Origin of the sequence: Streptoverticillium olivoreticuli subsp. olivoreticuli (assembly GCF_003391135.1) — a bacterium.
In the GTDB taxonomy this organism is placed as follows: domain Bacteria; phylum Actinomycetota; class Actinomycetes; order Streptomycetales; family Streptomycetaceae; genus Streptomyces; species Streptomyces blastmyceticus.
The window spans coordinates 6,520,584-6,635,926 of the sequence record NZ_CP031455.1 but is presented as its reverse complement, the minus strand read 5'-3'; the positions used below and the strand labels follow the sequence as shown (position 1 = coordinate 6,635,926).

The window sequence follows — 115,343 nt, the reverse complement described above, 5'->3', positions numbered from 1 at the left end:
CGATGCGGGGGCCGGTGATGTAGTCGCCCCACTCGGCGGTCTCGGAGACCGACCAGCGCATCTTCTCCAGGCCGCCCTCGTACATCAGGTCCACGATCAGCTTGAGCTCGTGGAGGCACTCGAAGTACGCGATCTCCGGCTGGTAACCCGCCTCGACCAGGGTCTCGAAACCGGCCTTGACCAGCGCCGACGCACCGCCGCAGAGCACGGCCTGCTCGCCGAAGAGGTCGGTCTCGGTCTCCTCGGTGAAGGTGGTCCTGATGACGCCGGCGCGGGTGCCGCCGATCGCCTTGGCGTAGGAGAGCGCCAGCGCGAAGGCCTTGCCGGTGGCGTCCTGCTCGACGGCCGCGATGCACGGCACGCCGCGGCCCTCCTCGTACTGACGGCGCACCAGGTGGCCCGGGCCCTTGGGGGCGACCATGCAGACGTCCACGCCGGCCGGGGGCTTGATGAAGCCGAAGCGGATGTTGAAGCCGTGGCCGAAGAACAGCGCGTCGCCGTCCTTCAGGTGCTCCTTGACGGACTCCTCGTAGACCTTGGCCTGGATCGGGTCCGGCACCAGGATCATGATGACGTCGGCCTCGGCCGCGGCCTCGGCGGGCGTGACCACGCGCAGGCCCTGCTCCTCGGCCTTCGCCTTGGACTTGGAGCCCTCGTGCAGGCCCACCCGGACATCGACGCCGGAGTCGCGCAGCGACAGCGCGTGGGCGTGGCCCTGGCTGCCGTAGCCCAGGACCGCGACCTTGCGGCCCTGGATGATGGACAGGTCGGCGTCGTTGTCGTAGAACAGCTCGGCAGCCACTGAGGTATCTCCTTGTTTTCCGGGTTTCCGGTTGTGCGTCCCACCGTATGACGGGCGGGCGGGGAAATGTCGTCGGGTCTCGTTATGCGGAAGGTCGGGCCGTCAGGCCGTGCGGTCCAGGGCGCGCAGGCTGCGGTCGGTGATGGAGCGGGCGCCGCGCCCTATGGCGATCGTCCCGGACTGCACCAGCTCCTTGATGCCGAACGGCTCCAGCATCTTGAGCATCGCGCCCAGCTTGTCGCTGCCGCCGGTGGCCTCGATGGTGACGGCCTCCGGGGAGACGTCGACGGTCTTGGCGCGGAAGAGCTGGACGATCTCGACGATCTGGGAGCGGGTCTCGTTGTCGGCGCGGACCTTCACCAGGACCAGCTCGCGCTGGATCGCGTTGCTGTCCTCCAGCTCCACGATCTTCAGCACGTTGACGAGCTTGTTGAGCTGCTTGGTGACCTGCTCCAGCGGCAGCGACTCGACGTTGACGACGATGGTGATGCGGGAGATGTCGGGGTGTTCGGTGACGCCGACGGCGAGCGAGTCGATGTTGAAGCCGCGGCGGGCGAACAGGGCGGCGATCCGGGTCAGGATGCCGGGGGTGTTCTCCACGAGGACGGAGAGCGTGTGCTTGGTCATGGTTTCTTTGCCTCTCCTGGCTTCAGTCGTCTTCGTTGTCGCCGAAGTCCGGGCGGACACCGCGCGCCGCGAGGATCTCGTCGTTGGAGGTTCCGGCGGCGACCATCGGCCAGACCATGGCGTCCTGGTGGACGATGAAGTCCACCACGACCGGGCGGTCGTTGATGGAGTTGGCCTTCTCGATGACGGAGTCGAGCTGGGCCGGGTCCTCGCAGCGCAGGCCCACACAGCCCATGGCCTCGGCGAGCTTGACGAAGTCCGGGACCCTGGTGCCGGCGCAGGCCTCCTTGCCGCTCGACTCCGGTCCGGAGTGCAGGACGGTGTTGGAGTAGCGCTGGTTGTAGAAGAGCGTCTGCCACTGGCGGACCATGCCGAGGGCGCCGTTGTTGATGATGGCGACCTTGACGGGGATGTCGTTCAGCGCGCAGGTGACCAGTTCCTGATTGGTCATCTGGAAGCAGCCGTCGCCGTCGATGGCCCAGACCGTGCGGTCGGGGGCGCCGGCCTTGGCACCCATCGCGGCGGGCACGGCGTAGCCCATGGTGCCCGCGCCACCGGAGTTGAGCCAGGTGCGGGGCTGTTCGTAGTCGATGAAGTGCGAGGCCCACATCTGGTGCTGGCCGACGCCCGCCGCGTAGATCGTGTCCGGCGGGGCGAGCTGCCCGATGCGCTGGATGACCTGCTGCGGGGAGAGGCTGCCGTCCTCGGGCTGGTCGTAGCCGAGGGGGTAGGTGTCGCGCCAGCGGTTGAGGTCGGCCCACCAGGCGCTGTAGTCACCGGCGTGGCCCTCGGCGTGCTCGGTCTGGATGGCGACGATCAGGTCGGCGATGACCTCGCGGGCGTCCCCGACGATCGGCACGTCGGCGGCGCGGTTCTTGCCGATCTCGGCGGGGTCGATGTCCGCGTGGACGATCTTGGCGTACGGGGCGAAGGAGTCGAGCCTGCCGGTGACCCGGTCGTCGAAGCGGGCGCCGAGGGCCACGATCAGGTCGGACTTCTGCAGGGCGGTGACGGCGGCGACCGCGCCGTGCATGCCGGGCATGCCGACGTGGAGCGGGTGGCTGTCGGGGAAGGAGCCCAGCGCCATCAGGGTGGTGGTGACGGGGGCGCCGGTGAGCTCGGCGAGCACCTTGAGCTCGGCGGTGGCACCGGACTTCATCACCCCGCCGCCGACGTAGAGCACCGGCCGCTTGGCCTGGGTGATCAGCTTGGCGGCCTCGCGGATCTGCTTGGCGTGCGGCTTGGTGACCGGGCGGTAGCCGGGCAGGTCGGTGTGCGGGGGCCAGCTGAAGACGGTCCGCGCCTGGAGGGCGTCCTTGGCGATGTCGACGAGGACCGGGCCGGGGCGGCCGGTGGAGGCGACGTGGAAGGCCTCCGCGATGGTCCGCGGGATCTCCGCGGGGTCGGTGACCAGCCAGTTGTGCTTGGTGATCGGCATGGTGATGCCGCAGATGTCCGCCTCCTGGAAGGCGTCCGTGCCGATCGACTTGGAGGCGACCTGGCCGGTGATGGCCACCAGCGGGACGGAGTCCATGTGGGCGTCGGCGATGGGGGTGACGAGGTTGGTCGCCCCCGGCCCGGAGGTCGCCATGCACACCCCGACCTTGCCGGTGGCCTGCGCGTACCCGGTGGCCGCGTGCCCGGCGCCCTGCTCGTGCCGGACGAGCACGTGGCGGACCTTCGAGGAGTCCATCATCGGGTCGTACGCGGGGAGGATCGCACCGCCCGGGATGCCGAAGACGATCTCCGCCCCTACCTCCTCCAGCGAGCGGATGAGGGACTGCGCCCCCGTGACGTGCTCGACGGTGGCGGGCTGGTGCGCCGCGCCGTTTCGGGCCCGCGGCTGCGGATGGTGGGCCCCGGTGGCCTGCTCGGTCATCGACATTCTCTTCTCGAAGGATTCGACGGTAAGGATTCGACGGTTTCGACTTCGACAGCTTCGGAGGACGGGAGGTTTGGGCGGGTCTGCGTGCATCCGGTGCAACAAAAAACCCCTCGTGCCGTGAGGCAAGCGAGGGGAGCGCGCCGGAGTGGTCAGCAGGACTTACTGGGTGGCCTGCTTCAGCCGACGCGCTTTCCAAGTACGAGAATTCGGGTGCGCATGGCTCCGACCCTCCACCCGCCGCCCACGAGGTGTCAAGCGGGTGGGACGGGCGTCTCATTATTTGAGCGCAATGGAGCATGCGCGAGGGATCCCGCGCCGCCCGCGGCCCCCGAACGGGCGCCCGACGGCATGATCGCCGGGGCCGGCAGCGCGCCTCCGACGAGCACATTCGCGCTGTCGACGGAGCGGGGCACCGGATAGCTGCCGAGATCGAGAGCGTAGCGCAGCCGGTGCTCGTCGAGCGGGCCCGCGAAGGCCTTGCCCAGGCCGTGGGTGCAGCCCATGGCGCGCAGGGCGAGGGCCTGCTCGGGCACGTCCACCCCCTCGGCCACGGACTGCATCCCGAGGTCGGTGGCGATCCTCAGCAGCCCCGCGGTGATCTTGTGCAGCCGGGCGGACTCCACCACGCCGTCGACCAGCCCGCGGTCGAGCTTGAGCGTGTCGATGGGGAGCCTGCGCAGCGCGCTGATCGCCGCGTAGCCGCTGCCGAAGCCGTCGAGGGCGATCCGGACGCCGAGCCGGCGCAGGGTCACCAGCCGCCGCTCCAGCTCGTCCAGCGGGACCCTGGGGTCGCTGCCGGACAGCTCCAGGACGAGCGCGCCGGAGGGCAGGCCGTGGTGGATGAGCAGCCCTTCGAGGTACTTCGGGGGCAGCGACTTGTCCATCAGACGGGTGGCCGACAGCTGGACGTACACCGGCACGGGGTGGCCGGCGCGGCAGCGGTGGGCGGCCTGCTCGACGGCCTTCTCGACCGTCCAGCGGCCGAGTTCGGCCGAGCGCGCGGCCTCGTCGCCGCGCTCGCTCTCGGCCACGCGGAGGTACTCGGCGGGGGTGAACAGTATCCCCTGGGCCGAGCGCCAGCGCGGCTGCGCGGCGACGGCGGTGACCCGGCCGGTCTGGAGCTCCACCACCGGCTGATGGAGCAGCGCGAACTCGCCGTCGTGCAGCGCGGTGCGCAGCCGGGTGGCCAGCTCGGCGCGGCGCACCACGTCGGCCTGCATCTGCGGTGCGTAGAGCTCGACGCGGCCCTTGCCCGCCTGCTTCGCGCGGTACATCGCGAGGTCGGCGTTGCGCATCAGGGAGCCGGGGGTGATGCCGGGCTCCGCGAAGGCCACGCCGATGCTTGCGGCCACGCGGACCTCGGTGCCTCCTTCCACCCTGTACGGCTGGGAGAGGGTGAGCCGGAGCCGGTCGGCGATCTCGTGGATGCGGTATTCGCGCGCCGCTGGGTCGCGGGTGCCGTCGCCGATGATGAGCGCGGCGAACTCGTCGCCTCCGAACCGGGCGGTGCTGTCGCCGGACCGCACCGAGTCCTGGAGGCGACGGGCCGCCTGGACCAGCAGCTCGTCGCCGGCTTGGTGGCCGACGGTGTCGTTCACCGCCTTGAAGCCGTCGAGGTCGATGAAGAGCACCGCGGTCCCGGCGTCGGTCGCTCTGCGGCCGGCGAGGGCCTGCTGGACCCGCTTGGTGAACAGGGCGCGGTTGGGCAGGTCGGTGAGCGGGTCGTGCTCGGCGGTGTGCTGGAGCTGGGCCTGCAGCCGGACCCGCTCGGTGACATCACGGCTGTTGAAGATGAGGCCGCCGTGGTGGCGGTTGACGGTGGACTCGACATTGAGCCAGTCGCCGGTGCCGGAGCGGAAGCGGCACTCGATCCGGGTGGTGGGCTCCTCGGCGGGTGGTGCCGCGAGGAAGCGGCGCACTTCGTGGACGACTCTGCCGAGGTCCTCCGGGTGGATCAGCGAGGCCAGTTCGGACCCCACGAGCTCCTCGGCCTCGCGGCCGTAGACGCCCGCGGCGGCGGGGCTGACGTAGCGCAGTATCCCGGTGGGTGCGGCGATCATGATGACGTCGCTGGAGCCCTGGACCAGGGACCTGAAGTGGTTCTCCTTCTGGGCCAGTTCCTGGGTGAGCGAGATGTTGTCGAGCAGCATGATGCCCTGACGGATGACGAGCGCGAGGACCACCGTGCAGCCGGTGAAGAGCACGACCTGGTCGACGTGGTGGCCGTCCAGGACGTTGTAGAGGATCCCCAGGGTGCAGACGGCGGCCGCGAGATAAGGGGTGAGGGCGGCGAGCGAGCCGGCGATGGGCCGGCTGGGGTGGTGCAGGTGCTGGACGGTGCGGGCGGGCACCGCGGTGTCGTCACCCTCCTCCCGGGCCACCCAGGGGGCGTACGCCATGAGCATGTAGCCCGCGAACCAGCCGGCGTCGAGGATCTGGCCGGAGCGGTAGTGCGAGCGCAGCAGCGGCGAGGTGAACAGCGCGTCGCACAGGACGGTCAGCGCGAGGGCCGCGATGGCGGTGTTGATGGCGGAGCGGTTGGCGGTGGAGCGCCGGAAGTGCAGCGCGAGGACCATCGACACCAGGGCGATGTCCAGCAGCGGATAGGCGAGCGAGAGGGCGGCGTGCGCCACGGTCTCGCCCTGGAAGTGCGCGGTGTGCGCGAGCGCCAGGCTCCAGGACAGGGTCAGCAGGGAGCCGCCGGTCAGCCACGCGTCGAGGGCCAGGCAGACCCAGCCGGCGCGGGTGACGGGGCGCCTGGCGAGGACGAGCAGGCCGATGATGGCCGGCGGCGCGAAGAGCAGGAAGCAGAAGTCGGCCGGTGACGGGGTGGGTACGCGCTCGTCGAGGACGACCTCGTACCACCCCCAGACGATGTTGCCGAGGCCGGCCATCGCCGAGGAGGCCGCGAAGAGCAGCCAGGCGAGCCGGAAGCGCGTCTTGTGCGTCCGCCCGTACCAGAAGCAGGAGACGGCCGCGAGGGCAGCGGCGCCGCCGAGGCCGAAGTCGCCCATGGCGGAGGCCAGCTCGCTCGATCCCCAGCCGAAGGCCGCGCCCGTCGCGTAGCCGCCGCAGACGAGGGCGAGGAGGAGCTGGGACGCCGGCCCGGAACCGCCGGCCGGCCGACGGGACAGCGCCGCTCCGGGGGCGCTCACCGCGCCGCCGTCCCGGGCGAGACCCCGAGCCAGGCGAAGTGGGCCCGGAGGACGGAGAGATGGGGACGCCGCCCCGGACTGCCCGGCCTGGGCCGGAGGCGGAACAGCCAGGGAAGTCGGGCCAGCCGCGTCGGCGGAACCGCCGCGCCGCGCTGTCGTGGTCGGTGCGTGAGCCGCGTCGGGTTGATCGTCCAGTGGCCGTGCATCGCCCGTCGCCCCCCTCAGTGCCGGTACTTCGCTGCGCCGTACGGTGCCCGGCGCAGCCCCCGGTCCGGACGATACACCAGACTCGTCACTCAGGGACATAGCTCATATACATAGCGTAATCAGCAACGGGGTTATGAACACTGAGTGCAGCCGAACGGTACCTCTACGTGGCAACTAGGGGGCAGTGACTACGACATTTTGCAGGGGTGCGTCCAGAGCGAATCTGGCCAGCTGATCACGCAGGAGTCGTTCGGCGCGGGGCAGAAAGGCCGAAGAGGGCCCACCCACATGGGGGGTGATCAGGGCGCCGGGCGCGCTCCACAGCGGATGGCCCGCCGGCAGCGGCTCGGGGTCGGTGACGTCGAGCGCCGCCCGCAGCCTGCCGCTCTCCAGCTCGGCGAGGAGCGCCCCGGTGTCGACGATCGCGCCGCGCGCGATGTTGACCAGCAGGGCGCCGTCCTTCATCGCGGCCAGGAAACCGGCGCCCACCAGACCGCGGGTGTCCGGTGTGAGCGGCGTCGCGATGATCACGACATCGGCGCCGGGGAGGAGCTCCGGGAGCGCGGTGACGGGGTGGACGGGCCCGCGGGGCGTTTCACGCGGGGAGCGCGCGACGCGTACGACCCGCGCGCACTCAAAGGGCACGAGCCGGTCCTCGATGGCGGATCCGATGGAACCGTAGCCGACGATCAGCACGTTCTTGTCCGCGAGCGCGGGACGGAAACCCTGCGCCCACTCCCCCGCGTCCTGCGCCCGCACGAAGCCGGGGATGTCGCGCAGCGCGGCGAGGACGAGCGTGAGGGCGAGTTCGGCGGTGCTGGTGTCGTGCAGGCCGCGGGCGTTGCACAGGAGGGTGCCCGACGGCAGCGAGGGAACGGCGGGGAGGATGTTGTCGACACCCGCGGTGAGCGTCTGGACGACCCGCAGTCCCGTCATGGCGGACAGCGGGCGGACGCCGATGTCACCGCTGGTCACATAGGGCGGTACGTAGAAGGCGCAGCGGGCGGGGTCGGTGGGGTAGTCGGGTTCGCCGTTCCAGTAGGCGTAGTCCAGGGCACCGGGGAGGCCGTCGATCTCCTCGGGCCGGATCGGCAGCCAGGCCAGGGGGCGGGCGGAACCGCTGTCATCTGCACTCATGCCAGGAGGCTATGCGAAGCCGCCTGCCCGGCAGAGGTTAGTTTGGGGACGAGGAACGGGAGGGAACGGCCGGTGGAGCGCAGGACAATCGGTGCGGCGGCGCTCGAAGTGGGCGCGATCGGCCTCGGGTGCATGCCCATGCACTGGGCGTACACGGCCTCTCAGCAGAGCGGTGAGGGCGCGCTGCGCACGGTGCACGCGGCGCTCGACGCGGGGACGACCCTGCTGGACACCGCGGACATGTACGGGCCGTTCACCAATGAGCTGTTGGTGGGGCGGGTGTTGCGGGAGCGGCGCAAGGAAGCCTTTGTGTCGACCAAGTGCGGGCTGCTGGTGGGCGATCAGCACATCGTCGCCAACGGCCGGCCCGGCTATGTGAAGCGGGCGTGCGACGCCTCGCTGCGCCGGCTCCAGACCGATGTGATCGACGTCTACCAGCTGCACCGGCCGGACCCGGAGGTGCCGGTCGAGGAGACCTGGGGGGCGATGGCGGACCTGGTCTCGGCGGGCAAGGTCCGGGCCCTGGGGTGGTGCGCGATCGGCGCGCGGACCCGCCGCAGGTCGCGTGCCGGGCTGTACGACGCGACGATCCGCCAGCTGGAGCGAATACAGCAGGTCTTCCCGGTGAGCTGTGTACAGGCGGAGCTGTCGGTCTGGTCCCGGGAGGCGCTGGACTCGCTCGTCCCGTGGTGTGCGTCGCGGGGCGTCGGACTGCTCGCGGCGATGCCCCTGGGGAACGGTTTCCTCAGCGGCACGCTCACCCCGGGGCAGGGCTTCGAACCCGAGGACATCCGGGCGCGGCACCCCCGGTTCACCGCCGAGATGATGGCGGCCAACCAGCCGATAGTGGCCGGGCTGCGGCGGGTGGCGGGCCGGCACGGCGCGACGGCCGCGCAGGTCGCCCTGGCCTGGGTGCTGGCGCAGGGGCGGCACGTGGTGCCGGTGCCCGGCACGAAGAAGGCCGGGTGGGTGGTGCAGAACGCGGCGGCCGCGCAACTGCGGCTCACGCCGGAGGACTTCGCGGAGATCGCGGCGCTGCCGAAGGCCATGGGGTCGTGGGACTGAGGGGCGCGTGCCCGTGGGTCGAGCCGGGTCCGCGTCAGCTCGTACGCGAGCGTGTATAAGGAACTGGGCCGCGGCCGATCCGGCACGCCGCCCCGCCCCGGCGAGAGGAACGAACCATGCGACGACGTGCGACGCGCCCCCGCCTCGCCGCTGCCACGGCCGCGCTGACGGTCTGCGCGCTGCTGGCCGTCGCGGGCTGTTCGGACGGCGGCGCGGGCCTGCCGGGCCGCGGCACGCCGGGCTCGGGGCCGTCGGGCGCCAACTCCCCCGGCACGGGCGCCCCTTCCGTGCCCGCGGCGCCCGCCGAGGGTTCGGTGAAGGTCGTCCGTACGCTCGCCACCAAGCTCACCTCCCCCTGGGGCGTCGCCCCGCTGCCCGGCGGCGACCTGCTGGTGGGCTCCCGCGACACGGGGAAGATCATCCGCGTGGCCGCGAAGGACGGCGCGCAGAGCGAGGTGGGCTCGGTGCCGGGCGTCGCGGCGGCGGGCGAGGGCGGGCTGCTCGGCCTGGCGCTCTCCCCCGACTACGTCACGGACCACCTGCTGTACGCCTACTTCACCACCGCCTCGGACAACCGGATCGCGCAGCTGCGCTACGACGCGGGCAAGCCCGACGGGCTGCGGCTGGGCGCGCCCAACACGATCTTCCAGGGCATCCCCAAGGGGCAGATCCACAACGGCGGCCGGATCGCGTTCGGCCCCGACGGGATGCTGTACGCGGGCACCGGCGAGGGCGGTGACCGCGGCCTCGCCCAGGACCCCGGGTCCTTCGGCGGCAAGATCCTCCGGATGACGCCGGACGGGCATCCCGCGCCCCGCAATCCGCGGGCCGACTCGGTGATCTACTCCTTGGGCCACCGCAATGTGCAGGGGCTCGCGTGGGACGCGGACAAGCGACTGTGGGCGTCGGAGTTCGGCCAGGACACGTGGGACGAGCTCAACCTGATCGAGCCGGGCGGCAATTACGGCTGGCCGGTGGTGGAGGGCAAGGCCGGCCGCTCCGGATATCGCGACCCCGTCGCCCAGTGGAAGCCGGCGGAGGCTTCGCCGAGCGGGCTCGCCTACGCGAAGGGTTCCCTCTGGATGGCCGCCCTGCGGGGCTCGCGCCTGTGGCGCATCCCCTTGAAGGGCGCGTCACCGGCCGCGGAACCGCAGTCGTTCCTGTCGGGCGAGTACGGCCGCTTGCGCACGGTGGTCGCGACGGACGACGGGGGTCTGTGGCTCACGACGAGCAACACGGACGGCCGTGGCCGGCCGGGCCCGGAGGACGACCGCATCCTGCGCGTCGAGGTGACGTGACCCCGAAGCACGCTTCGCGCGCTGAATTCAGCCCGTCCGGCGATTGAGGACAAGCGGCGCAGCCGCTTTCCGGGGTCTGGGGCGCAGCCCCAGTTACGGGAAGGGGCGGGGCTGGGGAACAAGAACCGGGGCGCCCACAGGGATCGGCACCGGCGCCGAAGGCGCGTCCGGCGCCTCGATGCTCACTCGCGGAAGCACGCGGTCCAACCACCCCGGCAGCCACCAATTCGCGCCCCCCAACATATGCATCAGCGCCGGCACCAGCAGCGTGCGCAGCACGAACGCGTCCAGGGCCACCGCCGCCGCCAGGCCGATGCCGAACATCGCGATCACCCGGTCGCCGCTCAGCACGAACGCCAGGAAGACCGCAATCATGATCACCGCGGCGGAGTTGATGACGCGGCTGGTCTCCGCGAGGCCGACCCGTACCGCGCGGCAGTTGTCGCGGGTGGCCCGCCACTCCTCGTACATCCGGCTGACCAGGAAGACCTGGTAGTCCATGGAGAGGCCGAAGAGGACCGAGACCATGACGACCGGCAGGAAGGGCTCGATGGGGCCCGCGGCGCCCAGGCCGAGAGACTCGCTGCCCCAGCCCCACTGGAAGACCGCGACGATCAGGCCGAAGGAGGAGGCGACCGCGGCGATGTTCATCAGCGCCGCCTTCAGCGGTATGCCGATGCTGCGGAAGGCCAGCAGGAGCAGCAGACAGCCGAGGCCCACGACGGTGCCGATGAACAGCGGCAGCTTGCCCAGGATGATGCCCGCGAAGTCGTCGTAGCTCGCGGTGATGCCGCCGACCTGGACGTCCGCCCCGGTGCCGTCCGTGGCCCGCGGCAGCACCGTGGTGCGCAGCCGGTCGACGAGGTCGCTGGTGGCGCGGGACTGCGGTGAGGTGGTGGGCACGACGGTGATCACACCGGTGTCGCCGCTGTGGTTCAGGGTCGAGGGGCTGACGGAGGCGATGCCCTCGGTGTGGCGGAGCGTGTCGGGGAGGCGGTTGAAGGCGAGCCGGTCGGCGGCGCTGTCGAGGGGCGCGACGAGGGTCAGCGGGCCGTTGACGCCCGGGCCGAAGCCCTTGCCGAGCATGTCGTACGCCTGGCGGGTGGTGGACGTCGCCGGGTTGTTGCCCTGGTCGGAGGTGCCCAGGTGCAGGGAGAACACCGGCAGCGCGAGGACCAGCATCACGGCGGCCGCCAGGCCGCCCAGCAGCTTGGGGTGGCGCTCGACGAAGGCCGACCAGCGGGCGGCGAGCCCGGTGGGGAGCTCCGGGCGGGGGCCGCGCTCGGCGAGGCTGCGGCGTTCGCGGCGGCTGAGGGCGCGATGGCCGATCAGCCCGAGCAGCGCGGGCAGCAGGGTGATGGAGGCCGCGACGGTGAGGACGACGGTCAGCGAGGCGGCGAGGGCGACGCCGTTGAGGAAGCTCAGCCGCAGGATCAGCATGCCGAGCAGTGCCACGCAGACGGTGCCGCCCGCGAAGACGACGGCGCGCCCGGTGGTGGCGACGGCGCGCTCGGCCGCCTCCTGCACGGACAGGCCCGCCCTGAGGCCCTTGCGGTGCCGGGTGACGATGAAGAGGGCGTAGTCGATGCCCACGCCGAGCCCGATGAGGGTGCCCAGCATCGGGGCGAAGTCGGCGACGGTCATGACGTGGCCGAGCAGGACGGTGCCCATGGCGGCGGTGCCGACGCCGACGAGGGCGGTGGCGATGGGCAGCAGGCTGGCGGCGAGCGAGCCGAAGACGACGAACAGCACGACCGCCGCGACCAGCACGCCGATGATCTCGCTGAGGTGGCCGCTCGACCCTTCGGTGGTGGCGACGGAGCTGCCGCCGAGCGCGACCTGCATATGGTCCGTGGCGGCGGCCCGCGCGGTGTCGACGACGCGCTGGACCTGCGCCTTGTCCGGATCGCCGCCCTTGTCGGCGAAGCTCAGGGAGGCGTAGGCGGTGTGCCCGTCCGGGCTGATGCGGCCCGCGCCGTCGCTGCCGTACGGGCTGCCGACCCCGGCGACCCCGGGCAGCGCGGCGACCTCGCGCAGGACGGCGCTCATGCGCTGCTCGACGTCGGGGGCGCGGACGGTGCCGGAGTCGGTGTGCCAGACGATGGTGTCGTCGCCGCCCTCGCCGGGGAACGCCTTCTGCAGGAGCGCGGTGGCGCGGGCGGACTCGGTGCCGGGGACGCCGTAGTCGTTGGAGTACGCGGAGCCGGAGAACGTGGCGGCCGCGCCCGTGCCCAGCAGGGCGACGAGCCACAGCACGATGACGACGAGGCGGCGGCGCAGGCACCACCGGGCAAGTGAGGTCATTCCCTGCTTCCCGGGTATCGCGTCGACCTCGCCGGGAAATGACCCGTGGTGACGACCGCTGGAGCTGGAGGGCGGGAGGCCCCGCCGTACGCGGGAAACGCGGGGAGGACCTCTGCCGCCACTGTGACAGGCGAAAAAGATCCTTTGTCCGCTTTGTGGTCCAGCCCACATGGCCCCGGCCGGGGGTCACGCCTGCCCGCGCGGCTCCACCGTCAGCGGGGCGGAGTCCCAGGTGTGGGCCACGTCGACGACCACGAGGTGGCCGTACTGGAAGACGCGGAACGGCAGCCGCGCCCGCAGGCCCAGCCCGATCTGGGTGTCGCCCTCGAAGCTGCTCGCGTAGCGGGTGTCCCGGAAGGTGCGGTAGCCGGTGAGGTCCACGCCCCGCAGCGGCTCCCCGACCCGGCCGCGGTAGGTGCGCAGGCCCGTGGTCGGGTCGTAGCTGGGCGCGGCCACCCTGATCTCCAGGATCGCGTCGCCGCCCACCGGGACCGGCTCGCCCGAACCGTCCTGGTGCAGTTTGTCGACATAGGCCACGCGATAGCCGATCGGGCGCTCGCCGGTGCCCTTGACTTCGAAGACCATGCGGTCGAAGCAGTCGTGCTGTCCGGTTCTGATGTCCCGCAGCGACTTGTAGGCGCTGTCCGCGCTCGCCTTGGCCAGGCTTCCCCAGTCGGTCTCGCAGCGCACGGCGGGCGAGGTGCTCCCCGTGTCGCCGTCGGCCGCGACGGCCGGAACCGTCGTCGCCGCCAGCCCGGCGCCCGCCAGCACGAGCGCCGTCAGCGCCCTGCTCAACCGTCGCATCACTACCCCCAGCCATTGGTCGCGGACACACCCTGGGCCCGCACCCCGCGATCATGCCGGACCGCTTACACCCCCGGCGGACGTAACGGCTAAATCCGGCCAACTCTCGTTAAGTACGGCCGAATTCGGTTATTCGGCTATACGACAATGGCCGCCCCTCGCGTGAGGGACGGCCATTGACGGCTGTGGCGGCTGCGACGGCTGGGGTCAGCCCTCGACGCCCAGCCGCTCAAGGATGAGCTCACGGACGCGGGCCGCGTCCGCCTGGCCGCGGGTGGCCTTCATGACCGCGCCGACGAGCGCGCCCGCCGCCGCGACCTTGCCCGCGCGGATCTTGTCCGCGATGCCGGCGTTGGCCGCGATGGCCTCGTCCACCGCGGTGCCCAGCGCGCTGTCGTCGGAGACGACCGCGAGCCCGCGGGCCGCCACGACGGCGTCCGGGTCGCCCTCGCCCGCGAGCACGCCCTCGATGACCTGGCGGGCCAGCTTGTCGTTGAGCGAGCCCTCGGCGACCAGCGCGCACACGCGTGCGACCTGCACCGGGGTGATCTCCAGCGCCGCGAGGTCCGTACCGGCCTCGTTGGCCCGGCGGGCCAGCTCGCCCATCCACCACTTGCGGGCGGAGGCCGCGTCGGCACCGGCCTCGATGGTGGCGACGATCAGGTCGACGGCACCGGCGTTGAGGATCGACTGCATGTCGTGCTCGGAGACGCCCCACTCCTCGCGGAGCCGGTTGCGGCGCACGCGCGGCAGCTCGGGCAGCCCCTTGCGGAGCTCCTCCACCCACTCCCGGGCGGGAGCGACCGGCACCAGGTCCGGCTCGGGGAAGTAGCGGTAGTCCTCGGCGTTGTCCTTGATACGGCCCGCCGTGGTGGACCCGTCCTCCTCGTGGAAGTGCCGGGTCTCCTGCACGATCGTGCCACCGGAGGACAGCACCGCCGCGTGCCGCATGATCTCGAAGCGGGCGGCCCGCTCGACGGAACGCAGCGAGTTGACGTTCTTCGTCTCCGAGCGGGTGCCGAACTTCTCGGTGCCGTTCGGGCGCAGCGACAGGTTGACGTCGCAGCGCATCTGGCCCATTTCCATCCGGGCCTCGGAGACGCCGAGCGCCTTGATGAGCTCGCGCAGCTCGGCGACGTACGCCTTGGCGACCTCGGGGGCCCGCTCGCCCGCGCCCTCGATCGGCTTGGTGACGATCTCGATGAGCGGGATGCCGGCCCGGTTGTAGTCGAGCAGGGAGTGCGAGGCGCCGTGGATGCGGCCGGTGGCACCGCCCACGTGGGTGGACTTGCCGGTGTCCTCCTCCATGTGGGCGCGCTCGATCTCCACGCGGAAGACCTCGCCGTCCTCCAGCTGGACGTCCAGATAGCCGTTGAAGGCGATCGGCTCGTCGTACTGCGAGGTCTGGAAGTTCTTCGGCATGTCCGGATAGAAGTAGTTCTTCCGGGCGAAGCGGCACCACTCGGCGATCTCGCAGTGCAGCGCGAGACCGATCTTCACGGCGGACTCGACGCCGATGGCGTTGACGACCGGCAGCGAGCCGGGCAGGCCGAGGCAGGTGGGGCAGGTCTGCGAGTTGGGCTCGGCGCCCAGCTCGGTGGAGCACCCGCAGAACATCTTGGTCCGGGTGCCGAGCTCGACATGGACTTCGAGGCCCATGACGGGGTCGTAGGACGCCAGGGCGTCCTCGTACGACACCAGGTCGATGGTGGTCACGGAAAACTAACCTCTCAGTCCGCGAGAACGTCGTCGCTGCTCATCCGGCGCAGTTCGCGCACGAGCAGGGCGACGCCGGTGGCGATGGCGGCGGCGGAGACGATGGCGTCCACGAGCTGGAGCGTGTCCTGCTCGCCCCGGGCCTTCTTGGCCTGCTTCACGACGCTCACCGCGCCGAACAGCGTGGTGCCGATGGACAGGTACGTGCCGGGCCTGGACTTCTTGAAGCCCTTGGCCTTCGCGAGCTTGCCGGTCTTCCCGGCCTTTTCGATGGTCACAGCGACGGTGCCTCCTCGAGCAGCGGGTGACCCCAGCGGGCGGTGAACGCGGCCTCGACCGCGGCACCGACCCGGTAGAGCCGGTCGTCGGCCATGGCGGGCGCGATGATCTGCAGACCCACCGGCATCCCGTCCTCGGGCGCCAGACCGCAGGGCAGCGACATCGCGGCGTTGCCCGCCAGGTTGGTCGGGATGGTGCACAGGTCGGCGAGGTACATCGCCATCGGGTCGTCCGCGCGCTCGCCGATCGGGAACGCGGTGGTCGGGGTGGTCGGCGAGATCAGCACGTCGACACCGCCCTCGCCGAACGCCTTCTCGAAGTCGCGCGTGATGAGGGTGCGGACCTTCTGCGCGGAGCCGTAGTACGCGTCGTAGTAGCCGGAGCTCAGGGCGTACGTACCGAGGATCACGCGGCGCTTGACCTCGTCGCCGAAGCCGGCCTCGCGGGTGAGCGCGGTGACGTCCTCGGCGGACTTCGTGCCGTCGTCGCCGACCCGCAGGCCGTAGCGCATGGCGTCGAAGCGGGCCAGGTTGGAGGAGCACTCGGACGGCGCGATCAGGTAGTACGCGGCCAGGGCCAGGTCGAAGGAGGGGCAGTCCACCTCGACGACCTCGGCGCCCAGCTCCTTGAGGAGCTCGACGGACTCGTCGAAGCGCTGGAGGACACCGGCCTGGTAGCCCTCGCCGCGGAACTGCTTGACGATGCCGATGCGCATGCCCTTGACGTCGCCGTTCCGGGCCGCCTCGACGACCGGCGGGACCGGGGCGTCGATGGAGGTGGAGTCCAGCGGGTCGTGCCCGGCGATGGCCTCGTGCAGCAGGGCCGCGTCCAGGACCGTACGGGCGCAGGGGCCGCCCTGGTCGAGGGAGGACGAGAAGGCGACCATGCCGTAGCGGGAGACCGCGCCGTAGGTCGGCTTGACGCCGACGGTGCCGGTGACGGCGGCGGGCTGGCGGATGGAACCGCCGGTGTCCGTGCCGATGGCGAGGGGGGCCTCGTACGCGGCGAGCGCCGCGCTGGAGCCGCCGCCCGAACCGCCGGGGATCTTGGTCAGGTCCCAGGGGTTGCCGGTGGGGCCGTACGCGCTGTTCTCCGTCGACGACCCCATGGCGAACTCGTCCATGTTGGTCTTGCCGAGGATGACGACGTCGGCGGCCTTCAGGCGCTGCGTGAGCGTCGCGTCGTACGGCGGGATCCAGCCTTCGAGGATCTTGGAACCGACGGTGGTCGGGATCCCCTTGGTGGTGAAGATGTCCTTCAGCGCGAGCGGCACGCCGGCCAGCGGGCCGAGCTTCTCGCCGCGGGCGCGCTTGTCGTCGACGGCGCGGGCCTGCGCGAGGGCACCCTCGCGGTCCACGTGCAGGAAGGCGTTGACCTTCTCGTCGACGGCCTCGATGCGGGCCAGGTGCGCCTCGGTCACCTGGACGGCGGTGACCTCGCCCGAGGCGATCTTCGCGGCGATCTCCGCCGCGGTCAGCTTGATCAGTTCAGCAGTCATGGTCAGTCCTCCCCCAGGATCTGCGGCACCTTGAAACGCTGCTGCTCCTGGGCCGGGGCGCCGGAGAGCGCCTCCTGCGGGGTCAGCGACGGACGGATCTCGTCCGCGCGCATGACGTTGGTCAGCGGCAGCGGGTGGGACGTCGGCGGTACGTCCTGGTCGGCGACCTCGGAGACGCGGGCGACCGCGCCGATGATGTCGTCGAGCTGTCCGGCGAAGTGGTCGAGCTCTTCGTCCTTGAGCTCCAGACGTGCCAGCCGGGCGAGGTGGGCGACCTCCTCGCGCGTGATGCCAGGCATGCGGCGATCCTCAGGGTTCGTGACGGTTTCTGGGCGGTTTATTGGCCCAATCCTATGGCTCCGCCACCCCTGCCCGCGAAATCATTGCCCGGGCGCCCTACGTCACCGGCTGGTCCGCCTCCTCCGAGGGCGCCACGGGCGCCACCGGTGCCACGCGCAGCCGGTCGACCTCGCGGTGCCATCCGCTCTCGCTGCGCAGCCGCAGCCAGGCCGTCGTCTCGTCCGGCGGCATCGCCGCGGCGACCAGCCAGCCCTGCACCGCGTCGCAGCCGAGGTCGCGGAGCCGCTCCCATGTCTCGTCGTCCTCGACGCCCTCGGCGACGACCAGCAGGCCCAGGGAGTGCGCGAGGTCGAGCGTGCAGCGGACGATCTCCGCGTCCTCGTTGTCGATGGCGAGGCGGGCCACGAAGGACCGGTCGATCTTGAGCTCGCTCACCGGGAGCCGCCGCAGGTGGACGAGGGAGGAGTAGCCCGTGCCGAAGTCGTCGAGGGACATCTTCACGCCGTGGCCGGTGAGGCCGGCGAGGGTGTCGGCGGCCCGCTGGGGGTCCTCCAGGAGGACGTGCTCCGTTATCTCCAGTTGCAGCGCGCCCGGCGGGACGCCGTGCCGGGCCAGCCGGGCGGCGACGGAGCCGGCGAAGCCGGGCGTGTGGACGTCGCGGGGCGAGACGTTGACCGCGACCGGGACGTTCAGCCCCATCGCCCGCCACTTCGCGACCTGGCCGAGGGCGGTCTCCAGGACGTACTCGGTGAGCCGGGGCATCAGCCCGGACGACTCGGCGATGGCGATGAACTCGTCCGGGGAGACTCTGCCGCGCTCGGGGTGGACCCAGCGGACGAGCGCCTCCAGCCCCTCGACATGGCCGTCGAAGCCGACCTTCGGCTGGTAGTGCAGCTCCACGTCGCCCGCGTCCAGCGCCCGCCGGAGATCGCCCAACAGGCCCAGCCGGTCGAGGGTGTTGCCGTCGCGCCGGGCCTCGTAGACCTCGACGCCGCTGCGGTCGCGCTTGGCCTGATACATCGCCACGTCGGCCCGGCGCAGCAGGTCGCCGGCGTCGAGCGCGTGGTCGGGATAGACGGCCACGCCCGCGCTGGCCTCCAGGACGAGGGTGAGCCCCTCCAGGTTGAGCGGCGAGCCGAGGGCGGCGACCAGGGAGCGGGCCACGCGCTGGGCGCTGGTGAGCGAGTCGGCGGTGGGGAGCAGCACCGCGAACTCGTCGCCGCCGAGCCGGGCCGCCTCCGCGTCGCGCGGCAGGGCGAGCCGCAGGCGCTCCGCTATCTGCAGCAGCAGCCGGTCCCCGGCGAGGTGGCCGAGGGTGTCGTTGACGGAGCGGAAGCGGTCGAGGTCTATGAGGACGAGGGCGGCGCGGGTCCCCGCGCGCTCCGCCTCGTCGAGGGCGATCCAGGTGCGCTCCAGCAGCCACTGGCGGTTGGGCAGCCCGGTGAGCGGGTCGCGGAGCTGCTCCTCGGCGCGGGCGCGGGCGATCCAGAGCGTGGAGTCGAGGGCGATGAGCGGCACCGCGAACAGCGGCAGCAGCATGGGCGCGTGGTCGGCGACGACGGCGATGAGCGGGGCGATGCCGAGGAGGGCGCCGCCGACGAGGGCCTGGCGGACGAGGGCGGTGCGGGCGATGCTGCTCAGCCCCGTGCGGGGGGCCATGGAGTACCAGAGCAGGGCGCGGGTGACCGCGAGGTACATGAAAGCGGCCAGGGCGATCTTGGGGAGGGCGGTGAGTGGCCAGGTGTCGGGCAGCCAGGGGTTCTCGACGCTGGAGACGACTCCGCACATGGCCAGGGAGAGGCCCGCGGCCCCGATGCCGAGGATGTCGACCGCGCCGTGGAGTAACGCCTGGCGCCAGCGGTGGCGGCGGGCGGTGGCGACGAGCAGGACGACGGAGATGCTGATCAGGACGGCGGGGAGCCAGCCGTAGAGCAGCAGGACGGCCAGGGTGAGGGCGGCTCCGGAGCCGGTGCCGCCCCACCAGCGGTCACGGCCGAGCGCGACGAGGTGGGCGACGATCAGGGCGGTGAGCGAGGCGAGGGCCACCCCGACGGTATGGCCGGGGAAGAGGGCGTGGCCCTCGGTGAGTACACGACAGATCCCGGCGGCCAGCGCGAGGACGGCCACGGTGACACAGACCATCGGCAGCGCGGGCGGAGGGACCCGGCGCAGCCGAGATGCCGGTTCGGCGCTGTCGGTGGGTTTCATGCCCGTCCCTCTCACAGCCGGCGGTGCCCGCGCCACGGCAGGCGCACATCTCAACAGTAGGCCGCAGAAGGCTACGGCGGGCAGCGATCGGCAGCGGTTGCCCGATTGGGATCCGACCTCTTGTAGCCATCTGGTATGCGCTGTAGGGGTAATGCCCACTGCCTATGCGGGCATTACTCCGGTGGGGTGGCGGCCTGGGTTTTGGTAGTGATCCGGGGCCCATGTGTGGCGGGGCGGGCGCACGGGGCCGCGGGAGACGGACCCGGGCCCGCCCCGGCCTACTCGGCCGTCGGGACCGCCGCCTCCCGGGCCGCGTCGGCCCCCTGCTCCAGGAGCACGGCGAACCCGTCCTCCTCCAGCACCGGCACCTTCAGCTGCATCGCCTTGTCGAACTTCGACCCGGGGTTGTCCCCCACCACCACGAAGTCCGTCTTCTTGGACACCGACCCGGTCACCTTCGCCCCCCGGCTCTGGAGCGCTTCCTTCGCCCCGTCGCGGGTGTACGAGGCGAGCGTGCCGGTGACCACCACGGTGAGGCCCTCCAGCGGCCGGGGGCCCTCGTCCTCGCCCGCCGCCTCGTCCTCGAAGCGGACGCCCGCGGCGCGCCACTTCTCCACGATCTCGCGGTGCCAGTCCTCGGCGAACCACTGCTTCACGGACTCCGCGGTGCCCGGGCCGACGCCGTCGACGGCCTTGAGCTCCTCCTCGCTCGCCTCGGCGATCCGGTCCAGGGAGCGGAACTCCCGGGCCAGGGCCTCGGCCGCGACCGGGCCCATGTGCCGGATGGAGAGCCCGGTGAGGAAGCGGGCCAGCGGGCGCTCCTTCGCGGCCTGGATGTTCTCCAGCATCGCGAGCGCGTTCTTCTTCGGCTCACCCTTTTGATTCGCGAAGAAGGTGACGACCTTCGGCTCGCCCGTCTTGGGATCGACCTTGGGCAGGCCCGAATCCATGTCGAGGACATAGGACTTGATGGGCAGCAGCTCCTCGATCGTCAGGTCGAAGAGGTCGGCCTCGGTCCTCAGCGGCGGGGTGGCCGGCTCCAGGGGCTGGGTGAGGGCGGTGGCCGCCACATAGCCGAAGTTCTCGATGTCGAGGCACTTGCGGCCGGCCAGGTAGTAGAGCCGCTCGCGGATCTGGGCGGGGCAGGCGCGGGCGTTGGGGCAGCGGAGGTCGATGTCGCCCTCCTTCATCGGCTGGAGGGCGCTGCCGCACTCCGGGCACTCGGCGGGCATCACGAACTCCCGCTCGCTGCCGTCCCGCAGATCGGCCACCGGCCCCAGGATCTCGGGGATCACGTCGCCGGCCTTGCGCAGCACCACGGTGTCGCCGATGAAGACGCCCTTGGCCTTGACGACGTCCTGGTTGTGCAGGGTCGCGAACTCGACCTCGGAGCCGGCGACGGTGACGGGCTCCACCACCGCGTACGGCGTCACCCGGCCGGTGCGGCCGACGCCGACCCGGATGTCCACCAGCTTGGTGTTGACCTCCTCGGGCGCGTACTTCCACGCGATGGCCCAGCGCGGCGCGCGCGAGGTGGAGCCGAGCCGCCCCTGGAGGGGGATCTCGTCGAGCTTGACGACGACGCCGTCGATCTCGTGCTCCATCGAGTGCCGGACGTCGGGCTGCCCGTAGTGCGCGATGAACTCCCGCACGCCCTCCAGGGAGTCGACGACCTTGTTGTACGCGGCGGTCGGCAGGCCCCACTCGCGCAGCAGCTCGTACGCCTGCGACTGGCGGTCGATGTCGAAGCCCTCGCGGGCGCCGATGCCGTGCACCACCATGTGCAGCGGGCGGGTGGCGGTGACCCGGGGGTCCTTCTGGCGCAGCGAACCGGCCGCCGCGTTGCGCGGGTTGGCGAAGGGCGGCTTGCCCGCCTCCACCAGGCGGGCGTTGAGCTCCTCGAACTTCTCCATCGGGAAGTAGACCTCGCCGCGGATCTCGACCAGCTCCGGGACGCGCTCGCCCAGGAGCCGGTCCGGGATCTCGGTGATCGTCCGGACGTTGGGCGTGATGTCCTCGCCGGTGCGGCCGTCGCCGCGGGTGGCGGCGCGGGTCAGCTTGCCCTGCTCGTACGTCAGGTTGACGGCGAGGCCGTCGACCTTGAGCTCGCACAGGAAGTGGTACGCCGCGCCCTCGCCGATCTCCTTGGCGAGGCGGTCGGCCCAGGCGGCCAGCTCCTCGTCGTCGAAGGCGTTGTCGAGGGAGAGCATGCGCTCGCGGTGCTCGACGGCCGTGAACTCCGTCTCGTACGCCCCCGCGACCTTCTGGGTGGGCGAGTCGGGGGTGCGCAGCGCCGGATACCGCTCCTCCAGTGCCTCCAGCGAGCGCAGCAGCCGGTCGAACTCGGCGTCGCTGACGACCGGGGCGTCCTTCACGTAGTACCGGAAGCGATGCTCCTCGATCTGCTCGGCGAGCCGCGCGTGCTGCTCCCGTGCCTCCGCGGGTGCCACGACAAGCGCAGCCTCCGCCGCGAGCTGTTCTTCGCCGTGCTGTCCGCCAGCCACCGTCTCGTCCTCCCGTTGATCCATGGGCGAGCCCATGAGCGCCGTCACTCAGGGTTGTCCGCGAGCGATCTCGCCGCCCGGACGCAGTGGGCGAGCGCCGTGCGGGCATATGCGGGCGAAGCGCCCGCGAGTCCGCACGTGGGGGTGATCACCACGGACTCCGCGAGGGTCCCCGGCGACAGCCCCAGCCTGTGCCACAGCGTCCTGACACCCATGACGCTACCGGCAGGGTCTGACAATGGGCCGTCCACGCCCGGCACCACGCCCACGAGCAGCTTGGTGCCCGCCTCGACGGCCTCCCCGACCGCCTCTTCCTCACGCTCGGTGAACAGCGAGAAGTCGAAGGAGACCCCTTCGACGCCGGCCCGGCGCAGCAGCGCGAACGGCACGCCGGGGGCGCACGAATGCACGACGGGCGCCGTGCCCGTGGCCTCGCGCGCCACCGTCACCAGCTCGCGCAACGCGCCCTCGACCACGGCCCGGTCGACCGCCCGGTAGGTGCGGTAGCCGCTGGCGGTGCGGACCTGCCCGGTCAGCACCGAGGTCAGCGAGGGCTCGTCCAGCTGGAGCACCACCCGGGCGCCCGGCACCCGGCGCCGCACCTCGGCGAGGTGCGCCCGCAGGCCCTCCGCCAGCGAGGCGGTCAGGTCGCGGCAGGCTCCGGGGTCCCCCAGGGCCGCCTCGCCGCCGCGCAGCTCCAGCGCGGTCGCCAGGGTCCACGGGCCGACGGCCGAGACCTTGAGCGCGCCCTCGTACCCTTGCGTGTACTCCTCCAGGGCGTCGAGGTCCTCGCCCAGCCAGGACCGGGCGCGCTTGGTGTCCCGTCCCGGCCGGTCACTGATCCGCCACCCGCTGGGCTCCACGTGGGCGTAGACCTCGACCAGCATCCCGGCGGTCCGCCCGATCATGTCCGCGCCCGGGCCGCGGGCGGGCAGCTCCGGCAGGTACGGCAGGGCCTCCAGCGACCCCGTGACGGTCTTCGCGGCCTCCCGGGCGTCACCACCGGGCATCGATCCGACCCCGGTGGCGACCCCGGCGCCCCAGCTCAACTCGCTCTTCTCGCTCACGCAGGAAGACTACGAGACCCTTCCGGCGGCGCGGACCGCGCGCGGCCCGCCCGTACGGTCAGCGGCCGGGGCGGACCGTCAGGTCGTTGATCTCCGCGTCCCGCGGCAGGTCGACCGCCAGCAGGATGGTCTTCGCGACCGAGTCCGGGTCGATCCACTTCGTGGGGTCGTACTCCTTGCCCTCCTGCTGGTGCACCTTCGCCTGCATCGGGGTCGCCGTGCGGCCGGGGTAGACGCTGGTGACCCGTACGCCGTTGCCGTGCTCCTCGGCGCGCAGCGAGTCGGCGAGCGCCTTCAGGCCGTGCTTGCTCGCCGCGTAGACGCCCCAGGTGGCATGGGCGTTGAGCCCGGCGCCGGAGTTGACGAAGACGACGTGCCCCTGGGAGACGCGCAGCTGCGGCAGGAAGAGGCGGGTGAGCTCGGCCGGGGCGATCAGGTTGGCCGCGAGCGTGCGGTTCCAGGTGCGGGTGGTCAGGTCGCCGATGGTGCCGAGGTCGCAGACGCCCGCGATGTGCAGCAGCGAGTCGACGCGGTCGGGCAGCGTCTGCTGGCTGAGCGCCCAGGAGATCCGGTCGGGGTTGGACAGGTCGGCGACGAGCGTCCTCGCCCCGGGGAAGCGGGCGGCCAGCTCCTTGGCCCGCCCGGCGTCCCGCGCGAAGAGATACAGCTCGTCGCCCCGCGCGAGCAGCCGCTCCGCGACCGCCGCGCCGATGCCGGAGCCGGAACCGGTGATCAGGTGTGTTGCCATGCCCCTACCCTGCCCTATCGCGGGGCGGCGGTCCCGCCCAGGGACGGCTTGCCCGGCGGCACCACGGCCCGCTGCGCCTACTGGGCCACCCGCGCGGCCGCCCGCTCCGTCGTCGCGATCGTCGCCGACCCCACCACGCGCGTGTCGTCGTAGAGCACGATCGCCTGGCCCGGGGCCACGCCGCGGACCGGCTCCGTGAAGGAGACGCGCAGTTCGCCGTCGACCAGTTCGGCCGTGACCGGGGTCTCGCCGCCGTGGGCGCGGAGCTGGGCGGTGTAGGTGCCGGGGCCCGAGGGGGCCGTGCCGCACCAGCGGGGCTTGATGGCGGTCAGGGCCGAGACGTCGAGGGCCTCCACCGGGCCGACCGTGACCGTGTTGTTCACCGGGGAGATGTCCAGGACGTAGCGCGGCTTGCCGTCCGGCGCCGGGTGGCCGATGCGCAGGCCCTTGCGCTGGCCGATGGTGTAGCCGAAGGCGCCCTCGTGGGTGCCGAGCTTCGTGCCCGACTCGTCGACGATGTCGCCGTCCGCCTTGCCGAGGCGGGAGGCCAGGAAGCCCTGGGTGTCGCCGTCCGCGATGAAGCAGATGTCGTGGCTGTCGGGCTTCTTCGCCACGGCCAGGCCGCGCCGCTCCGCCTCCGCCCGGATCTCTTCCTTGGTCGTCAGGGTGTCGCCCAGCGGGAACATCGCGTGGGCCAGCTGCTTCTCGTCCAGCACGCCGAGGACATAGCTCTGGTCCTTGGCCATGTCGCTGGCCCGGTGCAGCTCGCGGGTGCCGTCGTCCTTCAGGACGACCGTCGCGTAGTGGCCGGTGCATACCGCGTCGAAGCCGAGTGCGAGGGCCTTGTCGAGCAGGGCCGCGAACTTGATCTTCTCGTTGCAGCGCAGGCAGGGGTTGGGCGTGCGGCCCGCCTGGTACTCCGCGATGAAGTCCTCGACCACGTCCTCACGGAAGCGCTCGGCGAGGTCCCAGACGTAGAAGGGGATGCCGATGACATCGGCGGCGCGGCGGGCGTCGCGCGAGTCCTCGATGGTGCAGCAGCCGCGCGCGCCCGTGCGGAACGACTGCGGGTTCGCGGACAGCGCGAGGTGCACGCCGGTCACCTCGTGGCCCGCTTCGGCGGCTCGCGCCGCGGCCACGGCGGAGTCGACGCCGCCGGACATTGCGGCGAGCACGCGCATCCCCTTGCGGGGGGCCTGGAGGTCGGGGGCACCCGGGAAGTCAGTCATAACCCTTCCAGGGTACGGGGCGCCTGCAGCGAGCCCAGCCGCGCCTACCGGGGGGCCACCCGAGACCGTTTGCGTCTGCGGGACATCCCTGGCCGGTCGCGCAGTTCCCCGCGCCCCTATCGGGGCGCACCCGCACCCGGCCGCAGGCATGCGCCCCGTCAGGGGTGCGGGGAACTTGCGCGACAAGCCCCCACCGGCCCGCACGCGAGCGAACCGGGGTCCGGGGCGCAGCCCCGGGGTCAGCTCAGGCCCGCGCTCCGGGCGCGCTCCACGACCGGAGCGATGGCTTCCGCCACAGCCGCCACATCCGCCTTCGTCGACGTGTGGCCCAAAGAGAACCGCAGCGTCCCCCGTGCCAGGTCCGGGGCCGTGCCAGTGGCGAGTACCACATGGCTGGGCTGCGCCACGCCCGCCGTGCACGCGGATCCCGTCGAGCACTCGATGCCCTGCGCGTCCAGCAGCAGCAGGAGCGAGTCGCCCTCGCAGCCGGGGAAGGAGAAGTGCGCGTTGGCGGGCAGCCTGCCCGCGGGGTCGGGGTCGCCGCCGAGCACCGCGTCGGGCACCGCGGCCCGTACCGCCGCGACCAGATCGTCCCGCAGGGCCCCGACCTCGCGCGCGAAGTCCGCGCGCCGCTCGGCCGCCAGCGTGCCGGCCACCGCGAACGCGGCGACGGCGGGCACGTCGAGCGTCCCGGAGCGCACGTGCCGCTCCTGGCCGCCGCCGTGCAGCAGGGGCACGGGCGCGTACTGCCGCCCGAGCAGCAGGGCGCCGATGCCGTACGGGCCGCCGACCTTGTGGCCGCTGACCGTCATCGCGGCCAGCCCGGAGGCGGCGAAGTCCACGTCGAGCTGGCCGAACGCCTGCACCGCGTCGGCGTGCAGGGGTATGCCGAACTCGGCGGCCACGGCCGACAGTTCGCGGACCGGCATGACCGTGCCGATCTCGTTGTTGGCCCACATCACGGTGGCGAGGGCCACGTCGTCGGGGTTGCGGGCGATCGCCTCGCGCAGCGCGTCGGCGTGCACCCGGCCGTGCGCGTCGACGGGGAGGTACTCGACGGTCGCGCCCTCGTGCTCGCCGAGCCAGTGGACGGCGTCGAGCACCGCGTGGTGCTCGACGGGGCTGGCGAGGACGCGCGTACGGGCCGGGTCGGCGGCCCGGCGGGACCAGTAGAGACCCTTGACGGCGAGGTTGTCCGCTTCGGTGCCGCCCGCGGTGAACACCACCTCGCTGGGGCGCGCGCCGAGCGCCGCGGCGAGGGACTCGCGCGACTCCTCGACGGTGCGGCGCGCGCGCCGCCCGGCGGCGTGCAGCGAGGAGGCGTTGCCCGTGCGGGCGAGCTGGGCGGTCATCGCCTGCACCGCCTCCGGGAGCATCGGGGTGGTGGCGGCGTGGTCGAGGTAGGCCATGGTGGGGACGATTCTACGAGCTGGGGCGCGGGCCCGTACCGGGCGTTCCCGGCTGCATCCGATATGCGGCTCCGCCGCGTGCCGGACCCCGCCCCGGACCCCGGCCCTCCCGACCGGCTACGCCCCCCGCGGCGCCAGCGCGAGTTGGCGGGACTGGGCCACCAGGTGGTCCTCGCTGTCCCAGACCTCCGCGTCCTCCTCCAGGAAGCCGCCCGCGAGGTTGCGCGTGGTGAGGGAGACACGGAGGGGGCCGGGCGCGGGCCGCCGGCGGATGTGCGTGGTGAGTTCGATCGTCGGGACCCATCCGTTCAGGCCCAGGTCGAAGGCCGCGGGCGGCAGCGCGTCCACCGCCAGCAGCAGCGAGAGCGCGTCGGCGGGCCGTCCGTCCTCCAGCCCGAACCAGCCCCGCATCTCGCCCCGCCCGCTCGGCACGCCCGCCGCCCAGCCCGCCGTCGCGGGGTCGAGCCGGATGTCGAGCCGCCCGGAGATCTCGGGGGCGGCGGCCGCGGCCTGGCCGTCGTCCTTGCCGAGGCAGTGCTCGTACGGCGGCAGGGCGGGCGGCTTGGCCGTCGTGCGGACGTCGTCGGAGAGGGCGCCCAGATCGCCGTGGGTGGCGAGGACGCGGATGCGTTCGACCTCGGTGCCGTCCGCGGCGTACTGCACCAGGGACGCCTGCCCGGTGGAGAGCGTACGGCCGGCGCGGATCAGCTCGGTGCGCACGACGGCGGGGCCGGGCCGGGAGGCGGAGAGGTAGTGCGCGGTGACCGAGAAGGGGTCCGGGTGCGGCAGGGCGTCGCCCAGGGCGCGGCCGAGCAGGGCGAGGAGATAGCCGCCGTTGACGGCGCCGAAGATGGTCCACCCGGCGGAGAGGTCCGCGTCGTAGACCCCGCGCCCGCCGTCCCGCTCGCGCGGCGACACCGCGGTGTCGCGGTCGAATTCGCTGTTTCCGATGGTTCCCAGTGCCATGTTCCGACGCTACACCGCGAAGTTACTGATGGGTAGGTCAGCTGGGGAAGACCGTGCGCTCAGCCCTCCTCGGCCGCCGCGCTCCTGCGGTGCCACGCGCGCGGCGCCCGCCAGTGGAAGCGCATGGCCAGCAGCCGCAGCACGAACGCCGTGAGCACGGGCAGCGCGCTGGTCGAGGCGTTGAGCGCGTCGAAACGGATCAGCACCGCCGCCATCGTCGCACCCACCATCGCGGGCACGGCATAGAGGTCGCGGTCCCAGCGGAGCAGCGAGGGGACCTCGTGCGCCAGTACGTCGCGCAGCACTCCGCCGCCGACCGCCGTGGCCAGTCCCAGGGTGGCGGAGGAGGTGAGGCCGAGCCCGTGCGCGTACGCCTTCATCGTGCCGGTCACGCAGAACAGCCCGAGACCTGCGGCGTCGAAGACCCCCACGGCCTTGGTGATCCGCTCGACCTCGGGGTGCAGGAAGAAGACGATCAGGGTGGCGAACAGCGGGGTCAGGAAGTAGCCCAGGTCGGTGAAGGCCGCGGGCGGCACCGCCCCGATGATCAGGTCCCGGAACAGCCCGCCGCCCAGCGCGGTGACCTCGGCGAGCACCGCCATGCCGAAGACGTCGAAGTTCTTGCGCACGGCGAGGAGCGCGCCGGAGATCGCGAAGACGAAGATCCCGGCGAGGTCCAGCGAGTGCTGGACGGAGGGGCTGAACAGATCGGTGAGCACGCGACATTCTTACTCGAACGCGAGCCGAAGCCCCGGACGGGCCGGGCGGACCGGCCCGTCCGGCCCGTCAGGCGGCCGGCGCCGGATCCGGCGCGTTCTCCGGGTGGTGGCAGGCCACCCGGTGGCCGGTGGCCAGTTCGAGCAGCGGCGGCTCCTGCGTGGCGCAGATCTCCGTCGCCTTCCAGCACCGCGTGTGGAAGCGGCATCCGGAGGGCGGTGAGATGGGCGACGGCACATCGCCCTTGAGCAGGATCCGCTCCCTCTTCGCGCGCCGTTTGGGGTCCGGCACCGGCACCGCGGAGAGCAGCGCCTTGGTGTACGGGTGCATCGGCTTCTCGTAGAGCGACTTGCGGTCGGTGAGCTCCACGAGCTTGCCGAGGTACATCACCGCGATCCGGTCGGAGACGTGGCGGATGACGGACAGGTCGTGGGCGATGATCACATAGGTCAGGCCCAGCTCGTCCTGGAGGTCGTCCAGCAGGTTGACCACCTGCGCCTGGATGGAGACGTCCAGGGCGGACACCGGCTCGTCGGCGACCACGAGCTTCGGGTTGAGGGCGAGCGCCCGGGCGATGCCGATGCGCTGCCGCTGGCCGCCGGAGAACTCGTGCGGGTAGCGGTTGTAGTGCTCGGGGTTGAGGCCCACCAGCTCCAGCAGCCGTTGGACCTCCTTCTTGACGCCGCCCTCGGGCGCGACGCCCTGGAGCTTGAAGGGGGCGCTGACGATCGTGCCGACGGTGTGCCGGGGATTCAGCGAGGAGTACGGGTCCTGGAAGATCATCTGTACGTCGCGGCGCATCGGGCGCATGCCCGAGGCCCCGAGGTGGGTGATGTCCTTGCCCTGGAACTCGACCTTGCCGCCGGTGGGTTCCAGCAGCCGGGTGATCAGCCGGCCCATGGTCGACTTCCCGCAGCCGGACTCGCCGACCACGCCGAGGGTCTCCCCCGCGCGCACCTCGAAGCTGATGCCGTCGACCGCCTGCACCGCGCCGACCTGACGGCGCAGCAGCCCCTTGGTGATGGGGAAGTGCTTGACCAGCCCCTCCACCTTCAGGAGGGGCTCGGCCTCTTCGGGTGCCGTCTGCTGCCCGGGGATGGTCACGTCTCGCTCCGGCACGGTGTCGTCCTTCACAGCTTGGGCGCAATCTCTTCGGTCCAGATGCGGGTCCGCTCCTCCTGGGACATGTGGCAGGCGGAGAAGTGCCGGCCGTCGCCCTCGCCGGAGACCAGCCGCAGCTCGGGCCGTTCGGTGCGGGTGATGCCGCCCTCGGGGACGTCGGCGTAGGGGCAGCGGGGGTTGAAGGCGCAGCCGGACGGCACGTTGATCAGGCTGGGCGGGGTGCCCTTGACGGGGATCAGCCGCTCGGTCTGGTCGCGGTCGATCCTCGGCATGGAGCCGAGGAGTCCCCAGGTGTAGGGGTGGCGGGGTTCGTAGAAGACCTTCTCGGCGGGGCCGCGTTCGATGCACCGGCCGCCGTACATCACCAGGATGCTGTCGGCCAGTTCGGCGACCACGCCCAGGTCGTGGGTGATGATGATGACCGAAGAGCCGAACTCCTTCTGGAGGTCGCGGATCAGGTCGAGGATCTGGGCCTGGACGGTGACGTCGAGGGCGGTCGTCGGTTCGTCCGCGATCAGCAGCTCGGGGTTGTTCACCAGCGACATCGCGATCATGGCGCGCTGGCGCATGCCGCCGGAGAACTGGTGCGGATAGTCGTCGACGCGGCGGTGCGGCTCGGGGATGCCGACGCGGTCGAGCATCTCCACGGCGCGCTTCCGGGCGGTCCTGCGGTCGGACTTGTGGTGCACCCGGTGGGCCTCGGCGATCTGGGCGCCGACGGTGAAGTACGGGTGCATGGCCGACAGCGGGTCCTGGAAGATCATGGCCATCTTCCGGCCGCGCAGGGTGCGCACATGGTCGGGGTCGGCGGAGATCAGCTCCTCGCCGTCCAGCCACACCTCGCCGGAGATCAGGGCCTTCGACGTGCGGTGCAGGCCCATGATGCCGAGCGAGGTCACGGACTTCCCGGAGCCCGATTCGCCGACGATGCCGAGCGTCTTCCCGGCCTGGACGTCGAAGCTCACGCCGTCGACGGACTTCACCAGGCCGTCGTCGGTGTCGAAGTGGATGCGCAGGTCGCGCACGGAGAGGAAGGCGTCCGTGCCGTCGGCCGGAGGGGTGGCGACGGGCTCGCCCACGGCCGCGTCCGCGCTCACGCGCTGTTCCTTGTCGAGCTCGCTCACGAGTACCTCACCCTGGGGTCGATGGCCGCGTAGACCAGGTCCACCAGCAGATTGCAGAGGACGATGAAGAAGGCGGCGACCAGGGTCACGCCCATCACAATGGGCAGGTCGTTGTCCTGGATGCCCTTGACGGCGTATTCGCCGATGCCCTTGAACGAGAACACCGTCTCGGTGATGACCGCGCCGCCGAGCAGCAGGCCGAAGTCCATGCCGAAGATGGTGACGATCGGGGTGAGGGCCGAGCGCAGTCCGTGCTTGGCGACGACCGTGCTCTCCTTCAGGCCCTTGGCGCGGGCCGTGCGGATGTAGTCCTCGCTCATGGTTTCCAGCATCCCGGCGCGGGTGAGCCGGGCATAGAGCGCGGAGTAGAGGAAGGCGAGGCTGCACCAGGGGACGAGGAGGTTCCACGCCCACTGCGCGGGGTTGTCGGTGAAGCTCACGTAGTTGATCCCGGAGCCCCACACGGGCCATTGGACGGTGAGGATGCCCAGGGCCAGCATGCCGGTGAAGAAGATCGGCAGGGAGACGCCGGCCAGGGCCACGCCCATGAAGAAGCGGTCGAAGAAGGTGCCCCGCTTGAGCGCGGAGAGCACGCCGACGGCCACCCCCGAGATCAGCCAGATCACGGCGGCGCCGATCGCCAGCGAGAGGGTGACGGGGATGCGCGAGGTCAGCTGCGGCCAGACCTCGACGTGGCTCTTGAAGGAGTAGCCGAAGCAGGGCGCGGCGCAGTGGGAGGCGTCCGGGCCGAACTTGTAGTCGGCGCCCGCCACGACGGCCTTGATGAAATGCCAGTACTGGGCGTAGATCGGCTGGTCGAAGCCGAGGTTCTTCTTGACCGCGGCGATGGCGTCGGCGTTGGCGTCCTTGCCCACGTACTGGGCGGCCAGTTGGTCGACGGTCTGCCCGGCGATGCGGGGGACGAGGAAGAAGATCGCGAAGGTGACTGCGCTGACCACCAGCAGCAGTAGGACCGCGGCGAACAGGCGTCGGATGATGTACGCAGCCACAGCTGTGCGGCACCGGCGTCCGCCGGCCGGAGGTGTTCCGGCCGGCGGACGCCTGTACCTTCACCTGCCTTTCGAAAATCTCGGCGGGCTGGCCCGCTGCTACTTGGAGGAGCCCATCAGCAGGTAGTCGTACATGCCGAGGTAGGCCTGGGTGACCGTGACGTTGGTCGCGGAATCGGGCCGGAAGAGCAGGTTCTTGCGGTAGATCAGCGGCACCGCGGAGGCGTTGTCGACGATCATCTTGTCGATGTCGCCCCACGCCTTGGTGCGGGCGGCCGCGTCGGTGTTGCCGATGGCGTCGTTGAGCGCCTTGTTGATCTGCGGGTCGTCCAGCTCCTGGACGTTGTTGCCGCCGGAGGGCTTGATGGCCGAGCCGTTGGCGATCTGGTCGAGGAAGCCGAAGCCGGTCGGCCAGTCGGCACCCCAGGCGGTCATGATCATGCCCAGGTTGTGGCTGTGGACGTAGTCCGGCACGCCCACGAAGTTGGTGAAGTACTTGCCGGTCGGGAACGTCTTGATGTTCGCCGTGATGCCGATCTTCTTCATCGACGCCTGGACCGCGGTGGCCATGGCCATCTCCGCCGGGCGGTCGGAACGGGCCGTCAGGTTGGTCTCGAAGCCGTTCGGCTGACCGCACTGCTTGAGCTCGTCCTTGGCCTTGTCGATGTCACCGGAGCTGTTCGGCGTCTCGTACAGGTTGAACTTCGAGTAGCCGTTGACGGTCGGCGGCAGCAGCGTCGAGGCGACGTCGCCCTTGGGGTCGCCGCCCTGGGCCTGCTGGACCGAGGCCTTGTCGATGCCCCACTGGACCGCCTTGCGGCAGTGGATGTTGTCGAACGGCTTCACGTGGACGTTCAGGCCGATGTACGAGCTGGCACCGGCGTACGAACTGTCGGTCTGCTTCTTGTACTTGCCGCCCAGGACCTTCGGCTGGGTCTGCGGGGCGACACCGGTCCCGGCCGCGTCGGCGGTCAGGCTGTCGTTGAGCAGGCTGTTGTCGACGGTCGGCTGGAGGATCTTGAACTTGATCGAGATCTTGTCCGGGAGGGCCGGGCGGATGGAGTCCGTCTTCTTGTCCCACTGCGGGTTGCGCTCCAGCGTCGCGCCCTTGCCCTCCTCGTACGAGGAGAACTTGTACGGCCCGGAGGAGACGATGTGCTTCACGTAGTCGGCGCCCTTGTCCGCCTTCTGCGGCACGGGGGCGGTCTGCGAGAAGGTCGCGAGGTAGTCGAAGTCGGCGAAGGCGTCCTTGAGATGGAAGACGATCGTCTGGTCGTCGGGCGTCTCGATGGACTTCAGGCCCTCGGGCGACGTGTCCTTGTACGGGCCCTGGTACTTGTCACCGCCCTCCAGGTGCGCCTTGAAGTAGGTGGGGCCGTTGGACAGCGCGGCGGGCGCGAAGTTGCTGCGCTCGACGGCGTATTTGACGTCCTTCGAGGTGATCGGCGTGCCGTCCTCGAACTTCACCCCGGCGCGCAGCTTGTACGTCCAGGTCTTGGCGTCCGGGCTCGGCTTGCCCAGGGACTCGGCGAGGTCGGGGACGACCTCCAGGCCCTCCTTGCCCGCGGCGGGCTTGAAGCTGGTGAGCGTGCGGCCGTAGAGGCGGGAGAAGTTCTGCACCCAGCCGTAGTAGGTGTTGCCCGGGTCGAGGGAGTCGGGCACGTCCGAGACCTCGTAGGTGGCCGTTCCCCCCTTCTTGTCGGACTTGTTGACGATCGAGGTGAGGGCGGCGTCGGCGACCGCGTTCTTGTCCCCGCCGCCCTTGCCGCCATCGCTCTTCGAACTGCTGCTGCTGCACGCGGACGCCCCCAGCGCCAGCACCACGGCGGTGGCGAGCACCGTCGCCGCTTTTCTTGTCTTCACCTGAGGAAAACCCCCTCTGTGGATGGTTGTGGCGCGGTGGACGGAAGGTCGCCGCGGATCACTTGCTGCGGGGGTCGAGGGCGTCCCGCAGCCCGTCGCCCAGCAGGTTGAATGCCAGCACCGTGATGAAGATGGCGAGACCTGGCACGAACATGTACTGCGGATCGGCCTGGTAGAGGTCCGTCGCGCTGGTGAGCATGCCGCCCCAGGACGCCTGCGGCGGGGCGATGCCGACGCCGAGGAAGCTGAGCGCGGCCTCGAAGAGGATGTTCGTCGGGATCAGCAGGGTGGAGTAGACGAGGATCGGCGCCACCAGGTTGGGCAGCAGCTCCCGGAAGAGGATGAACGGGCCGCGCGCGCCGAGGCTGCGGGACGCCTCGACGAACTCCCGCTCCCGGAGGCTGAGCGTCTGCGCCCGCACGATCCGGCCCATGTAGGGCCAGTTGAAGAAGCCGATCACGAAGATCAGCACACAGATACGCAGCGGCAGACCGGAGAGGCCGAACGCGCCGTCCTGGAGCGCCGCCGAGATGGAGATCGCGAACAGCAGGAGGGGGAAGGCGAGGAAGGTGTCCATCATCCGGCTGATGACGCTGTCCACCCAGCCGCCGTAGAAGCCCGCGACGACACCGAGCACGGTGCCGATCACCACGGAGAGCACGGTGGCGCCGGTGGCGACGATCAGGGAGACCCAGGAGCCCTCGATGATGCGGGCCAGGATGTCGCGCCCGTACTGCGGGTCGACGCCCAGCGGATGCTCCCAGCTCATCCCGCCGAAACCGCTCTTGGGAGCGAGCAGTTCGGGGTCGATGAGGTCCTGGTGGAACTGGTTGGGATCGAGTCCGAAAACCGACTCGATCGGCTTGGCCAGCACGGCGAGCAGGATCAGCAGGACCACCACGACGCCGCCCGCGACGGCGACCTTGTCGCGCTTGAAGCGGATCCAGGCGATCTGGGTGAGCGAACGCCCCTCGATCTGGCTCTTCCTGGCCCCGGCGAGTACGGCCTCGGGCTGCGCCCCGGCAGCCGCCCCGGTGGTCTCGATAGGTGCGGTCACAGTGCCTTTGACCCCTCTCGGCCGGGGGTGACCGGCCCACGCCCGCCGCTGACGGCGGCTTGGATCTCACATGTACACGTGCAAACTGGTGCAGTTGGTACCGGTGGAGCGGAAGGTCACAAAAGAGGGTTCGTACGCAGGAGCGACGTCCCTTGGAGCGGGAGTCTTCAACGCGGTCGCGATCACCCGCCAGCCCTGGCCGGGAATGGATGCGCAACCGTGATCTGACCAGTCGGCTTCCGTTATCCGAACGCCAGGCGTCAGTGAGCGGATCATTACCTGCCGGACGGCAACTCGTGCCGCCTACAAGCATATTGGGACAAGGGCGGAACGGACCCGCTCAGTACGCCTGCGGGGCGGTGCCCGGCTGCCGGCCCTGCGCGGCGCCGCCGGGGTAGCCGACCGGCGGATAGCCGTAGCCCCCGGCGGGGGACGGCGCGGCCGGGGCCCCGCCGTGGACGTCGCGGTCGAAGAAGGGGCGGGTGTTGGCGCGCATCCACATCGCGACCGGGTCGTGCTCGTCCGACATCGCCACCGTGGAGACCGGCAGCCCCTCGGGGACCGCGCCGATCGACTGGCGCATCATCAGCCGCACCGATTCCACGGCGGCTTGCGAGCCGTCGTAGAGATCGAGGCCGATGGCCAGATAGGGGGCGCCCAGCGCGGGCTGCACCCAGGCGCGGCGCAGCGCCCGCACCGCGGGGGTGCGGTGGGCGTTCTGCCCGAGCAGGGCGTAGAACTGCGGGAGTTCCAGGGCCGGCTCGGTCAGGTGCAGCGGCCCGGCGGGCAGCCGGTCCAGTCCGGACGCGATCCGCCGCAGGTCCAGCCAGGGCACGCCGACGCCGCCGCCGGGGGCGTGCGGGTTGAGCCACAGGCCCCAGCGGTCGGGGTAGAGCGAGCTCGCGACGGCGCGGCCGGGGACGACGGCGTGGGCGCGGTTCCAGCCGCTGGCGGCGAGCTCCTGCGCGGAGGTCACGCACGGGGCGTAGCCGAGGCCGTCGACCTCCATGTTGCCGTACTGCGCGTCGGGCGAGCCCGCCTGGCCGTGCCAGAGCAGCATCCAGACGCTGCCCTCGGCCAGTGCCTGCAGGAGCGCCTCGTACGTGTCGTACCGACCGGGCGCCACCTGGCGCAGCATCTGCTCCACGCCGCTCTCCGCGCCCGCGCTCACCTGGGTCCGCCTCTTCTCTCGGCCGTCTCCCGGCCGCTTACTCCTGTGCCCCGGGGCGCGGCAGCGCACCCGGTCCGGTCATCCAACCAGCTTACGAGCCCGCGGCGGCGGGCATGGGTGGAGTCACAGGTCACGGTCGTAGAACGGGCGGACCTGCGCCGACATCCAGTCACCGACCGGGTCCCGCGCCACGTCGAGGAAGACCAGCTGCACGGGCCAGGCCACGGGGGCGGTCCCCAGCGCCCGGCCGAGGGCGGCCATGACGGCTTCGCGGCTGCCGGGGTCGGGCAGGTCGAGCTCGACGCCGACGAACAGCGCGGGGGCGCCGCCCTCGACGCTGGCGAGCGCCCGGCGCGCGGTCCGCACGACCTTGGCCGCCGCGAACTCCAGCCCGGCGGCGGCGAGGAAGCCGGTGGGCTCGTCCTGCCAGTCCGGCTCGAAGAGGCGCACCCGGCCGCCGGTGGCGTCGCCGTCCAGGAGCGTGCGGCCCGCCCGGCACAGCTCGGCGACGGCGGGCGGCGGGAGGGGCGCGCCGACGGCGCCCTCGGGGTTGACCGCGATGCCGACCTGCGGGGGCAGGCCGCGGGCGAATTCGACGGCGGGTGCCACAGTGAAGGACATCCGGTCGCCGACGACCCGCAGGAACTCCGCCTCGGAGCTGAACACCGGCACATAGGCGGCGCCGTCGAGCTCCAGGGTGGGGAGGTCGAGGTCCCGGCTGTCGGGTCCGCCGCCGTTCGGCAGCGGCACCCACAGATGGCTGCGGCCGAGCGTCTCGACGATGCGGGCACCGGCGCCGGGCACGCCCAGGGAGGCGGTGAGCACCGCTTCGAGTTCATTGGCGGGCCAGCCCTCGGGGAGGCCGCCCAGGGGGGCACCGGCCGGGGCCGCGGGCCGACCGTACTGCTCGGGGATGCTCATCTCGTCCAACTCGCCCAACGCCGTCCAACCACCGTATCGACAAAGCCGCAACCGAACCCTAACGGCTGCGCCCCCGTCCGCTCCCGTCGGCCGCCGGAATCGGCACGGTTCCGCCTGCGGCGGGCGCCCCTTCGCCCCGCAGGCGCGGGACCGGAGTCCGGAGAGGGGCCGAGGACAACGCGACGCGGCCGGAGCCGGCGGTCAGCCGAAGGTGACTCGCCGCAGGGTGTCGACCGCCGCGCGGTCCAGCAGGGCGGCCGATGCCATGCCGTGCGGCAGGCCCCCGGCGGCCGCCTCCGCGAGAAGCGCCGTCATCGCCGCCCGGTGCCGCCGGAACGCACGGGAGGACACCCCCCTCCCGCGCGCCCGCTGCCCGTCGAGCGCCGTGCCCACCGGCACATCGAGAACCACCAGATGCACGCCGCCCCCGCGCCGCCGCGCGGCGCGGACCGCCCACCGCCGCACCCAGCTCCGCTCCCCGCAGTCGTGCACGACCGCGCTCGCGCCGGAGCGCAGCGCCCGTCGCAGGGCGGCGTAGTGGACGGCCCGCACGACCGGCCGGTAGGCCCCGTACGGCAGCCGGTGCGGCGTGCGGCACTCCAGGCGCTCGCGGGAGTCCTGCGAGTCGACGCACCAGACGACCTCCCCGCGCCCGTCCAGCGCGGGCACGGCCCTGCGTATGAGCGTGGACTTCCCGCTGCCGGGCAGCCCGGAGACGATGACGAGATCCCCCGCGGGATACCGCAGCTCCGCGCGGCCGGCGCCGCCGCGCAGATCCACCACCCCCGCCGGCGTCACCGCGCACCCGGGCGACGCGGCCTCCGCCCGCCCCACGTCCGTACTTCGCGTCCGCACGCCGATCGCCCTCCCCCGTCCCGGCCCCTGCCCCGTACCCACGGAACGTAAAGAAAAGGTAATCCAATTGAGAGGGCGGTGGGCAGTCCCTCACGCGCCGGTCCGTGCAATGATGTGCGCGCCAACTGCGTACCCAATTGCATACCGGCCGCTCGAATCCACGCGGGAGAGTTCCAGCCACTTCATGTGCTGGACGCCGAAGGAGCAAGTTCCTCCCTTGAATCTCTCAGGCCCCGTACCGCGTGGGTGAGGCAGATCTGAAAAGCGGGCCGCCCTGTGCGGTCCCACCCAAGGTGCAAGCCGAGGACGCGCTCGTCGCCGACGCTCCCGGTGAACCTCTCAGGTTCCGATGACAGATGGGGAGGACGTCCTCACCGCCATGCCTGGGAGCCCACACCATGACTGATGCCCCTCGCCGTACGGCCCTCGACGCGCTGCACCGCGCGCTCGGCGCCACGATGACCGATTTCGCCGGCTGGGACATGCCCCTGCGCTACGGCAGCGAGCGCGACGAGCACCTCGCGGTGCGCACCCGCGCCGGGCTCTTCGACCTCTCCCACATGGGCGAGATCACGGTGACCGGACCGCAGGCCGCCGCCCTGCTGGACCACGCCCTCGTCGGCAACATCGGCGGCGTCGCCGTCGGCCGCGCCCGCTACACCATGATCTGCCAGGAGGACGGCGGCATTCTGGACGACCTGATCGTCTACCGCCTCGCCGGCGAGGAGTACATGGTCGTCGCCAACGCCTCCAACGCGCAGGTGGTGCTGGACGCGCTGACCGAGCGGGCGGCGGGCTTCGACGCGGCCGTGCGCGACGACCGGGACGCGTACGCGCTGCTCGCGATCCAGGGCCCCGAGTCCCCCGGCATCCTGAAGTCCCTGACGGACGCCGACCTGGACGGCCTCAAGTACTACGCGGGCCTGCCGGGCACCGTCGCGGGCGTGCCCGCGCTGATCGCGCGCACCGGCTACACCGGCGAGGACGGCTTCGAGCTCTTCGTCGCCCCGGCCGACGCCGAGAAGCTCTGGCAGGCGCTGACCGACGCGGGCGCCGGGGCGGGTCTCGTGCCGTGCGGCCTCTCCTGCCGCGACACGCTGCGCCTGGAGGCGGGCATGCCGCTGTACGGGCACGAGCTGACGACCGGCACCACGCCCTTCGACGCGGGCCTGGGCCGGGTCGTGAAGTTCGACAAGGAGGGCGACTTCGTGGGCCGGGCGGCGCTCGCCGCCGCCGCGGAGCGCGCGGCGAGCAACCCGCCGCGCAAGCTGGTCGGCCTGATCGCGACGGGTCGCCGGGTGCCGCGCGCCGGATATCCGGTGGTCTCCGGCGGCGAGGTCGTCGGCGAGGTCACCTCCGGTGCCCCCTCCCCCACGCTCGGCAAGCCGATCGCCATCGCGTATGTCGACGCGGCACACTCCGCGCCCGGTACAAATGACGTATCCGTGGACATTCGCGGCAGCCATGAGCCGTACGAGGTCGTCGCCCTGCCCTTCTACAAGCGGCAGCGCTGACCCCTCCCCGAGCCCTTTCCGTCTCACCTGTCAATACCCGTTGCACAAGCACCCACGCGCATCCAGGAGAATCAAGCCATGAGCAACCCCCAGCAGCTGCGCTACAGCAAGGAGCACGAGTGGCTGTCGGCCGCCGAGGACGGCGTGGCGACGGTCGGCATCACCGAGTTCGCGGCCAACGCGCTCGGCGACGTCGTCTACGCCCAGCTCCCGGCGGTCGGCGACACGGTCACCGCGGGTGAGTCCTGTGGCGAGCTGGAGTCGACCAAGTCGGTCAGCGACCTCTACTCCCCGGTGACCGGCGAGGTCGTAGCGGCCAACCAGGACGTCGTGGACGACCCCGCGCTGGTGAACTCCGCCCCCTTCGCGGGCGGCTGGCTGTTCAAGGTGAAGATCACGGACGAGCCGGGGGACCTGATGTCCGCCGACGAGTACACCGCCTTCGCCGGCTGATCCCGCCCCGCCCTCCTCCCGCCCAGGAAGTCCAGGAAGAACTCATGTCGCTTCTGAACAGCTCCCTCCATGAGCTCGACCCCGACGTCGCCGCCGCTGTCGACGCCGAACTCCACCGCCAGCAGTCCACCCTCGAGATGATCGCGTCGGAGAACTTCGCTCCGGTCGCCGTCATGGAGGCCCAGGGCTCGGTCCTCACCAACAAGTACGCCGAGGGCTACCCGGGCCGCCGCTACTACGGTGGCTGCGAGCACGTCGACGTCGTCGAGCAGATCGCCATCGACCGGATCAAGGCGCTCTTCGGCGCCGAGCACGCGAACGTCCAGCCGCACTCCGGTGCGCAGGCGAACGCGGCCGCGATGTTCGCGCTGCTCAACCCCGGCGACACCATCCTGGGTCTGAACCTCGCCCACGGCGGGCACCTGACCCACGGCATGAAGATCAACTTCTCCGGCAAGCTCTACAACGTGGTCGCCTACCACGTCGACGAGCAGACCAACCTGGTCGACATGGAGGAGGTCGAGCGCCTCGCCAAGGAGCACCGCCCGAAGCTGATCGTCGCCGGCTGGTCGGCGTACCCGCGCCAGCTGGACTTCGCGGCCTTCCGCCGGATCGCGGACGAGGTCGGCGCGTACCTGATGGTCGACATGGCCCACTTCGCGGGTCTCGTCGCCGCCGGGCTGCACCCCTCCCCGGTGCCGCACGCGCACGTCGTCACCACGACCACCCACAAGACGCTGGGCGGCCCCCGCGGTGGTGTGATCCTCTCCACGGCCGAACTGGCCAAGAAGATCAACTCCGCCGTCTTCCCCGGTCAGCAGGGTGGTCCGCTGGAGCACGTGATCGCCGCGAAGGCCGTCTCCTTCAAGGTCGCCGCGAGCGAGGAGTTCAAGGAGCGCCAGCAGCGTACGCTGGAGGGCGCGAAGCTCCTGGCCGAGCGCCTGATGCAGGCCGATGTCACCGAGGTGGGCGTCTCCGTCCTCTCCGGCGGCACCGATGTGCACCTGGTGCTGGTGGACCTCCGCAACTCGCAGCTGGACGGCCAGCAGGCCGAGGACCGCCTCCACGAGGTCGGGATCACGGTCAACCGCAACGCCATTCCGAACGACCCGCGGCCCCCGATGGTCACCTCGGGTCTGCGGATCGGCACCCCGGCGCTGGCCACCCGCGGCTTCCAGGCCGAGGACTTCCGCGAGGTCGCGGACATCATCGCCGAGGCGCTGAAGCCGTCCTACGACGTCGCGTCGCTCCGCGCCCGCGTCACGGCCCTGGCGGACAAGCACCCGCTGTACGCCGGTCTGAAGTAACACCGCAGGACCCGATTCACCCGCTGGTACGGGGCACTGGGCACACTGGAAGGTGAGCCCGGTGCCCCGAACCGCATAGCGACCCCGCACCATCCTCCGTACCACCGACCAGAGGGAGCAGCCACCGTGGCCATCTCCGTATTCGATCTCTTCTCGATCGGCATAGGCCCGTCCAGCTCCCACACGGTCGGCCCGATGCGCGCCGCGCTGATGTTCACGCGGCGGCTGAAGAACGAGGGGCTGCTGGCCCACACCACGTCCGTGCGGGCCGAGCTCTTCGGCTCGCTCGGTGCCACCGGGCACGGCCACGGCACCCCCAAGGCCGTGCTGCTCGGCCTGGAGGGCCACTCCCCCCGCACCGTCGACGTGGAGACCGCGGACGACGAGGTCGAGCGCATCCGCTCCTCGAAGCGGCTGCGGCTGCTCGGCGCGGAGATCGGCTCGACCCACGAGATCGACTTCGACGAGTCGACCCAGCTGATCCTGCACCGCCGCCGCTCCCTGCCGTACCACGCCAACGGCATGACCCTCTTCGCCTACGACGAGACCGGCGCACCCCTGCTGGAGAAGACGTACTACTCCGTCGGCGGCGGTTTCGTCGTGGACGAGGACGCGGTCGGCGAGGACCGGATCGTCCTGGACGACACCGTGCTGAAGTACCCCTTCCGCACGGGTGACGAGCTGCTGCGGATGTCCCGCGAGACGGGCCTGTCGATCTCCGCCCTGATGCTGGAGAACGAGAAGGCCTGGCGCACGGAGACCGAGATCCGCGAGGGCCTCCTGGAGATCTGGCGCGTCATGCAGGCGTGCGTCTCCCGCGGCATGTCCCGCGAGGGCATCCTCCCCGGCGGCCTCAAGGTGCGCCGGCGCGCGGCCAACTCCGCCCGCCAGCTGCGCGCCGAGGGCGACCCGCAGGCCCGCGCGATGGAGTGGATCACGATCTACGCCATGGCCGTCAACGAGGAGAACGCCGCGGGCGGCCGCGTCGTGACCGCCCCCACCAACGGCGCCGCGGGCATCATCCCGGCCGTGCTGCACTACTACATGAACTTCGTGCCCGGCGCGGACGAGGACGGCATCGTCCGCTTCCTGCTCGCCGCGGGCGCGATCGGCATGCTCTTCAAGGAGAACGCCTCGATCTCCGGCGCCGAGGTCGGCTGCCAGGGCGAGGTCGGCTCGGCCTGCTCGATGGCGTCCGGCGGCCTCGCGGAGGTGCTCGGCGGCTCGCCCGAGCAGGTCGAGAACGCGGCCGAGATCGGCATGGAGCACAACCTGGGCCTGACCTGCGACCCGGTCGGCGGCCTGGTCCAGATCCCCTGCATCGAGCGCAACGGCATGGCCGCGGCCAAGGCCGTCACCGCCGCCCGCATGGCCCTGCGCGGCGACGGCCGCCACCACGTCTCCCTCGACAAGGTCATCAAGACCATGAAGGAGACGGGCGCGGACATGAAGGTCAAGTACAAGGAGACGGCCCGCGGCGGGCTCGCGGTCAACGTCATCGAGTGCTGAACCGGCGCTCCCCGCTTGGGGATCATGGCTGGAATCAGTGTGTCACTGTGTGACTTCTGTAAGTAATGTCGGCGCCCTCGTTCCGTCCCACCACGAGGAGCCCCAGCCATGCGCCACCATGCCCGCGCCACTGCCGCGATCCTCGGCACCGCCGCCGCCCTCGGTCTCGCGGCGCCCTCCGCCGTCGCCGCGCCCGAGGCGGCGCCCTCCTCGGCCGTACGGATGCACAGCGGCGCGTACGGGGGCTGCCTGACGGCGGAGGGTTCCGGCTACCGGGACCCCCGCGGCGCGGCGCGGCCCTGGCTGGTGGCGCTCCAGGCGTGCGACACGAGCACGCCGGACCGGCAGTCCTGGATCTACAGCCCGGCCACCCACCAGTTCTCGTCGGTGGCCGAGCCGTACCGCTGCATCGACCGGCAGGGTTCGCAACTGGTCACCGCGCTGTGCGACGCGGACGAGCCGGAACAGCGGTTCCGCACCGCGCAGGCCGCCCCCGGCGGCCTGCGCAAGGTCGTGTCCGAGGCGGACGGCCGGATCTGGGCGCAGGATTCGCACCGCGCGGGCGCGGCCCGGTCGGCGAAGGGCGAGGGGGTGCGGGAGGCGCGTGACGCGGCCTCCGTCCCGGCGGACCGCGGCTGGGCGCTGACCGGGGTCTGAGCAGGGCCCGATGCGACGCGGAAGGCGTTGTCAGTGGTGGCGCGTACGCTCTCCAGCATGAGTTACGCAGACCTGCGCGAACTCCAGAGCGCGCTCAGCACCGCCTCGGACATCGCCTTCGCCCTCGACGCCGCCCCGGCGCCCCATGAGGCCGACCAGCTTCTCGACGCCCTGCGCCGGGCGTTGGCCGCGGCCGGCGCCCTGGGGGCCGGGATAGGCACGACGGCGTGCGCGGAGCACCCCAAGGGGCCCGTGGACCCGCTGTACGGCGACAAGGAGGACCCGCTGCCGCCGGGCTGGGGCCGGTGCCTGCTGTGCAACGACCGGCGGCGGCGGGCCAGTGCGCAGCGGCGGGGCTGGCGCTGACCCGCGAGCCGGGGTCCGTGCGGGGCCGGGTCAGCCGTTGAGGGAGGCCCAGAACTCCTCGAAGGACAGCACGCCGTCGCCGTTGCCGTCCTTCTTGTTGATGATGGCCTGCGCCACGGTCTCGGTGACGTTGAAGTCGCCGAGCTGAGCCATCACGCTCTTGTACTCGGCGGCGGTGATCAGACCGTCCCCGTTCGCGTCGAACCGGTCGAACGCCTTGCGTGCTTCGGCCTGGCGCGTCTCGATGTCGGCCATGTGGGCCTCCCCTTGTGTGCTGGTGTGACCGGCACAGATTAGCCGCCGCTGATCACCAGGCCGATATAGCGGTCCCAGTCCCAGAGCGGGCCGGGGTCGGTGTGGGTGGAACCGGGCACTTCGACGTGGCCGATGATGTGGTCGCGGGTCGTGGGGATGCCGTAGCGGGCGCAGACGGCGGCGGCGAGGAGCGCCGAGGAGCGGTACATGGCGTCGGTGAAGTATTCGGGGCGGTCGATCCAGCCCTCGTGCTCGATGCCGATGCTGCGGGTGTTGTAGTCCCAGTTGCCCGCGTGCCAGGCGATGTCCTTCTCGCGGACGAACTGGCCGATGTAGCCGTCCGCGGAGGCGACCATGTAGTGCGCCGAGACCCTGGCCCGGGGGTCCTTGAAGATCTTCATCGCGTCACCGAAGGTCTCCTGGGTCACATGGATCACGAGGTGGTCGATCGGATGGGCCGTGGGGCGGCTGGAGACCGTGTAGTTGGCGCCGTCGGCCGGTATCCAGTGGGTGGGGGGATAGGCGGCGGTCGTGGGGTCTTCGTCCATGGGGGCTCCCGGGTGGCGGGCACACCGGTCGGCAGTCCGGCGGGGACATGACACTCCAGAACGCCCCGACCCGCAAGAACCGACATGGAGTCTGCATAAAAATAGGGCTACTTGCCGGTTCATTCATGGAATGTAAGGCGGGTGTTGCAGCTCACCTTTGATTATCGAGAACTCTCTCCTGAATTGCCCGAATCTGACCCGATAGCCGCTTTGGCTTGAACGCGACTGTCTGCCATAGTCGAGGTCACGACCCCCATTGACCCGGGCCAGGTCGTTTTCATCCGGCCGCGGAACACACCCCAATTCTCCGCGGCCGCACGCAGAGGCCCCCGGCCCGTCGCATACCGACGGATGGGGGCCTCTGCGTTTCCCGGTCTCCGCGCTTCCCGGTCCCCGAGGGGCACCGCGCTCAGCGGTCCGCGACCCTCATCTCGAACCACGTCGTCTTGCCGCGCGCCAGCAGATCCACGCCCCAGCGGTCCGAGAGCTTGTCGACCAGGAAGAGGCCCCGCCCGCTCGTGTCGAGCTCGTGCACCGGCATCAGACAGGGCAGCCCGCGGGACGGATCGCGCACCTCTATCCGCAACCAGCCGCGGCGGCGCAGCATCCGCAGCCCGAAGAAGCGCGCCCCGGTGTGCCGGACGGCGTTGCCCACCAGCTCGGAGACCAGCAGCACGGCGTGCTCCGCGAGCTGGGCGGAGAGCCCCCAGTGGCGCAGCACGACGGACTGCGTCAGCCGCCGCGCGGCGACCGCCGACTCCGGGCGGGAGGGCAGCTGGACTTCGCCGAGCGTGGGGTCGCCGAACAGATCGAGCGCCTTGAGCGCCAGTTCATCCTCTACGGACGGCATCCAGCGCACAGCGGCCGTGCCGGTTCGCTGCCGCGGCTGATCCGTTCCTTCCAGGCCCGCCATGCACCCCATCATGGCCGCCGTAAAGACGCCGTGGGCTGGAACGAAGGGATTCGCTGGAGCGGAATCCATGCCTCCAACGCCGCTCCGCGACATATGCCATGGGCAGCCAGTCGATCAGAAAATGGCGACTGACCTGCGGTGACCTCAGGTGCACAGATGATCGCTCAGCGCATGGAACAAGGTCATTTCGAGGCGTTCGCACACCTCGGGGAATTCCCCCACAAGGGGCAACCGCCCGTCATGCCGGAGCAATGACGACGGGGCCGCCGAGCACTCGGCGACCCCGCGGCGATCCGTCCCAACCCGACGATTTTCAGACGAACTTGGCCTTGCCGGGCCCGTCCTCGACAAAGCTGCGCATCCCGATCTCCCGGTCCTCGGTGGCGAACAGCCCCGCGAACCAGTTGCGTTCGATGGCGAGCCCGGTGTCGATGTCGGTCTCCAGGCCGGTGTCCACCGCCTCCTTGGCGGCGCGCAGCGCGAGCGCCGGCCCGGCGGCCAGCTTCGCGGCCCACGCGTGCGCCTGCTCGTAGACCTCCGCGGCCGGCACGACCCTGTCCACGAGGCCGAGCTCCAGCGCCTCGGGGGCCTTCACCTGACGGCCGGTGAAGATGAGGTCCTTGGCCTTGGACGGGCCGACGAGCCGGGCGAGGCGCTGGGTGCCGCCCGCGCCCGGGATCAGGCCGAGCAGGATCTCCGGCTGGCCGAGCTTGGCGTTGTCCGCGGCGATGCGGTAGTCGGCGCAGAGCGCGAGCTCGCAGCCGCCGCCGAGCGCGTAGCCGGTGACGGCGGCGACGACGGGCTTGGGGATGCGGGCGACGGCGGTGAAGGCGTCCTGGAGGCCGCGGGACCGGGCCACCATGGCCGCGTGGTCCATCTTCTGCATCTCCTTGATGTCCGCGCCGGCCGCGAACACCTTCTCCCCGCCCCACAGCACGACGGCCCTCACGTCCGCGCGGCGGGTCGCCTCCTCCGCGAGCTCGCGGAGCCGGTCCTGGGTGGCGATGTCGAGCGCGTTCATGGGCGGACGGTCCAGCCGGATGGTCCCGACGCCCTCGGCAGCCTCAAGATGCACAGTCATGACAGCAGGTTAGCTTCAGGGTTCCCGGGGGTCTGCCCCGGGAAGTGGCCGCACGGCGAGCGGCCCGGTGCACTTGGTCACACAGTGCGCCGGGCCGCGGAGCCGTCGAGGGGAAGGGGGCGTCAGCTCCCGGCGGTCCACTCGGACCAGGACATGTTCCAGTCGCTGAAACCGTTGTCCGGCGCGATCGTCTTGTCGTTGGAGTTCTTGACCACGACGACGTCGCCGACGAGGGAGTTGTCGTAGAACCACGAAGCCGGGGTGGACGGGTCGCCGCCGCCGCGCTGGTCGAACAGCCCGACGCAGCCGTGGCTGGCGTTCTCCGAGCCGAAGGTGCCCTCGCCCGACCAGTAGTTGCCGTGGATGAAGGTGCCGGAGGTCGACAGGCGCATCGCGTGCGGCACGTCCGAGATGTCGTACTCGCCGCCGAAGCCGACCGTGCGGCCGTCCATGCGCGTCACTTCGTACTTCTCGCTGATGACCATCCGGCCGTTGTACGTCGAGTGGCCCGGGGCGCCGGCCGAGATCGGGACGGTCTTGAGCTGCTTGCCGTCCCGCTCGACCGTCATCTGGTGGCTGGAGGCGTCCACCGTGCTCACCTGGCTGCGGCCGACGGTGAACTTCACGGTCTTGTTCTGCGTGCCGTAGACGCCGTCACGGCCCTCGACGCCGTTGAGGTTCATCTCCAGCGTCACCTTGGTGCCCGCGGCCCAGTACTTCTCGGGGCGGAAGTCGAGGCGGTCGTTCCCGAACCAGTGGCCCTTGACGGGCACCGAGGGCTCGGCGGTCACCTTGACGGCCCGCTCGACGGCCTTGGTGTCGGTGATCCCGCGGCTGAAATTGAGCGACACGGGCATGCCGACGCCGACCGTGCTGCCGTCCTCCGGCGTGAAGTAGCCGACGAACGTGTTCTGCGGGGTGAGGGTGGTGAACGTCGCGTGCTTCGCGGACGTCCGGCCGCCCTTGTCCTTCGCCAGCGCGTCCACCGTGTACTTCGTGGAGGCGCCCAGGTGGGCGGTCGGCTCCCAGGCCGCGCCGCCGTCGGTTATCTTGCCGTCCACCGTGGCGCCCTTGGCGTCGGCGACCTTGACGGAGGTCAGGGTGCCCTGATCCGCGGTGACCTTGAGCGCGCCGCTCGTCGCCACGTCGGTCGCGCCGTCCTTGGGCGCGATCGCCACCACGGCCTTCGACGGCTTGCCGTCGTCCTTCTTGGCGTCGTCCTTCTTGGTGTCACCGTCACCCCCGCAGGCGGTGACGAGCAGCAACAGCGCTCCGAGCAGGAGCGCGAACAGGCCCTTGCGGCCCGCGCGCCCTCTCGATATCAGCTGCATGTTCAACGGTTGTCTCCCCTTCGCACGGCCCGCGGCCACGCGGCGCCCCCTGAGCGCGTCAGCACGCGCATGGCGATAGATAACCACACGCCACCGACAGTGCATGGCCCGGGAATGTCACCGTTCCGCAGCAAATGAGAACGGTGGTGCGAGGCGTACGCATGAGGGGTGAGCCGTGGCCGAATCGAGGCATCTTAAACCGGCCACAGACCCGCCGTTGACCACCGGGCGGTGCGGCCCCTGTCCGAGTTCCGCACACCTGTCGCATCCGATCACGCGGGTGAGCGCGTGCGTGGATCTGGGCAGAACTGGGGGAAGGACAAGGCCGCCGACACCCGGCACGGGAAGCCGGGTGCCCGGCGCGCCGGCCGAGAGCCGCCGGAGGCGAAGACGTGTCGAGCGCACCCGAGCAAGGGGCGGAACGGGCGGAGCGGGACGACCGGTTCAAACGCGCCCCCGCCCGGCCCCGTACGGACGGCGGTGCGACACCGCCCGCCGTGTCCGGCGTCAACGGCCACCGGCGGCCGGAGGGCCGGGCCCCTGACGGCCCGGCGGTGCGGCCGGGCAGCTCGGAGCCGCTGGGCGCGCGGTACCGCGTGGGCGCCGACGGGGTGGCGGGGACGAACTTCGCCCTGTGGGCCGGCGGGGCGGAGGCCGTCGAGCTGTGCCTGTTCGACGACGAGCCGGGCACCGGCCCCGACGGCGAGCCGCGCCTGGAGGGCGAAACCCGCCTCCCCTTGGGCGAGTTGACGCACGAGATATGGCACGGCTTCGTGCCGGGCGTGCGGCCCGGCCGACGCTACGGCTATCGCGTGCACGGCCGCTGGGACCCCTGGACCGGCGCCCGCTGGAACCCCGCCAAGCTCCTCCTCGACCCCTACGCACGGGCGATAGACGGGGATTTCACACTTCCTCCCGAGGTGTACGGACACGTCCGCGACTGGCCGCAGCAGTACGTCGCCGACACCGTGCGCGACGACCGCGACTCCGCCCCGTACGTCCCCAAGGGCGTCGTCGTCGCGGACGGCGACGACTGGGCGGACGACCACAGGCCGAAGACGCCGTGGGCCGACTCGGTCATCTACGAACTGCACGTGCGCGGCTTCACCATGCGCCACCCCGGCATCCCGGAGCGGCTGCGCGGCACCTACGCGGGGCTCGCGCACCCCGCGGCCGTCGACCATCTGGTGCGCCTCGGGGTGACCGCGGTCGAGCTGCTGCCGGTGCACCACTTCGCGCACGAGGACCACCTGCTGCGGCGCGGACTGCGCAACTACTGGGGCTACAACTCCATCGGCTACTTCGCGCCGCACGCCGCCTACGCGGCCACCGGGACGCGCGGCCGGCAGGTGGGCGAGTTCAAGCGGATGGTGCGGGCCCTGCACGCGGCGGGCATCGAGGTCATCCTCGACGTCGTCTACAACCACACGGCGGAGGGCGGCGAGCTCGGGCCGACGCTCTCCCTGCGCGGCGTGGACAACCGCCGCTACTACCGCCTCCAGGACGACGCCCGCCGCTACGCCGACTACACCGGCTGCGGCAACACCCTCCACGTGGTGCAGCCGAACGTCCTCCGGCTGATCACCGACTCGCTGCGCTACTGGGTCACCGAGATGGGCGTCGACGGCTTCCGCTTCGACCTGGCGGCGGCGCTGGCCCGGTCCATGCACGATGTCGACATGCTCTCGCCGTTCCTCGCGGTCATCGCCCAGGACCCGGTGCTGCGCCGGGTCAAGCTCATCGCCGAGCCGTGGGACGTGGGGTCGGGCGGCTACCAGGTGGGCGCCTTCCCCCCGCTGTGGACGGAGTGGAACGACCGCTACCGCGACGCCGTGCGCGACTTCTGGCGGGGCGCGCTGCCGGACGTACGGGATCTCGGCTACCGCCTGTCGGGCTCCAGCGACCTCTACGCCTGGGGCGGCCGCAGGCCCTACGCCTCCGTCAACTTCATCACCGCGCACGACGGCTTCACCCTGCGCGACCTCGTCAGTTACGAGCAGAAGCACAACGAGGCCAACGGCGAGGGCAACCGCGACGGCACCGGCGACAACCGCTCGTGGAACTGCGGCGCCGAGGGCGCGACCGACGACCCGGCGATCCTCGCGCTGCGGCGGCGGCAGTTACGGAACCTGCTGACCACCCTGCTGCTGTCCACCGGCGTGCCCATGCTGGTGGCGGGGGACGAGATGGGCCGCACGCAGGGCGGCAACAACAACGCCTACTGCCAGGACAACGAGACCAGCTGGGTCGACTGGTCCCTCCTGGACGACCCCGGCTGGCGGGAACTGGCCGAGCTCTCCGGCCGGCTCCTCGCGCTGCGCCGCGCCCACCCCGTGCTGCGCAGCCGCTCCTTCTTCTCCGGCCGCCCCCAGGGAGCGGACGGGCTGCGGGACCTCGCCTGGTTCACGGCGGACGGCACGGAGATGAGCGAGGCCGACTGGTACGCGCCGACGGCGACGCTCGGCATGTTCCTCTCCGGCCGGGACATCCCCCGGCGCGGCCCGGAGGGCGAACCGGTCGTCGACGACAGCTTCCTGACGGTGCTGCACGCGGGGCCGGGGCCGGTGCGGTTCACACTGCCGGGGGCGCCGTGGGCTTCGGCGTACGAACTGCTCGTGAACACGGCGCTGGAGCGGCAGGCCGTGGCACCGGGGGTGCGCCGCCCCGCCGGCGCGCCTGTGGCCGTGCGGCCCCGCTCGGTGCTCCTCCTGCGGGCCGTCCCGGCGGCCTCTCCCCTGCCCCGCCCCTTCCCAGCTGCATCCGATACGCGGCTCCGCCGCGTGAGGGGCTCCGCCCCAGACCCCGGTCCCCCAGCTACGAGGTGAGTGGTTGCGCCAAAAAACCGCGTGAGCGGTGTCAGTGGTCAACCGTACGCTCACTCATGATGGTTGATACCCGAGGAACCCCGCGCTCCCCCGCCCGCTCCCTACTGCGACTGTGGCCCTACGTCCGCCCCGTCCGCGCCTCACTGTTCGCCGCGGCCGCCGTAGCGGTCGTCGCGTCCTGCATCGGCCTCGTCATACCCCTCGTGCTGAAGTGGATGGTGGACGGCCCGGTCGCCGGCCGCGACCCGTCGGGCGTATGGCTGGGCGGCGCCCTGCTGCTGGTTCTCGGCGCGGCGGAGGCGACGCTGTTCCTGATGCGCCGTCGGCTGATCGCCCACCCGCTGGCCCGCGTCGAGGCGGACATGCGGGCGGACCTCTACGGCCGTCTCCAACGGCTGCCCGTGGCCTTCCACGACCGCTGGCCCTCGGGGCAGTTGCTGTCGCGCGGCACGAGCGACCTGATGCTGCTGCGGATCTTCCTCGCGTTCCCGATGACCTTCCTCCTGGTCAACGGGGTGACCATCGTGGTCGGCTTCGTCATCCTGCTGATGCAGCAGTGGGTGCTGGGGCTGGTGCTGCTGGCGCCGGTGGTGCCGCTGGTCGTGCTCTGCTCACTGTTCGAGGAGCGCTATTCCCGGGCCGCGCGCACCTCGCAGGACCAGGTGGGCGATCTGACGACGGCCGTCGAGGAGAGCGTCCTCGGCATCCGCATCATCAAGGGCTTCGGCCGGCACCACCGGCAGGAGCGCTCGTTCATGGGGCTGGCCGGCCGGCTGCGGTCGACGGAGCTGCGCAAGGCGGGTCTGCTGGGGTCGCTCTGGGCGCTGATCATGATCCTGCCTGAGCTGGCGATCGGGGCGGCGCTGCTGCTCGGGGTGGTCCAGGTCGCCGACGGCGTTCTCTCCGCGGGCACCCTGGTGGCGTTCCTGTCGACGGCGCTCGCGCTGCGCTGGCCGGTGGAGTCGATGGGGTTCCTGCTCGCGGTGACCAACGAGTCGGCGACGGCCGCGGACCGCTTCTTCGAGGTGCTGGACAGCCCCGTGCCCGCGGACGGGCCCGTTCCGGACCGGACCGGGGACAGACCGGCGGCCGCCGACACGTCCATGCCCGACCGCGACGGACTCCGGCTGGAGGGCGTGGAGTTCCGCTATCCCGACGCGCCCGCCGGGTCCCCGCCCGTGCTGCGCGGCATCGACCTGCACATCCGGCCCGGCGAGACCATGGCCCTCGTCGGCACCACGGGCAGCGGCAAGACCACCCTCACCGCGCTGATCCCCCGCCTCCACGAGGCGACCGCCGGGCGCATCACCCTCGACGGCCGGGACATCGCGACGCTCCCCCGCGAGCGGCTGCGCGAGCTCGTCTCCATAGCCTTCGAGGACCCCACGCTCTTCTCGGCCACCGTCGCCGACAACGTGCTGATGGGTGCCGCCGACGCCCGGGAGGCCGATCTCGTACGGGCCCTGTCCGTCGCCCAGGCGGACTTCGTGCACGCCCTGCCCGAGGGCCCCGGCACCCAGGTCGGCGAGCAGGGGCTGAGCCTCTCCGGCGGTCAGCGGCAGCGCCTCGCGCTGGCCCGCGCGGTCGTGGGGTCCCCCCGCTTCCTCATCCTCGACGACCCGCTCTCCGCGCTCGACGTCCACACCGAGGCCCTGGTGGAGGCGGCGCTGCGCGACGTGCTCGCCACCACCACCGCCCTGGTCGTCGCCCACCGCCCGTCCACCGTCCTGCTCGCCGACCGGGTCGCGCTGCTGTCCGGCGGGCGCATCACGGCGGTCGGCACCCACCACGAACTGCTGCGCGGCAGCGAGGAGTACGCGTCACTCATGTCGGGCCAGGACGACCACGCATATCAGGGAGGGCCGCGGCGATGACCACCACAGCCCCCGAGCAGCAGTCCGAGGAGACCGGGCGGACGGCCGCCGACGACCCCGTCGGCCAGGACGTCCTGCCCGCGCCCAAGGGCGCCTCCCGCGCACTGCTGCGCTCGCTCCTCGCCCCCGCCCGCGGCGCGGTCCGGCTCACCGTCCTCGTCCTGCTGCTCCAGCAGGCCGCCGTCCAGGCGGGGCCGCTGCTGGTGGCGTACGCCATCGACCGCGGGGTGCCCGCCGTGCGCCACGGCGACCACGGCCCGCTCGTCGCCGTCGGCGTCGGGTACGCGCTCTGCGCGCTGGCCTCCGGCCTCCTCCAACTGGCCTTCATACGGCTGTCCGCCCGCATCGGCCAGGACATGCTCCTGGACCTGCGCGGCCGGATCTTCCGGCACGCGCAGTCGCTCAGCGTCGACTTCCACGAGCGCTACACCTCCGGCCGGCTGATCTCCCGTGCCACCACCGACGTCGAGTCGATCCGCGAGCTGCTCAACGACGGCCTCCAGGAGCTCATCGCCGTCGCCCTGTCGGTGGTGTACGTCTCGGTGACGCTGCTCTACCTCGACTGGGGCATCGGCGGCGCGGCCGTGCTGTCGATCGCCCCGCTCTATCTGTTCGTGCGCTCCTACCAGCGCCGTGCCATGGTCGTCTACGGCGAGCGGTCCACGGCGATGGCCGCCGTCATCGTGAAGTTCACCGAGACGATGAACGGGATCCGGCCGGTGCAGGCCTTCCGCCGGGAGCGCGCCAACGAGGCGCACTTCGCCGGGCTCAACTCCCGGCACCGGCGGTCCAACGCGGCCGCGATGCTGGAGATGGCCCGCTATATCTTCTGGTCCCGGCTGGTGGCCAACACCGCGCTCGCGGCGATCGTCCTGTGGGGCGCCTACCGGGTGGCCTCGGACGAGCTGGCGCTCGGCGCGCTCGCCGCCTCGGTGCTGTATCTGCGGCGGCTGTACGACCCGATCGACCGGCTCGGGATGTTCCTCAACTCCTACCAGTCGGCGGCCGCGTCCCTGGAGAAGATCGCCGGTCTGCTCGCCCAGCGACCTTCCGTCCCCGAGCCCGCCCACCCCAGGCCGCTGCCCGAGCGGCCCGCGGGCAGCCCCGGCCGCGAGGTCGTCTTCGACGGGGTCCGCTTCGCCTACCGTACGGGCGGCGAGGTGCTGCCCCGCTTCGACCTGACCCTGGCCGCCGGGCGGACGGTGGCCGTCGTCGGCTCCACCGGCGCCGGCAAGTCCACGCTCGCCAAGCTGCTCGCCCGCTTCTACGACCCGACCGAGGGCGAGGTCCGGCTCGACGGCGTGCCGCTGCGCGACCTGGCCGTGCCGGAGCTGCGCCGCGGGGTCGTCATGGTCACCCAGGAGTCCTTCCTGTTCTCCGGCACGGTCGCGGACAACATCGCCATCGGCCGCCCCGGAGCGACCCGCGAGGAGATGGAACGGGCGGCGAAGGCCATCGGCGCGCACGACTTCATCACCGCGCTCCCGGAGGGCTACGACACGGACGTCCGCAAGCGCGGCGGCCGCATCTCCGCGGGCCAGCGCCAGCTGGTCGCGTTCGCCCGCGCGCTCCTCGCGGACCCCGCGGTCCTCATCCTCGACGAGGCCACGTCCTCGCTGGACGTCCCCGGCGAGCGGGCGGTGCAGGCGGCGATGCGGACGGTGCTGCGCGGGCGCACGGCCGTGGTCATCGCGCACCGCCTGTCGACGGTCGAGATCGCGGACCGGGTCCTGGTCATGTCCGACGGCCGCGTCGTGGAGGACGGCACACCCGAGGAACTCATCGCCGGCACGGGCCGCTTCGCGGACCTGCACCGGGCTTGGCGGGACAGCTTGGTGTAGCCACCGTCACGCCTGCGGCGGGCTCTGTTCCCCTCCCCGCCCCTCCCCGAACTGGGGCTCGTGCCCCAGACCCCCGGCCGCGGGTCCGTTGCGCCTGCGGCGGAGCGCCCTTCGGGCACGTCCTCAAACGCCGGACGGGCTGACTTTGCGCACCCCGGGGGTCTGGGGGCCGCCGTCATTGGACTGCACCATTTCCGGCCGCGTCGGCGTCCCAACACTCCACCCCCGCAACGGAGTCAAAGGCTCCCCCACCCCGTCTCCTTCCCGATCCGCTATGCGGACCCCGCTCGTTCGTCAACGGACGCTAATCGGCCAACTTGCCGCCGCACTCCTGACACGTACATGCCCTTAGTGGGACTCTTCCCTCCACCGACGCTCGGCTTCCCCCATGGCACCGCGTCAGGCGTCGTGTCACCCCCTGCCCCCATCGGCTTCCCCCCTCTGACGAATCGTGTTCTGCCTCGCTCTGCCCGGGCGGCCGGCTCGGCCGCCCGGACGCCCGGACGCCCGTCGGCCACCCACCGTGGCCACCGCAGAAGGAGTCAGTGTGAGACCCACCCCCCATAGGCGCGCAGTCGCCACCGGAGCGCTGGTCGCTGTCACCGCCGTGCTCGCCGTCGGCGCGCAGACCGGTGCCGCCACCGCCAAGTCCGACCAGGCGACCACGGGCCGCAAGGTCGTCGCCAAGGCCGACCCCGGTGCCCTGCCCGCCAAGCTCACCCCCTCGCAGCGCGCGGAGCTGATACGCGAGGCCAACGCGACCAAGGCGCAGACCGCCAGGACGCTCGGTCTCGGCGCCAAGGAACAGCTGGTCGTCAAGGACGTCGTCAAGGACGTCAACGGCACCAGCCACACCCGCTACGAGCGCACCTACGAGGGCCTGCCGGTCCTCGGCGGGGACCTCGTGGTCGACGCGACCAAGGGCGGCGCGGTCAAGACCGTCGCCAAGGCCACCAAGGCCCGGGTGGCGGTGGCCACGACCACACCCGGCCTCGCGGCCTCCGCCGCGGAGAAGGACGCGGTGAAGGCCGCGAACGCTCAGGGCTCGAAGGCCACCAGGGCCGATCTGGCGCCGCGCAAGGTGATCTGGGCGGCGAGCGGGACGCCGGTCCTCGCGTACGAGACGGTCGTCGGCGGCCTCCAGGAGGACGGCACGCCCAACCAGCTGCACGTCATCACGGACGCGAAGACGGGCAAGAAGCTCTTCGAGTACCAGGGCATCAAGACGGGCACCGGCAACACCCAGTACAGCGGCAAGGTCACCATCGGCACGACGCAGTCCGGCGGCTCGTACACGCTCGACGACGGCACGCGCGGCGGCCACAAGACGTACAACCTGAACCACGGTTCGTCGGGTACGGGCTCGCTGTACACCAACTCCACCGACGTGTGGGGCAACGGCTCCAACAGCGACCCGGCCACCGCAGGCGCCGACGCGCACTACGGTGCCCAGCTCACCTGGGACTACTACAAGAACGTCCACGGGCGCAGCGGCATCCGCGGCGACGGCCAGGGCGCGTACAGCCGGGTCCACTACGGCAACAGCTACGTCAACGCCTTCTGGGACGACAGCTGCTTCTGCATGACGTACGGCGACGGGTCCGGCAACGCCAAGCCGCTGACCGCGATCGACGTGGCCGCGCACGAGATGACGCACGGTGTCACGTCCGCCACCGCCAACCTCACCTACAGCGGGGAGTCCGGCGGGCTGAACGAGGCCACGTCCGACATCATGGCCACCGCCGTCAAGTGGTGGGCGGGCAACCCCAACGACTCCGGCGACTACATGATCGGCAAGAAGATCGACATCAACGGCAACGGGACGCCGTTGCGCTACTTGGACAAACCGAGCAAGGACGGCCGGTCCAAGGACGCGTGGTACTCCGGCCTCGGCGGAATCGACGTGCACTACTCGTCGGGCCCGGCCAACCACTGGTTCTACCTGGCGTCCGAGGGCAGCGGCCCGAAGGACATCAACGGCGTGCACTACGACAGCCCGACCGCCGACGGACTGCCGGTCACCGGCATCGGCCGGGACAACGCCGCGAAGATCTGGTTCAAGGCGCTGAGCCAGCGCATGCAGTCCAACACCAACTACGCGGGCGCGCGGGACGCGACGCTGTGGGCCGCCGGTGAGCTGTTCGGCGTCGGCAGCGAGACGTACAACAACGCGGCCAACGCGTGGGCCGCCATCAGCGTCGGCAGCCGGGTCTCGTCCGGGGTCACCGTCACCTCCCCCGGTGACCAGACCAGCATCGTGAACACCGCGGTCCAGCTCCAGATCAAGGCGACGAGCTCCAACGCCGGTTCGCTGGCCTACTCGGCGTCCGGGCTGCCCGCCGGCCTGTCGATCAACTCCTCGACCGGCCTGATCTCCGGCACCCCGACCACCACCGGCACCAGCTCGGTGACCGTCACCGTGAAGGACTCGGTCGGCAAGACGGGCACCGCGACCTTCAAGTGGACCGTGAACACCACGGGCGGCGGCAGCGTCTTCGAGAACACCACCCCGGTGGCGATCCCCGACGCGGGTCCCGCCGTCACCTCGCCGATCGTCGTGACGCGCAGCGGCAACGGCTCGTCCGCGCTGAAGGTGGACGTGAACATCACGCACACCTACCGCGGTGACCTCCAGATCGACCTGCTGGCCCCCGACGGCAAGTCGTGGCGGCTGAAGGACTCCGACTCGTGGGACTCCGCGGCGGACGTGAAGGAGACGTACACGGTGGACGCGTCCGGGTCGTCGGCCACCGGCACGTGGAAACTCCAGGTGCAGGACATGTACGCGGGTGACACCGGCACGCTGAACAGCTGGAGGCTCAGCTTCTAGCCCGGCCCATTGAACAGACGTCGCCCGGGGTGAGGTTTGGCTCCCCCGGGCGACGTCTCATGTGCCGGGGTCCGGGGCGAAGCCCCGGTTCCGGCCCGCAGAGGTCGCCCTACCTCAGCAGAACCCCCGCCCCCTCGCCCGCCGACTCCGGCGGCAGCGTCACCAGCCCCAGCTCCGCCCCGCTGGCCAGCAGCCGATGCGCCGGCAGGATGCGGACCGTGTAACCGAAGGGCCCCGTGCGGTCGAGGGTCAGCGGGCCCTCGTAGAGGCGGCGGCCGTCGAGCCCCGGCGCCCCCGTCGGCTTCAGCGGGAACGTCGACGTGCGGCTCAGGTGGTCCGCGGGGTCGACGCGTCCGGCGACCGCCTGGACCTCGACGTCGGCGGGTTCCAGCGCGCCGAGCGTGACGCTGACCCGCAGGGACACCGTGGCGCCCAGTTCGGCCGTGCCGTTGAGCGCGGTGTCCGCGACCGCCTCCACGTGGTCGACGGCGACGCCCGGCCATCCGTCCCGCACCCGCCGCTTCCAGGCGGCCAGTTCCCGGGCGGTGCCCGGGTCGAGCGCGCGCTGGGCGTCGGCGGCGGGCCCGTACAGCCGCTCCACGTACTCCCGGACCATGCGCCCGGCGAGGACCTTCGGGCCGAGGGTGGTGAGCGTGCGGCGGACCATCTCGATCCAGCGGCCGGGCAGCCCGCCCGCGCCCCGGTCGTAGAAGCGCGGCGCGACCCGCTCCTCGAGGAGGCGGTAGAGGGCGGTGGCCTCCAGGTCGTCGCGGCGGTCCTCGTCGGTGGCGGTGCCGTCGGCGGTGGGGATGGCCCAGCCGAAGTCGGGTTCGTACCACTCGTCCCACCAGCCGTCCAGGACGGACAGGTTGAGACAGCCGTTGAGCGCGGCCTTCATGCCGGAGGTGCCACAGGCCTCCAGGGGCCGCAGCGGGTTGTTGAGCCAGACGTCGCAGCCGGGGTAGAGCTTCTGGGCCATCGCCATGCCGTAGTCCGGGAGGAAGACGATGCGGTGGCGCACGCGCGGGTCGTCGGCGAACCGCACCAGCTCCTGGACGAGGCGCTTGCCGCTGTCGTCGGCCGGGTGGGCCTTGCCCGCGACGACGATCTGGATCGGCCGCTCGGGGTGGAGGAGCAGCTCCATCAGCCGGTCGCGGTCGCGGAGCATGAGGGTGAGGCGCTTGTACGAGGGGACGCGGCGGGCGAAGCCGATGGTGAGGACGTCGGGGTCGAGGACGCCGTCGATCCAGCCGAGCTCGGCGGTGCCCGCGCCGCGCTCGCGCCAGGCGGCGCGCAGCCGCCTCCGCACCTCTTCGACGAGCTGTTCGCGCAGGGTGCGGCGCAGTTCCCAGATGTCGGCGTCGGCGATGTCGGCGACGGCGTCCCAGCGCTGGGAGCCGCCGACGGTGAGGGCGTCCTCGGCACGGCCGGCGCCGATCTGCCGGGCGCCGAGCCGCAGCACCTCGGGGGCGACCCAGGTGGGGGCGTGGACGCCGTTGGTGACGGAGGTGATGGGCACCTCCTCGGCGTCGAAGCCGGGCCACAGGCCGGCGAACATCTGCCGGCTGACCTGGCCGTGGAGGGTGGAGACGCCGTTGGCGCGCTGGGCGAGGCGCAGGCCCATGACCGCCATGTTGAAGAGGTTGGGCTCGCCGCCGGGGTAGCTCTCCAGGCCGAGTTCGAGGACGCGCTCGACGTCGATGCCGGGGAGTTCCCCGGCGGGCCCGAAGTGGCGGGCGACGAGCTCGCGGTCGAAGCGGTCGATGCCGGCGGGTACGGGCGTGTGGGTGGTGAAGACGGCCCCGGCGCGCACGCTCTCCAGGGCGGAGTCGAAGTCGGCGCCCTTCTCGGTGAGTTCGCGGATGCGCTCCAGGCCGAGGAATCCGGCGTGGCCCTCGTTGGTGTGGAAGACCTCGGGTTCGGCGTGGCCGGTGAGCCGGCAGTACGTACGGACCGCGCGCACCCCGCCGATGCCCAGGAGCATCTCCTGGAGCAGCCGGTGCTCGCCCCCGCCGCCGTAGAGCCGGTCGGTGACGTCGCGCTCGCGGGGGGCGTTCTCCTCGACGTCGGAGTCCAGGAGGAGCAGCGGGACGCGGCCGACGCGGGCCTGCCAGACGTAGGCGAGCAGGGAGCGGCCGCCGGGGAGGGCGAGGGAGACGCGGCTGGGGGTGCCGTCGGGTTCGCGGAGCATCCTCAGCGGGAGCTCGTTGGGGTCGAGCAGGGGGTAGTGCTCCTGCTGCCAGCCCTCGCGGGAGAGGGACTGGCGGAAGTACCCGTGGCGGTAGAGCAGTCCGACGCCGATGAGGGGGACGCCGAGGTCGCTGGCGGACTTGAGGTGGTCGCCCGCGAGGATGCCGAGGCCGCCGCTGTACTGCGGGAGGGCGGCGGTGATGCCGAACTCGGGGGAGAAGTAGGCGACGGCGGCGGGCAGGCCCTCGGGCTGTTCCTGGTACCAGCGCCGGCCGGTGAGATAGTCGTGCAGATCGTCGGAGGCGGCGGCGAGCCTGCGGCGGAAGCGGCGGTCCTCGGCGAGGGCGGCCAGCCGGGCCGCGGAGACGGTGCCCAGCAGCCGCAGGGGGTCCCCGGCGGCGGCCCGCCAGCCGTCGGGGTCGACGGACTGGAAGAGCTCGCGGGTCTCGGGGTGCCAGGACCAGCGCAGATTGCGCGCCAGCTCGCTGAGCGGTCGTAGGGGCTCCGGAAGGACGGGGCGCACACTGAATCGACGAATGGCCTTCACCGTCACGACGTTAGCGCCGTGACGGTCCCGATTCCGGGTTGTTGGGGGCACTGCCTGTCCCTGTCAGGGGCAGGCAGCGCGTGCGCCCCGTGTTGTTGACTGGGCGCATGGATATACCTGCGGAATTGGGGGACTTCCTCCGTACGCGCCGTGCCCGGCTGCAGCCGGAGGACGTGGGTCTGGTGGCGTACGGGGCACGGCGCCGGGTGCCGGGGCTGCGCCGCGAGGAGCTGGCGCAGCTGGCCGGGGTGAGCGTCGCGTACTACACGCGGCTGGAGCAGGGGCAGTCGGGCAACGCGTCGGACGGGGTGCTCGACGCGCTCGCGCGGGCGCTGCGGCTGTCCCCGGACGAGCACGCCCACCTGCGCAATCTCGCCCGGCCGGGGCGCGCGGTCCGGCTGCCCGCGGGCCGGGCGCCGAGCGCGGGTGCCGGGGTGCGGCAGCTGGTGGCGGCGATGGCGGTGCCCGCGCTGGTGATCGACGCGCGCTACGACGTGCTGGCGTGGAACGCGCAGGCGCACGCGCTGCTGGCGGGGCACCTGGACGCGGGCGGCCCGGACCGGCCGGAGGAGCGGCCCAACACGCAGCGGCTGCTGTTCCTCGATCCGCACGCCCGGGAGCTGTATCCGCGCTGGGAGGAGGAGGCGCGGCGCGCGGTGTCGTCGCTGCGCCTGTCGGCGGGCGAGCACCCGCAGGACCGCAGGCTGGCGGAGCTGATCGGTGAACTGTCGATGGGCAGCGCGGAGTTCTCGGCGCTGTGGGCGCGGCATCCGGTGCGGGGCTGCGCGTCGGGGGTGAAGGAGTTCCACCATCCGCTGGTGGGGCGGATGAGCCTGTCGTTCGAGATGATGCGCCTGCCGGACACGGGTGGCCAGGGGCTGCTGGCCCTGACCGCGGAACCGGGCTCACCGTCGGAGGCGGCCCTGGAACTGCTGACGGCGGAGAGCGCGCTCGGACCGTACGCACCCGGGGCCCGCACCCCGCAACCCGCCGACTGATGCAAGCGCATGAGTGCCGGCTACGCCACGCGTACAGCGAGTGCTCCGGAGGCCGAATGACACTACGGCTTCCGTTGTCGCGGCGGGCACCCCGCTACCCCTTTCGGCGGCCGCCTATCCACTTTCCGCGCATTGCACACGATCGGCCCAACGGGGAGACTTCATACGGGTGACGGAGTGCCGGCCGTCCTCTCCACGCGGCGCCACGGGAACTACGCACCGGTAGGTCCCGCGGGACGGGCATGCTCGCCAGGTGCCGATGGGAAAGCTCAAACGGTACGCAGCGAAATCACCTTCTCCGCCGTTCCGCCCATGGCTCCGCCTCTTCCGCATTTCTTCCGCATCCACCCGGGTGAACGCGGGCGGGAGCAGTCACGCCCGCGCCCGGCCGACGGTCGGCGGAGCGGATAGAAAGAACAGAACCGCCAGACCGCCCGAATTCCGTCGAACCTCCAGGTGATCCCATGATCGGTCGCATCCCCGTCCTGGACCTCGGCCCGCTCGTGGACTGCGGCCGCAGACCGGTCAAGGCCGTGGCGGGCGAGTCCTTCCAGGTGACCGCCACCGTCTTCCGCGAGGGCCATGACGCGGTCGGTGCCAATGTGGTGCTGCGGGGGCCCGCGGGCCGGTCCGGGCCCTGGACGCCGATGCGGGAGCTCGCGCCGGGCAGCGACCGCTGGGGCGCCGAGGTCACCCCGGACGCCGAGGGCCGCTGGACGTACGCGGTGGAGGCGTGGAGCGATCCGGTGGAGACCTGGCGGCACCACGCCCGGATCAAGATCCCGGCGGGGATCGACTCCGAACTGGTCCTGGAGGAAGGCGCGCTGCTGTACGAGCGGGCGGCCGCGGGGGTGCCCAAGAGCGACGGCCGGGAGGCGGTGCTCGCCGCCGTCGACGGCCTGCGGGATCCGGGCCGTCCGGCCGCCGGACGGCTGGCCGCCGCGCTGGCCCCCGACGTCTCGGCCGCCCTGGCCGCCCACCCGCTGCGCGAGCTGGTGAGCAGCAGCCGCCCGGTGCCCGTGCTGGTCGAGCGCGAGCGGGCCCTGTTCGGATCGTGGTACGAGCTGTTCCCCCGCTCCGAGGGCGCGCTGCTGCCGGGGGGCGGGCCGCCGGTCGGCGGCACCTTCCGGACGGCGGCGGAGCGGCTCCCGGCCGTCGCGGCCATGGGCTTCGACGTGGTCTACCTCCCGCCGGTCCACCCCATCGGCACGGCCTACCGCAAGGGCCCCGACAACAGCCTCACGGCGGGCCCGTACGACGTGGGCAGCCCCTGGGCGATCGGCTCCGCCGAGGGCGGGCACGACGCCCTCCACCCGGACCTCGGCACCTTCGAGGACTTCGACCACTTCGTGGCGCGGGCGCGCGAGCTGCGCATGGAGGTGGCGCTCGACTTCGCGCTCCAGTGCTCCCCGGAGCACCCCTGGGTGGACAAGCACCCGGAGTGGTTCCACCACCGCGCCGACGGCTCCATCGCGTACGCGGAGAACCCGCCGAAGAAGTACCAGGACATCTATCCACTGGCCTTCGAAGCGGACTTCGACGGGATCGTGCGGGAGACGCTGCGGGTGCTGCGCTTCTGGATGGCGCGCGGGATCCGGATCTTCCGGGTCGACAATCCGCACACCAAGCCGGTGTCGTTCTGGGAGAAGGTCATCGGCGAGGTGGGCCGCACCGACCCGGATGTGGTGTTCCTGGCCGAGGCGTTCACCCGGCCCGCCATGATGCGCACGCTCGGGGCGATCGGCTTCCAGCAGTCGTACACCTACTTCACCTGGCGCAACACCAAGCAGGAGCTCACCGACTACGTCACCGAGCTGTCGGGGGACGCAGTCTCGGCCTGCATGCGGCCGAACTTCTTCGTCAACACCCCCGACATCCTGCACGCCTACCTCCAGGACGGCGGCCGCGCGGCGTTCGAGATCCGGGCCGTGCTCGCCGCGACGCTGGCCCCCTCCTGGGGTGTCTACGCCGGTTACGAGCTGTGCGAGAACACCCCGGTGCGGGCGGGCAGCGAGGAGTATCTGGACTCCGAGAAGTACCAGCTGCGGCCCCGGGACTGGGCCGCGGCGGAGCGCGAGGGGCGCAGTCTCGCGCCGTTGATCACCGTCCTCAACCGGCTGCGGCGCCGTCAGCCCGCGCTCCGCCGGCTGCGCAACGTGCGTTTCCACGACGCCGACAACGACGCCGTCATCGCCTATTCCAAGCGGGTCGGCGGCCCTGGCGGCTCCTGTGTGCTGACGGTCGTCAACCTCGACCCCCACCACACCCAGGAGGCCACGGTCTCGTTGAACATGCCGGAACTCGGCCTCGATTGGCACGAGTCCGTCCCGGTGCGCGACGAGCTCACCGGAGAGACCTATCACTGGGGCAGGGACAACTATGTGCGCCTGGAGCCGGGCCGTTCCATCGCGCCCGCGCACGTGTTCTCGCTGCGACCGTCCTCACCGATCGGAGGGTCACCCACACCATGATCGTCAACGAGCCCGTCCCCGACACATTCGAGGACACCCCCGCGAAGGATCTGGATCCGGACTGGTTCAAGCGCGCCGTCTTCTACGAGGTGCTGGTCCGGTCGTTCCAGGACAGCGACGGCGACGGCATCGGCGACCTCAAGGGTCTGACGGCCAAGCTGGACTATCTGCAGTGGCTGGGCGTGGACTGCCTCTGGCTGCCGCCGTTCTTCCAGTCACCGCTTCGCGACGGCGGCTACGACGTCTCGGACTACACCTCGGTGCTGCCCGAGTTCGGTGACCTCGCCGACTTCGTGGAGTTCGTGGACGCGGCACACCAGCGCGGCATGCGCGTCATCATCGACTTTGTCATGAACCATACGAGCGATCAGCACGACTGGTTCCAGCAGTCCCGCTCGGATCCCGACGGCCCCTACGGCGACTACTACGTCTGGGCCGACGACGACAAGCAGTACCAGGACGCGCGGATCATCTTCGTGGACACCGAGTCCTCGAACTGGACCTTCGACCCGGTCCGCAAGCAGTACTACTGGCACCGCTTCTTCTCGCACCAGCCGGACCTCAACTACGAGAACCCGGCCGTCCAGGAGGAGATCCTGGCGGCGCTGCGGTTCTGGCTGGACCTCGGCATCGACGGCTTCCGGCTCGACGCCGTGCCGTATCTGTTCGCCGAGGAGGGCACCAGCTGCGAGAACCTGCCGCGCAGCCACGAGTTCCTCAAGCGGGTGCGGGCCGAGATCGACGCCCACTACCCCGACACGGTGCTGCTCGCCGAGGCCAACCAGTGGCCGGAGGACGTCGTCGACTACTTCGGCGACTACGCCGAGGGCGGCGACGAGTGCCATATGGCGTTCCACTTCCCCGTGATGCCGCGCATCTTCATGGCCGTACGGCGGGAATCCCGCTACCCGGTCTCGGAAATCCTGGCCAAGACCCCGGCCATTCCCTCGCGCTGCCAGTGGGGCATCTTCCTGCGCAACCACGACGAGCTCACGCTCGAGATGGTCACGGACGAAGAGCGCGACTATATGTACGCGGAGTACGCCAAGGACCCGCGGATGCGCGCCAACATCGGCATCCGCCGCCGACTGGCCCCGCTGCTCGACAACGACCGCAATCAGATCGAGCTGTTCACCGCGCTCCTGCTGTCGCTGCCCGGCTCGCCGATCCTCTACTACGGCGACGAGATCGGCATGGGCGACAACATCTGGCTCGGCGACCGCGACGGGGTGCGGACGCCGATGCAGTGGACGCCGGACCGCAACGCCGGCTTCTCCTCCTGCGACCCCGGGCGGCTGTACCTGCCGACGATCATGGACCCGGTCTACGGGTACCAGGTCGCCAACGTCGAGGCGGCGATGAGCAGCCCGTCCTCGCTGCTGCACTGGACGCGGCGGATGATCGAGATCCGCAAGCAGAACCCCGCCTTCGGACTCGGCTCGTACACCGAGCTGTCCTCCAGCAATCCGGCGGTGCTGGCCTTCCTGCGCGAAGTGCGGGTGCCCGGTCAGCGGGACGACGACCTGGTTCTGTGCGTGAACAATTTCTCCCGTTTCGCACAGCCGACCGAGCTGGATCTCCGGGCCTTCAACGGCAGGCACCCGGTCGAGCTCATCGGCGGGGTGCGCTTCCCGGCCATCGGGGAGCTGCCCTACCTGCTGACCCTCGCGGGTCACGGCTTCTACTGGTTCCGGCTGCGGCAGAGCGCGCCACCGCCACCGGGACACTGAGCCGGTGCCCATGCGCGTCCGGGCCCGATCGGGCGCGCACGGGCGGTTTTCCCCCGCGAAGCCTGGGAACCCTCACTACTACGCACGGGCCGGACCGAACAGCTCGATTCCGCGCCGCCGGGACCCCTCCTCCTTCACGGGTCCGACAGCACGCACCGCACGCATCGCACCGCACCGAATGCAGGGGCCACAGAGGCCGCCGGGGCTGACCGTACGGACGATCCTCGCCCGACACGTCCCGCACCGCGCACCGGTCAAAGCCGCAATCCGGGACACTTTGCCCAATCTGTCGTGTGCCCGGGGAAAGGACGCGACGCCATGTCGGACGCTGCACCGTCCCGCCGCGGGACCACCCGCCGGGGGACGACCCCCGGACCTCTGTTGTCCTCGGTCCGTGCCGCCCAGGCCGGTGCCGCGCAGCGGACGGACGCCGCCGAGGCGGGGCTGCTGGCATCCCTGGTGCCGCTGCTCGCGGAGTGGCTGCCCCGGCAGCGGTGGTTCGCGGGAAAGGGCCGTCCGATCACCGGCTTCACCCTCGTCACGGCGACCGAACTGCTCCCCCACACCACGGGTACCACGGCCCCCGGTCTGCTGCACCTGCTCGTGCGGGCCCACCAGACCGGCTCCCCCACGGCCCGCCCGGGCCCCCTCGACGCGCCGGGCCCCGCCGTGCACGCCGGCACCGACGACTGCTACCAACTCCTGCTCGGCATCCAGGACGTGCTGCCGCCCCACCTGGCCCCCGCGCTCATCGGCCGCCCCTCCGGCGGCCCCCTGCACGGCCGCACCGTCTACGAGGGCCTCGCCGATCCCCGGCTCGCGTCCCTCCTCCTGGAGCGGCTGCGGGTGCCCGGCCGGCTCGGGCCGCTGCGCTTCACCCGCGAGGAGGGCGCCGTCATCGCCGCCGGGCTGACCCCCAAGCTGCTCGCCGCCGAGCAGTCCAACTCCTCGGTCGTCTACGGCGAAACGTATATCCTCAAGCTCTTCCGTCGCGTCTGCCCCGGCACCAACCCCGACCTCGAACTGCCCCGCGCGCTCGCCGCGGGCGGCTGCGCCCGGGTCCCGGCGCCCGCCGCGTGGTTCGAGGCCGAACTGCCCGGCCCGGACACCGAACCGCTGACGCTCGGCGTCCTCCAGCCCTATCTGCCCGGTTCCGCCGACGGCTGGCAGCTGGCGCTGAGCGCCCTCGCCGTGCGGGCCGACTTCACCGCCTCCGCGCGCGCCCTCGGCCACGCCACCGCCGAGGTGCACGGCGCGCTCGCCGAAGCGCTGCCCACCGTCGTCCTGCGCCGCCCCCAACTGGAACACCTGGCCGCCGCGATGACCCGGCGCCTGGACGCCGCCGCCGACGCCGTGCCCGCCCTGCGCCCCTACCGGGCCGCGCTGCGCGGCGCGTACGACGAACTCGCCGCGCTCGGCCGGGCCGGGCGCACCTGGCGCGCCCAGCGCATCCACGGCGACCTGCACCTGGGGCAGGCGCTGCGCACCGCAGAGGACGGCCGCTGGGCCCTCATCGACTTCGAGGGCGAACCGGCCCGCCCGCTGGCCGAGCGCTGCCGCCCGCAGCCCGCAGCCCGGGACGTCGCGGGCATGCTGCGCTCCTTCGACTACGCGGCCGCGGTCGGCCGCGCGAGCGGCAGCACCTGGTCCGTGCGCGCCCGCGCGGCCTTCTGCGAGGGCTACGCGACCGTGCACGGCGACCCCCGCGAGGACCCCGAACTGCTGCGCGCCCACGAGACGGACAAGGCCGTCTACGAGGTCCTCTACGAGGCCCGCCACCGCCCGGACTGGCTGCCCGTGCCGATGTCGGCGATCCGCCGGCTGGCGGATTCCCCGGCGGCGGGCGAGGCTGTTGCGGGAGCGGCGCGCCCGGGCGGCGGCGCGCCCGGGCGCACGGACGAAGGGCCGGAGCGCGAGACGTCCGCATGACGAACCGGAGCCCAGCACCACCGATCCGCCCTCCGGCCTCCGCCGGGGGAAGCCCGAGGAGGACCGCCCAGTGACCGCTCGTCCCCCGTCCAGCCGCCCGTCGCCCGAGCCGGGCGCGGGCCGCCCCGAAGGCCCGTCCGGGATCCCGGCCACGTTCCTGCCGGCCCGGGCCCGCACCGGGCCGTCCGGCACGGTCGCCACGCCGGGCGAGGCCACCCGAGCGGCTTCGGGCGGCGGCCCGGACAGAACCGGTACGGACAGCGGGCCGGGCGAAGGCGCCCGCGCGGCTTCGGGGGGCGGACCGGGCAGAACCGGTACGGGCGGCAGGCCGGGCGAAGGCGTCGGCGCGGCTTCAGGCGGCGGGACCGGTGGGGCCCGTACGGGCGGCGGTCCCGCCAGGAGCGGCCGGGCGGCCTCGGGCGACGGGTCCGGCACCGCTCCGGCGGGCGGCGACGGCCCGGCCGCGGGCCCGGGCGACAGTCCCGCCGACGCCCCGCACATCGCCACCGGCGGCCCGGCCGCAGGCCACCGCACCCAGCCGGCCCGCACCGCGGCAGCCGCGGCGCACCGCGGTGTGCGGCCCGCCGAACCGCTCGGTGACGAGGAGCGCGGCCGGCTGCTGCACGGCGCCCACCACGACCCGCACGCGCTGCTGGGCGCGCACCCCGTGCCGGGCGGCATCGCGTTCCGGGCGCTGCGCCCGTTCGCCCGTTCGGTGGAAGTCCGCGCCAAAGGGTTGCGGGCGATGCTCCACGACGAGGAGGACGGCCTCTTCGCGGGCGTTCTCCCCCTCCGGGAGATCCCCGACTACCGCTTCCTGGTGACCTACGACGACGCGGAGCTGGAGGTCCACGACCCGTACCGCTTCCTGCCCGCGCTCGGCGAGCTGGATCTGCACCTGATCCGCGAGGGCCGGCACGAGGAGCTGTGGCGGGCGCTCGGCGCGGAGCCGATGACGCACGAGGGCGTCGACGGCACCCGCTTCAGCGTGTGGGCGCCGAACGCCCAGGGCGTGCGCGTCGCCGGCGACTTCAACTACTGGGACGGCACGGGGCATCCGATGCGGTCCCTGGGCGGTGCGGGGGTGTGGGAGCTCTTCCTGCCGGGCATCGGCGAGGGCGCGCTCTACAAGTTCCAGATCACCCGCCCCGACGGCTCGCACACGATGCGCGCCGACCCCATGGCCCGGCGCACCGAGGTGCCCCCGGCCAACGCCTCGATCGTGCACGCGTCGCACCACACATGGACGGACGGCGAGTGGCTGGAGCGCCGCGGCGGGCGGCCGGTGCACGAGGCCCCGTTCTCCGTCTACGAGGTGCACCTGGCGTCCTGGCGGCCGGGCCTGTCCTACCGCAAGCTGGCCGAGCAGCTGCCCGCGTACGTCAAGGACCTCGGCTTCACGCACGTGGAGCTGATGCCGGTGGCGGAGCATCCGTTCGGCGGCTCGTGGGGCTACCAGGTCACGGGGTTCTACGCGCCGACGGCGCGGCTGGGCACGCCCGACGACTTCAAGTACCTGGTCGACGCCCTGCACCGGGCGGGCATCGGGGTGCTGATGGACTGGGTGCCCGCGCACTTCCCGCGCGACGACTGGGCGCTGGCCGAGTTCGACGGGCGCCCGCTGTACGAGCACGGGGACCCGGCGCGGGCCGCGCACCCCGACTGGGGCACGCTGGAGTTCGACTACGGCCGCACGGAGGTCCGCAACTTCCTGGTGGCGAACGCCGTCTACTGGTGCCAGGAGTTCCACATCGACGGGCTGCGTGTGGACGCCGTGGCCTCGATGCTCTACCTCGACTACTCCCGCGAGGAGGGCCAGTGGACGCCCAACGTCCACGGCGGCCGGGAGAACCTCGACGCGGTGGCCTTCCTCCAGGAGATGAACGCGACCGTCTACCGCCGCTGCCCCGGGGTCGTCACCATCGCCGAGGAGTCCACCGCCTGGGACGGCGTCACCCGCGCCACCCACCACGTGGGCGCGGGCGGCTTCGGCGGCCTGGGCTTCGGCCTGAAATGGAACATGGGCTGGATGCACGACTCGCTGGTCTACATCTCCAAGGAGCCGGTCCACCGGAAGTACCACCACGGTGAGATGACCTTCTCCATGATCTACGCGTACAGCGAGAACTATGTGCTGCCCATCTCGCACGACGAGGTGGTGCACGGCAAGCGCGCGCTGGTCTCGAAGATGCCGGGCGACTGGTGGCAGCAGCGGGCCGACCATCGCGCGTACCTCGGCTTCATGTGGGCCCACCCCGGCAAGCAACTGCTCTTCATGGGGCAGGAGTTCGCCCAGGGCGCCGAGTGGTCCGAGGGGCACGGCCCGGACTGGTGGCTGCTCGACCCCTCGTACTCCGCGGAGGCCGACCACCGGGGCGTGCGCGACCTGGTGCGCGACCTCAACCACGTCTACCGCCGGACGCCCGCGCTGTGGCAGCGCGACACCGTGCCCGAGGGGTTCGAGTGGGTCGACGGCGACGCGAGCGAGGACAACGTCTTCGCCTTCCTCCGCTACGACGCGGAGGGCGCGCCGCTGCTGGCGGTCTCCAACTTCTCACCAGTGGTCCGCCACCACTACCCCCTCGGGGTGCCGGCCCGGCCGACGGCGTGGCTGGAGGTCCTCAACACGGACGCGGAGCGGTATGGGGGGTCGGGGGTCGTGACGCCGGACCCGGTGAAGCCGGAGGCTACGCGTCATCATGGGCGCCCCGCGAGCATCACGGTGACTCTGCCGCCGTTGGCGACGGTGTGGTGGCGGGGGGCGTAGCGCCCGGCATACGCCTGCGGCGGGCTTGTTCCCCACCCCGCCCCTTCCCGTAACTGGGGCTCGTGCCCCAGACCCCCGGGTGCGGGTCCGCTACCGCCTGCGGCGGGAGCGGCCTGCGGCCGCGTCCTCAAACGCCGGACGGGCTGAATTCAGCCCGCCCGGCGTTTGAGGACAGCGCGCGAAGCGTGCTTCGGGGTCTGGGGCGAAGCCCCCCACGCGGCGGAGCCGCAAATCGGATGCAGCCGGGAAGGGGCGGGGCGGGGCTGGGGAACAAAACAGCGGTGCCTCGCACCTCCGGGTGGAGATACGAGGCACCGCGCGCAGCGCGAAGAACGTCAGACCTTCTCGTCGACCTTCTGCTCCGACTCGGCCGAAGCGGCGGCAGCCGCAGACGCCCGCCGCGGCAGAAGCACGGCCACAACCACCGTACCGACGCCGAGAATCACCGCGCCCACCACACTCGTGTGCGCGACCGAGTCCGCGAAAGCCTTGTGCACGGCCTCGACCACCGACTGCGCCTGCTGCGCGCCGAGCGCCGCCGCCTTCTCCGCCCCCACCTTGGGCGCGGCACCGGCGGCCACCTGCTTGCCGACCTCCTTGGCGACGACCAGGCCCGCGCCGACCGAGTCCTGCGCGGCGGACAGGGCCTTCTCCGGGAGCTTCGGACCACCGGCGGCGGCCGTCTTCGCGGCGGCGTCGGCGAGGTTGGAGGAGTAGGTCTTCGCCAGCACCGTGCCGAGGATGGCGATGCCGAGCGAGCCGCCCAGCTCGATGGAGGTGCTGTTGACCGCGCCGCCGACGCCGAGCTTGTCCTCCGGGAAGGAGCCCATGATGGCGTTGGTGCAGGGCGACAGGGACAGGCCGATGGCCAGGCCCAGGATGATCAGCGGCCAGATGAAGTCGTCGTACGTCGAGTGCGCGTCGACCCGAGTGAGGAGCGCGATCGCGACCGTACCGACGGTCATGCCGAGCGCGACGGTGACCTTCATGCCGACCTTCGGGGTCAGCAGGGCGGTCAGCGCGCCGCCGACGAACACGGCACCGGCCAGCGGCAGCATCCGGATGCCCGTGTCGAGCGCCGAGTAGCCGAGGACGAACTGCAGGTGCTGGGTCAGGTAGTAGAAGGTGCCGAAGACCGCGAGGAAGAACAGGGCGACGGCGAGCGTGGAACCCGCGAACGCGCGCTCGGCGAAGCGGCGGACGTCGAGGACCGGGCGCGGGTGGCGCAGCTCCCAGACGATGAAGCCGACCAGGCCGACACCGGCGACGACGGCGGCGGCGATCGCGTTGGTGCCCCAGCCGAAGTGGGGGCCCTCGATGATCATGTAGATGAGGGAGCCGACCCAGATGACGGACAGCAGACCGCCGATGTAGTCGATCTTGTCGACGCCCGACGCCTTGGACGGCGGTACGAGCAGCAGCGCGCCGACGATGCCGACGACGGCGATCGGCACGTTGATGAGGAACGTCGACGCCCAGCCGTGGTCCTCCAGCAGCGCGCCCGCGACCAGCGGGCCGACGGCGATGGCGAGTCCGGCGGTGGCCGTCCAGATGGTGATGGCCTTCGCGCGCTCCTCGCGCGGGAAGGTCGCGGCGAGCAGCGACAGGGTCGCCGGCATGATCATGGCCGCGCCGATGCCCATGACGGCGCGGGCGGCGATGACACCGGAGGCGCTGTCGACCAGCGAACCGGCGACGGACGCCGAGCCGAAGACGAGGAGGCCGAGGACGAGCGCCCCGCGGCGGCTGTACTTGTCACCCACGGCGCCGAGGATCAGCATCAGCGCGGCGTACGGCACGGTGTAGCCGTCGATGACCCACTGCAGGTCGGAGCTGCCCAGACCGAGGTCCTTGACCATGTCCGGAGCCGCGACCGTCAGGGACGTGTTGGCCATGACGATGATCAGCAGGCTCAGGCAGAGAACGCCGAGAGCCGCCCAACGCCGCTTGTACGGACCGTCCATCTTGTCGACCGGAGTCGACATCGCGAGGCCCATCGGCCCCCCTTTCGGAATTACACACTGCTGTGCAACTTACACAGCAGTGTGCAATTTACGCCCGTGGGCGGCGGTGTGCAAAATGAGGGCCGGGGCTGCGTCGGGCATCCCCCTCGACCGAGAAGAGACCCAATGGCCGGGAGAGCGGACGCCAATCGACGCCGCATCATGGACGTCGCACTCGCCGAGCTGCTGCGCGACCCGGACGCGAGCATGGATCAGATCGCCCGCGCGGCGGGGGTCGTACGGCGCACGGTCTACGGCCACTTCCCCAGCCGCGAGGCGCTGATCGGCGCCCTCGTCGACGACGCGGCGGAGGCCGTGGGGGCGGCCCACGCCGCCGCCGTGCGCGGGGTCACCGACCCGGCGGAGGCGCTCGCCCGCTCGATCCTCGGCGTCTGGGAGATCGCCGACCGCTACCGCCTGCTGATCTCCCTGGCCCAGCGCAGCGTGACGATGGAGGGCATCCTCAAGCGCCTGGAGCCGGTGCGGCGCGCGGGCGCGGCACTGCTGCGACGCGGCCTGAAGGAGGGCCGCTTCACCTCCCCGCTGCCGGCCGACGCCCTGATGTACGTACGCGAGCAGGTGATCTTCGGCCTGATGCAGGCCGTCAACGACGGCGTCCTGGCCCCCGAGGAGGCGGGCCGCTCGGCGGCGGTCACGACCCTGACGGCGTCGGGCCTGCCGGCGGACGAGGCGGCGGAGCTGGTGGCCCGCCTGCCGTAGGGACGTCAGGCGCGCATCAGTTCGCCGAATTCCGTGAACATCTCGGTCACCGCCGCGTCCGCCGCCGAGGACTTGTCGGTGAAGCTCATGAAGCCGTGGACGAGGCCGGGGTACAGGCGCTTTTCGACCGGCACCCCGGCGTCGGCGAGCGCGTCGGCGTAGGCCAGGCCCTCGTCCCGCAGGGGGTCGAGGTCGCCGCAGGCGACGACCGCCGGGGCGAGGCCCGTGTGGTCGCGGGCGAGGAGCGGGGAGGCCGGGGGCTGGTCGGCCGTCGCGGGAGCGGCTTCGGCGAGGTAGAGCCCGGTGACCATCTCGACCTCGGCCGTGGTCAGCAGATAACCCGTGGCGTTCTCGGTGCGCGAGCGGTGGCCGCCCTTGCCGCTGAGATCCGTGGCCGGGTACGCGAGGAGCTGGGCCGCCAGCGGCCGGCCCTCGTCCCGGAAGGCCAGGGCCACCCCGGCGGCCAGGTTCCCCCCGGCGCTGTCCCCCGCCACGGCCAGCACGCCGCCGCCGTAGTCGGCGATGTGGTCACCGACGTGACTCGTCACCGCCACACAGTCGTCGAAGCCGGCGGGGAAGGGGAACTCCGGGGCGAGCCGGTAGCCCACGGAGACCACGACCGCGCCCACGTCCCGGCACAGCCTGCGGCAGATCCCGTCATGGGTGTCGAGGTCGCCGACGACGAAGCCGCCGCCGTGGAAGAACACGACGGTGGGCACCGGGCCGTCGTCCTCGGGCCGGTAGACCCGCGCCGGCACCCCGGCGATCCGGTCGTCCTCGACCGCGCCGACCCCGATCGGCGGGTCGGGGGCGACGGCGAGCGAGAGCATCCTGTTGCCCGCGCGCATCTCGGCGACGGTGGGCGGGGTGGCGGGCGGCGGCCCGTCGACACCGAACTGCTTGAGCAGGGCCGCGATCTCCGGATCCATGGACATGATCAGACCTTCCGGGCGCATGGGGCATAACGCTGTCGGACAGGCCCAGCATAGGCAGCCCGGGCCGCCCGGTCAGGGTGTGGCGGACGGCGTCGGCCCCTCCATCTGTTCGCTGATCCACTGGATCGGGCCGAGGCCCAGGTTGGGGGCGTACGTCGCGCCGTCGTGCTTGCCGCCCTCGATCACGTGCAGATCGGTGTGGACCGGGCCCTTGCCGTAGGTGGCGATGAATTTCTTGACGTCGGACATGGTCTTCGCGTTCTCCCGGGTGCCGACCTGGAAGGCGAGATAGACGTCCGGCCCCTTGTTCGCGATCAGCCGCTTGGCGAGCACCTCGGGGTTGTTCTCCCGCATCTCCTTCTCGTGGCCGCGCCAGAGCGGGGAGTCGGGCACGATGTCCGGGCCGTTGGCTATGACGGCCTTGAATTTGTCGGGGTGCTTCAGCACGGCCTTGAGGCCCGCGAATCCGCCCGTGGAAGAGCCCATGAACGACCAGCCGTCACGCGACTTCAGGGTGCGGAAATTCGCCTTCATCAGGTCCGGCACGTCCTCGGTGAGCCAGGTGCCCATCTTCGCCTGGCCGGGTATGTCACTGCCGTCCCAGTAGATTCCCTTGTCGTCAGGACCCGGGTTCAGCACCGGCATGGCCAGCAGGAACGGCTTGCTCTTGCCCTCGCTGTACCACTTGGAGATGTTCTCCTGGAGCTTGAAGCCGCCCATCCAGTAATTGGTGCCGTATCCGGGACCGCCGGGCAGGGCGATCATCACCGGGAAACCGCTCTTGGCGAACTTCCGCTCGTCCGTGTATTCCTTCGGCGCCCAGACCCACACCTTGCCCTTGAAGCCGGACTTCTTGCCGTCGAGGGTGACGACGCTGATGTGCGTGCCGTCGTCCAGCGTCCGCACGTTCTTGAAGTCGGCGTCCGGACCAGTCGGCATCAGCGTCCGCGAATCCGTGGGCTGCTCGCCCCTCTCCTCGGCCGCGCCGTAGCTGACCGGGTCACCCTTGTCCGTGAAGGGCGGTATCTCGAAGTAGCTCATGACGGGCCACGCGATCAGCCCGAGCGTGGCTGTCGACGCCACCACGACGATCCAGCGTCGGGCGCGCGATGCGCGGCGGCGGCCCCGGGACCCGTAAGTCCCGGAAGGTGAATGCGTCAATGTCTCGCTCCGGATCGTTCCGCGGCCCCGGAGGCCGCGCCAGCCTGGTGTGCCCTGGTGGATGGCCGGATCGGAGCAAGACGTTCCTTATGTGCGGAATGACGTACACCACATCCCCATGAACGCATGGATCCCAGAGATACGCGCGCGTACCGGGCATTCGACGTACAGCGGACGGCGCATCGCCGGGCCGCGCCGGTCGCGGGCGCGCTCGCCGGTGCGGCTCACACCTCCTCCCGCATCAGCCTCAGGTACACCACCGAGAAGAGCGCGCCCACCAGCAGCAGGAGCAGGGCGATCGCCGTGCCGTAGCCGATCAGGGACTTCAGGAACGCCTGGTCGTACATGAACACCGGCAGCGTCTGGCTCCGGTTGCCCGGACCGCCGCGGGTCATCGCCCAGATGAGGCCGAAGACCGAGAGCGTCTGGAGGGTGTTGAGCATCAGGTTGGTGGCGATCGAGCGGCGGATCATGGGCAGGGTGATGTGCCAGAACCGGCGCGGCCCGCTCGCGCCGTCGACCTCCGCCGCCTCCGTGACGTCCCGCGGGATCTCCGACAGGGCGGCGGAGTAGACGAGCATGGAGAAGGCCGTGCCGCGCCACACGTTCGCGAAGGAGACCGCGAGGATGGGCAGCGTGAACAGCCAGTTCTGGGTGGGCAGATGGAGCCAGTCGAGGACCGCGTTCAGCGTGCCGCGGCGGTTGAAGAACGTGTAGAGCAGGAAGCCCGCCACGATCTCCGGGAGCACCCACGCCCCGATCACGATCGAACCGGTCAGCGCCCGCACGGGCCGCGACGCCCGCCGCATCAGCGCCGCGAGCGCGAAGCCCAGCGTGTTCTGGCCGACGATCGAGGACAGGACGGTGAAGACGAAGGTCAGGAACACCGCGTTGCGGAAGCTGTCGTCGGCGAACGCCCGCCGGAAGTTGGCGAACCCCACGAAGGAGGCGGACGCCTGGCCGGTCAACTGGGTGTCGGTGAAGGCGAGATAGACGCAGTACGCGATGGGCCCGGCGAGGAAGAGCAGCAGCAGGGCCGTCGCGGGGGCGATCGGCAGCCACCGGAGTGCGCCTCCGCGGCGCCGACCGGGGCGCACGGCGGACGGCCCGCCGCGCACGGGAGGCGATCCGGCGCCCGCCATCTCAGCGCTCCTCGACGCTCACGCCGGAGATCGACTTCAGCGCCTCGTCATAGCGGCCAGCGGCCTTCGCCGCCGTGGCGTCGCCCGTCGTGACCGACTCCATGGCCTCCCTGATCGCGCTGGACACCTGCGGATAGACGGGCAGCGCGGGCCGGTAGTGCGTGTTCCTCACCAGGCCCGTGAAGAAGCCGATCCCCGGCATGGACGTCAGATAGGTGGGGTCGGCCGCCACGTCGTCCCGCACGGCGATCTGCGCGTCCCGTACGTCCCACTTCACCGCGTTGTCCTTCGTCTGGAGCGTCTCGATCGCCTGCCAGGCGAGGTCCGCGTTCCCTGACTTCGCGGTGACCGACCACGTCCAGCCGCCGGACATGCTGACGGCGCCCGGCGCGGCGCCATTCTGTGTGGGGAAGGGCGCCTGGCCCATCACCTCCGACCACTGCGGCCACGGCTTGCCGCCGGACGGCAGCCAGTTCTTGCCCAGCCAGTTGCCGTCGAGGTCGATGGCGAGCCTGCCCGACGGGATCCACTCGGTGGCGACATGGCTGTCGACGTTGGGGTCCAGCGCGTCCGAGGGGTCCGGCCCGAGCTTCTCGGCGTACACGGTCCGGACGAACTCCAGCGCGTCCTTGAAGCCACGGCTCCCGGCGATCCACTTCTTCGCCGCGGGATCGTAGAGGGGGTCCTTCCCGGACCCGCCGCCGGACCCGTCCCCGGTTCCGTACAGCAGCATCTCGAAACCCTGCATGGTGGCGGCCTCGCCGGGGCCCTTGCCGGTGTAGACGTTGAGGGGTGTGACGCCAGGCAGGGCGCGCTTGACCCTGCGGGCCGCGTCGAGCACGTCGGCCCAGGTCCGCGGCCGCCAGTCGGCGGGCAGCCCGGCCTTCGCGAAGAGCTCCTTGTTGAACCAGAGCCCCCTGGTGTCCGTCCCGTCGGGCACCCCGTACGTCCTGCCGTCCTCCGCCTTCACCGCGGCCTTCGCGGAGGCCGCGAAGCGGGACCAGTCCTTCCAGTCCGCGAGCTTGTCGTCGAGCGGTCTCAAGTACCCGGCCTTGCTGTCGGAGTTGATGACGAACGTGTCCTCGCGCACCACGTCCGGCGCGGTCTTGGCCGACCGCATCATCTGCTGCACCTTGGAGTAGTAGTCGGCCTGCGCCGCCTGCACGGGCACGAGCCGCATCTTCTTCCCCGGGTGCTCCCGCTCGAACTGTTTCTTCACCTCCCCCAGGTAGTCGTCCATGATCCGGTTCTTGTTGTCCGTGGTGCGCTGATAGGCGACCTTCACGGTGTCGGGGTCGCCGTGGCTCCCGCCGCAGGCGGTGAGGGGCGCGATGACGACGACGGCGAGGAGCATGGGGGTGGTGGGGCGCACGGGTACGACCTCCTGGGGTGCGAACCTCGGCGAACTGTCCGGCGGTGTTCTCCCCAGCCCCGCCCCTTCCCGAAACTGGGGGGGGCAAGGCCCCCCAGACCCCCAGGGGTGCGCAATCCAGCCCGTGGGGGCACCTCCCAGCGGTAGCTGGGGGAGTTTGAGGACGTGCCCGAAGGGCGCTCCCGCCGCAAGCGGCAACGAACCCGCACCCGCTACGGCCGCGACAGCCACCGATAGCGCAACTCCGGGCGCCCCACCTGCCCGTACTGCGGCGCGCGCACCGCCCGGCCCATATGGACGAGGTGTTCCAGATAGCGCCGCGCAGTGATCCGTGAGATGCCCAGCGTCGTCGCCGCCGCGCCCGACGACACGCCCTCCGGACCGGCGTCGCGTATCGCCGCCGTGACCGCCTGGAGCGTGTCCAGGCTCAACCCCTTGGGCAGGGCGGCCGGCTGGGGCGCGCGCAGGGCGGCGAGGGCGCGGTCGACCTCTTCCTGGCCGCTGGCCTCGCCGACGACCGCCCGGAACTCCGCGTAGCGGACGAGCCGGTCGCGGAGGGTCGCGAACGTGAACGGCTTCAGGACATACTGCACGACCCCCAGCGAGACGCCCTCGCGGACGACGGCCAGGTCACGCGCCGAGGTCACCGCGATGACGTCCACGGCGTGCCCGGCGGAGCGCAGGGAGCGTACGAGCCGGAAGCCGTGCCCGTCGGGCAGATAGAGGTCGAGGAGCACGAGGTCGACGGCGGTCCGCTTGAGGAACTGCGAGGCGTCGCCCCGCGTGTGCGCGACCCCGGCCACCGTGAAGCCGGCCACCCGCCGTACGTACAGCGCGTGCGCGGCGGCGGCCACCGGGTCGTCCTCCACGACAAGTACGCGTATCGGCCGGTCGGCCGCCTGCGGGCTGCTCACGGTCGCGCTCCCGCCCGTACGCGCAGGGGCAGCCGTACGGTGAACTCCGCTCCCCCGCCCGGCGCGTCGGCGACCGTGACCGTACCGCCGTTGCGCCCGGCGGCCTGCCGGACGAGCGCGAGCCCGAGGCCGCGGCCGTGCGCGGCGGCCTCCTGCGGCCCGGCGGCCTTCGTCGTCCAGCCCCGCCGGAAGACGTCGTCCACGATGTCGGGCGCGACCCCGGCGCCGTTGTCCGCGACGCGCAGCAGCAGTTCGTCGCCGTCGGCCCGCACGGTGACGGTGACGTACGCGCGGCGCGCGGCCGCGGAGCCGCGGTTCGCCTCCTCGGACGCCGCGTCGACGGCGTTGTCGATCAGATTGCCCAGGACCGTGACCAGGTCCCTGGCGGGGAGACCGGGCGGCAGCAGGCCGTCGTCGATGCGGGTGTCGGGGGCCAGGAGGAGTTCGACGCCGTGCTCGTTGGCCTGGGCGGCCTTGCCGAGGAGGAGCGCGGCGAGCACGGGTTCCGCGACGGCGGCGACGACCTGGTCTGTGAGGGCCTGGGCGAGTTCGAGCTCGGCCGTCACGAAGTCGACGGCCTCGTCGGCGCGGCCGAGTTCGATCAGGGACACCACCGCGTGCAGCCGGTTCGCGGCCTCGTGCGCCTGTGAGCGCAGCGCCTCCGCGAAGCCGCGTACGGAGTCCAGTTCGCCCGACAGGGCCTGGAGTTCCGTGTGGTCGCGCAGGGTCACCACCGTGCCGCTGCGCTCCCCGCCCGACACCGGCGAGGTGTTGACGACCACGATCCGGTCGGCGGTCAGGTGCAGCTCGTCCAGGCGCGGCTCGGTGGACAGGAGGGCGTCGGTGAGCGCGGGCGGCAGGCCGAGGGCGGTGACGCGGCGGCCGATCACCTCGCCGTCCAGGCCGAGGAGTTCCCGTCCTCCGTCGTTGATCAGTGCGATGCGCCGCTGTCCGTCCAGCATCAGCAGCCCTTCGCGCACGGCGTGCAGCGCGGCCTCGTGGTAGTCGTGCATCCGGCTGAGCTCGGTGGCGTTCATGCCGTGGGTGTGGCGGCGCAGCCGGGCGTTGAGGACGTACGTGCCGGCGCCGCCGAGCGCGAGCGCGCCCACGGCGACGCCGAGCAGGCCGATGAGCTGCCGGCGGATCTCGGCGCTGATCGCGTCGACGGTGATGCCGGCGCTGACGAGAGCGATCACGCGGTGCCCGTCGGTGACGGGCGCGACGGCCCGTACGGACGGACCCAGCGTCCCGGTGTACGTCTCGGAGAAGGTCCGGCCGTCCAGCGCGGGCCCGGTGTGACCGAGGAACCGCTCGCCGATGCGGTCCGGGTCGGGGTGGGTCCAGCGGGTGCCGTCCCGGTCCATGATGGTCACGAAGTCGACGTCCGTGTCGCGGCGGACCCGCTCGGCGTACGGCTGGAGCGCCGCCGCCGGGTCCGCCGACCGCACCGCGTCCCGCACGGCCGGGGACGCCGCCACGGCCACCGCCGCCGCCGTCACCTGGCGGCGCGCGGACTCCTCGGCCTGGCCGCGGTCGGCGGCGTACGCGAAGGCCGCGCAGCCGGCCACCACGGCGGCGACCAGCACGGTCTGCATCGCGAAGAGCCGGCCGGCCAGGCTGTGGGGGCGGCGTATGCGGGGTTTGCGCATGGCGGACAGTCTGACCTGGGCAGGGTCATGAACGTAATGCACGCAAGGGTGACCACGGTCACATGGGCGTGCATAGTCGCCGGAGCCCCACTCGTCGGGAGAGGGGGCCGTCCCGGAGCCACCACAACTCCTGGAGCCGCAAGAACGGGGAGAGACCCATGGCCACGCAATCCGCACCGCAGCCACCGCCGGGCCGTCCGGCGAAGTCCGGCCGGGACCGTACGCACTACCTCTACCTCGCGGTGATCGCGGCGGTGCTCGTCGGCGTCGCGGTCGGCTTCGCCGCGCCGGGCGTCGCCGTCGAGCTGAAGCCGCTGGGCACCGGCTTCGTCAACCTGATCAAGATGATGATCTCGCCGATCATCTTCTGCACGATCGTGCTCGGCGTCGGTTCCGTGCGCAAGGCGGCCAAGGTCGGCGCGGTCGGCGGGCTCGCGCTCGGCTACTTCCTCGTGATGTCGACCGTGGCCCTCGCCATCGGCCTCGTGGTCGGCAACATCCTGGAGCCGGGCAGCGGGCTGCACCTGACGGAGTCGTTGCGGCACGCGGGCGAGGCGCAGGCCAAGGGTGCGAGCGAGTCGACCGCCGACTTCCTGCTCGGGATCATCCCGACCACCATGGTCTCCGCGTTCACCGGCGGCCAGGTCCTCCAGACGCTGCTGGTGGCGCTGCTCGCGGGCTTCGCGCTCCAGGCGCTGGGCACGGCCGGCGAGCCGGTGCTGCGCGGCATAGCCCACATTCAGAGGCTCGTCTTCCGCATCCTGTCCATGATCATGTGGGCGGCGCCGGTGGGCGCGTTCGGCGCGATGGCCGCCGTGGTCGGGGCGACCGGCGTGGACGCGCTCAAGTCCCTCGCCGTCATCATGATCGGCTTCTACACCACCTGTCTGCTCTTCGTGATCGTGGTGCTCGGCACGCTGCTGCGGCTGGTGGCCGGGGTGAACATCTTCGCCCTGCTGAAGTATCTGGGCCGGGAGTTCCTGCTGATCCTGTCCACCTCCTCCTCCGAGTCCGCGCTGCCGCGCCTGATCGCGAAGATGGAGCACCTGGGCGTCAGCCGCCCCGTCGTCGGCATCACCGTGCCCACGGGCTACTCCTTCAACCTCGACGGCACGGCCATCTATCTGACGATGTCCTCGCTCTTCGTCGCCGAGGCGATGGGCCAGCCGCTCTCCGTGAGCCAGCAGATCTCCCTCCTCCTCTTCATGATCGTGGCGTCCAAGGGCGCGGCGGGCGTGACCGGCGCGGGCCTCGCGACCCTCGCGGGCGGCCTCCAGTCCCACCGCCCCGAACTGGTCGACGGCGTCGGCCTCATCGTCGGCATCGACCGCTTCATGAGCGAGGCCCGCGCGCTGACCAACTTCGCGGGCAACGCGGTGGCGACGGTCCTCATCGGCACCTGGACGAAGGAGATCGACGGCGCCCGCTGCCGCGAGGTGCTCGGCGGCCGTATGCCGTTCGACGAGTCCTCGCTCACGGGCGACGACGGGCACGGTGCGGTGCCGCAGCGGAAGGAGCCGGCGGGGGTGTGATCCCCTGGATTCGCCCGGTGAATATGCTGGCTTGTCGGCAGGTACAGCGGGATCATCGCGGGATGGATCTGCGCGGAGCGAAGGTATTGATCACGGGTGCCACCGGCGGGATCGGGCAGGCGCTGGCCGTGGCCCTGGCCGCCCGAGGTGGCGAGGTGGTGCTCACCGGGCGCCGTACGGACCTGCTGGAGCCGCTGGCCGAGAAGCTGGGCGGCCGGGCCGTCCCCGCCGACCTGGCCGACCGGGGCGCGGTCGAGGAACTGCTGGAGGCGGCGGGCGAGATCGACGTGCTCGTGGCCAACGCCGCGCTGCCCGCGACGGGCCTGCTGGCCGACTTCTCCATCGGCGAGATCGACCGCGCGCTCGACGTCAACCTCCGTGCGCCCATCGTGATGGCGAAGCTGGCCGGGGAACGCATGGCCGCCCGCCGCCGCGGTCACCTGGTCTTCATCTCCTCGCTCTCCGGCAAGACCGCGTCCGGGCAGGCGTCCCTCTACAACGCCACCAAGTTCGGGATGCGCGGCTTCGCCCTCGCACTCCGCGAGGACATGCGGCCCCACGGCGTCGGCGTCTCGACCGTCTTCCCCGGCTTCATCAGGGACGCGGGCATGTTCGCCGACTCCGGCGCGCCCCTGCCCCGCGGAGTCGGCACCCGCTCCCCCGAGGACGTGGCGCGCGCGACCGTACGGGCCATCGAGAAGAACCTCGCCGAGGTGGACGTGGCCCCACTGAACCTGCGCCTGGCCGCCCTCTTCGGCAGCGCCGCCCCGGGCCTGTCCGCCGCGGTCCAACGCCGCATCGGCGCCGACAAGACGTCCGAACAACTCGCGAAGGGCCAGCGCGACAAGCGCTGACGCGATGCGTCACCCCAAGTACGCCTGCGCGCGCTGCTCCCGGTAGTGCTGGAGCCTCAGCCGCTGGGTGTGATGCATGGGCAGGGCGTCCAGCTCGTGCGGGGCGACGAAGCGGAGTTCTGTCGACTCGTCGGAGAGGGCGAGCGCGCCGCCGACGATCCGCGCGGTGAAGACGACGGCGAACTGCCGGCGCACTTCGCCGTCGCTGTACGCGATGACATTCCGAGGATCGGTGTACGTACCGACGAGCCCCGTGATCTCAACGTCGAGCCCGGTCTCCTCCTTGACCTCTCGCACGGCCGCGCCGGGCAGCGAATCGGTCATCTCCATGCCACCACCGGGCAACGCCCACAGCCCACTGTCGGCCCGCCGCTGCAGGAGCACGCGCCCGTGCTCATCCGTGACGACGGCAGCCGCCGCGACGACGAGGGAGTTGGGGGCGGGGGCGCGGGGGTCGTCGTAGTGGTCTGTGCGGGACACGGTGGTCAGCTTGTCGCGAAGTAGTCGCCGAGCATCTCGCCCGTCCACGCCGGCTGACGCACCTCGCCCCTCGGCCCCATTTCCTCGAACCAGGGCTTGATGTCGATCACCGGCGTGCCGTCCACAGCGTCGAGATCCTCGACGTGCAGATCGAGCCCGTCGACCTTGAGCAGGCGGCACCGCGACACCCCGAGCCGATTGAAGCGGCGCATGTTCCGGTGCCCGAAGGTGCCGACTTCCGGCCAGTCCGGGTTGTCGCGCGGGCGGCGCGCGGCGAGATTCAGGTCGGACGGGTCCGTGAGGTGGAAGTGGAAGACGATCTCAAGGTGGGAGAACTCGTCGAGCCCTTGCGTGGCCTGCGGAGGGAAACGGTCGCCGTCGATACGGATGATCGCTTGCGCACCGCCCCAGTAGTCGTCGGTGGGTTCCACGCGCCCGCCGACGACGTGGGCGACGGGGACGATTTGAATGCCCTGACCTGTCATGTCAGTCATACGGCCTGTCCTCTCGATCGGGTCATGGGCTGTTCGAATTCGTGCCAGGACTGCTGCGACGGCAAGTGGAGTTGGGTACGGAGGCTTCGGGTCGCCGCGGGTCATGGGGACACCGTGCCACAGAGCAGGCTTTGACTCACCGGACAGGCGACCACAGGTACCGTTCAAGAACAGGCGACGTTCCAGGTTCCAGAACGGAGTTGACTCGACTATGCAGTGGAGCGACTACACCAACGGGCAGCGCATCAAGATCCTACGGGGCGAGGACGTACGCCAGTCCGACCTCGCGGAGATGACGGGCCTGTCCATCGTCACCATCCAGAAGGCCGAACAGGACAAGCAGTTCACCCTTCCCACCTTGATGGCGATCGCCGATGCGCTCAGCGTCGACACCTCCGTCATCCTCGGACAGCAAGCGCCCCGGCGGGCCATGCGGCGAGATGACCGCATGATGCTCCGGGCGCTGTCACAGGCTGTGCACGACACGGCCGCCGGCCTCCTCCCGGACAGCATCGAGGCCCCAGCCGAAGCCGGGCTTCAGGATGCGATCGACCGTTGCTGGAACCTCTACTGGAAGGGTCACTACAGCGAGGCCGGAGCGATCACCGCACCCCTCGTCGCCCAAGCAGCAGCCCACCTTCACATTCAGCCTGTCGGCGAGCAGGCCGAGGCGTGGGGCCTTCTGGCCGACGCCTACCGACTCGCGGCCTACGTCGCAAATCTGGTGGGTGCGAGGGATCTCGCCTACGCGGCTATTGGGCACGCGCAGTCAGCTGCCGAGAGTTCGGCCGACGGGCTACGCCCCGCGCTGGTGGCCTCGGGGCGTTCCTGGGTCTACCTGCGTGACGCACGGCTGCCTGCCGCCCTCGCTCTCGCCGAGAAGGCCGCAGTCGACATCGAGCCCCGGTTCTCCAAGGCGACTCCCGAACAGCTCACGGTCTATGGCTCGCACGTGAATTTCGCCGCCGTTGTTGCCTCCCGGATGGGAGACAAGGACCGAGCGGCGGCTTTCCTGTCCCAGTCGCACGCCACGGGGGCGCGGATGGGAAACGAACACCGAGCCCACGGAACGCTGTTCGGTCCGGTGACGGCAACCACGCAAGCAGTCGGAATCAACGTGGCTTTGGGGGAGACAGGGAAAGCTCTCGCGCTGGCTGATGCCATCACGGACACCTCCCAACTCACCGAAGCGGCTCGTAACCGGTATGCCATGGACAAGGCCATGGCGATGGCCGACGCAAAGATGTGGGACGCGTCCCTCGACGTCCTCGAGAAGGCGCTGACCGAAGCTCCCCAGTGGGCTCGGCACCAGGCCCTGCCGGGCGTCATCGTGCAGAAGGTCGATCGCGCTTCCACCGCGCGCCTGCGCCGCGTGTCCAAGCTGATCGGCGTACGCCCCGGGATTGACGGCTTCTCGCCTGCGACCAGGAGGACCGCCCTGTAACCGGACAGTACGGGATCGAAATCCACACCGCTGGTACGTGGCGGACGACCCGGCTCGGTTGAACCATCAACGCTCGTACAGCAGAGGCGAGTTACAACCGAGGGAGTTCACGAAGTCGTCCGCCTCGTTTCTGTACCGCTGCGCCGTGTCGCGGCACGGTTATCGCTATGACGAGAACAGGCAGTGATCTCCAGCGCCGCCGTAACCTCGCGAACGTCGCGCATGGCCACTGGGGTGAACGCGTCCCGGTGGTGTTGTACGCGTGCGTGAGCGATTGCCGTGACGCCGCGGAGAAGATGGCAGCGCTCCGCAGGGTGGCCGCGGCACGGGATTGGGTTGTGCGCGCCGCGCTGTACGACGTCGACTCCACGGCTTCCGCTCGTGCCGACCGGAAGGCTTGGCCGGAAGCCGAGCGACTTCTGGAGGGCCGCGAGGTTCAGGGCTTGGTCGCACCCGACGAGGACGAGATCGCCCTTCACTCAGCTGACAAGGCCCGCTTCCGTGAATGGCTGCTCGGCGTCCCCGCTTTTGCGCTGTACCCCTTGACGCAGACGGTTCAGGGCGCGGAGACCAGCACCGAGGGAGCAAGCCAGTGAGATCGAGCACGGTCGGCAGGGCGCCGGAAAGCCACGACGGGCAGGGGCACCCCGCAGTCGTGCGCCTGAATCAGTGGTGCTTGCGGTGCGCCGAACTCCGCACCAGGTACTACGGGTCCGCAGCCCTCGGTCACCACGCGGAAGCGAAGGCCCTGGACCTCGAATTCGCCCGCCACAAGCGGTTGGTCCACTCGTGACGGCCCTCGCCCCGGCGCGATCGGCGCGCGATACGGCCGCCGCGACCCGCATCGCCGCAGGGCGGCTCGTGATTCGTCGATGTGTCCACGCAAGGGGCTGGACGAGTTCGCACGGCATCGATCGGTGCACGGGATGCGGGGCGCAACGCCACACGGCTTACGTCTCACTCAGAATGCCCCTGCCCGACAGCGCACCCGAGACGCCGTGGGGGAGGCCGCGCATCGGCACGCCAGGAGAACGGATGCGACAGCCGGACTGACCATGACCGGGGCGAGCATCGGCGGTCAAGTCGTCCAACACAGCTGCCACAAGACTCCTGCCCTCGCTGTTGGAGAACGGTCGCGGTAGCCGGGCAGGTCGGCAAGGGCACGACAGCGTGGGGAATGCCCCTGCGCCGAAGAGCACGAGGAGGAGCACAGTGAACGAATTCGCACCGCCGCCGAAACGCGCCCGCAGCTTCGAGAAGCTGTTCACGACGAAGGCGCACCGACGTGTTCAGACGCCGAGCGAGTCCTACGAGTACAAGAAGACCTCGGGCTCTTCGGACGGGGCCAAGACATACGACACGACAGCTACCTGATCACGTCCAGGTTCGAGGGGCACGGTCCGGTCCGAACGCCGTGCCCCTCGGGCTTATCCCCGAGGGAGGGAACACCTTGATCAAGTTGCGCCTCACCCCGTACACGAACACGGCCTGGACGTGGAACGGCTGCCGCTACACCACAGCTGACGGCACCAGCGAGATCATGCCGTTCGGGCACCCGATGCTCGAACAGGCCGCCGTGACCGACGGCACCCGTACGCTGCTCGTCGTGCGTGAGCGCGTCGCGGGCAGGCCAACCGCGCAGTCGGCGCTCCACAGCACCACCCCCGGGGAGTACGACAAAGCCCGCGCCCTGGCCGAGCAGTGGCCCGCGGACTATGTGCTCGTGGAGACGGCCCCCGGGCTCCCGTGCCGTGTCACCAACGGACCCTGCGGGATCGCACCCCTCTACGTCGCACACGACGACACGAGCCTGTACGGCTCATGGGACATGGCCGACCTCACCGGCCACGCCGCCGGCCTCAGCCCCCGCGAGGTCGCCCGCCTTCTGATCTACCGGCCTCGGTACGGCACAGAGACCGTATTCCGGGGCATCCAGCGGGTCACCGAGCGTTCGACGGCGACGTTCGGCGGTCACCTGTACCTGCGGTACCCGGAGCCCGCGCTTCACGGCGGACCGCGCGAACTCACGCCGGATGCCGACGTGCTCGGGGCGTTCGTGGACGCGATCGACGATGCCCTCGACCTCCGGCCGCTCGACGAGGTGGAGACGGTGCTTCACCTGACGGGTGGCTTCGACTCCGGCACCGTGGGCACCCGACTCGCGGAGCGCTGCCCCGGCAGGTTTTCCACCGCGGCCCTTCTGATCTGGGGACCGGGGCGCGCACACCAGGTCCGACGACGCACGGAGATCCTCAAGGCCCTGCCGTTCGCCGAGCAGGACCACTTGATCGATGCCATGGACTACGCGCCCCTTATGCCTGGGTGCGCCCGTGTGCGAGGCGAACGGATCAGCCCGTACGAGGAGCCTCTGCACCACCCGTTCACCCGACTGGCCGAAGTTCTGGCCGAGCACGGGGCCCAGGCGGTCGTCACCGGGCTCGGCGGCGACGAGATGGTGGCGCTGTCGCAGGACGAGTACCCCCACAAGTCCATGGGCGAGCTCAGCGACGGGCTACCCTGGATCGGGCCTCGGGCGCGGGCCGCGCTGGAATACGCGGACGACGGCATCGCACCACCGGCTCCCGCCAATTGCATGACGCTGCTGTCGTTGGAGACCACGGCACCCGTCCTGATGAAGGCGGGGATCTGGCCCGTCCATCCTTTCGCCGCCCCGGGTATGGTCCAGCTCGGCGAATGGCTGCCGATGGACTGGCGCGAGCTGAAGCAGCTCCAGCGCCGTCGTCTCGCCTCCCTCGGTCTCAGCCCGGACGTCACCGAGTCCCGGCAAAGAGAGTCCTTCGCCGAAGTCGTCCAGCACTCCCTGACGACACATGCCCGACCGCTGTTCGCCAAGATGCTCCATGAAGGGTCACCTCTCTTCGAAGAGCAACTGGTGGACCCTGACGGATTGCGGAATGCCGTCGTGCGACTGTCCGAAGGGCCTTACCGGGAGGACGGTGACGCCCAGCTCCTGGAAGTCCTCGACCTCCACTTCGCAGCCCTCGCCTTCGTGTAACCAATGTGGTGGCGGGGGCCTCCGCCCTCGCCACCCGCGCTCGACCGACAGGAGCCGATGTGTTCGCCATGCGTCTCGCAACAGCCACCGATGCCCCCGCCGTCGAGAACCTGATTCTCGCTCGCTGCGCGTGGATGGACGCCCGAGGCATCCCGAGCTGGCGGGAGAGCGTCGCCGACCTCGTCGGTCAGACGGAGAACAGCGATGGCGACATGTGGGTCCTAGAAGAGGACAGCGGCCGGATCATCGGGTGCACCACCGTGCAGGGGCAGACTCCCCCGTGGGGGTGGACCGAGCACGAGCTGAGCGAACCCGCCGATTACCTGTACACGACGGTGACCGACCCGGCCTACCGTCGGCGGAGGCCCGGCACGGTGATCGCCCTGTGGGCCGTGGACCGCGCCGCCCGCGAAGGCAAGGAGTGGGTGCGGCGCGGCTGTCACTTCCGCGGACTCGTGAACTACTACGAGACGCAAGGGTTCACGCTGGTGCACGAGGTGCAACGCACCAACTCCCGTGTGTACCTGATGGCCCGCCGCGCCGAGCCGATTGTTGACCTAGGGCAGAAGTTCAAGGCTCTGGAGCACGTCCCCCACTGACGGAAGAGGACTTGACCCATGACCGACCCGGAACTGCCCCTACTCACCGATGAGCTGCTTCGGCGGATGGCCGTCGATCAGAACGCCCGAGGAGTCCGCGAAGACGGCAACGTCGAAGCGGACATCGACGCGATGCGTGCGGCGGACGGCGAGAACTGTGCCTGGTTCACCGGAGTGCTCGACGCGCTCGGTACCTGGCCCGGGCACTCCCTCGTCGGCAAGGAGGGAGCCACGGCAGCGTGGATCATCTGCCAGCACGCCGACGAACACCGCGAGCTCCAGGAGCGTGCACTCGTACTCCTGACGGCCGCGGTCGAGTCGGAGGAGGCCGAGCGCGGACATCTTGCCCTGCTGACAGACAGGTGCCTGGTCAATCGCGGAGAGAAGCAGCGGTTCGGTACGCAGTACCGGAACGGCGAGCCCCGTCCGATCGAGGACCCGGAACGGCTCGATGAGCATCGTGCCGCGTACGGGCTGGGGCCGCACGCGGAGTACGACGCGCGGATGCGCGAACTCTGAAGCGGACGGGCGGAAAACGCCCGATGGGCCCGAGGCCCGCGCCCGAAGAGCACGACACTCAGCACATCGACCGCGACCCCTGGCGCCACCGATGCCGCCCGCGGGCTGAGGTCCTCCGGCAGCGAGTTGCCGGAAGACCTCCTTGCCCGGATCAGTGTTCCTGCAGGCCACCAGGGCGGGGCAGCAGGAAGGAAGCCAGGAAGGCCAGGGCCAGCAGGCCGGCGCCGGCTCCGAGGGTGAGCTGCATGGTGCGGGCGTAGCCGAGGGCGGTCGTGCCCTGGTCGCCGAGGGCGGAGTAGAACACGGTGCCGAGTACCGCGGAGCCGAGTGCGCTGCCGAGTTGCTGGGCGGCGGTGAGGGTGCCGGAGGCCGTGCCGGTCTCGTGGGGTTCGACGGCGGAGAGGACCGTGTCGAAGAACGGGCCCATGACCAGGCCGATTCCGAGGCCGGCGACGACCAGCGCCGGAGCCGTTCGCCAGATGGTCACCTCCGTACCGGCCACGTACAGGGTGAGGGCGAGCGCGCCGAGGCCCAGGGCCATGACGGCCGTGCCGACCTGGATGACCTTGCGGCCCAGTCTTTCGACGATGCCGTGCTTCTCCGTGGCCTGGATGACGACGAAGCCGAGCACCATGCCCAGCGACCAGGGCAGACTGCCCAGCCCCGCCTTCAGCGGCGGGCAACCGAGCCCTGCCTGCAGGAACAGGCTGAGGACCAGCGAGAAGCCCGTCAGTGCGGCGAAGACGACCGCGCCCACCACCAGGCCGCCGGAGAAGGCGCGCTTACGGAACAGCGCGGGCACCACCAGCGGGTCCCCGCCCGCCTTCGCCTTGCGCGACTCGTACCGGCCGAAGGCCACGCACACGGCGACCCCGGCGGCCAGCGACGCGAACGTCCAAGCGGGCCAGCCCAGTTCGCGGCCCTGCACCAGTGGGAAGATCACCAGCAGCGCGCCGAGCGAGGCCAGAGCGACGCCGGGGAGGTCCAGGCGTGGCGGGGCGGCATAGCGGGATTCGGGCAGGAATTTCCACCCGCCGAGCAGGGCGAGCAGGCCGAGCGGGAGGTTGACAGCGAAGATCATGCGCCAGCCGGTGCCGAAGAGGTCGGCGTCGATCAGCGCGCCGGCCAGGATCGGACCGCCCACTGTGGACAGGCCCATCACCGGCCCGAACATCCCGAAAGCCCGGCCCAGTTCCTTGCCGTCGAACATCTCCTTGATGATGCCGAGGCCCTGCGGGATCATCACCGCGCCGAACAGGCCCTGCAGGCCCCGGGCACCGATCAGCATCCCGGACGAGACGGACACCGCGCACAGCATCGACGCGACAGTGAAACAGGACGCACCGATGAGGAACATCCGCTTCCGGCCCATGATGTCGCCGAGCCGCCCACCGGTGACCAGTCCGACCGCCATGGCCAGGGCATAGGCCGCGCCGAGCCACTGCGTCATGCTCGCGCCGCCGCCCAGGTCGGCCCGGATCGACGGCGCCGCGACATTGGCGACCAGAGCGTCCAGCATGTCCATGGCCTCGGCGGCCAGCAGCACCCACAGGGCGACCCAACGCCATCGGTACGGCGCGGGTGAGACCGGTTCGACCGGCGGTTCAGGAGTGGTGGTGGCGCAGACGCCGTCCACACGGAATTCAGGCACAACAGTCCCTTTCTCAAAGGCTCGTGAGAGAAAGAGACGCACCGGGCACTACCAGGATCTGGTGTGCATGAGAGCGCGGGCCCCGCCCGGACTAACCAATACCGGGCAACGTAATTTCGCGCGTCACTACCCGACCAAGGTAACAGAGGCCCGGAAAACGCCGGACGGGCCAGAGACCCGCGCCCGAAAGCGCGAGCTCGAGCCCGTCCGGCGGAAGCCGGAAGCCAGAAGCCGGAAGCCACGAACTACTGCGTCCCGATCGACGTCAGAACATCCAGACGCGAAGCCCGCCGCGCCGGCCACACCGCCGCCAGGACGCCCACCGCCAGTGCCAGCAGCAGGAAGATCCCGATCCGCGCCCAGGGGACGACCATTTCGTACTCGGGGAAGGACGAGCGGAGCAGGTGGCCGCCGGACCAGGCCAGGAAGATGCCGACCCCGACGCCCAGCACCGCGCCGAACATCGCGATCATCACGGACTCCAGGCGGACCATCTGCTTGACGCCCGTGCGGGCGAGTCCGATCGCGCGGAGCATGCCGATCTCGCGGGTGCGCTCGAAGACGGACATGGCGAGGGTGTTGACGACGCCGATGACGGCGATGACGACGGCCATGCCGAGGAGTCCGTACATCAGGTAGAGGACGGAGTCGATGCTGCCCGCGGACTCGCGGCGCAGGTCGTCCTGGCTCTCGACCTTGATGATGGGGTTGCCGCCCATGGTCTTCTTGATCTCGGCGGGCAGCTTGCCCGCCTGGCCGGGGGCGGCCTTGAGGTAGACCGCGTCGTCGCGGACGCGGTCCAGGTGGGGGTCGACGAGGGCGGGGGTGCCGAGGACGTCGACGAGGACGTCGTTCTTGGCGTAGACGGCGGCGACGCGCGGCTTCGCCTTCTGCCCGTCGTAGAAGTCCATCGGCACGGTGGAGCCGATCTTCAGGCCGTGCTTGCGGGCGTACGGCTCGGCGACGGCGACGGAGTCGGCGCCCCGGACGCCGGTGAGGGAGCCGCTGGTGACGCGCAGGTCGGTGACCTTGCCGAGGGCGGCGAGGTCGGTGGCCTGGACGCCGGTGGGCTCGCCGTTCGTCTGGAAGCCGATCATGCGGACGGGGACGGCGGCTGCGACGCCGGGCTGTCCGGCGAGCTTCTTGGCGACGTCGGGCGAGAGGCCGAGGTAGCTGGTGGAGCTGACCTTGTAGTCGGCGGTGAGGTCCTGCTGCCCCATCCGGTCCACGCCCTGGTTCGCGGAGACCGCGGCCACGGTGAGGCCCGTGATCAGGGTGAGGCCGATCATCAGCGCGGAGGCGGTCGCGGCGGTGCGGCGCGGGTTGCGCAGCGCGTTCTCCTTGGCGAGCCTGCCGCTGACGCCGGTCATCCGGCCGGTCACCTTGCCGAAGAGGGTGACGAAGGGGCGGGAGAGCAGCGGGGCGAGCACGATGACGCCCGCGAGGGTGAGCGCGGAGCCCGCCATGGCGGCGGTCAGCCCGCCGCTGTCGCGCAACGTCGTCACGTACAGCATGATCGCGACGCCGAGGCCGGTGAGGACGGCGCCGATGGAGTTGCGTACGACGAGGCCGCGGGGCGCGGGTGCCTGGTCGACGGAGGCGAGGGCCTCGACGGGGGCGATCCGGGCGGCCTTGCGGGAGGGCAGCCAGGCGGCGACGACGGTCACCAGGACGCCGACGGCGAGGGCGGACGCGGCGGCGGTGGGCTCGACGACGAGGGGCCCGTCGGGGAGTTCGGCGCCGCCGGCGTCGAGCACCGACCGCAGGCCGACGGCCATGCCGAGGCCGAGGACGAAGCCGATGGCCGAGGCGACCAGGCCGAGCAGTCCCGCTTCGACGAGCACGGACCGTACGACCTGCCGGCGGGAGGCGCCCACGGCGCGCAGCAGCGCGATCTCCCGGGTGCGCTGGGCGATGAGCATGGTGAAGGTGTTGGCGATGATGAAGACGCCGACGAAGAGCGAGATCCCGGCGAAGACGAGGAGGGTGTTCCGGATCGAGCCGGTCTCCTTGTCGATGGCCTTGGCCTGCTCGGCGGCCAGCTGCTTGCCGCTCTGGGCCTCGAAGCCGTCGGGCAGCGCGGCCTCGACCTGGCGGGTCAGCGCGTTCTGGTCGGTGCCGGGCGCGGCGGAGACGACGAGTTCGCCGAACTCGCCGGGCTTGCCGAAGAGCTTCTGCGCGGTGGCGGTGTCGAAGAGCGCGAGGCTGCCGCCCGCGCCGACCCGCGGGTCGTCCGTCCCGACGGTGCCGACCAGGGTCTTGGTCATGACCGGTCCGTCGATCGCGAGCCGCACGGTGTCGCCGAGCTTCGCGCCGGTCTTCTCCGCGGTGCGGGTGTCGAGGGCGATCTCGTCGGCGGAGGCGGGGCCGCGGCCGGACTTCAGCGGGTAGCGGCTGTCCTTGCCGTCCTCGCCGGGCACGTAGTTGGCGCCGGAGCTGCCCCACTGGCTGCCCGCGGGGTCGTTGTTCCTGTCCGCGACGGTTGCGGCGCCGCCCACCGAGGGGCGTACGGAGGTGACGCCGGGCAGCGCGCGGACCTTGTCGACCACCCGCGCGTCGAGGACGCCGTCCTTGGAGTCGGTGCTGGGGCGGCCGGGGGTCACGGAGACGGCGACGTCGTCGAGGCTCTTGGCCGTCTTGTTGCGGAACGCGCTGCCGACGGAGTCGCTGAAGACGAGCGTGCCGGAGACGAAGGCGGTGCCGAGGAGGACCGCGAGCGCGGTCATCATCAGCCGGGTTTTGTGCGCGAGGAGGTTGCGCAGGGCGGTACGGAACATGGTCGGTCCTGGTCCGGAGCGGAAGTGGTGGCGTACGGAGCGTTGGGAGCCGGATCTCAGCTCGTACGGCCCTTGGCTTCGAATTCGGGGGTCCGGGGGTTTCCCCCGGGAAGACGGCGCATCCGGTCCAGCACCGCGTCCGCCGTGGGCTCGCGCATCTCGTCGACGATGCGGCCGTCGGCGAGGAAGATCACGCGGTCGGCGTAGGACGCGGCGACCGGGTCGTGCGTGACCATGACGATCGTCTGCTGGAGCGCGCGTACGGACTCGTGCAGGAAGCCCAGGAGTTCGGCACCGGAGCGGGAGTCGAGGTTGCCGGTCGGCTCGTCCGCGAAGATGATCTCGGGCTGGGCGGCGAGCGCGCGGGCCACGGCGACGCGCTGCTGCTGGCCGCCGGACAGCTGGCTCGGGCGGTGTGCGAGCCGCCCGGAGAGGCCGACGGTGTCGACGACCATGTTCAGCCACTGGGCGTCGGGCTTACGGCCCGCGATGTCCATGGGCAGGGTGATGTTCTCCAGCGCGGTCAGCGTCGGGAGGAGGTTGAACGCCTGGAAGACGAAGCCGATCTTGTCCCGGCGGAGCCTCGTCAGCCGGCGGTCGTCGAGCGACGCGAGCTCGGCCTCGCCGATCTGCGCGGAGCCGGAGGAGACCGAGTCGAGCCCCGCCATGCAGTGCATCAGCGTCGACTTGCCGGAGCCGGAGGGGCCCATGATCGCGGTGAACTCGCCGCGGCGGAACTCCACGGAGACCGCGTCCAGGGCGCGCACCTGCGTCTCCCCGTGGCCGTAGACCTTGCTCAGGCCGGTGGCGCGGGCTGCCACGCGGGTGGGGGTGGCGGTTCGGTGCGACGACACGGGGGCTCCTCCGGAGGGGGCGTTCTCATGGGTGCTCGGGGTGGCCGCAATGGCCGGAATCAACTCCTCCAAGTCTGGGTGGCGGGGGGTTGCCGGGCCTCAGCCGTACGGCCGGAATCGGGTACCGGTCAAAAGGGCGAGGCGGCCTGTCGGCCGTAGTACCGGAGATGTACGGCGTCATCCTCAGGGCGCATGGGGGCCCCTACGGGGCGGGTCTCATACTCGGCTCCGCCGCGGCCGGGGCTGCGCCCTGGATTCGTGCTCGGGTGCGGCCCGGCGGGCTTTGTTCCCCTACCCCGCCCCTTCCCGTAACTGGGGCTTCGCCCCAGACCCCGGAGCACGCTTCGCGCGCTGTCCTCAATCGCCGGACGGGCTGAATTCAGCCCGTCCGGCGATTGAGGACGCGCCCGCAGGACGCTGGGGGTCCGGGGTCTCCCCGGTTTCGGGAAGGGGCGGGGTGGGGAACAAGCCCGCCGCAGGCGACAGCGCGCGCTCACCCACGCAACGTACGCGACGGCGGCACCCCGTACCGATCTCGGTACAGGCCCGCGAAGCGGCCCAGGTTGGCGAAGCCCCAGTGGCAGGCGACCTGGGCCACGGTGACGTCCGGGTTGCCACGCCCCGCCATGAGATCCGCGTGTGCCCGCCCCAGCCGCACCTCGCGGAGGTAGCCGAGCGGTGTCGTCCCCAGGTGCCGGCGGAACGCCTCCTGCAGGGCACGTGGGCTGACGCGGGCCGCCAGTGCGAGGTCGGCGAGGGTGAGCGGCCGGTCGGGGCGCTCCTCCGCGAGGGCCATGGCCCGGCGTACCGCGCCGTGCGCGACGACGCCCGGCCGCTGGGCGTCCACTCCGTCGGTGATCAGCCGGTAGGTCTCCATCAGCAGGGCGGCGGTGGTCTGGGTCAGATGGGCGGCGATCAGCGGGCTGGTGCGCGCGATGCCCTCGCCGAGCACTTCGCGGTGCACGGCGGCGGAGATCCCGGCCCAGCTCCGGGCGGCCCCGGCGGAGATCGGGCCGCCGAGCCCGAAGCGGGCGCGTAACGGGCCCTCCACGCCGAGCGCGTCGGCCGCGGCCGCTTCCACGGTCTCCCGCGCGAGCCGGACGGTGGTCATCCGCGCGCCGGGCGCCCAGTGCACCTGGAACTGGCGGTAGGGGTCGAGCACATAGGTCTCGCCGGCCCCCACGACCTGCTCCTCCCGCCCGGGGGAGATCACCCGCACCCGGCCCCGGACGAGCTTGCAGACGAGGAGGTAGGAGTCGAGCGGCTGGGGCGCGACCAGGGTCTCGGCCCCGTACTGGAGGCCGGAGACGGTGACACCGGGGAAGCCGCCCTCGGCGTACCACGCGGAGAAGTCGTCGGGGTCGCCGAGCACACTGAGCTGGTAGGGGCTGTAGGCGGAGCTGATGATCTCGCGGGTTTCGTCGAGATCGTTGCTGAGTACGAGCGTGCGCATGTTGCCGGGGGCCTCTGGCCCCACTCCGGGTTCGGTCATCAGGCGTTCCTCGGGAGTCCCGCGTTCTCCGGCCAGGAGCCGCGTTTGACGAGTAGCCGACAGGTGGCCCCGTTAGTACCGTTCTGCTTGTCCGCAGTCAAGGCGGGGGTCGTCCCCACAGCTCTTTCGGGACAGGGCCCGGCGCCGTGCGCGGGCGCGGCCCTGGATCCACGGGGGACATCCAGGGCCGGATCCCCACCGGAGGGGGTGCCCCGCCGTCAGCGGACAGACGGCGGGGTTCTTCTGCGTCCTGTCACCCCGGCCCTTGAGGGATCAGCCCTTGACGGCGCCGCCCAGCGCGAAGCCGCCGCCGAGGCGCCGGGAGATCAGCGTGTAGAGCAGGATCACCGGCGTCGAGTAGAGGATCGAGAACGCGGCGAGCTGCCCGTACGCCACCTGGTCGTAGTTCCCGAAGAACGTGAAGATGCTGACGGACGCCGGGAGTTGTTCGGGCGAGAGCAGCAGCATGAAGGGCACGAAGAAGTTGCCCCAGAGCATGATGAAGCTGTAGATCGCCACGACGGCCACCCCGGGTCCCATCAGCGGCAGGATGACCCTGACCAGCGCCTGGAGCCTGCTCGCGCCGTCCGTCCAGGCGGCCTCCTCCAGGACGGCCGGCACACCGTCCATGAAGTTCTTCATCAGCCAGATGGCGAAGGGCAGTTGGGCGGTTGCCATGAACAGGGCGGTGCCGTAGACGGTGTCGATGAGGTCGATCCGTACGAACAGCCCGTAGACCGGCACCATGACCGCGGTGATCGGCAGGCAGGTGGTGAACAGCACGGTCAGCAGGTACGGCCGGCTGAAGCGCGACCGGAAGCGCGACAGCGGATAGGCGGCGAGCGCCGCGCAGACCATGGTCAGCGCGGTGGCCGCGCCGCACAGGAGCAGGCTGTTGAGCATCGGCCGGAAGGTGATCTCCTCGTTCATCACCGCCGAGAAGTTGCCCAGCGTCGGCTTCTCGGGCGCCCGCACCCGCAGCCCCGCCCCGTCGTCGACGGACGCCAGGATCAGCCAGACGAGTGGTACGGCGAACGCGAGGGCGACGGCGAGCAACGCGGCGTCGGCGGCGAGTCGTTGACGGGTGCGGCGGGTGAGCAGCGGCGGCATGGCACCTCCGTACGCGAACGGCTGTCGGAGGATAGCGCGGGGGCGGCTCCGCCGGGACCGGGCGGGGCGGCCCGGATGCCGCTCACCGCGGGGGTCCGCCGGGCTCGGCCGCCAGGTGGGCCCGGTACCAGCCGGCGGAGTCCGCCAGCCGTGCCAGCGGGCCCGGCCCGGGCCGGTGTCCCGTCCGGAGCCAGACGTCCTCGCTGCGATACCAGTGGTCACGCGCCAGGAGTGTGAACTGCCGTTCGCCCAGCTGCCCGTCCGTGGCCCGGAGGCGGTCCAGGCACTGCTGCCAGGCCCAGTCCCGCGGGGGTACGGGCGGCAGGATCCGGTGCGCGGCCAGTTCGTCCATCAGGTCCCGGTTGCGCACGGGCACGGGGTGGGAGGCGTGGAAGGCCGCGGCGGGCAGCGGGTCCGGCGCGAGCGCCGCCGCCACGATCAGACCGGCCAGGTCGTGGACGTCCACCACGGACGACAGTGCGGCGCCGCCGTCCCAGCGGGCGGGGACGCGGACCAGCAGTTCGCCCAGGGCCGGCACCACCCAGCGGTCCCCCGCGCCCAGGACGAGGCCCGGCCGCAGGACGGTGCCGCCGGCCGCCAGGACGAGACGCTCGGCGAGCAGGCGTGTCGCGCTGGCCGGTGAGGCGGGGCTGGGGTCGACCTCGTCGACGCCGACGCCCCGGTGCGGCCCCCTTCCGTACACCGCCGCCGTCGACAGATAGACGATGCGCCCGACTCCCGCGCGCGCGGCCTCCGCCATGAGGGCGGCGGTGCCGTCCACGTTCACCGCCGCGCACAGTTCGGGGGATCCGCTGACACGGGAGGCCAGGTGGATGAGGACGTCCCCGCCGTCGCAGACCCCGGTCAGGGTCGCCGGGGCGGTCAGGTCCGCGGCGACCCATGTGGTCCCCGCGTCCGGTGACCGGTGCGGGGCGTTGCGCCCGACGACGCGCAGGACGGTGTCCGTGGCGGCCGTCCGCCGTCGCAGCGCGTCCACGACCTTCGAGCCGATGAACCCGGTGGCCCCGGTGAGCACCACGCGCCGGACGCTCACGGCCGTTCCAGGGCGCCGTCGTCGGCGAGGGTGATCCCGGCCAGGGCCTCGGGGGTGGCGATCCCGGGCAGCAGGTACCGCCAGATCGAGGTGATCCGGCGTGGCAGGTCCTTCCTGCCGGAGGTGATCTGCGACATGAGCTGGATGCCCGTGTAGGCGCCGACCAGCATCTCGGCGAGCTCGCACCCGTCGACGTGCGGCAGCAACTCGCCCTTGCGGTGGGCCTCGACGAGCTCGTCGTTGAACCGGTCGGTCCACCAGCGGTAGATGCTGGAGTCCCGGACGGCCGGTCCTTCGAGGTCGACGGCCAGCCGGACGCCGGCCCGGAAGAGCACGTTGCGCTGCATCTCCACCGCGAGCGCGAGGGTGATCTCCACCAGCTGCTTCAGCCCCGCCGGCCGCTCCGGCAGCCGCAGGTCGGCGGCCTGCTCCAGCATGACCGTCCGGGCGAGGTCCTCCTTCGACTTGAAGTGGAAGTACATCGCTCCCTGGGTGAGGCCGGCCCGCCCCAGGATGCCGGTGATCTGAGCGCCGTGGTAGCCGGACTCGTCGAAGGCCTCGGCAGCCGCGCGGAGGATCAACTTGCGTGTCTGTACAGCTCTTTCCTGCATCGGTCGCACCATCCGTGGCCTGAACTTCCTGGACAACAAAACAAAACGCCCTCTATGTTATCGACATGCGACCTGCTGTTCCGTCACTTCGGCACAGCGCAGAACTAGGGGGAGTCGTGTTCGCGTCCCTGCAGTCCCCTGCCGCCGGTCCCGCGGCGGGGTCCGTACCTCCGACTTACGTCCACAAGGCGGATCCGGCCGAGGTCCGCCTCACGTCCTGGTGCCGCACGGGTCCCCACGCCTTCCTGATAGGCACCCGTCGGCCTGCGGGGCACGAACTCCGCCACCGGCACGGCGAGTCCACCGATCCGCTGCTGTTCGTCGAGACCGTCCGGCAGACCTTCCCGCTCCTGTGTCACGTCGCCTACAGTGTGCCGCTGGGGCATCAGCTCATCTGGCAGCGGTTCTCTTACCGTATCCAGAATGATGCATATGACACTCAGTTACCCGACGGTGACGTGTCCCTGTATGTGGAGTGCTTCGACATAGCCCTCCGACGCGAACGCCTCACGGCCCTGTCGATGTCGTTCCGCATGATGCGGGGCGACGTGCTGCTGGCCACGGCCGAGACGCACTTCGCGGTCCAGACACCGGGCGTCTACCAACGGCTGCGCGGCGCGCAAGCCGATGCCACGGACGCCATGCTGCGGGCCCTGCCCGCGCCCGCCCCCCTTTCCCCCGAGCTCGTCGGGCGGAGGGACGCCGAAGAAGTCGCCCTCTCCCCCGCCGGCTCCTCTCCCGCCGGTGCGCACCAGTGGCAGCTCCGAGTGGTCACGACGCACCCCGTCTTCTTCGACCACCCGGTGGACCACGCGCCCGGCACCCTGCTCATCGAAGCCGCCCACCAGGCCGCGCGCATGACGGACAGCGGCCTGCCGGTCGACATCACCGCTCTCGACTGCGAATTCACCCGATACGTAGAGCTCGACGCCCCCTGTCTGCTGAGTGCCACGGCTCTCGAGACGGCCGCGGACGGATCCCTGCGCACCCGCGTCGTGGCGGAACAGGGCGGCGAGGTGCGATTCGCGGCGACTGTCGCCCATCGCGGCGCGCCGGTCCTGGCGGCCACCTGCGTTTCGGCGCGATAGTCCGGAATTTATCGACAGTCGGGATTTTTCCCTCCGCCGGCCGCTGCTCGCAGAGCAGGGAGTTGCGCAGCGGTCCGCGCGGAGCGACGACCCTTTCCTGGACAGCGACGTCCACGCCCCGGCATCGGCGCCGGGCCGGGAGATGTTGACGCCATGCCATGCCACGGCACGAGAAACTAGGGGGAATTGTGGGACGTTCGGTCGCCGACCTTCGGGTATCTGAAGAAGATACGGGGCGGGCGGTAGAGGACGTACTGGAGGACCACTCATTAACCTCGGCCGTCACGGAGACGGTCACCATCGGCCTGCTGCTCCCGGCCGATTCACCCCGGAGTGGCGGGGAGAGCGCCGAGCATGTGCGGATGCTCGCGGAGAGCGACGCGGAGCTGCCGCCCATCGTCGTGCACCGCCCCACCATGCGCGTGATCGACGGCATGCACCGCCTGCGTGCCGCCGCTCTGCGCGGTGACACCGAGATCGAGGCGCGGCTCTACGACGGCACGGCCGAGGACGCCTTCGTCTTCGCCGTCCGGCTGAACACCCGCCACGGCCTGCCGCTCTCGGCGCAGGAGCGCTCACGGGCCGCCGCCCGCATCATGACCACCCATCCGCAGTGGTCGGACCGGCGCATCGCCCTGGTCGCCGGGCTCTCCTCCAAGACGGTCGGCGCCATCCGGCGCCGCGGGGCCGGGGAGCTCCCCCAACCGCTCACCCGGGTCGGCCACGACGGCCGCGTACGCCCGGTGAACGGCGCCGCGGGGCGCCGCCGGGCGGCCGAGGTGCTCGCCGAGAAGCCGGGTGCGTCCCTGCGCGAAGTCGCCGGGCTCGCGGGCGTGTCGCCGGGAACGGTCCGGGACGTACGGGACAGACTGCGCCGCGGCGACGACCCCGTACCCGCGGGGCGCCGGGAGAGCGGCGCCCGGCGGGCCACCGGCTCCCCGCCCGGTTGGGGCGGCGTGCCGAGGAATGCCGTGCGGCAGGACGTGCCGCGGCGATCCTTGCAGCGGGACTACGAGTCGATCCTGCGGACCTTGCGCAAGGATCCTTCCCTCCGCTTCACCGAAGCGGGCCGGAACGTGCTCCGCCTGCTGGATACGCGCGCCCTCTTCGTCGAGGAGCAGGAGGGGCTCATCAGCGGTCTCCCCGGGCACTGCATGCCCATGCTCTCGGACGCCGCCCGTGAATGCGCCAACGCCTGGATCGAGTTCGCGAAGCGGCTGGACCGGCTGGAGCGCACCCAGTACCCGCAGGCCCGCGCCCGGGCGGCCCTGCGGGAGCCGGGGCGCGGGTTCGAGGAAAGACCGGCCGCCGGCTGAGGTCCGGCCATTGTGCAACCGGCGGATTTCCGCGGTTGCACAATGGCCGGACCAGGAATGCCGCGCTTTCTTTTCCGATGAATGTTTTCTCCGCAACGAGATCTCATTATGGTGGCGGCATGAGTCGATCGCGCATTCGGATCAGGAAAGCCGTCATACCCGCCGCCGGGCTCGGCACCCGCTTTCTGCCCGCCACCAAGGCGACGCCGAAGGAAATGCTCCCCGTCGTCGACAAGCCCGCCATCCAGTACGTCGTGGAAGAGGCCTGCGCCGCCGGTCTCGGAGACATCCTGATGGTGACCGGGCGAAACAAACGCCCGCTGGAAGACCATTTCGACCGCAATTTCGAGCTGGAGGCCGCGCTTTCCCTCAAGCGCGACGACAAAAGGCTTGCGCAAGTGCGCGAATCCAGCGGACTCGCGGATATCCATTACGTGCGGCAGGGCGATCCCCGGGGGCTGGGCCACGCGGTGCTGTGCGCCGCCCCGCACGTCGGCGACGAGCCCTTCGCGGTGTTGCTCGGCGACGACCTCATCGACCCGCGCGACCCGCTGCTGGCCCGGATGACGCAGGTGCAGGAGCGGTTCGGCGGCAGCGTGGTGGCGCTCATGGAGGTGCCCGCCGCGCAGATCGGCCAGTACGGCTGTGCCGCGATCCGCGCGACCGGCGAGGGCGACGTGGTGCGGGTGACCGACCTCGTCGAGAAGCCCGCGCCCGGCACCGCCCCGAGCAATCTCGCGGTGATCGGCCGCTATGTGCTCGAACCCGCGGTGTTCGACGTGCTGAGGAGGACGGAGCCGGGGCTCGGTGGCGAGGTCCAGCTCACCGACGCCCTGCGCGAGCTGGCGCGGGGCGCCGGGGGGCCGGTGCACGGCGTGCTGTTCTCCGGCCGCCGCTACGACACCGGCGACCGCGCCGACTACCTGCGCGCCATCGTCAGGCTCGCCTGCGAGCGCGAGGATCTCGGCCCGGACTTCCGGGCCTGGCTGCTCGGCTACGCCGATCACGAACTGCGGACCGTGGAGCCGGACTCCGTCACCTCTTCGGCCTGGCCCCTGCTGAGGAACGACAGCGCCGTGTCGACGAACAGCTGAGGGTTCTCGAAGGGGAGGCCGTGCCCGCAGTCGAGTTCCACGAAGGTCGCGCGGGGTATCAGCTCGGCGAGCCGGCGCTGGTGGTGCGGGGGAACGATCCGGTCGTGCGTGCCCGCGATCACGAGCGCGGGAGCGGTGATGCGCGGGAGGAGCGCGGAGATGTCGATCCGCATGTTGAGCGCGGCCTGCCGGGCCATGTCCCCTTGCTCGAAGAGGTCGGTGAAACCCGCGGCCGTCTCCTCGAACTCGTCCCTGCCGAGGGCCGCCAGCGTGCCCGGGCCCATCGCGGTCAGCTGCACCACGCGGGCGAGCAGGTCCGGATCGACGCGCAGCAGCCGCTGCCAGAGGTCGAACTGGAAGGCGAGCCACGGATCGGTTGTCACCCAGCCCGCGTGGAGCAGCAGCGAGCGGACCCGGTCGGGGCGGGCTCCGGCCGCGGCCGCGGCCACGGCCGCCCCCAGGGAGTGGCCGGCCAGGTGGTAGGAGCCGAGCCCGGCGTCGTCGGCCGCCGCCAGCACCTGGGCCACCAGGTCGTCCATCGTCAGGGGGCCGCCCGGGTCGGTGGTGCGCGCCGAGCCGGACAGGAAGGGTGCCACGACGGTGAAGGTGTCCTGGAGCGCCTCGATGAGCGGGCCGAAATTCGCCCCGGGGTTCGCGCCGGTGCCGTGCACCAGCACCACACCGGGCCCGGAACCCGTCACGAGGTACTCGACCTCGCTGACGCCGCCGGTGACGGGAACGGTGACTGTGGGCATGAAAGGGCCTTTCGCGTACGGTCCGTTGGCCGCCCCGGGTTCCCGCCGCCGCGTGCGCGGCGGCGGGAACCCGGACGGTTCAGTGCTGGGGTGCGGAGGCGGGAGCGACCGGCTGCTCGGTCACGGACGGCAGTGCGCCCGCCCGCCTGCGGCGCTCCAGCCCGACCGAGACGACGGCCAGCCCGATGCCGCACGTCGTGATGACGGCGCCGACCCAGTTCGGGGAGGTGTACCCGAGTCCGGCGTCGATGGTGACACCGCCGAGCCAGGCGCCCACGGCCGCACCGAGGTTGAACGCCGCGATGTTGGCGGCGGAGACCAAGGTGGCCGGCCCGCCCGCCAGTTGCATCACACGGGTCTGCAACGGCGGGATGGTGCCGAAGCCCACACCGCCGAGCACGAAGAGCGTCACCGCCGCCGCCACCTTGTCGTGAGCGGTGAAGGTGAAGACCGTCAGCACCACGGCCAGCGCGATGAGCAGGGTGAAGATCGTGGCGGTCAGCGCCCGGTCGGCGGCCTTGCCGCCCGCGTAGTTGCCGACGACGAGACCGAGTCCGTACAGCATCAGCAGCCAGGTGATGCTGGAGTCGGAGAACCCGGCGACGTCGGTCATCATCGGCGCGACGTAGGTGAACGACGCCAGCAGACCGCTGAAGCCGACGGCGGTCACCGCGAGCCCCAGCCACACCTGCGGCTTGCGGAACGCGGCCAGCTCACCGCGCAGGCCGCTGCCCTCCTCGTTCGGCTGGTTCGGCACGAGTACGGCGATGCCGATCAGGCCGATCACACCGAGGGCGACCACGCCCCAGAACGCCGAACGCCAGCCGAAGTGCTGCCCCAGCAGCGTGCCCATGGGCATGCCCAGGACGTTCGCCAGCGTCAGGCCGGTGAACATCAGGGAGATGGCGCCCGCCTTCTTCTGCGGGCTGACCAGGTTGGCGGCGACCACGGAACCCACGCCGAAGAAGGCGCCGTGGCACAGGGCGGAGATGATGCGGCCGCCCATCAGCAGCGCGTAGTTCGGCGCGACGGCGGCGACCAGGTTGCCGGCGATGAACAGCACCATCAGGCCGATCAACAGGTGCTTGCGCCGCATCCGGGTGGTGATGGCGGTGAGCACCGGGGCGCCGACGACGACGCCCATGGCGTAACCGGAGGTGAGCAGCCCGGCAGTGGGGATGGACACCGAGAGGTCGTCGGCGACCTCGGGCAGGAGACCGTTGGTCACGAACTCCGTGGTGCCGATGCCGAAGGCGCTGATCGCCAGCGCCAGCAGCGCGAGTGGCATGGGGAAACCCTCCTCAGTTGTGCGCGTGCGCACTTATTGGGCGCATGCAACATTTGCACGCGCGCCATACAGGCGCAAGGCGGTAGTGTGCGTGCGCAGTTGAACTGTCCGATGAGATCGATCTGTCCGATGAGCCAGAGAGTCCGATGAGTCAGAGAGGCAGCCATGTACGCCGCCGATGACGCCGTCGAAATCCGGGTCCAGGGGTGGCGCACCCTCATGGCACTCCACTGCGCGCTGGAGATCGCCTTGGAGAAGGCACTGCGCCAACACGGGCTGTCCGTGGTGGAGTACACGGTGCTGGAGACCCTGGGCCGGCAGGGCGGCTGGCACCTGCGGATGCAGCAGATCAGCAGCGCCGCGGCGCTCAGCCACAGCGCCACCACCCGCCTGATCAACCGGCTGGAGCGCCGCGGCCTGCTCGCCCGGTCCGTGTGCACGACCGACCGGCGCGGCGTGGTCACCGAACTGACCGCGGCCGGCCGGGAACTGCTGCGGATCGCGCGCCCCGTGCACGACAGCACGCTCGACGCCGCGCTCGACCGGGCCGCGGACGACTCCGCCCTGGCACCCCTCGTCGCCGCGCTCGACGGCGCGCACCGGCCGCTCCACGGCTGAGGAGGCCACCGGCGTCCGGGGCCGGACGGGGCCGCTCCGCCTCGTCCGGCGCCGGATGCCGTGCAACCGGCGACTCTCCCCGGTTGCACACCGCCGACGGCGACCGTGGCCGCGGCCTCACTCCGTGGGTTACGTTCTGCCCGGCTGCGCCCCCGGGCGCCGCGTGTCCCCGGGCGCCGCCCCGACCGGCGCCCCCGGCCCGCCTCCCGTCGGGCTTCCGGCACCCGGCGCCGTCCTGCCCGATCCCCTCGCCCTTCGGCCCGCGCCTCCGGTGGGCCCTCGCGGGCATCCGCCCGCCGCTCCCGCTCGCCTTGCCTTCGGCCGCCTTCCGGGGACAGCCATCCGCCAACCGCGTTTCACGGAAGGAATGTCTGTGCAAGAACTCCCCACGCCCGCGGCCGGCTCCCGCCCGCCGAAGCTGCCCTCGCTGACGGGGCTGAGGTTCTTCGCCGCCGCGCTCGTCTTCTGCTTCCACACCTCACTGCCCAAGATGCTGAGGGTCTTCGAGGACGACGGCGTCGCCCACGGCTACGCGCGGGCCTTCGCCAAGGCGGGCTGGGTGGGGGTGTCCTTCTTCTTCATCCTCAGCGGCTTCGTCCTCGCCTGGTCCGCGCGCCCCAGGGACTCCCTCGGCGGCTTCTACCGCAGACGGCTGCTGAAGATCTATCCGAACCACGTGGTGACCTGGGCGCTGACGATGGTGCTGTTCGCCGCGTCCACCACGGGACCGGCCGTCTGGCTCCCCAACCTCCTGCTGCTGCACTCATGGATCCCCGACCTCGACACCTTCGTCAGCGTCAACCAGCCCAGCTGGTCCCTCTGCAGCGAGCTGCTGTTCTACCTGCTGTTCCCCGTGCTGTGGGGACTGGTGCGCAAGATCCCCGCGCACCGGCTGTGGTGGTGGGCGGCGGCCACGGTGGCCGGTCTGGTCGTGTGCCAGCTCGCCGTGGACTTCCTGGTGCCGGGCACCCCGCGCCTCGCCGAATGGCCGCTCTCGGAGTGGCAGTGGTGGCTGGCCTACAACATCCCGCCGCTGCGGCTCTTCGAGTTCGTCCTGGGCATGCTGATGGCCCGCATCCTGCTGTCCGGCCGCTGGCTGCCGCTCGGCCTGGCCCCCGCGTTCGCGCTGACCGCGGCCGGCTACGGGCTGGCCCTGGTGGTGCCCTGGCAGTACGGCCTCAACGTCGCCACGGTCGTCCCGCTCGCGCTCCTGGTCACCGCGGTGGCGGCCGCCGACGTCAAGGGGAGCCCCACCCTGCTGCGCGGCCGGACGATGGTGTGGCTCGGCGAGATCTCCTTCGCCTTCTACCTCACGCACTACATCGTGCTGGTGGAGCTGCGCCGGCTGCTCGACGGGCGCCTCTTCACGACGCCCGCCGCCATCGGGGTGCTGGTGGGCGCCTTCCTGCTGGCCCAGTTCACCGGCTGGCTGCTGTACGCCTGCGTCGAGCGCCCCGTGATGCGGCGCTGGGGACGCGCGAGGCCGAAGGGGCCGCTCCCGCCCGCCCGTACGGCCGAGTCCCGGGAGCCGGAGCCGGCGCGCTGACGGCCTCTCCCGGAACACAGCAGTGCCCGCACGGCTCTCGGCCGTGCGGGCACTGCTCTTACGTCATTGCGGGGCCGCCGGGTCACAGCACGCCGCGGAGCACCCCTCCGTCGACCCGCAGGGCCGCGCCGGTGGTGGCCGCCGCCTGGTCCGAGCACAAGTACACGACCAGGTTGGCCACTTCCTCCGCCGATGCCAGCCGGCCCAGCAGCGAGGTCGGCCGCTCCCGCTCGACGAAGATCCGGCCGGCCTCCTCCATCGACTCGATCTCGTCGCCGACCATCTCCCGGACGAACCGCTCGACGCCCTCGCTCGCCGTCGGGCCGGGCAGCACGCTGTTGACGGTCACCCCGGTCCCGCGGACCGCCTCGGCCATCCCCCGCGCCACCGCGAGCTGCGCGGTCTTGGTCGTGCCGTAGTGGACCATCTCCGGCGGGATCTGCACCGCGGACTCGCTGGAGACGAAGACGGTGCGGCCCCACTGCCGCTTCGTCATCGCGGGCACGTAGTGCCGCGAGAGCCGAATTCCGCTCATGACGTTGACGGCGAAGAACCGCTCCCATTCGTCATCGGGAATCTCGAAGAGCGGCTGCGGGGAGAACACCCCGGCGTTGTTCACCAGAATGTCCACCTCCGGTTCCGCCTCCACGACGGCGCGGCAGCCCTCCGCCGTACCGATGTCGGCCGCCACCCCCCGCACTCGTTCACTCGTGCCGAACTTCTCCGCCGCGGCCGCCACCCGCTCGTCCGTACGTCCGTTGAGGATGACCGTGGCACCCGATGCGTGCAGCCCTTCGGCAATGGCCAGACCAATTCCCGCGGTGGATCCGGTGACCAGCGCCGTACGGCCGGTGAGGTCGATGAGCAAGACAATCCTCCGGTCAGAAAGAAGAGAAGGAAAATTCGCCTGTGACATTACCGCCCGCTGGACAACTCGGCTGCTCCGCAAGACAAAATGACGGGACTCGTGGGGCGCGCACGCACGGCTCGTGGAAGCCGTTGGATTTCCCCCGCTCCGAACTTCTTCCCGATCAGAGGTGTTTGCATTGGATTACGGGCTGACCGATCGCGTGGTCGTCGTCACCGGGGCCGGGGCGGGGATCGGCCTCGCCTCCGCGCAGGCGTTCCTCGCCGAGGGCGCCCTCGTGGTCGGCGGCGACCTCGACCCCGGCGCGCTGGCCGGACTCGACGGCGAACGGGTGCTGCCCGTGAAGGTCGACCTGCGCTCGCCGGAAGGTGCACAAAGGCTCACCGAGGCGGCGGTCGAGCGCTTCGGCAGGATCGACGTGCTGCACAACAACGCGGGCGCCGCCGCCGTCCGCGAGCAGGGATTCCTCGGGGTCACCGACGAGGAGTGGGCCGCCACCGTCGAGTTGAACCTGCTGGGCTACGTCCGCATGAGCCGCGCGGTGCTGCCGCACATGCTCGCGCGCGGCCGCGGCGTCCTGGCGCACACGGCCTCCGAGGCGGGACGCATGCCCAACCCGAGGCTGCCCGACTACAGTGTCTCCAAGGCGGCGGTGATCATGCTGTCCAAGGCATTGTCACGGGAGTTCACCGCGCGCGGGATCCGTTCCAACGTCGTCTCCCCCGGCTTCATCCGTACCCCGATATACGACCGACCCGGCGGCCTCGCGGATTCCCTGGCCCAGGAGTTCGGCACCGACCGGGAGACGGCCATCGCGCGTTACGTCGAGATGAACGGCATCCCGGCGGGCCGCCTCGGCACAGCGGCGGAGGTCGCCGCGCTCGTGGTCCATCTCGCCGCGGATGTCTCGGCATTCGTCTCCGGCGCCGACATCACGGTCGACGGGGGCGTAACCCCGGTCGTCTGAGCATCCGTTGTCTCGCCGGTGCCCGGTTGCTATCTTTCGTCGTACCGCGAAAGGCCCCCGGGACACTGCGGCGGCCCCGCTGAATTCCGGTGCGGACATCGGCGTCCGGCCCGCTCCCGTCGTGCGCATCGCCGGCCGCCCGGGCAGCGGGCACGCGAATTCCCCCCATTCTCCCGACTCCGGTTCCCCCATTTCCTGAACCAGCTTTTCGTCGTCCACGAGAAGTTGCGAGAAAGGACAGCCATGCGTTCTGTCGCCATCGTTCTCGGCACCCGGCCGGAAGCCATCAAATGCGCCCCCGTCATCAAGGCGCTCCAGGCGGATCCGCGATTCGAGCCCATCGTCATCTCCACCGGCCAGCACCAGCAGATGCTCGACGAGACCCTCGCCGCCTTCGGCCTGAAGCCGGACATCGACCTGGGCATCATGGCGCCCCGGCAGACGCTCTCCGAGGTGACCTACCGGTCGCTGCGCGGCCTGTCGGAACGGGCGGCCGACCTGGGGGCCGAGGCCGTCATGGTGCACGGCGACACGGCGACGACGCTGGCGGGCGCGCTGTTCGGGCTGCACCAGCGGATCCCCGTCATCCACATCGAGGCGGGGCTGCGCAGCGGCAACCTGCACTCGCCCTTCCCCGAAGAGGCCAACCGCCGCCTCGTCGGCCAGATCGCCGCCCTGCACCTGGCCCCCACCCCGGGCAACAGCGCCAACCTCATCCGCGAGGGCATCGGCGAGAACAGCATCGTCGTCACCGGCAACACCGTGATCGACGCCCTCCGCTGGGCGGGGGAGAACGCCGACGGCTACGGCGACCCCGCCCTCGAGGACCTGGACGACGACCCGCGCTGCGTCGTCCTGGCCTCCGCGCACCGCAGGGAGTCCTGGGAGAAGCTGCCCGAGATAGCCGCCGCCCTGGTGGAGATCGCCTCCCGGCCCGAGGTGCGCGTCGTCGTCCCGCTGCACCGCAACCCCGTGGTGCGCGAGGCGATGCTGCCGGTGATCGGCGCCCACCCCGACATCACCGTCGTGGACCCGCTGCCGTACCTGAGCTTCTGCCGCCTGATGCGGCGCAGCGACCTGATCCTCTCCGACAGCAGCGGCGCGGAGGAGGAGGGCCCCGCCCTCGGCAAACCGACGCTGGTCCTGCGGGAGATCACCGAGCGGCCCGAGGCCGTGGTGGCCGGCACCGCGCGGCTCGTCGGCCGGACCACCGCGGGCATCGTCGCCGAGGTCGGTGCGCTGCTCGACGACGAGCAGAAGTACAAGAGCACGGCCACCGCCGCCAACCCCTACGGCGACGGCCTGGCGAGCGAGCGGACCGTCGCGGCGGTGCGGCACTTCTTCGGCGAGGGCCCCGCCGTGGCGCCCTTCGTCCCCGGCAGCGACATCGACGCGTTCGCCGCGGCGCTGGTCACCGACGACGTGTACGCGGAGACCCGGTGAACGCCCCTGTCCCCCTGGCCTGTTCCGCGCCCGGAATCGCCGCGCTGCGGGTCGAGAACGCCAAGGATCTGCCCGTGCGGGGGCGGACCATCGTCGTCAACACCGGAGCCCGCCCGGCCGTCGTCGACGAGAGCCCGGTCAAGAGCATCCCGCCCTTCTCGTCCACGATCCTCGTCGACACCCGCATCCGGCTGGCCGACTCCCTGATCCTGCTGCGCGTCGACGAGACCGCGGCGGCCGCGGACGTCGTCTCCGGGCCGGGCTGGAACCTGTACGCCTCCCTGCTCGGCGACGCGCCCGCGCCCGAGCCGGACGCCCCCGGCCCGGCCTTCCCCCGGGACACCCCCCTGTGGCGCGGACCGCAGGACGACGCCGGCACCGTCCTGCTGGACCCGGCCGCGGCCCTCGGGGAGCCGGACCCGACGGGGCGCCAGGAGGAGTTCGAGGTCCGGGTCAACCTCTGGTTCGCGCCCGCCGGGACCGACTGCGCCATCCACAACCTGCACGACTTCATCGAGGTGCACACCCAGGTCCTCGGCATCGGCCGGATGCAGAAGTTCCGTACGCCCGACCACGGTTCCCTCTACGAGGACCTGCTGATGGCCCCGGGCTACACCACCCCCCAGCCCTTCTGTGCCACCGGACCCGACGGCACCTTCACCTACCCCTGGCACCAGTACCGCGCCGACACCGACTGCGTATGGCTCGCCGTCGAGTACCACAGGAGGACGAACCGATGACCCAGGACAGCACACCGGACATCCGCGTCCCGTCGTTCGCCCCCGAGGTGGTGACCGACCAACTGCGCGACGGCTACTGGCTGGAGTCGCCCGACATCGACAACGACTCACGGCCGGACCTGTTCGGCTACGGCCTCTCGCTGGGCGAGATCTACTGGTACCAGAACCCCGACTGGACCCGCCGCCTGGTCGCCGACCGGATCAGGATGCCGGTGGGCGCGGACTACGCCGACATCAGCGGCAACGGGCACCCCGACATCGTCCTCTGCTACGAGCTGTACGGGCCGATCGGCACCATCCACGACCCGGACACCCAGGGCGGAAAGATCGACTGGCTGGAGAACCCGGGCAGCCCCGACAAGGACGAGTCCCGCTGGAAGCGCCACTACATCGGACGCGCCACCGGCATGCACCGGCTGCGGATCGGTCACTTCACCCAGACCGAGAAGCTGGAGATCATCGGTCTGCCGATCGTCGCCAAGGAGGACGTGCACGCGGTCCTGCCCGTCGTGCTGTTCACCCAGCCGGACGATGTGTACAGCGCCGAGGAATGGCCGATGACCGTCATCGACGACAGCCACTTCCGCATGATCCACGGCGCGGAGAAGAAGAAGGGCCTGATCCCCGGCTCCGACCTCGACTCCCTCCTGCTCGCCTCCGACGAGGGCGTCACCTGGCTCCACTTCGATGCCGCCACCCGGCAGTGGAAGCGGGACCTGATCGGGACCGGCGAGCGCACCCAGTTCGAACAGACCGGCTTCCGCGGCAGCGGCGACATGGACGCCGGCCGCGTGGGGGACGACCCGATGGCCTACGTCGCGGCCATCGAGCCGTTCCACGGCAACACCGTCGCCGTCTACACCAAGGAGGGCGGCGACGGCCCGGACGGCGTGACGTGGCGGCGCGTGCTGCTCGACGTCTACGGCGACCCCAACGAGAACGGCGAGGGCCCCGGACACCAGGTGGTGTGCGCGGACTTCGACGGCGACGGTGAGGACGAGTTCCTCGTCGCGCTGCGCGGCCCGTGGCCCTGGCAGGGCGTCATGTACTACAAGGCCGTCGACCTGGAGAAGGGCGTCTTCGCCAAGTGGCGGGTGTCCGACGAGTCCGTGGCCCGCATCGCCACCGCCGACTTCGACGGTGACGGCCGACTCGACTTCGCCACGATCGCGTACTCGGTGCAGAACTACTACGTGGCCAAGGACGCCAAACTCATGCTCTACCGCAACAGGACCGAGCAGGGGACCGCACGCACCTCGGGGTAAGTGCCCACTTTTTTGCGCGTACTTGAGGCGGGTCGGGGTGTCGGCGAGGCTGGTCACGGCGCCGAGCAGATGACCACCGAACGACCTGGAGCACCCCTGATGAGCGAGTCCCCCGTCACCGTCCTCGGCCTGGACGCCATGGGCTCGGCCCTGGCCACCGCGTTCGTCACCGGCGGCCACCCGACCACCGTGTGGAACCGCACGCCCGGCAAGGCGAAGCCGCTCGCCGCCCTCGGCGCGGCCGCGGCGGGCGACGTCGCCGCGGCCGTGACCGCGAGCGAGCTGGTCGTCGTCTGCCTGCTGGACCACGACTCCGTGCACAAGACCCTGGACCCGGTCGCGGCCGAGCTGGCCGACCGCACCATCGTCAACCTCACCAACGGCACCCCGGCACAGGCCCGCGAGATGGCCCGGTGGGCGGCCGGGCACAACATCGCCTACGTCGACGGCGGCATCATGGCGATCCCGTCGGCCATCGGCACGGACCAGGCGTTCCTCTTCTGCAGCGGCTCACGCCCGGCCTTCGACGCATTCGCCCCGGCACTGCAACTCCTGGGCACACCGCACTTCGTGGGGGAGGATCCCGGCCCGGCCGCACTCCACGACATCGCGCTCCTCAGCGGCATGTACGGCATGTTCGCGGGCGCCTTCCACGCACTGGCCCTGGTGGGCACGGAGCGGGTACCGGCGGCGGAGTTCGCCCCTCTGCTCCGGGAATTCATCACCGCGATGGCTGCGGGGATCCCGCACTACGCGCACCAGATCGAGACCGGTGACTACGCGAGCGGCGTCGTATCCAACATCGCCATGCAGTCGGCGGGCTTCACCAACCTCCTCAGCACCGCCGAATCCCAGGGCCTGAGCCCCGAACTCCTGGCCCCGATGGGACCGTTGATGGCGCGTCAGGTGGCGGATGGCCACGGAGCGGAGGATGTCACGGGCATTGTCGAGCTGCTGAAGAATTGACGGGCAGGGCCCCGAATGGGCGTGGTGCCCGGCTTCTGTGAGGCCGGGCACCACGTCTCATGGGAGGGCTGTGTTATCCGAACAGCCCACGGGCATAGAAGTCATCTACGTCGGCCATGGTGATGAAACCGCACTCTCCCGTGTTGAGATCGACGTAGATCGGCATATTGCCGCCGAGCCGAGCGTCCTCGTCGCCGTGATCGAGGAACCCGATGCCGTCGTAGGGTGCGATGAACCGGTCACCTTCGATGAAGCAGTACTCCAGGTCGAGCCGAACATTACTCGACGGCCAAGTCCGGCTCTGCACAGCCAGGAACCTATCGGCTCGCTCCTGAGCTTCCTTGCGATCAAGCATGTCAGTTCGTCCTCATGAGGTAGTAGTTTCGGTATCGCGGAGCGGCAGGATTGGCCCGCCCTTGCTGGAAGTCGAGGAAGACCACCTGGCCATCGACATTCACTACATTGAAGTAGTGTCCCAGGCCGCGGGTCGGCCACGCGCCGACAATTCCTCGCGCTCCAGGTCCCCAGCTGAGCATGTCCTTGACGACTGAGTTCAGTCCACCCTTCTGCACGAAGGGGCGCCCAGTCAGCGCAGACACGTCTTCGCGGGTCATCGGGTGATTGGCTCCAGGAACGGAGTTGGGGTTCTTGCCCGCCATGAGGTCATCGCCGGCCGTCGCGCACAACCCGCAGTTCACCTGCCCACCTTCAGGGTTGATGCGCTCCTTCGACGACAAGTGCTCCGGCGTGTAGTACGGGAGCCCGAATCGGGTCTCGCTCCTGCCGCCGTAGTAGCGCCCACCGGTCGGCGGGAAGACCGCATCCTTCTGCCAGCCCCGCAACCCGCCGAGCCCCGTGGCAGCGATTTGCATCGCAAGGTCGTCGGCGGCCCGGCTGTAGGTGTCGTAGAGCGCCTCACAGCCTTGGTCGCGGAACATCTCCGCGGCTCGGTAGAGCCGATAGGCAGGACGGACGGGAAGGTACTTGTCGACGAAGCCGCCCGCACCGCCATTCTTTCCGGTGAAGGCGTTGAAGATGTCTCCGACGAATTCAAACGGGAGCTTGAGACCCTCTACGAAGCCACTGCCGAAGACCTTGGCGCCTTCGCTGAACGACTTGATGTGGTCGTCATTGGGGTCGTCCGGGGTCCAGCCGGTGGGGTCGGTGTACCGAGTCGGGGCGTTGGCCGCGTACGGGTAAGCCGAGGCATAGGGCTGGCCGACAGGAGCGGGAGCCGGGTCGGTGCCGGTGAGACGTCCCGTGACCGGGTCGTAGTTACGGGCACGGAGGTAGTAGCCCGCGGCACTGGTCGTCGGCTCCCGGTAGGCACCCGCGTATGAGAAGGGGTTGGCCGGGGGCTTGGCGGTGGCATCGGTCTGGCTGCCTTCGCCGAACGCGGTGTAGGTGTAACTGGTCTGAAGATTGCCGTTGGTGTCCGTAAGATCACTGACGGATCCGAGCAGGTCTCGGTGGTGGTAGTAGGTGCTACCGCCCGTTGTCTCCGCCTGGATCTGGCCGCGCGGACTGTACCGGTATTCGGCTTGTAAGGCGCCATTGCCGTCGTAGTCTGCGGCTGCCAGGGGCAGAGCGTTGTTGATGTCCCAGGCCGTGGTGCGCTGCAGTCCGCCGCCGTCTTTTGACGCTATGGCGCGATTGCCGTCGGCATCGTAACCGTAGGAATAGGCAGTCCCGCCTGACATCACCTTGATCAGGCGGTTGTTGGCGTCATAGGCGAAGGTGTCACCACCTGCGCCGGTCTGGTTTCCGTCGGCGTCGTACGTGAAGCCGCGGGTTGCGGAGCCTGCGACTGACTGGGTGAGCTGGTCGGCATCGTCGTACTTGTAGGTGGTGCTGACACCTGCCTGATTCTGCGTCTGCCGGTTGCCGACCTGGTCGTAGCTATAGGTCGTGGCCGTGGTCAGGTCCGGGCACTTGCCCGCCTTCGTGGCGGCCGCACACTCGGTGGTAAGTCGACCGGCGGGGTCGTAGTCGTAGTACTGGTAGCCGGCCGGTTTACCCGCACGGGTGACGTCGATCCGGACCGGCTGTCCTGCATCGTCGAGGGTCTGCGACCAACTGGAAAGCGCAGAGAGTCCCTTGACGTTACTGACGGCAGTGAGACGACCGGCGTTGTCATACGCGCGCTTCTCCACGTAGCCGTTGGCGGCGGGCAGCGCACGGTCGTCAGGTGACCATCGGGGTCGTAGCTGTAGGCGATGGTGCCTGCCGCGGTCGTCTCCGAAGTCCGCAGGCCGTCACCGTCATAGCCGTATCGGATGGTGTTGGTCGCTATCGCGGCCTTGGGCAGAGTCCAGTGATGCCAGGCGACGTCCAGGCAGTCCCAGGTCGTGATCGGCGTACCCAGCGTGTTGGTACCGTTCGAGATCTCCATACACTTGCCACCCGCGGCATTCACGAGTGCGCCGTCGTCGCGGAAGGTCCAGCGCTGGAGAACGTCGTTGGAGCACGTGTTGAGCTTGACCTGCGCTCCCTTGTTGGAACTGGTGGCGGCGGCGCATTTGCCCAAGGCCTTCAGGTGGGCACCGTCATAGCTCCACTGCTGAGCGGGAACGCCGGCGCACGTCCACGACTGAATGGCCGTGCCGTCCTTCGTCTGCCCGTTGTCCACGTCCACGCATAGACCGTTGACACCCACCACCGCACCCGTCGGGCGCGGAAGGTTCCAGTGGTGCCAGGCGACGTCCAAGCAGTCCCAGGTCGTGATCGGCGTACCCAGGCTGTTGGTACCGTTCGAAATCTCCATGCACTTGCCACCCGCGGCATTGATCAACTCGCCGTTGTCGCGGATCGTCCAGCGCTGAAGAGCATCGTTGGAGCAGGTGGCCAGCTTGACCTGCGCGCCCCGGCCTGGACCGGTGGCGGCGGCGCATTTGCCCAGGGCCTTCAGGTGGGCACCGTCATAGCTCCACTGCTGAGCGGGAACGCCGGCGCACGTCCACGACTGAATGGCCGTGCCGTCCTTCGTCTGCCCGTTGTCCACGTCCACGCATAGACCGTTGACACCCACCACCGCACCCGTCGGGCCGGTGCTTCCGATGTCGCTGGTCCGCTCGGTGATGCGCCCAGTGTCGTCGTAGGCGTAGGAGAAGACACCCTTCCCCGCGCTGGGGGTGACTGCCGTCAAATGGCCGGCAGCGTCGTAGTCCAGGGTGCGGGCCGGTGCCGTCGGTGACGGAGCGCCGCTGACCGATCGCGTCGTAGGCCACGGTCACGGTCGGTGTGCTGTCGGTATAGGTGGTGACGCGGGGTAGCCCGCGGGCGTCGAAGTCGGTCCTCGCCGTGACGCCGCGGGCATTGGTGGTGGCGGTGCGGTTGCCGCTCTCGTCGTAGCCGTAGGTCTTCTGACGGCCGAGCGGGTCGGTGACGGATGTCTGTCGTCCCGCGTCGTCGTACCCGTAGGTGGTCGTGTGTCCGTTGGGGTCCTTGCGCGTCGCGAGGTCACCGGCCGTGTTGTACGTGTACCGGGTGGCAGCGCCGTCCGGGCCAGTGACGGCGGCGACGCGACCGAGGTCGTCGTAGTCGGTCTTGGCCGTTCGGCCCAGTTCGTCCGTGGCCGACACAGCGCGGTTCGTCGCGTCGTAGGCGGTGCTGGTCGACTTGCCCAGCGGGTCGGTCACCTTGGTCTGGTTGCCCGCGGGGTCATAGGTGTAGGAGGTGGTGAACTGCGCCGCGTCCGCGCCGCCGACGTTGCCGCGGGGATCGACCTGAGTGGCCGCACGGCCGTCGTCGTCGTAGGACCAGGTGGTCGTACGCCCTTCCGGGCTGGTCATCCTCGTCCGGTGACCGTCGGCGTCGTAGTCGAACGAGGTGACTTTGCCGAGCGGATCCGTCGAGGTGGCCGGCAGCCCCGTATCGGTGTAGCTGTGGCGTGTGACGTTTCCAAGGGGGTCGGTGGATGTCAGGACGTTGTCATTGGCGTCGTATGTCGTGCTGCTGGTCTGCCCGAGGGCATCGGTGACCGAGACGAGACGGCCCAGTGCGTCGTAAGCGGAAGTGGTCAC

93 protein-coding genes, 1 pseudogene and 1 riboswitch (2 of these 95 cut by a window edge) are annotated in these 115,343 nt (G+C 71.1%); of the genes and pseudogenes, 38 read left to right on the top strand and 56 right to left on the bottom strand.

The window, feature by feature from the left end:
* The 5 genes from ilvC to DXZ73_RS29485 form a co-directional block, all read right to left on the bottom strand.
* Positions 1 to 802, bottom strand: the 5' portion of a protein-coding gene (ilvC, locus tag DXZ73_RS29505) for a ketol-acid reductoisomerase (protein WP_116214048.1). It extends 197 nt beyond the left edge of the window; only the first 802 of its 999 coding nucleotides appear in the window; the start codon lies at positions 800 to 802; its stop codon lies beyond the left edge, outside the window.
* A 102-nt stretch (positions 803 to 904) separates the two neighbouring features.
* Positions 905 to 1,429, bottom strand: coding sequence for an acetolactate synthase small subunit (gene ilvN / locus DXZ73_RS29500; protein WP_116214047.1), 525 nt, complete (start codon positions 1,427 to 1,429; stop codon positions 905 to 907).
* A gap of 22 nt (positions 1,430 to 1,451) precedes the next feature.
* Positions 1,452 to 3,314: an acetolactate synthase large subunit gene (locus tag DXZ73_RS29495; RefSeq protein ID WP_116214046.1), complete on the bottom strand. Its 1,863-nt coding sequence runs from the start codon at positions 3,312 to 3,314 to the stop codon at positions 1,452 to 1,454.
* A gap of 251 nt (positions 3,315 to 3,565) precedes the next feature.
* On the bottom strand, positions 3,566 to 6,469 hold the full coding sequence (locus DXZ73_RS29490) for a putative bifunctional diguanylate cyclase/phosphodiesterase (protein WP_162890374.1): 2,904 nt from the start codon (positions 6,467 to 6,469) through the stop codon (positions 3,566 to 3,568).
* A 381-nt stretch (positions 6,470 to 6,850) separates the two neighbouring features.
* Positions 6,851 to 7,813 (bottom strand): 2-hydroxyacid dehydrogenase, encoded by a 963-nt coding sequence (locus DXZ73_RS29485; protein WP_116214045.1) that lies wholly within the window; start codon positions 7,811 to 7,813, stop codon positions 6,851 to 6,853.
* A gap of 72 nt (positions 7,814 to 7,885) precedes the next feature.
* Between DXZ73_RS29485 and DXZ73_RS29480 the strand changes: the two genes are divergently transcribed.
* Together DXZ73_RS29480 and DXZ73_RS29475 are read left to right on the top strand one after the other, a co-directional pair.
* The gene (locus DXZ73_RS29480) at positions 7,886 to 8,878 is read left to right on the top strand and encodes an aldo/keto reductase (protein WP_116214044.1); all 993 of its coding nucleotides are present in this window, start codon (positions 7,886 to 7,888) and stop codon (positions 8,876 to 8,878) included.
* 116 nt (positions 8,879 to 8,994) lie between these two features.
* Positions 8,995 to 10,176 (top strand): PQQ-dependent sugar dehydrogenase, encoded by a 1,182-nt coding sequence (locus DXZ73_RS29475; RefSeq protein WP_116214043.1) that lies wholly within the window; start codon positions 8,995 to 8,997, stop codon positions 10,174 to 10,176.
* A 93-nt stretch (positions 10,177 to 10,269) separates the two neighbouring features.
* On the opposite strand, the gene DXZ73_RS29470 is transcribed toward DXZ73_RS29475, so the two are convergent.
* The 22 genes from DXZ73_RS29470 to DXZ73_RS29365 all read right to left on the bottom strand — a co-directional run bounded on the left by DXZ73_RS29470 (position 10,270) and on the right by DXZ73_RS29365 (position 37,048).
* The gene (locus DXZ73_RS29470; RefSeq protein WP_116214042.1) at positions 10,270 to 12,480 is read right to left on the bottom strand and encodes an MMPL family transporter; all 2,211 of its coding nucleotides are present in this window, start codon (positions 12,478 to 12,480) and stop codon (positions 10,270 to 10,272) included.
* A gap of 186 nt (positions 12,481 to 12,666) precedes the next feature.
* Positions 12,667 to 13,284: an AMIN-like domain-containing (lipo)protein gene (locus DXZ73_RS29465; RefSeq protein WP_116214041.1), complete on the bottom strand. Its 618-nt coding sequence runs from the start codon at positions 13,282 to 13,284 to the stop codon at positions 12,667 to 12,669.
* Positions 13,285 to 13,491: 207 nt separating this feature from the next.
* Entirely contained in the window at positions 13,492 to 15,000 is a 1,509-nt protein-coding gene (gatB, locus tag DXZ73_RS29460; protein ID WP_116214040.1) for an Asp-tRNA(Asn)/Glu-tRNA(Gln) amidotransferase subunit GatB, read from the bottom strand.
* A 14-nt stretch (positions 15,001 to 15,014) separates the two neighbouring features.
* Positions 15,015 to 15,278, bottom strand: coding sequence for a hypothetical protein (locus DXZ73_RS29455; protein ID WP_240351538.1), 264 nt, complete (start codon positions 15,276 to 15,278; stop codon positions 15,015 to 15,017).
* Complete coding sequence (gene gatA / locus DXZ73_RS29450) at positions 15,275 to 16,777, bottom strand: Asp-tRNA(Asn)/Glu-tRNA(Gln) amidotransferase subunit GatA (protein WP_116214039.1); 1,503 nt, start codon at positions 16,775 to 16,777, stop codon at positions 15,275 to 15,277. The genes DXZ73_RS29455 and gatA overlap by 4 nt, the downstream gene beginning before the upstream one ends.
* A gap of 2 nt (positions 16,778 to 16,779) precedes the next feature.
* Positions 16,780 to 17,076 carry an Asp-tRNA(Asn)/Glu-tRNA(Gln) amidotransferase subunit GatC gene (gene gatC / locus DXZ73_RS29445; RefSeq protein ID WP_116214038.1) on the bottom strand — a complete coding sequence of 99 codons (297 nt, stop codon included), beginning with the start codon at positions 17,074 to 17,076 and terminating at the stop codon, positions 16,780 to 16,782.
* 97 nt (positions 17,077 to 17,173) lie between these two features.
* Positions 17,174 to 19,285, bottom strand: a complete 2,112-nt coding sequence (locus tag DXZ73_RS29440) for a putative bifunctional diguanylate cyclase/phosphodiesterase (RefSeq protein WP_116214037.1) — start codon at positions 19,283 to 19,285, stop codon at positions 17,174 to 17,176.
* Positions 19,286 to 19,563: 278 nt separating this feature from the next.
* A complete protein-coding gene (gene ligA / locus DXZ73_RS29435; RefSeq protein WP_116215942.1) occupies positions 19,564 to 21,813 on the bottom strand; it encodes an NAD-dependent DNA ligase LigA in 2,250 nt (749 codons plus the stop codon).
* Positions 21,814 to 21,833: 20 nt separating this feature from the next.
* Positions 21,834 to 22,856, bottom strand: a complete 1,023-nt coding sequence (locus tag DXZ73_RS29430) for a methionine synthase (RefSeq protein WP_116214036.1) — start codon at positions 22,854 to 22,856, stop codon at positions 21,834 to 21,836.
* A 58-nt stretch (positions 22,857 to 22,914) separates the two neighbouring features.
* Complete coding sequence (locus DXZ73_RS29425; RefSeq protein WP_116214035.1) at positions 22,915 to 23,604, bottom strand: SDR family oxidoreductase; 690 nt, start codon at positions 23,602 to 23,604, stop codon at positions 22,915 to 22,917.
* A gap of 77 nt (positions 23,605 to 23,681) precedes the next feature.
* Positions 23,682 to 24,833, bottom strand: coding sequence for a tRNA 2-thiouridine(34) synthase MnmA (gene mnmA, locus DXZ73_RS29420; RefSeq protein WP_116214034.1), 1,152 nt, complete (start codon positions 24,831 to 24,833; stop codon positions 23,682 to 23,684).
* A 239-nt stretch (positions 24,834 to 25,072) separates the two neighbouring features.
* A complete protein-coding gene (locus DXZ73_RS29415) occupies positions 25,073 to 26,242 on the bottom strand; it encodes a cysteine desulfurase family protein (RefSeq protein ID WP_116214033.1) in 1,170 nt (389 codons plus the stop codon).
* A 117-nt stretch (positions 26,243 to 26,359) separates the two neighbouring features.
* Positions 26,360 to 27,208, bottom strand: coding sequence for a thioesterase family protein (locus DXZ73_RS29410; protein WP_116214032.1), 849 nt, complete (start codon positions 27,206 to 27,208; stop codon positions 26,360 to 26,362).
* Between the two features lie 59 nt (positions 27,209 to 27,267).
* Positions 27,268 to 27,927, bottom strand: coding sequence for a trimeric intracellular cation channel family protein (locus DXZ73_RS29405; protein ID WP_116214031.1), 660 nt, complete (start codon positions 27,925 to 27,927; stop codon positions 27,268 to 27,270).
* Positions 27,928 to 27,994: 67 nt separating this feature from the next.
* The gene (locus DXZ73_RS29400; protein WP_275898598.1) at positions 27,995 to 29,044 is read right to left on the bottom strand and encodes an ABC transporter ATP-binding protein; all 1,050 of its coding nucleotides are present in this window, start codon (positions 29,042 to 29,044) and stop codon (positions 27,995 to 27,997) included.
* An 11-nt stretch (positions 29,045 to 29,055) separates the two neighbouring features.
* On the bottom strand, positions 29,056 to 30,144 hold the full coding sequence (locus tag DXZ73_RS29395) for an ABC transporter ATP-binding protein (RefSeq protein WP_425315926.1): 1,089 nt from the start codon (positions 30,142 to 30,144) through the stop codon (positions 29,056 to 29,058).
* Between the two features lie 23 nt (positions 30,145 to 30,167).
* A complete protein-coding gene (locus DXZ73_RS29390) occupies positions 30,168 to 31,181 on the bottom strand; it encodes an ABC transporter permease (protein WP_116214029.1) in 1,014 nt (337 codons plus the stop codon).
* 99 nt (positions 31,182 to 31,280) lie between these two features.
* The gene (locus DXZ73_RS29385) at positions 31,281 to 33,044 is read right to left on the bottom strand and encodes an ABC transporter substrate-binding protein (protein WP_116214028.1); all 1,764 of its coding nucleotides are present in this window, start codon (positions 33,042 to 33,044) and stop codon (positions 31,281 to 31,283) included.
* Between the two features lie 58 nt (positions 33,045 to 33,102).
* Entirely contained in the window at positions 33,103 to 34,101 is a 999-nt protein-coding gene (locus tag DXZ73_RS29380) for an ABC transporter permease (protein WP_116214027.1), read from the bottom strand.
* Positions 34,102 to 34,441: 340 nt separating this feature from the next.
* Positions 34,442 to 35,239, bottom strand: a complete 798-nt coding sequence (locus tag DXZ73_RS29375) for an enhanced serine sensitivity protein SseB C-terminal domain-containing protein (RefSeq protein ID WP_116215940.1) — start codon at positions 35,237 to 35,239, stop codon at positions 34,442 to 34,444.
* 156 nt (positions 35,240 to 35,395) lie between these two features.
* Positions 35,396 to 36,193, bottom strand: a complete 798-nt coding sequence (locus DXZ73_RS29370; RefSeq protein WP_116215939.1) for an enhanced serine sensitivity protein SseB — start codon at positions 36,191 to 36,193, stop codon at positions 35,396 to 35,398.
* 201 nt (positions 36,194 to 36,394) lie between these two features.
* The gene (locus DXZ73_RS29365; protein ID WP_425315877.1) at positions 36,395 to 37,048 is read right to left on the bottom strand and encodes an AAA family ATPase; all 654 of its coding nucleotides are present in this window, start codon (positions 37,046 to 37,048) and stop codon (positions 36,395 to 36,397) included.
* Positions 37,049 to 37,201: 153 nt separating this feature from the next.
* A riboswitch (glycine riboswitch) is annotated at positions 37,202 to 37,299 on the top strand.
* Positions 37,300 to 37,446: 147 nt separating this feature from the next.
* Between DXZ73_RS29365 and gcvT the strand changes: the two genes are divergently transcribed.
* The 6 genes from gcvT to DXZ73_RS29335 all read left to right on the top strand — a co-directional run bounded on the left by gcvT (position 37,447) and on the right by DXZ73_RS29335 (position 42,854).
* Entirely contained in the window at positions 37,447 to 38,562 is a 1,116-nt protein-coding gene (gene gcvT, locus DXZ73_RS29360; RefSeq protein ID WP_116214025.1) for a glycine cleavage system aminomethyltransferase GcvT, read from the top strand.
* A gap of 78 nt (positions 38,563 to 38,640) precedes the next feature.
* On the top strand, positions 38,641 to 39,015 hold the full coding sequence (gene gcvH, locus DXZ73_RS29355; RefSeq protein WP_116214024.1) for a glycine cleavage system protein GcvH: 375 nt from the start codon (positions 38,641 to 38,643) through the stop codon (positions 39,013 to 39,015).
* 44 nt (positions 39,016 to 39,059) lie between these two features.
* Positions 39,060 to 40,322, top strand: a complete 1,263-nt coding sequence (gene glyA, locus DXZ73_RS29350) for a serine hydroxymethyltransferase (RefSeq protein ID WP_116214023.1) — start codon at positions 39,060 to 39,062, stop codon at positions 40,320 to 40,322.
* 126 nt (positions 40,323 to 40,448) lie between these two features.
* Complete coding sequence (locus DXZ73_RS29345; protein ID WP_116214022.1) at positions 40,449 to 41,831, top strand: L-serine ammonia-lyase; 1,383 nt, start codon at positions 40,449 to 40,451, stop codon at positions 41,829 to 41,831.
* A 108-nt stretch (positions 41,832 to 41,939) separates the two neighbouring features.
* Entirely contained in the window at positions 41,940 to 42,488 is a 549-nt protein-coding gene (locus DXZ73_RS29340) for a hypothetical protein (RefSeq protein WP_116214021.1), read from the top strand.
* Between the two features lie 57 nt (positions 42,489 to 42,545).
* Positions 42,546 to 42,854 (top strand): hypothetical protein, encoded by a 309-nt coding sequence (locus tag DXZ73_RS29335; protein ID WP_116215938.1) that lies wholly within the window; start codon positions 42,546 to 42,548, stop codon positions 42,852 to 42,854.
* Between the two features lie 30 nt (positions 42,855 to 42,884).
* On the opposite strand, the gene DXZ73_RS29330 is transcribed toward DXZ73_RS29335, so the two are convergent.
* The 5 genes from DXZ73_RS29330 to DXZ73_RS29310 form a co-directional block, all read right to left on the bottom strand.
* Positions 42,885 to 43,109: an EF-hand domain-containing protein gene (locus DXZ73_RS29330; protein WP_116214020.1), complete on the bottom strand. Its 225-nt coding sequence runs from the start codon at positions 43,107 to 43,109 to the stop codon at positions 42,885 to 42,887.
* 38 nt (positions 43,110 to 43,147) lie between these two features.
* Positions 43,148 to 43,657, bottom strand: a complete 510-nt coding sequence (locus DXZ73_RS29325) for an N-acetylmuramoyl-L-alanine amidase (RefSeq protein WP_205519255.1) — start codon at positions 43,655 to 43,657, stop codon at positions 43,148 to 43,150.
* A gap of 409 nt (positions 43,658 to 44,066) precedes the next feature.
* Positions 44,067 to 44,570, bottom strand: a complete 504-nt coding sequence (locus tag DXZ73_RS29320; protein WP_116214018.1) for an ATP-binding protein — start codon at positions 44,568 to 44,570, stop codon at positions 44,067 to 44,069.
* A 313-nt stretch (positions 44,571 to 44,883) separates the two neighbouring features.
* A complete protein-coding gene (locus tag DXZ73_RS29315; RefSeq protein ID WP_116214017.1) occupies positions 44,884 to 45,651 on the bottom strand; it encodes an enoyl-CoA hydratase/isomerase family protein in 768 nt (255 codons plus the stop codon).
* 122 nt (positions 45,652 to 45,773) lie between these two features.
* Complete coding sequence (locus DXZ73_RS29310; RefSeq protein ID WP_116215937.1) at positions 45,774 to 46,982, bottom strand: L,D-transpeptidase; 1,209 nt, start codon at positions 46,980 to 46,982, stop codon at positions 45,774 to 45,776.
* A 392-nt stretch (positions 46,983 to 47,374) separates the two neighbouring features.
* Here DXZ73_RS29310 and glgX point away from each other — a divergent pair, with 392 nt between their 5' ends.
* The 4 genes from glgX to DXZ73_RS29290 all read left to right on the top strand — a co-directional run bounded on the left by glgX (position 47,375) and on the right by DXZ73_RS29290 (position 56,352).
* Complete coding sequence (gene glgX / locus DXZ73_RS29305; protein WP_116214016.1) at positions 47,375 to 49,807, top strand: glycogen debranching protein GlgX; 2,433 nt, start codon at positions 47,375 to 47,377, stop codon at positions 49,805 to 49,807.
* A gap of 59 nt (positions 49,808 to 49,866) precedes the next feature.
* Positions 49,867 to 51,681, top strand: coding sequence for an ABC transporter ATP-binding protein (locus DXZ73_RS29300; protein WP_425315925.1), 1,815 nt, complete (start codon positions 49,867 to 49,869; stop codon positions 51,679 to 51,681).
* Positions 51,678 to 53,522, top strand: coding sequence for an ABC transporter ATP-binding protein (locus DXZ73_RS29295; RefSeq protein WP_116214014.1), 1,845 nt, complete (start codon positions 51,678 to 51,680; stop codon positions 53,520 to 53,522). Before DXZ73_RS29300 ends, DXZ73_RS29295 begins: the two co-directional genes overlap by 4 nt.
* Before the next feature lie 547 nt (positions 53,523 to 54,069).
* Complete coding sequence (locus DXZ73_RS29290) at positions 54,070 to 56,352, top strand: M4 family metallopeptidase (protein ID WP_116214013.1); 2,283 nt, start codon at positions 54,070 to 54,072, stop codon at positions 56,350 to 56,352.
* 109 nt (positions 56,353 to 56,461) lie between these two features.
* Here DXZ73_RS29290 and glgP read toward each other — a convergent pair whose 3' ends face one another.
* Positions 56,462 to 59,089, bottom strand: a complete 2,628-nt coding sequence (gene glgP / locus DXZ73_RS29285) for an alpha-glucan family phosphorylase (protein ID WP_116215936.1) — start codon at positions 59,087 to 59,089, stop codon at positions 56,462 to 56,464.
* A 107-nt stretch (positions 59,090 to 59,196) separates the two neighbouring features.
* Here glgP and DXZ73_RS29280 point away from each other — a divergent pair, with 107 nt between their 5' ends.
* The 5 genes from DXZ73_RS29280 to glgB all read left to right on the top strand — a co-directional run bounded on the left by DXZ73_RS29280 (position 59,197) and on the right by glgB (position 68,984).
* A complete protein-coding gene (locus DXZ73_RS29280) occupies positions 59,197 to 60,087 on the top strand; it encodes a helix-turn-helix domain-containing protein (protein WP_116214012.1) in 891 nt (296 codons plus the stop codon).
* 464 nt (positions 60,088 to 60,551) lie between these two features.
* Positions 60,552 to 62,558, top strand: a complete 2,007-nt coding sequence (locus DXZ73_RS29275; protein ID WP_116214011.1) for an alpha-1,4-glucan--maltose-1-phosphate maltosyltransferase — start codon at positions 60,552 to 60,554, stop codon at positions 62,556 to 62,558.
* On the top strand, positions 62,555 to 64,288 hold the full coding sequence (gene treS, locus DXZ73_RS29270) for a maltose alpha-D-glucosyltransferase (RefSeq protein WP_116214010.1): 1,734 nt from the start codon (positions 62,555 to 62,557) through the stop codon (positions 64,286 to 64,288). Before DXZ73_RS29275 ends, treS begins: the two co-directional genes overlap by 4 nt.
* Positions 64,289 to 64,606: 318 nt before the next feature.
* Positions 64,607 to 66,217, top strand: coding sequence for a maltokinase N-terminal cap-like domain-containing protein (locus DXZ73_RS29265; RefSeq protein WP_162890373.1), 1,611 nt, complete (start codon positions 64,607 to 64,609; stop codon positions 66,215 to 66,217).
* A 70-nt stretch (positions 66,218 to 66,287) separates the two neighbouring features.
* On the top strand, positions 66,288 to 68,984 hold the full coding sequence (gene glgB, locus DXZ73_RS29260; RefSeq protein ID WP_240351537.1) for a 1,4-alpha-glucan branching enzyme: 2,697 nt from the start codon (positions 66,288 to 66,290) through the stop codon (positions 68,982 to 68,984).
* Positions 68,985 to 69,319: 335 nt separating this feature from the next.
* Here glgB and DXZ73_RS29255 read toward each other — a convergent pair whose 3' ends face one another.
* Positions 69,320 to 70,981: an MFS transporter gene (locus DXZ73_RS29255; protein WP_116214009.1), complete on the bottom strand. Its 1,662-nt coding sequence runs from the start codon at positions 70,979 to 70,981 to the stop codon at positions 69,320 to 69,322.
* Between the two features lie 132 nt (positions 70,982 to 71,113).
* Here DXZ73_RS29255 and DXZ73_RS29250 point away from each other — a divergent pair, with 132 nt between their 5' ends.
* Entirely contained in the window at positions 71,114 to 71,707 is a 594-nt protein-coding gene (locus tag DXZ73_RS29250; protein ID WP_116214008.1) for a TetR/AcrR family transcriptional regulator, read from the top strand.
* Between the two features lie 5 nt (positions 71,708 to 71,712).
* On the opposite strand, the gene DXZ73_RS29245 is transcribed toward DXZ73_RS29250, so the two are convergent.
* From DXZ73_RS29245 to DXZ73_RS29220, 6 genes are all read right to left on the bottom strand, one after another.
* The gene (locus DXZ73_RS29245; protein ID WP_116214007.1) at positions 71,713 to 72,642 is read right to left on the bottom strand and encodes an alpha/beta hydrolase; all 930 of its coding nucleotides are present in this window, start codon (positions 72,640 to 72,642) and stop codon (positions 71,713 to 71,715) included.
* A 72-nt stretch (positions 72,643 to 72,714) separates the two neighbouring features.
* Positions 72,715 to 73,734 (bottom strand): alpha/beta hydrolase, encoded by a 1,020-nt coding sequence (locus DXZ73_RS29240; RefSeq protein ID WP_240351806.1) that lies wholly within the window; start codon positions 73,732 to 73,734, stop codon positions 72,715 to 72,717.
* Positions 73,735 to 74,027: 293 nt separating this feature from the next.
* On the bottom strand, positions 74,028 to 74,945 hold the full coding sequence (locus DXZ73_RS29235; protein WP_116214006.1) for a carbohydrate ABC transporter permease: 918 nt from the start codon (positions 74,943 to 74,945) through the stop codon (positions 74,028 to 74,030).
* Position 74,946: 1 nt separating this feature from the next.
* Positions 74,947 to 76,317, bottom strand: coding sequence for an extracellular solute-binding protein (locus DXZ73_RS29230; protein WP_240351536.1), 1,371 nt, complete (start codon positions 76,315 to 76,317; stop codon positions 74,947 to 74,949).
* Between the two features lie 212 nt (positions 76,318 to 76,529).
* Positions 76,530 to 77,231 carry a response regulator gene (locus DXZ73_RS29225; protein WP_116214005.1) on the bottom strand — a complete coding sequence of 234 codons (702 nt, stop codon included), beginning with the start codon at positions 77,229 to 77,231 and terminating at the stop codon, positions 76,530 to 76,532.
* On the bottom strand, positions 77,228 to 78,880 hold the full coding sequence (locus tag DXZ73_RS29220; protein WP_116214004.1) for a sensor histidine kinase: 1,653 nt from the start codon (positions 78,878 to 78,880) through the stop codon (positions 77,228 to 77,230). Before DXZ73_RS29220 ends, DXZ73_RS29225 begins: the two co-directional genes overlap by 4 nt.
* A 158-nt stretch (positions 78,881 to 79,038) precedes the next feature.
* Here DXZ73_RS29220 and DXZ73_RS29215 point away from each other — a divergent pair, with 158 nt between their 5' ends.
* Positions 79,039 to 80,412 (top strand): cation:dicarboxylate symporter family transporter, encoded by a 1,374-nt coding sequence (locus tag DXZ73_RS29215; RefSeq protein WP_116214003.1) that lies wholly within the window; start codon positions 79,039 to 79,041, stop codon positions 80,410 to 80,412.
* Between the two features lie 62 nt (positions 80,413 to 80,474).
* Positions 80,475 to 81,266: an SDR family NAD(P)-dependent oxidoreductase gene (locus tag DXZ73_RS29210; RefSeq protein WP_116214002.1), complete on the top strand. Its 792-nt coding sequence runs from the start codon at positions 80,475 to 80,477 to the stop codon at positions 81,264 to 81,266.
* Between the two features lie 9 nt (positions 81,267 to 81,275).
* Here the strand turns inward: DXZ73_RS29210 and DXZ73_RS29205 are convergent, their stop codons facing one another.
* Positions 81,276 to 81,746 (bottom strand): NUDIX hydrolase, encoded by a 471-nt coding sequence (locus tag DXZ73_RS29205; protein WP_116214001.1) that lies wholly within the window; start codon positions 81,744 to 81,746, stop codon positions 81,276 to 81,278.
* A 5-nt stretch (positions 81,747 to 81,751) separates the two neighbouring features.
* Positions 81,752 to 82,240: an SAM-dependent methyltransferase gene (locus DXZ73_RS29200; protein WP_116214000.1), complete on the bottom strand. Its 489-nt coding sequence runs from the start codon at positions 82,238 to 82,240 to the stop codon at positions 81,752 to 81,754.
* Positions 82,241 to 82,451: 211 nt separating this feature from the next.
* Here DXZ73_RS29200 and DXZ73_RS29195 point away from each other — a divergent pair, with 211 nt between their 5' ends.
* From DXZ73_RS29195 to DXZ73_RS29170, 8 genes are all read left to right on the top strand, one after another.
* A complete protein-coding gene (locus DXZ73_RS29195) occupies positions 82,452 to 83,684 on the top strand; it encodes a helix-turn-helix domain-containing protein (RefSeq protein WP_116213999.1) in 1,233 nt (410 codons plus the stop codon).
* 167 nt (positions 83,685 to 83,851) lie between these two features.
* Positions 83,852 to 84,280: a hypothetical protein gene (locus DXZ73_RS29190; RefSeq protein ID WP_162890372.1), complete on the top strand. Its 429-nt coding sequence runs from the start codon at positions 83,852 to 83,854 to the stop codon at positions 84,278 to 84,280.
* The gene (locus tag DXZ73_RS29185) at positions 84,277 to 84,477 is read left to right on the top strand and encodes a hypothetical protein (protein ID WP_116213997.1); all 201 of its coding nucleotides are present in this window, start codon (positions 84,277 to 84,279) and stop codon (positions 84,475 to 84,477) included. The genes DXZ73_RS29190 and DXZ73_RS29185 overlap by 4 nt, the downstream gene beginning before the upstream one ends.
* Complete coding sequence (locus DXZ73_RS40655; protein ID WP_425315876.1) at positions 84,474 to 84,737, top strand: DUF6255 family natural product biosynthesis protein; 264 nt, start codon at positions 84,474 to 84,476, stop codon at positions 84,735 to 84,737. The genes DXZ73_RS29185 and DXZ73_RS40655 overlap by 4 nt, the downstream gene beginning before the upstream one ends.
* 159 nt (positions 84,738 to 84,896) lie before the next feature.
* The gene (locus DXZ73_RS38435; protein WP_162890371.1) at positions 84,897 to 85,058 is read left to right on the top strand and encodes a hypothetical protein; all 162 of its coding nucleotides are present in this window, start codon (positions 84,897 to 84,899) and stop codon (positions 85,056 to 85,058) included.
* A gap of 76 nt (positions 85,059 to 85,134) precedes the next feature.
* Positions 85,135 to 86,700 carry an asparagine synthase-related protein gene (locus DXZ73_RS29180; RefSeq protein ID WP_116213996.1) on the top strand — a complete coding sequence of 522 codons (1,566 nt, stop codon included), beginning with the start codon at positions 85,135 to 85,137 and terminating at the stop codon, positions 86,698 to 86,700.
* 68 nt (positions 86,701 to 86,768) lie between these two features.
* The gene (locus tag DXZ73_RS29175) at positions 86,769 to 87,299 is read left to right on the top strand and encodes a GNAT family N-acetyltransferase (protein WP_116215932.1); all 531 of its coding nucleotides are present in this window, start codon (positions 86,769 to 86,771) and stop codon (positions 87,297 to 87,299) included.
* An 18-nt stretch (positions 87,300 to 87,317) separates the two neighbouring features.
* Positions 87,318 to 87,818 (top strand): DUF6624 domain-containing protein, encoded by a 501-nt coding sequence (locus tag DXZ73_RS29170; RefSeq protein ID WP_116213995.1) that lies wholly within the window; start codon positions 87,318 to 87,320, stop codon positions 87,816 to 87,818.
* Positions 87,819 to 87,969: 151 nt separating this feature from the next.
* Here the strand turns inward: DXZ73_RS29170 and DXZ73_RS29165 are convergent, their stop codons facing one another.
* From DXZ73_RS29165 to DXZ73_RS29135, 7 genes are all read right to left on the bottom strand, one after another.
* The gene (locus DXZ73_RS29165; protein ID WP_240351535.1) at positions 87,970 to 89,469 is read right to left on the bottom strand and encodes an MFS transporter; all 1,500 of its coding nucleotides are present in this window, start codon (positions 89,467 to 89,469) and stop codon (positions 87,970 to 87,972) included.
* Between the two features lie 245 nt (positions 89,470 to 89,714).
* Positions 89,715 to 92,246: an ABC transporter permease gene (locus DXZ73_RS29160; RefSeq protein ID WP_116213994.1), complete on the bottom strand. Its 2,532-nt coding sequence runs from the start codon at positions 92,244 to 92,246 to the stop codon at positions 89,715 to 89,717.
* 56 nt (positions 92,247 to 92,302) lie between these two features.
* Positions 92,303 to 93,100, bottom strand: coding sequence for an ABC transporter ATP-binding protein (locus DXZ73_RS29155; RefSeq protein ID WP_116213993.1), 798 nt, complete (start codon positions 93,098 to 93,100; stop codon positions 92,303 to 92,305).
* A 493-nt stretch (positions 93,101 to 93,593) separates the two neighbouring features.
* Positions 93,594 to 94,592, bottom strand: a complete 999-nt coding sequence (locus tag DXZ73_RS29150) for an AraC family transcriptional regulator (protein ID WP_240351534.1) — start codon at positions 94,590 to 94,592, stop codon at positions 93,594 to 93,596.
* A gap of 273 nt (positions 94,593 to 94,865) precedes the next feature.
* On the bottom strand, positions 94,866 to 95,702 hold the full coding sequence (locus DXZ73_RS29145; protein WP_116213992.1) for a carbohydrate ABC transporter permease: 837 nt from the start codon (positions 95,700 to 95,702) through the stop codon (positions 94,866 to 94,868).
* A gap of 82 nt (positions 95,703 to 95,784) precedes the next feature.
* Positions 95,785 to 96,756, bottom strand: a complete 972-nt coding sequence (locus DXZ73_RS29140) for an NAD-dependent epimerase/dehydratase family protein (protein WP_116213991.1) — start codon at positions 96,754 to 96,756, stop codon at positions 95,785 to 95,787.
* Positions 96,753 to 97,367: a ScbR family autoregulator-binding transcription factor gene (locus tag DXZ73_RS29135; RefSeq protein ID WP_240351533.1), complete on the bottom strand. Its 615-nt coding sequence runs from the start codon at positions 97,365 to 97,367 to the stop codon at positions 96,753 to 96,755. Before DXZ73_RS29135 ends, DXZ73_RS29140 begins: the two co-directional genes overlap by 4 nt.
* Positions 97,368 to 97,483: 116 nt before the next feature.
* Between DXZ73_RS29135 and DXZ73_RS29130 the strand changes: the two genes are divergently transcribed.
* From DXZ73_RS29130 to galU, 3 genes and pseudogenes are all read left to right on the top strand, one after another.
* Positions 97,484 to 98,455 (top strand): ScbA/BarX family gamma-butyrolactone biosynthesis protein, encoded by a 972-nt coding sequence (locus DXZ73_RS29130; protein ID WP_162890370.1) that lies wholly within the window; start codon positions 97,484 to 97,486, stop codon positions 98,453 to 98,455.
* Positions 98,456 to 98,817: 362 nt separating this feature from the next.
* On the top strand, positions 98,818 to 99,771 hold the full coding sequence (locus tag DXZ73_RS29125) for a ParB/RepB/Spo0J family partition protein (protein ID WP_240351532.1): 954 nt from the start codon (positions 98,818 to 98,820) through the stop codon (positions 99,769 to 99,771).
* A 119-nt stretch (positions 99,772 to 99,890) separates the two neighbouring features.
* A pseudogene (galU, locus tag DXZ73_RS29120) lies at positions 99,891 to 100,784 on the top strand (UTP--glucose-1-phosphate uridylyltransferase GalU); the annotation flags it as partial.
* Here the strand turns inward: galU and DXZ73_RS29115 are convergent.
* Positions 100,775 to 101,620: an alpha/beta fold hydrolase gene (locus DXZ73_RS29115; RefSeq protein ID WP_116213986.1), complete on the bottom strand. Its 846-nt coding sequence runs from the start codon at positions 101,618 to 101,620 to the stop codon at positions 100,775 to 100,777. The pseudogene galU and the gene DXZ73_RS29115 overlap by 10 nt on opposite strands.
* A 79-nt stretch (positions 101,621 to 101,699) precedes the next feature.
* Entirely contained in the window at positions 101,700 to 102,908 is a 1,209-nt protein-coding gene (locus tag DXZ73_RS29110) for an MFS transporter (RefSeq protein WP_116213985.1), read from the bottom strand.
* Between the two features lie 165 nt (positions 102,909 to 103,073).
* Here DXZ73_RS29110 and DXZ73_RS29105 point away from each other — a divergent pair, with 165 nt between their 5' ends.
* Both DXZ73_RS29105 and DXZ73_RS29100 read left to right on the top strand, forming a co-directional pair.
* Positions 103,074 to 103,526 (top strand): MarR family winged helix-turn-helix transcriptional regulator, encoded by a 453-nt coding sequence (locus DXZ73_RS29105; RefSeq protein WP_116213984.1) that lies wholly within the window; start codon positions 103,074 to 103,076, stop codon positions 103,524 to 103,526.
* A gap of 373 nt (positions 103,527 to 103,899) precedes the next feature.
* Positions 103,900 to 105,072 (top strand): acyltransferase family protein, encoded by a 1,173-nt coding sequence (locus tag DXZ73_RS29100; RefSeq protein ID WP_240351531.1) that lies wholly within the window; start codon positions 103,900 to 103,902, stop codon positions 105,070 to 105,072.
* 82 nt (positions 105,073 to 105,154) lie between these two features.
* Here the strand turns inward: DXZ73_RS29100 and DXZ73_RS29095 are convergent, their stop codons facing one another.
* On the bottom strand, positions 105,155 to 105,940 hold the full coding sequence (locus DXZ73_RS29095) for an SDR family NAD(P)-dependent oxidoreductase (RefSeq protein WP_116213982.1): 786 nt from the start codon (positions 105,938 to 105,940) through the stop codon (positions 105,155 to 105,157).
* A 178-nt stretch (positions 105,941 to 106,118) separates the two neighbouring features.
* On the opposite strand from DXZ73_RS29095, the gene DXZ73_RS29090 reads away from it, so the two are divergent.
* The 5 genes from DXZ73_RS29090 to DXZ73_RS29070 all read left to right on the top strand — a co-directional run bounded on the left by DXZ73_RS29090 (position 106,119) and on the right by DXZ73_RS29070 (position 111,321).
* The gene (locus DXZ73_RS29090; protein WP_116213981.1) at positions 106,119 to 106,907 is read left to right on the top strand and encodes an SDR family NAD(P)-dependent oxidoreductase; all 789 of its coding nucleotides are present in this window, start codon (positions 106,119 to 106,121) and stop codon (positions 106,905 to 106,907) included.
* Between the two features lie 243 nt (positions 106,908 to 107,150).
* Positions 107,151 to 108,350, top strand: a complete 1,200-nt coding sequence (gene wecB, locus DXZ73_RS29085; protein WP_116213980.1) for a non-hydrolyzing UDP-N-acetylglucosamine 2-epimerase — start codon at positions 107,151 to 107,153, stop codon at positions 108,348 to 108,350.
* Positions 108,347 to 109,090 carry a hypothetical protein gene (locus DXZ73_RS29080; protein WP_116213979.1) on the top strand — a complete coding sequence of 248 codons (744 nt, stop codon included), beginning with the start codon at positions 108,347 to 108,349 and terminating at the stop codon, positions 109,088 to 109,090. The genes wecB and DXZ73_RS29080 overlap by 4 nt, the downstream gene beginning before the upstream one ends.
* Positions 109,087 to 110,355, top strand: a complete 1,269-nt coding sequence (locus DXZ73_RS29075; protein ID WP_116213978.1) for a VCBS repeat-containing protein — start codon at positions 109,087 to 109,089, stop codon at positions 110,353 to 110,355. Before DXZ73_RS29080 ends, DXZ73_RS29075 begins: the two co-directional genes overlap by 4 nt.
* Positions 110,356 to 110,454: 99 nt before the next feature.
* Positions 110,455 to 111,321: an NAD(P)-dependent oxidoreductase gene (locus tag DXZ73_RS29070; protein WP_116213977.1), complete on the top strand. Its 867-nt coding sequence runs from the start codon at positions 110,455 to 110,457 to the stop codon at positions 111,319 to 111,321.
* 73 nt (positions 111,322 to 111,394) lie between these two features.
* Here the strand turns inward: DXZ73_RS29070 and DXZ73_RS29065 are convergent, their stop codons facing one another.
* The 4 genes from DXZ73_RS29065 to DXZ73_RS29050 all read right to left on the bottom strand — a co-directional run.
* Entirely contained in the window at positions 111,395 to 111,676 is a 282-nt protein-coding gene (locus DXZ73_RS29065; protein ID WP_116213976.1) for a hypothetical protein, read from the bottom strand.
* A gap of 1 nt (position 111,677) precedes the next feature.
* Positions 111,678 to 113,021 (bottom strand): RHS repeat-associated core domain-containing protein, encoded by a 1,344-nt coding sequence (locus DXZ73_RS40160; protein WP_116213975.1) that lies wholly within the window; start codon positions 113,019 to 113,021, stop codon positions 111,678 to 111,680.
* 218 nt (positions 113,022 to 113,239) lie between these two features.
* On the bottom strand, positions 113,240 to 114,328 hold the full coding sequence (locus DXZ73_RS29055) for an RICIN domain-containing protein (RefSeq protein ID WP_240351530.1): 1,089 nt from the start codon (positions 114,326 to 114,328) through the stop codon (positions 113,240 to 113,242).
* Positions 114,240 to 115,343: the 3' portion of a DUF6531 domain-containing protein gene (locus DXZ73_RS29050; protein ID WP_240351529.1), read on the bottom strand. It continues 2,274 nt past the right edge of the window; 1,104 of the gene's 3,378 nt are visible here — the last part of the coding sequence; its start codon lies off the right edge, out of view — the gene reads right to left on this strand; it ends in the stop codon at positions 114,240 to 114,242. The genes DXZ73_RS29055 and DXZ73_RS29050 overlap by 89 nt, the downstream gene beginning before the upstream one ends.

Coding starts and splice junctions, on each gene's coding strand:
- gatC (WP_116214038.1), bottom strand. CDS start 17,076: ATGCCTGGCATCACGCGCGAGGAGGTCGCCCACCTCGCCCGGCTGGCA.
- treS (WP_116214010.1), top strand. CDS start 62,555: ATGATCGTCAACGAGCCCGTCCCCGACACATTCGAGGACACCCCCGCG.
- DXZ73_RS29220 (WP_116214004.1), bottom strand. CDS start 78,880: ATGCGCAAACCCCGCATACGCCGCCCCCACAGCCTGGCCGGCCGGCTC.
- DXZ73_RS29275 (WP_116214011.1), top strand. CDS start 60,552: ATGATCGGTCGCATCCCCGTCCTGGACCTCGGCCCGCTCGTGGACTGC.
- gcvH (WP_116214024.1), top strand. CDS start 38,641: ATGAGCAACCCCCAGCAGCTGCGCTACAGCAAGGAGCACGAGTGGCTG.
- DXZ73_RS29065 (WP_116213976.1), bottom strand. CDS start 111,676: ATGCTTGATCGCAAGGAAGCTCAGGAGCGAGCCGATAGGTTCCTGGCT.
- DXZ73_RS40160 (WP_116213975.1), bottom strand. CDS start 113,021: ATGTCAGGCGGGACTGCCTATTCCTACGGTTACGATGCCGACGGCAAT.
- DXZ73_RS29310 (WP_116215937.1), bottom strand. CDS start 46,982: ATGCAGCTGATATCGAGAGGGCGCGCGGGCCGCAAGGGCCTGTTCGCG.
- DXZ73_RS29070 (WP_116213977.1), top strand. CDS start 110,455: ATGAGCGAGTCCCCCGTCACCGTCCTCGGCCTGGACGCCATGGGCTCG.
- DXZ73_RS29300 (WP_425315925.1), top strand. CDS start 49,867: ATGGTTGATACCCGAGGAACCCCGCGCTCCCCCGCCCGCTCCCTACTG.
- DXZ73_RS29465 (WP_116214041.1), bottom strand. CDS start 13,284: ATGCGACGGTTGAGCAGGGCGCTGACGGCGCTCGTGCTGGCGGGCGCC.
- DXZ73_RS29265 (WP_162890373.1), top strand. CDS start 64,607: ATGTCGGACGCTGCACCGTCCCGCCGCGGGACCACCCGCCGGGGGACG.
- DXZ73_RS29195 (WP_116213999.1), top strand. CDS start 82,452: ATGCAGTGGAGCGACTACACCAACGGGCAGCGCATCAAGATCCTACGG.
- DXZ73_RS29485 (WP_116214045.1), bottom strand. CDS start 7,813: ATGAGTGCAGATGACAGCGGTTCCGCCCGCCCCCTGGCCTGGCTGCCG.
- DXZ73_RS29315 (WP_116214017.1), bottom strand. CDS start 45,651: ATGACTGTGCATCTTGAGGCTGCCGAGGGCGTCGGGACCATCCGGCTG.
- DXZ73_RS29320 (WP_116214018.1), bottom strand. CDS start 44,570: ATGGCGGGCCTGGAAGGAACGGATCAGCCGCGGCAGCGAACCGGCACG.
- glyA (WP_116214023.1), top strand. CDS start 39,060: ATGTCGCTTCTGAACAGCTCCCTCCATGAGCTCGACCCCGACGTCGCC.
- DXZ73_RS29110 (WP_116213985.1), bottom strand. CDS start 102,908: ATGCCACTCGCGCTGCTGGCGCTGGCGATCAGCGCCTTCGGCATCGGC.
- DXZ73_RS29440 (WP_116214037.1), bottom strand. CDS start 19,285: ATGAAACCCACCGACAGCGCCGAACCGGCATCTCGGCTGCGCCGGGTC.
- DXZ73_RS29115 (WP_116213986.1), bottom strand. CDS start 101,620: ATGCCCACAGTCACCGTTCCCGTCACCGGCGGCGTCAGCGAGGTCGAG.
- DXZ73_RS29170 (WP_116213995.1), top strand. CDS start 87,318: ATGACCGACCCGGAACTGCCCCTACTCACCGATGAGCTGCTTCGGCGG.
- DXZ73_RS29135 (WP_240351533.1), bottom strand. CDS start 97,367: ATGCAGGAAAGAGCTGTACAGACACGCAAGTTGATCCTCCGCGCGGCT.
- gcvT (WP_116214025.1), top strand. CDS start 37,447: ATGACTGATGCCCCTCGCCGTACGGCCCTCGACGCGCTGCACCGCGCG.
- DXZ73_RS29145 (WP_116213992.1), bottom strand. CDS start 95,702: ATGCCGCCGCTGCTCACCCGCCGCACCCGTCAACGACTCGCCGCCGAC.
- DXZ73_RS29375 (WP_116215940.1), bottom strand. CDS start 35,239: ATGCTGCGCCAGGTGGCGCCCGGTCGGTACGACACGTACGAGGCGCTC.
- DXZ73_RS29370 (WP_116215939.1), bottom strand. CDS start 36,193: ATGAGCATCCCCGAGCAGTACGGTCGGCCCGCGGCCCCGGCCGGTGCC.
- DXZ73_RS29150 (WP_240351534.1), bottom strand. CDS start 94,592: ATGACCGAACCCGGAGTGGGGCCAGAGGCCCCCGGCAACATGCGCACG.
- DXZ73_RS29250 (WP_116214008.1), top strand. CDS start 71,114: ATGGCCGGGAGAGCGGACGCCAATCGACGCCGCATCATGGACGTCGCA.
- DXZ73_RS29235 (WP_116214006.1), bottom strand. CDS start 74,945: ATGGCGGGCGCCGGATCGCCTCCCGTGCGCGGCGGGCCGTCCGCCGTG.
- DXZ73_RS29245 (WP_116214007.1), bottom strand. CDS start 72,642: ATGTCCATGGATCCGGAGATCGCGGCCCTGCTCAAGCAGTTCGGTGTC.
- DXZ73_RS29330 (WP_116214020.1), bottom strand. CDS start 43,109: ATGGCCGACATCGAGACGCGCCAGGCCGAAGCACGCAAGGCGTTCGAC.
- DXZ73_RS29325 (WP_205519255.1), bottom strand. CDS start 43,657: ATGGACGAAGACCCCACGACCGCCGCCTATCCCCCCACCCACTGGATA.
- ligA (WP_116215942.1), bottom strand. CDS start 21,813: ATGGATCAACGGGAGGACGAGACGGTGGCTGGCGGACAGCACGGCGAA.
- wecB (WP_116213980.1), top strand. CDS start 107,151: ATGCGTTCTGTCGCCATCGTTCTCGGCACCCGGCCGGAAGCCATCAAA.
- gatA (WP_116214039.1), bottom strand. CDS start 16,777: ATGACTGCTGAACTGATCAAGCTGACCGCGGCGGAGATCGCCGCGAAG.
- DXZ73_RS29125 (WP_240351532.1), top strand. CDS start 98,818: ATGCTCGCGGAGAGCGACGCGGAGCTGCCGCCCATCGTCGTGCACCGC.
- DXZ73_RS29415 (WP_116214033.1), bottom strand. CDS start 26,242: ATGGCCTACCTCGACCACGCCGCCACCACCCCGATGCTCCCGGAGGCG.
- DXZ73_RS29280 (WP_116214012.1), top strand. CDS start 59,197: ATGGATATACCTGCGGAATTGGGGGACTTCCTCCGTACGCGCCGTGCC.
- DXZ73_RS29425 (WP_116214035.1), bottom strand. CDS start 23,604: ATGGCAACACACCTGATCACCGGTTCCGGCTCCGGCATCGGCGCGGCG.
- DXZ73_RS29175 (WP_116215932.1), top strand. CDS start 86,769: ATGCGTCTCGCAACAGCCACCGATGCCCCCGCCGTCGAGAACCTGATT.
- DXZ73_RS29190 (WP_162890372.1), top strand. CDS start 83,852: ATGACGAGAACAGGCAGTGATCTCCAGCGCCGCCGTAACCTCGCGAAC.
- DXZ73_RS29105 (WP_116213984.1), top strand. CDS start 103,074: ATGTACGCCGCCGATGACGCCGTCGAAATCCGGGTCCAGGGGTGGCGC.
- DXZ73_RS29075 (WP_116213978.1), top strand. CDS start 109,087: ATGACCCAGGACAGCACACCGGACATCCGCGTCCCGTCGTTCGCCCCC.
- ilvN (WP_116214047.1), bottom strand. CDS start 1,429: ATGACCAAGCACACGCTCTCCGTCCTCGTGGAGAACACCCCCGGCATC.
- DXZ73_RS29340 (WP_116214021.1), top strand. CDS start 41,940: ATGCGCCACCATGCCCGCGCCACTGCCGCGATCCTCGGCACCGCCGCC.
- mnmA (WP_116214034.1), bottom strand. CDS start 24,833: ATGACTGACTTCCCGGGTGCCCCCGACCTCCAGGCCCCCCGCAAGGGG.
- DXZ73_RS29160 (WP_116213994.1), bottom strand. CDS start 92,246: ATGTTCCGTACCGCCCTGCGCAACCTCCTCGCGCACAAAACCCGGCTG.
- DXZ73_RS29215 (WP_116214003.1), top strand. CDS start 79,039: ATGGCCACGCAATCCGCACCGCAGCCACCGCCGGGCCGTCCGGCGAAG.
- DXZ73_RS29475 (WP_116214043.1), top strand. CDS start 8,995: ATGCGACGACGTGCGACGCGCCCCCGCCTCGCCGCTGCCACGGCCGCG.
- DXZ73_RS29495 (WP_116214046.1), bottom strand. CDS start 3,314: ATGTCGATGACCGAGCAGGCCACCGGGGCCCACCATCCGCAGCCGCGG.
- DXZ73_RS29410 (WP_116214032.1), bottom strand. CDS start 27,208: ATGGCACTGGGAACCATCGGAAACAGCGAATTCGACCGCGACACCGCG.
- DXZ73_RS29295 (WP_116214014.1), top strand. CDS start 51,678: ATGACCACCACAGCCCCCGAGCAGCAGTCCGAGGAGACCGGGCGGACG.
- DXZ73_RS29335 (WP_116215938.1), top strand. CDS start 42,546: ATGAGTTACGCAGACCTGCGCGAACTCCAGAGCGCGCTCAGCACCGCC.
- DXZ73_RS29255 (WP_116214009.1), bottom strand. CDS start 70,981: ATGGGCCTCGCGATGTCGACTCCGGTCGACAAGATGGACGGTCCGTAC.
- DXZ73_RS29210 (WP_116214002.1), top strand. CDS start 80,475: ATGGATCTGCGCGGAGCGAAGGTATTGATCACGGGTGCCACCGGCGGG.
- DXZ73_RS29470 (WP_116214042.1), bottom strand. CDS start 12,480: ATGACCTCACTTGCCCGGTGGTGCCTGCGCCGCCGCCTCGTCGTCATC.
- DXZ73_RS29200 (WP_116214000.1), bottom strand. CDS start 82,240: ATGACTGACATGACAGGTCAGGGCATTCAAATCGTCCCCGTCGCCCAC.